Below are 112,255 nucleotides of genomic sequence, written 5' to 3' on the forward strand. Positions count from 1 at the left end.
ATCCCGGCCAGGGCATCGTCCATGTGGTGTCGCCGGAACAGGGCATTGCCTTGCCCGGCACCACCGTGGTCTGTCCCGACAGCCATACCTGCACGCAGGGCGGCCTGGGCGCGCTGGCCTGGGGCATCGGCTCGTCCGAGGCGGAACATGCGCTGGCGACGCAGACGCTGCGCGTGACGCGGCCGCTCACCATGCGGGTGTCGTTCGACGGCGCGCTGCCAGCGGGCGTCGGCGCCAAGGACCTGATGCTGTGGCTGATCGCACGCTACTCGGCGGCGGGCGCCGGCGGCCATATGCTCGAATTCGGCGGCAGCGCGGTGCGCAGCCTGCCGGTCGAGGCGCGCCTGACGCTGTGCAACCTGGCGGTGGAGTTCTCGGCGTTCTCGGGCATTGTCGCGCCCGACGACACGGTCTTCGAATACCTCGCCGGCCGGCCGTATGCGCCCGCCGGTGCGCAGTGGGAACCAGCGCTGTCGCACTGGCGCAGCCTGTACAGCGACGCCGACGCCGTGTTCGACCGCGAGCTGTCGGTGGATTGCAGGCAGCTGGCGCCGATGGTGACCTGGGGCACCAGCCCGCAGCACGGCGTGGCCGTCGACGGCGCCGTGCCCGACCCCGCCATGGCGATCGATGCCGATACGCGCCAGGCCATGGAGCGCGCACTGTCCTACATGGACCTGCGTCCCGGGCAGCGGATGGCGGACATCGCCATCGATGCCGCATTTATCGGCTCCTGCACCAACAGCCGGCTGTCGGACCTGCGCAGCGCGGCCGGTGTGCTGGCCGGGCGCAAGGTGGCGCCCGGCGTGACGGCCATCTGCGTGCCGGGTTCCAGCGCCGTCAAGCGCGCCGCCGAGGCCGAAGGGCTGGATCGCGTGTTCCGTGAAGCGGGATTCGAGTGGCGTGAATCGGGTTGCTCGATGTGCTTCTACGCCGGCGGCGAAAGCTTCGGCCACCGGCAGCGCGTGATCAGCAGCACCAACCGCAATTTTGAAAGCCGCCAGGGCTCGCAGACCCGCACCCACCTTGCCAGCCCGGCCACCGTGGCGGCATCGGCCGTGCTGGGGCGCATCGCCGACCCGCGCCGGCTGCCGGGAGCCTGAGATGGAGCCATTTACCATGCATCGCGGCGTGGCCGCGCCGCTGCTGCGCATCAACATCGACACCGACGCCATCATCCCGTCGCGGGAAATGAAGCGCGTCTCCAGGCACGGGCTGGCCGAGGGCCTGTTCGCCGGCTGGCGCTACCTGGCGGGGACGGACCGCAGCCCCGATCCCTTGTTCGTGCTGAACCAGCCGGAGTACACCGGGGCGTCGATCCTGCTGGCCGGAAGCAATTTTGGCTGCGGCTCCTCGCGCGAGCATGCGGTGTGGGCGCTGAAGGAGTTCGGCATCCGCGCCATCGTTGCGCCCGGCTTCGGTGCCATCTTCCACAACAACTGCGTGCGCAACGGCCTGCTTCCGGTGGTGCTGCCGATGGCAACGGTGCAGGCACTCGCCGACGACTGCGCCGCAGCGCCGGCCACGCGGCAGGTGACGGTCGACCTCCGGCAGCTGGAAGTGGTGTCGCCGGCGGGCGCGCGGTACGGCTTCACGCTGGGCAGCGAGCAGCGGCAGATGCTGCTTGAAGGGCTGGACCCGATCGCCCTGACGCTGAAGCTGGCGTCAAGCATCGACGCGTTCCAGGGCGCGGACCGGTTGCGCCGGCCCTGGATCCATTTCGATGGCTAAGGCGCGGCGGCTGCCGGGCGGGACGGCCTGACGCGCATTCCTGCCTGCGTCTCGTCGTTTTCAAAACGCGCGGCGGTTCTTGGTTCTGATTTTTCCAGGGGTGGATGTTCGGCTTTGCGCCAGCGGCGCAAAGCCGTGCTCACGGCGTGAGCGGCTTTGTCACGCCCATCGCCAGCGAAACGCGGGCGGAATCCCTCAGCAGGTGTCGTTGCAGTGGTTTTCGAAGGCAGTTCCGGGAGGGCCCGCACCCAGTCGGCGCATATGCGAGGGACGCGAATCAACAGGTGCGGCAACAAATTCATAGACGGAGGAAACAGAATGAAAAAGCAGCTTGCAGGTTTTGCATTGATCGGCGGATTCGCGCAGATGGCTTGCGCACAGGGCAGCGTGACCCTCTATGGCGTCGTCGATGAAGGCCTGACCTACAACAACAACGCCGGTGGCCATCACCAGTTTAGCCTGGTCAGCGGCGTGATCCAGGCCAGCCGCTTCGGCCTGCGCGGCAGTGAGGACCTGGGCGGTGGCATGAAGGCGCTGTTCGTGCTGGAAAACGGCTTCGACGCCAGCAGCGGCAAGCTGGGGCAGGGCGGCCTGATATTCGGGCGCCAGGCGTACGTCGGCCTGTCCGGCAACTACGGCACGGTGACCATGGGCCGCCAGTACGACTCGGTGGTGGATTTTGTCGGTCCGCTCAACATCGGCGCGCAATGGGGCGGCTTCTACAACGCCCACCCCGGCGATATCGACAACCTGAACAACTCCGCCCGGGTCAACAACGCCATCAAGTTCCGCAGCCAGAACTACGGCGGCCTGAGTTTTGGCGGGGTCTACAGCCTGGGCGGCGTGGCGGGCAGCCCGGCGCGCAACCAGATCTGGTCGCTGGGCGCGGGCTATGGCAGCGGGCCGTTGCTGCTCGGCATCGGCTACCTGAACGTCAGGAACCCCAATACCTCGTTCTACGGCACCGGTGTCACGGCCAACACCACCGGCTCGGCACCGTTGAACACGCTGACCAATATCGGCTCGCCGGTGCAGTCGGGCTACGCGTCGGCGCGCACGCAGGAAGTCTTTGCCGCGGGCGCGGCGTACAGCTTCGGCGCGGCCACGGTCGGGACCACGTACTCCAACACGCGCTTCAAGGACCTGGGAGACCTGTCGTCCGGCCCGAATCCGTTCGGCTATCGCGGCACCGCGACCTTCAACAATGTGGAAGTCAGCTTCAAGTACCAGGTGACGCCGGCATTGCTGATGGGCGTGGCCGCGGACTATGCCAGGGGCAGCGGCATCAATGACGCCAGCTACCGGCAGTTCGTGCTGGGGGCGGACTACAGCCTGTCCAGGCGCACCGATGTCTACGCGATGGCGATCTACCAGAAGGCCTCGGGGATCGATTCCACCGGCAAGCGCGCGGTGGCCGCGATCAACGGCGTGCGTCCGTCGGCCGATGACAGCCAGGCGGTGTTGCGCGTGGGCCTGCGCCACAAGTTCTGACGCAGGCGGTGGAGATCGCGGGGCATGCCCCGCGATCCGTCTCAGGACAAGCGCTCGCGGTACAGGCGGTAGTTCTCGTCGTCGAAGCAGACGAAGGTGACCTGCTCGATCTCCGGCGCCGCGGCCAGCGCCTCGCGCACCGCGGCGATGGCGATATCCGCCGCGCGCTCGCGCGGGAAGGCGTAGATGCCGGTGCTGATATTGGGAAAGGCCAGCCTGCGCAGGTGGTGCTGCGCCGCCAGCCGGATGCTGTTGCGGTAGGCGTTGGCGAGCAGTTCGTCCTCGCCCTGGTCGCCGCCTTGCCAGACCGGCCCGACCGCGTGGATCACGTATGGCGCCGGCAGGTGGCCGCCGGTAGTGATCACCGCCTCGCCGGTGGGGCAGCCGCCCTGCGTGTCGCGGATCGCGCGGCAGGCCTCCTTGATCGCGGAGCCGCCTGCCCCGTGGATGGCCCCGTCGACGCCGCCGCCGCCCAACAGGCCGCTATTGGCCGCGTTGACGATGGCATCGACTTCCATCCGGGTGATATCGCCATGGACTACCTGCAAGTGCTCGCCGCTCATGTTGTCTCCTGCGCTGTGGAGGGAGGGCCGCCGGACAGCCGCTTGGTCGGTCTGACCGGCGGGAAGCCGCTGTGTGCTACATGGACTGCTCAAGCATACGCCGATAATCCGCGGCGCTGGCTTCTTTCGGGTTGGTCTTGTGGCAATGGTCGACCAGCGCACCGGCAATCACCTTGTCGAACATGTCCTCGGTGACACCCATCTGACGCAGCCCGGTGGGCAGGCCCAGGCGCACGGTCATGTCGTGCACGGCCTGCGCGATATCGGCGCCGTCGGGCAGGTGCATGGCGCGGCGCAGGCGTGCGTAGCGGTCGTCGCGCACCACCGTGGGCGCATCGGCGTTGAAGCGCAGCACCGCCGGCATCACCACCGCGTTGAGCGTGCCGTGGTGCAGGCCGGTGCGGCCGTCGATCTTCAGCCCGCCCAGCGGGTGCGACAGCGAATGCACGCAGCCCAGCCCCTTCTGGAACGCCATTGCGCCCTGCATCGACGCGCTCATCATGTTCAGGCGTGCGTCGCGGTCCTGGCCGTCGCGGGTGGCGCGTTCGATATGGCCCCAGCCGCGCTCCAGCCCGTCCAGCGCAATGCCGTCCGCGGGCGGGTTGAAGGCGGGGGCCAGGAAGGTCTCGATGCAGTGCGCGATCGCATCCATGCCGGTGGCCGCGGTCAGCCCGGCCGGCAGCCCCAGCGTCAGTTCCGGGTCGCAGACGGCGGACTTGGGCAGCAAATGCCAGGAATGGAAGCCCAGCTTGCGGCCGTCGTCCAGGATGATGATGGCGCCGCGCGCCACCTCGCTGCCGGTGCCCGAGGTGGTGGGCACCGCGATCAGCGGCGCCGCCTTGTCGGTGATCCTGGCGCTGCCGCCTTCGATGGTGGCATAGGTGGTCAGCTCGCCCTCATGCGTGGCCAGGATGGCGATGCCCTTGGCGAGGTCGATCGACGAGCCGCCGCCCACTGCCACCAGCCCGTCGCAGCCGGCCTCGCGGTATTGTGCGGCGGCCTTGCGCACCATGGCCTCGGTCGGGTTCGACGGGGTTTCATCGAATACCGCAACCTGCAGGCCCTGCATCGCATCGATGGCACGCTGCGCCACTCCCGCGGCGACCAGGCCCTTGTCGGTCACCAGCAACGGGCGGCGGATGCCGATGCGCTCGCATTCGGACTTGAGCAGGCTTACCGCGCCGAAATCCAGGTGGATGTGGGTCAGATAGTAGATAAACGCCATGTTTGCTTGTCTCCTGCCGGGATCTGCCGCCAAATTGTCTTTTGCACGGGCCTGGAGCGGATGCTCGCCAGGCCCGCTGTCTTGGGTTTCAATGGACCTGCACTACTGCGTTTCCGGAGCCCTCGGGACCGCTTCAGCCGATCATCGCGCAAAAACTTGCCGCGTGGCAGGCTGACAGCGACTTTTCGGGGTTATCTCGTACTGCCGGGCACCTGGAACATCTGGCATCATACTAAAATCGAACGATCGTTCACAATTCGAACTTGTCCCGATGCGGGCGACGCGCAGAACTTCTGCACGCCGCTGGCACCGGCTCCGGATCCGCGTCATTCCCTATGTCCGCCGCACCGTCTTCCAGCCCTGATGCGCCCGCCACGCCCGGCCTGCCGTCCAGCCCGCTCGACCCGCAGGTGGCCGCGCTGCTGGAGCTGATCGCGCGCGCCAAGCGGCCGCCGATCCACGCGATGGAGCCCGAGGACGCCAAGATCGCCTACGAGAAAAGCGCGCCGATCCTCGATATCAATCCGCCGCCCGTGCATATGGCGGAAGACCTGCTGGCGCCGGCGCGCGACGGCCACGCCATCCCGCTCAGGCTGTACACCCCGCGCGAGGCCAGCTGGACCGAGCCGCTGCCCTTGCTGGTGTATTTCCATGGCGGCGGCTTCACGGTCGGCAGCGTCGATTCGCACGATCCGCTGTGCCGGCTGCTGTGTGGCCAGGCGGACTGCATGGTGCTGTCGGTGGACTACCGGCTCGGGCCGCAATGGCGTTTCCCGACGGCGGCCAACGACGCCTTCGATGTGCTGCACTGGGTCTTCGCCGAAGCCGGCCGGCTCGGTGCCGACCCGGCGCGCATCGCCGTGGGTGGCGACAGCGCCGGCGGCACGCTGGCCGCGGCGTGTGCTGTGGAGGCCCGCAATGCGGGCCTGGCGCCCGTGCTGCAGTTGCTGATCTATCCCGGCACCTGTGCACGCCAGGACACGCCGTCGCACCGCGCGCTGGCCGATGGCTACCTGCTGACGGCGGACATGATCCGCTGGTTCTTTGCCCAGTACCTGGACCAGGAAGCCAGCCGCGACGACTGGCGTTTCGCCCCGCTGGATGGCGGCGGCGCCGGCGCCGAGGTGCGCGGCACATGCCCGGCCTGGATCGCCGTGGCCGGCTACGATCCGCTGCATGACGAGGGTGTGGCCTACGCGGAGAAGCTGCGCGCCGCCGGCGTGGCCGCCACGCTGGCGGACTACCCCGGCATGATCCATGATTTCTTCAAGCTGGGCCGGTTCGTGCCGGCGGTGGCGCAGGCACATGCCGAGGCCGTTGCCGCGCTGCGCGCCGCGTTCGGCACACCGCACAACTAGACCAGCAGCCACGGTCAGGGCCGCACCGGCCCCGGCCTTCCATTTTCAGCAGTGACTTGCAGCACAAGGAGACATAGTCAAATGCAACGCCGCCACTTCATCGCCCGCGCGGGCATCGCCGCCGCTACCGCGGCACTGGGCCTTGCCGCCATGCCCGCCCAGGCACAGGCCGACAAGTTCCCGCAGCGCCCGATCCGCCTGGTGATCGGCTACACCGCCGGCGGCTCCACGGATATCCCGTTCCGCGTGCTCGCCGACAACGCCTCCAAGATCCTGGGCCAGCCCGTGATCGTCGAGAACAAGCCCGGCGCGGGTGGCGTGCTGCCCGCGCAGATGATGCAGTCCACCGCGCCGGACGGCTACACGCTGGCCCAGGTCGCCATGCCGGTCTACCGCCTGCCGTACACCACCAAGATCAACTGGGACCCGGTCAAGGACCTGAACTACATCATCAACCTCGCCGGCTATTCGTTCGGCCTGGTGGTGCCGGCCGATTCGCCGATCAAGACGATGCAGGAGTACATTGCCTACGCCAAGGCCAATCCGGGCAAGCTGACCTACGGTTCGCCGGGCTCGATGACCACGCTGCACCTGACCATGGAAGAGCTGGCGATGAAGCAGGGCGTGCAGTTCTCGCACATCCCCTACAAGGGCAATTCCGAGTCGATGCAGGCGCTGCTGGGCGGCCACGTGATGTCGGTGGCCGACACGCCGGCATGGGCACCGTACGTTGAGCAGGGCAAGCTGCGCCTGCTGTCGACCTGGGGCGAGAAGCGCTCGGCGCGCTTCCCCAACGTGCCGACGCTGAAGGAACTGGGCATCGGCATCGTGCAGACCTCGCCGTTCGGCCTGGTCGCGCCCAAGGGCACCGATCCGAAGATCGTGCAGAAGCTGCATGACGCCTTCAAGAAGGCCATGGACATGCCCAACTACCGCGAATCGCTGGCCAAGTTCGACATGGAGCCGTACTACATGAACAGCCAGCAATACGCGCAGTTTGCGGCCGAGACCGTCAAGAAGGAAAAGGCGATCATCGAGAAGCTGGGGCTGGCCAAGGCACAGTAAGCGCAATCAGCCTGCCGCCGCCATCATCGATCCAGGCCGCCGCGCCTGCCGGTCCTGTCCGGCGGGCCGGCGGCCTGGTGCTTTGACAAGCCACGACAAACAAGGAGACCAGGCCGATGGCCAAAGAGGATTTTCGCCACAGCATCCCGCTGCGCGTGCGCTGGGCCGAAGTCGATCCGCAGTCGATCGTCTTCAACGCGCACTACCTGACGTACTGCGATATCTGCGTGACCGAGTACTGGCGCGCGCTGGGCATCCGCTATCCGGAAGATGTGCTGCACGCGCATGGCGTGGACATCTTCGTGGTCAAGTCCACGCTGGAATACCACGCCTCGGCGCGCTTTGACGACGAGCTGGAAATCCGCGGCCGCATGTCGCGCCTGGGGCGCTCGAGCATGCTGTTCCGGGTGGAGATGTTCCGCGGCGACGAACACCTGATTACCGGTGAGATCGTCTATGTGTGCGCGGACCCGGCCACGCAGAAATCGGCGGCGATTCCGGGGCCGGTGCGGGAGATTATCGAGGGGTATGAGGTGGTGAAGCCGGCGGGGTGATTCCGTGCCGACGAGTCTTCAAATCCCGCTTGTTTGCTCCCCTCTCCCGCAAGCGGGAGAGGGGAGCGGCTCTCAGCAAATATTAGGGCCGTCGCAGCAGGGAGGCGAGATTCGCTTACTTGGCCAGCCCCGCATCTTCCATATAGGCGCGAATCACCTCATCAAAGCTCGCGTCGCTCTGGAACCCCAGCGCCAGCGCACGCTCCGCGTTCCACGCCGCCGGCCAGGTGCCGACGATGTTCTCCACGCGCGCTTCGCGCTCCCACGTCACGCGGTCCGCCACGGCATTGCCCGCCACGCGGCGCAGGGCTTCGATCATGCCGGCAGCCGTGACCGACAACCCCGGCAAGTTCACCACGCGGCGGTTGCCCAGCCGTTCGCCGGCCAGTTCGATGCCATTGACCAGTGCCGCGACGGCCGCTCGCGGCGACAGCAGCCACAGCGGCGTTTCCGGTGCCACCGGGCAGTTGGCAGCAACACCAGACAGCGGCTCACGGATGATGCCGCTGGCGAACGACGAGGCCGCCGCATTGGGTTTGCCGGGGCGCACGCTGATGGTCGGCAGGCGCAGCACGCGGCCGTCGACAAAGCCGCGGCGGCTGTAGTCCGACAGCAGCAGCTCGCCGATGGCCTTCTGCACGCCGTATGACGATTGCGGGTTCAGCGCGGTATCGTCCTGCACCACCGGCGGCAACTGGCCCCCGTAGACCGCGACCGAGCTGGTGAACAGCACGCGCGGCTGGTGGCCCAGCTCGCGGCAGGTTTCCAGCAGCGCGCGCGAGGCGTCCAGGTTGACGCGCATGCCCAGGTCGAAGTCGGCCTCGGCCTGGCCGCTGACCACGGCCGCCAGGTGGAACACGGCGCCAGTGTCGGTGTCGATGGCCTGGCGCAGCACGGCCGGGTCGGACAGGTCGCCGGTGACCACGCGCACGCGCGCATCGTCCAGGCCTTGCGGCGCCATCACGTCCAGCAGCGTCAGGCGCTTGATGGCCACGGGCTGGCCGTCCAGGTTCAGGGTGCCGCGTTGCAGCAGCAGGCGGGCGAGTTGCAGGCCGAGGAAGCCGGCGCCGCCGGTAATCAGTACGTTCATGGCAGGATGGGAGCGGTTGTTCTTGGGGTTGGTCGCGATCAGCGGCCCAGGTAGGGCTTGAGCCAGCCCAGGCCGGCCGAGGTGCCGGCGCGCGGGCGGTATTCGCAGCCGATCCAGCCGTCGTAGCCAAGCGTGTCCATGACCTCGAACAGGTAGGGATAGTTCAGCTCGCCCACGTCCGGCTCATGGCGCTCGGGCACGCCGGCGATCTGGATATGGCCGATGCCCGCGATGTCACGCTTGAGCTTCATCGCGACATCGCCTTCGACGATCTGGCAGTGGTAGCAGTCGAACTGCACCTTCAGGTTGGCCGCGCCGACTTCCTTGCAGATAGCCTGGCCGTCGTCCTGGCGGTTCAGGAAATAGCCCGGCATGTCGCGCGTGTTGATCGGCTCGATCAGCACGGTCACGCCCTGGGCGGCGGCAGCGTTGGCAGCAAAGGCGAGGTTCTCGAGGTATGTGGCGCGGCAGCGCGCGCGGTCGGCATCGGCAGGGATCAGGCCCGCCATCACGTGGATGCGGTCATTGCCGATCACGCCGGCGTATTCCAGCGCGCGGCCGATGGTGCCGCGGAAATCCGCCTCGCGCCCGGGCAGGGCGGCCAGGCCGCGTTCGCCTGCTGCCCAGTCGCCCGGCGCCGCGTTGAACAGTGCCTGTGTGAGGCCGTTCGCGTCCAGGCGCGCGCGCAGCTCGGCGGCGGCGTGCTCGTACGGGAACAGGAACTCCACCGCCCGGAAGCCGTCGGCCGCGGCTGCGGCAAAGCGGTCCAGGAAGGCGTGCTCGTTGTACATCATCGAGAGGTTTGCGGCGAAGCGCGGCATTCGGAACTCCAAAGCGGTGGTACGGATCCGGCCCGATCGAGACTACGTCGAAAGCGGGCCGGCCAGGATCAGCGGTTGACCAGTTTAGCGGGCGTCAGCCACACCAGCACGGCGCCGACGACCAGGATCGCGGACAGCACGTACATGGGCAGCTGCGTACTTTGTGTCATGTCCTTCAGCGCGCCGACCATGTACGGCGACACGAAACCGGCCAGGTTGCCCACCGAATTCACCACGGCAATACCGGAAGCGGCGGCAATGCCCGACAGGAACGAGGTCGGCAGCGACCAGAACAGCGGCGCGCAGGTCAGCACCCCGGCGGCGGCCAGCGACAGCGCGGCGATGGCCACCGTTGTATTGTTGGTGAACGAGGCCGCAATGGCAAAGCCCGTGGCACCCATCAGCGCCGGCACGATCAGGTGCCAGCGGCGCTCGCGGCGTGCGTCGGCGCTGTGGCCCAGGATGTTCATGACGATCACGGCGCAGATGAACGGGATCGCCGACAGCAGGCCGATGTTCAGGTTGCCGGTCACGCCGCTGGCCTTCACCAGCGTCGGCATCCAGAAGGTCAGCGCGTACTGGCCGGTGACGAAGCAGAAGTAGATCAGGCACATCCACCACACGCGGCGGTCGGAGAACACCGCGCCCAGCGAGTGGCCGTGGGCCTTGCCGGCGGCGCTGGCGGCGTTATGGGCGCCGCGCTGGTCTTCCTCGATATTGCGCTTGAGCACGCGCTTTTCATCGGCGTCGAGCCACGGCGCCTTGTCGATGCCGTCGCGCAGCACGAACACCGTCACCACGCCGATCACAAGCGCGGGCAGGGCCTCGAGCAGGAACATCCATTGCCAGCCGCGCATGCCGTGCGTGCCGTTGAACGCGTCCATGATCCAGCCCGACAGCGGATTGCCGAACATGCCCGCGATGGGGATGCCCGACATGAACAGCGCGATCATCTTGCCGCGGCGGTTGGCCGGGAACCAGTAGGTCAGGTACAGGATCACGCCGGGATAGAAACCCGCTTCGGCGAGGCCGAGCAGGAAGCGCATCACGTAGAACTGGGTCGGCGTCTTCACGAACAGGAACAGCGCCGAGATGATGCCCCACGTGATCATGATGCGCGCGATCCAGATGCGCGCGCCGATACGATGCATCAGCAGGTTGCTGGGCACCTCGAACAGGAAGTAGCCGATAAAGAACAGGCCGGCGCCGAGGCCGAACACGGTTTCGGAGAAGGCCAGGTCCTGGCCCATCTGCAGCTTGGCGAAGCCGACATTGACGCGGTCCAGGTAGGCGACCACGTAGCACAGCATCAGGAACGGCATGACGCGCCAGAACACCTTGCTGTAGGCGCGTTTTTCGATCTGGGCTTCGGTATCCAGCCGGGCGTTGCCGCCCAGGCTGTCAAGGGCGGGCACGCTTGCCGCCGGTTGGTTTGGATTCACGGTGGTCTCCGGGTATGGTGGTGGGTCTAATGCGGCGGCGCGCGGACTGCAGGCATGCGCGTCCCCCGCACGGTGGCCGCAAGGCAACCGCGCCGGGTGAAGCCGTCGTTTATCGGGGAAAAGCGGTTGTTACCAGCGCGCCTGGAAGGCGTCGCGCAGCTCAGTCAGTGCGCCGTCGGGCAGCGCAGCGCGGGCGGCGAAGCCCGGCGTGTCTTTCATCGTCATCCATAGCTTGGCGGTTTCCTCCAGTTCTTCCAGCGCGAACGCGGCGCGCGAGACGCTGGATTCCCACACTACCGGACCAAGGCGCTCCAGCAGCACGCCACGCACCTGCGCGGCCAGCGTGGCCACGCGCGCGGCCACGGCCGGATCGCCGGGGCGATGGTAGGGAATCAGCGGTATATGGCCGACCTTCATCACGTAGTAGGGCGTGAGCGGCGGCAGTACGTCGTCCGGTTGCCAGACACCGGCCAGCGTCAGGGCCACGAGGTGCGTCGAGTGCGTATGCACCACGGCGTGCGCCTCGCGGTTGTTGTCGTAGATCGCGCGATGCAGCATCAGCGTCTTGGACGGCTTGTCGCCGGAGACCCAGCTGCCATCGGTGGCCACCTTGGCGACCGCGGCCGGGTCCATCATCCCCAGGCAGGCATCGGTCGGCGTGATCAGCCAGCCGTCGTCCAGCCGCGCGCTGATATTGCCGGCCGAGCCCACGGTATAGCCGCGCTGGTACAGGCTGGCGCCGATGCGGCAGATCTCTTCGCGCAGCTTGCTTTCGGTGCTCATCAGTGACCTCCAAGCTGGCGCAGCGCTTCGTCAAAGAAATCCGGGCCGCCGAAGTTGCCCGACTTGAGCGCCAGTGCCAGCGGCTTGGCATCCAGCGTGACGGTGGCCGGCACGCCCGGTGCAATCTGCGCGCCGATACGCAAGGCGCGCACGCCCAGCGCCTGCACCACCGCGCCGGAGGTTTCGCCGCCGGCCACGACGAAGCGGCGCGTGCCGCGTGCCAGCAGCCCGGCGGCAACCGTGGCCAGGCACTGTTCGACCAGGTGTCCGGCGCGCTCGACGCCCAGTTCGGCCTGCACGGCCTTGACTTCGTCGGGGCTGGAGGTGGCGTAGATCAGCACCGGTTCGCCATGACCGTCGGCAAAGGCCAGCGCCGCGTCGGCAACGGCTTCGCCGCGTGCCAGCGCGAGCGGGTCGATGCGCAGCGCCGGGCGGCCTTGCTCCAGCCAGCGTGCTACCTGGCCATTGGTCGCGCGCGAGGCGCTGCCGGCCAGCACCACGCCCGGGCCGTCGATGGCCGGCACCGAGGCCGCGTCACCGCGCTGCGGTAGCAGGCCGGCGCGGCGGAAATTCTCGGGCAGTCCCAGCGCGATGCCGGAGCCGCCGGTGATCAGCGGCAGGTTGGCGCAGGCCTCGCCCAGCGTGAACAGGTCCGCGTCGGACACCGCATCGGCAATCGCCATGCGCACGCCGTCGCTGCGCAGCGCAGCGATGCGCTCGGCGGTGGCATGCGCGCCGCGCGCAACCGCGTCGTAGCGCAGCAGCCCGACCTTGTTCTTGCTCTGGCGCTGCAGTACGCGCACCAGGCTGGCATCGGTCATCGGCGTCAGCGGATGGTGCTCCATGCCCGATTCATTGAGCAGCGCATCGCCCACGAACAGGTGGCCGCGAAAGATGGTGCGGCCGTTTTCGGGGAAGGCCGGGCAGGCGATGGTGAAGTCGCTGTCCAGTGCCGCCAGCAGCGCCTCGGCCACCGGGCCGATATTGCCGGCATCGGTCGAGTCGAAGGTGGAGCAGTACTTGAATACGAACTGGCGGCAGCCCTGCGCGCGCAGCCATTGCAGCGCGGCCAGCGACTGGGCCACGGCCTCGACGGCCGGGATGGTGCGGGACTTGAGCGCCACCACCAGCGCATCGGCTTCGCCAATGTCCTGCACGGCGCCCACGTCGGGCAGGCCGATGGTCTGCACGGTGCGCATGCCATTGCGCACCAGCGTGTTGGCGAGGTCGGTGGCGCCGGTGAAATCGTCGGCGATGCAGCCCAACAGCGGGCGATGGGCGAGGGTGCCTGCGGTCATCTTCGCTTCTCCCTTATTCAGCCTTGCCCGGCAGTTCGATGCCCGGGAAGATCTTGATCACGGCCGAGTCGTCCTCGCCGCCATGGCCGGCGGTCGACGCCATCATGAACATCTGGTGCGCGGCGGCCGACAGCGGCAGCGGGAATTTGCTGTGGCGCGCGGTGTCGAGCACCATGCCCAGGTCCTTGACGAAGATGTCGACCGCCGACAGCGGCGTGTAGTCGCCCTTCAGGATATGGGGCACGCGGTTCTCGAACATCCACGAGTTGCCCGCGCTGTGCGTGATCACGTCATAGAGCGCATCGGGGTCCACGCCTTCGCGCAGGCCCAGCGCCATCGCTTCGGCGGCCGCGGCGATATGCACGCCGGCCAGCAGCTGGTTGATGATCTTGACCTTGGAGCCCGCGCCATGCGCGGCACCCAGGCGATACACCTTGCCGGCGATGGCGGCCAGCACGTCCTCGGCCAGCGAGTAGGCTTCGGCCGGGCCGGAAGTCATCATGGTCATTTCGCCGCTGGCGGCGCGCGCGGCGCCGCCGGAGACCGGTGCGTCCAGCATCAGCAGGCCCTGTTCCGCCAGCCGGCGGCCTAGCGCCTCGGCAAAGCCCGGCGGCACGGTGGCGCTGGCGATCACCAGCTTGCCCGGCTGCATCGCGGCCGCGGCACCGTTGGCGCCGAACAGCACGGCCTCGGTCTGCTGCGCGTTGACCACCAGCGTCAGCACCACGTCGCAACGGCTGCCCAGCTCGGAGGGCGAGGCGCACGGCACGCCGCCGGCATCGGCAAAGCGCTGCAGCACTTCGGGGCGCAGGTCGCACGCGTGCACGTTGAAGCCGGCACGCAGCAGCGACTGCGCGACACCAAAGCCCATGGCACCAAGGCCGATGACGCCGATATTCCTGGACATGAAGGGACTCCTGAAACAGATACGGATAATTCGATGGTTCGGGCTTGCGCGCGCGTCAGTTGGCGGCGCCGTGCGCTTCGCCGCTCTCGTCCGCACCCAGCTGGGCGAGACGGTGCGCGGCGTTGTACATATGGTTCTGCGCGGCATTGCGCGCGGCCAGCGGGTCGCCGGCGCGGATGGCGGCGACGATGGCCTGGTGTTCTTCACGCACCTGGCGCGAAAAGTCCGCGCGGCGCGCCTCGTTGGTGCGGGTCACGCGCGTGGCCGCTTCCAGGTACTGGCTGAGGAAGGCCAGCGTCTTCAGGAAATACGGGTTGCCGGTGGCCTCGGCGATGGCGCGGTGGAAGGCCACGTCTTCGGCCACGCCGTCGCCGCCTTGCGCAACCTCTTCGTCGAGCCGGGCCAGTGCGGCGTCGATGGCCGCCATCGACGCATCGGTGCGGCGGCGGGCGGCCTGCGCGGCCACCTCGGCCTCGATCGCGCGGCGCAGTTCGACGATCTGCAGCACCGATTCCAGCGTGCCGGTTTCGGTGTAGTCGATGCGCAGCGGCCGGATGCCGGCCTGTAGCGTCACGAACACGCCGCTGCCCTGGCGCGACTCCACCACGCCTTCGTACTTGAGCCGGGAGATGGCTTCGCGCACCACGGTGCGGCTGACGCCGAATTCCCCGGACAGCACCGCCTCGGTCGGCAGCTTGTCGCCGCGGGCAAAGGCGCCGCTCTGGATCTTGTCCAGCAGTTGTTCGGCGACATTGTCGGTGAGGGCGCGGGCAGGGACTTTCTGGAACACGGCAGCTTCCCGGGTTATTCGGTAATCAGGTCATCATACAAATTTGCTAGGACGCTGCCGACCCCGGGCAAACCCTGATATGGTGCAACTTCAAGAGCGGAGATGCGGCGAGTGATCCGCTTTGGTGCATCGACGGTCACTGCGACACTGGCGTATCATGGGCGCCCGTCCGCATCCCCTGCCCGACGCAATCGTTCCCCAAGCGCCTGATTCCACACGCCATGTCCATCACTGTCCTGATCTGCCCCTGGTCCGAAGCGCGCGAACGCGCGCGCGCCATCCGTTACACCGTCTTCGTCGAAGAGCAATGCGTGCCGGTGGAACTGGAATGGGATGAGTGGGACGAGCCGAGCTGGCACGCGCTGGCGCTGGCCGAGGATGGCACGCCGGTGGCCACCGGACGGCTGCTGCCGGATGGCCATATCGGGCGCATGGCGGTGCTGCAGTCCGTGCGTGGCACCGGTGTCGGTGCAATGGTGCTGGACGCGCTGATGCGCAAGGCTGAAGCGCTTGGCTACCCGGAACTGGTGCTCAATGCGCAGACGCACGCGGCGCCATTCTATGCGCGCGTGGGCTTTGCGCAGGTGGGGCCGGAATTCGAAGAGGCGGGCATCCCGCACGTGGAGATGCGCAAGCGGCTGGCCGGCTGAGCGCCGGAATCCCCGGTTCCAGCGGGCCTCAGCGCGGCGCTGGCACGATGCCGGTGTCGCGTTGCAGGTTCAGCTTGCCGTGGAAGTTGACGTCGCCGATGCGGCCGTCGGCGTCGAAGCTGCGCTCGCTCAGGTCGAAACGGCCATCGTGGCGCACGCGCAGCACCGTGCTGGCGCGCGTGCCGTACAGCGGCGAGCGGATGAAGGCCGATGACAGCAGCTTTTCCCATTCCGGCGCCACGCCCGTGGCAGGCAGTTCGAAATCCGCCGCTTGGCGCTCGTCGGCGAGCATTTGCAGGTAGGGCTCGGCGCTGGCGTTGGCCTGGCCGCTGTCGGCGGCCAGCACTTCGGCCAGCGCGCCGACGCGGCTGCGCACCTTGGGCCAGGGCGTGTCGAGCAGGGCGTTGGACAGGCCGTACAGCCCCGGGCGCAGCCGTTGCGGCTGGCGCGAGGCGGCGCGGTTGCTGTACCACCAGAGTTCACGCAGGTCGCTCGCCAGCAGGTTGAAGCCGTTGTAGCGGCCGTCTTCGCCGGCGAGGCCGTCCAGGTAGTCGAACGGCGCCTCGCGTCCGCGCAGGAAACCGGCCACCAGCTCGCCGCGCGAGCGCGCGTCGGTGCGTTTTTCGGACGGGGCGCGGTAGTTGGTCAGTGCCGCGAAGCGGCCGTCGGCGTTGACGCCCATCCAGGTGCCGGGTTCGCCGATGACTTCCGCCAGGTCGCGCCCGGCCAGCACCTGCGGTGCATCCTGCCACCAGTGCGCGGCCGCCGCGGGGCGGACATAGAATTCATCGCGGTTGCCGGCGACGACCAGGGCATAGTCGGGGTGGGATTGCCAGGCAACCAGGATCAGACACATCGCTTTGCTTCCTTTGCCGCCGGGGTGGCTGCAGTGGCACCCGGCGTACTTCAGTCCAACGGCATCCTGGACGCCTACAGCACGTCCAGGTCGACAAAGTGCTCGGCCCGCCGCTCGCCATCGACCCATTGGTCCAGCCCGCTCTGCCGCCACAGGCCTTCCAGCGTGGCATCGAACGCGGGCGGCACGTCGGGATAGCACTCCATCCAGGTCTGCACGCCGGCGCGGGTTTCCGGCCTGCGCATCAGCGTACCACCAATTCCGGTTGCTTCGGCGACAGTCTCCATCCAGCGGTGCCAGTGCGGCAGCGCCTCGGCGGCAACGGCTTCCGGGACGCGGAAATAGACGTAGAGGTGATCGCTCATGGCAGGTCCTGTGGGTTTCAGCCAGCGGCCTGGGCGGCCTCTCCCAGCGGCACCTCGTAGGGCAGGGTGGCCGTAGCCACTGCCGCGCCCTCGGCGCTGCCCAGGCGCAGCGCACTGGCGGCGGCATCGATCTTCAGCTCGGCCAGCCCGGCCCAGCCGCCCTGGGGCGCCGGTGCGGCGTTGACGATCATGCCGCACGGCTGGCCCGGATCTTCCGGACGGTAGATTTCAGCCGCGGGCGCCGGCACTTCGCCTTCACCCTGCACCAGCCACATGCGGCGCTTGAGCGTGCCGCGGTACTGGCTGCGCGCCACGATTTCCTGGCCGGGATAGCAGCCCTTGCGGAAATTGACCCCGCCCACCAGTTCGAAATTGATCATCTGCGGCACGAACTGCTCCTGCGTGGCCGCGACGATGCGCGGCAGGCCCGACTGCACTTCCAGCCAGTCCCACAGCGCGGGCGTCGCATCCTGCAGCGAGGCGGCAAGTGCCGCGCGCACCGCCTCGGCGCGCTCGGCCGGCAGCACCAGCTGCCAGCGCGGCTGGCCGGCGCCATCCGGCAGGCGGATCACGGTGATGCCGTCGGCTTCGGCCACGGCAAAGGCGACCTCCGGCACGGGCAGGCCCGCAGCGGCCAGGGCCTTGGCAGCGCCGGCCCCGGCGAGGCCGAGGATCGCATGGGTGGGGGTGATGTCGGACAATTTGGCCTTGGCGCGCAGCACGAACATCGACAGGCGCTTCTGCACCGGGGCCTGGATGTCGGCCGACAGCTGCAGCACGATGCCTTCGACATCGCGCCACATCAGGAAGGTGGCGAGCAGGCGCCCCTTGGGCGAGCAATAGCCCGCCAGGCGGGCCGCGCCGGCCTTCAGGTCTTCGACCGCATTGGTCAGCTGGGTGTGCAGGAAGCTGCCGGCATCGTCGCCGGCCACACGGACCAGGCCAAGCCCGGGCGGGCTGCAGACGATGCCGCTGCCGCTCAAGGCTTCAAGGTTTGCGGCGAGTTCCTGGGCTTGGGCATTCATCACTGGCATTGCGTGGCAATCGTTGAGGCAATTCGGGAGAGGGAAGGCGCCGGTCGTGCGCCGTGCCGGGCGGGCCGTCAAGCGGCGCGGGCGCCGCGGCGCATGGTCGGTGCGAGGCTGCCGGTTATTATATGGGGCTATGAGATTTTCGGCCGGCGCCGGCAGCACGTGGCGGCAAGCGGTGGCGCGCAAGCCCTCCGACGGATCCGGTCAGCCGCCCCTATCCCTGATACATGAAACGATTTTTCCTTAGTCTTGGCCTGGCCATCCTGGTGTTCGCGCTGGCGGCCGCGGGCGCGTTCGCGTGGTGGGCCAATCACCCGCTGCCCCTCAGCAAGTCACCCGTGGAAGTGGTGATCAAGCCCAATTCCGGCGTCGCCAGCGTCGGCCGCCAGATCCAGCGCGGCGGCGTCGGCATGGACCCGCGGCTGTTCATGCTGCTGGTGCGCCTGACCGGCCACGGGCCTGACCTGAAGGCCGGCGGCTATGAATTCGCGACCGGCGCCACGCCGCTGTCGATCATCGGCAAGCTGGCGCGCGGCGAGGTCACGCACTATGTGGTCACGGTGATCGAGGGCTGGGAATTCCGCAAGATGCGCGCCGCCGTGGACGCCAGCCCGGCGCTGCGGCACGACACCCGGGACATGTCCGATGCGGACCTGATGAAGGCAATCGGCGCGGCCGAGACCTCGCCCGAAGGCATGTTCTTCCCGGACACCTACCTGTTCGCGCGCGGCAGCAGCGATATCGACCTGTACAAGCACGCCTACCGTGCCATGCAGCGGCGCCTGAACGAGGCCTGGAACGCACGCTCGCCCGACCTGCCGTACAAGACCCCGTACGAGGCCCTGGTGATGGCATCGATCGTCGAGAAAGAAACCGGCCAGGCCGCCGAACGCCCGATGATCGCCGCCGTGTTCATCAACCGGCTGCGCAAGAACATGATGCTGCAGACCGACCCGACCGTGATCTACGGCCTGGGCGATGGCTTCGACGGCGACCTGCGCAAACGCGACCTGCAGGCCGACAACCCGTACAATACCTACACCCGTACCGGCCTGCCGCCCACGCCGATTGCGCTGCCGGGGCTGGCCTCGCTGGCGGCGGCCACCACGCCGGCGCCATCCGACGCACTGTACTTCGTCGCCCGCGGCGACGGCAGCAGCCATTTCTCCAACTCGCTTCCCGAACACAACCGCGCGGTCGACAAGTACCAGCGCGGCAAATAGGCATTCCATGCGCGGAAAATTCATCACGTTTGAAGGCATCGACGGCGCCGGCAAGAGCACCCATATCGACTGGGTCGCCGACCGCCTGCGCGCACGCAGCGACATTGCCGGCGTCGTCACCACCCGCGAGCCCGGCGGCACCTCGCTGGGCGAAGACCTGCGCCAGATCCTGCTGCATCGCAAGATGCACCTGGAAACCGAGGCGCTGCTGATGTTCGCGGCCCGGCGCGAACATATCGCCGAGGTCATCGCACCCGCGCTGGAGCGCGGCAAGTGGGTGATTTCCGACCGCTTCACCGACGCCACCTTCGCCTACCAGGGCGGGGGCAGGGGCCTGGCCACCGAGCGCCTGGAAGTGCTGGAAAACTGGGTGCAGGGCGGCCTGCAGCCGGATCTGACGCTGCTGTTCGACGTGCCGCTGGAAACCGCCAGCGAGCGCCTGGCCGGCGCTCGCGCGCCTGACAGGTTCGAATCCGAATCGCGCGCGTTCTTCCAGCGCACCCGCGATGAATACCTGCGCCGCGCGGCCCAGTCGCCGCAGCGCTTCCGGGTGATCGACGCCACGCGCAGCATTGCCGACATTCGCGATGAACTTGAAAAAATCATCGCAACTATCTGATTTTTGGCCGATATATGGCTGACGTGATAGGTGTGAATGCCGCGCCATTGCGTAATTCGCAATCGCATGGCTATCACAGGTAAAACTTGAAGTTAGATTGCTAACCCACTGATTCACATGCTATATCCCTGGCAGAAGGAAGACTGGCAACGGCTTGGCGCGCTGCGTGAACGGCTGCCGCATGCCTTGCTGATCCATGGCCAGCAAGGCATCGGCAAGCGCGACCTGGCCCTGCATTTCGCGCAGGGGCTGTTGTGCGAGGCGCCGCTGCCGGACGGCCAGCCCTGCGGCCAGTGCGCCGCCTGCCACTGGTTCAGCCAGGGCAACCACCCGGACTTCACCGTGGTGCGGCCCGAGGCGCTGGACGCCGCGGCCGAGGCCGAGACCGACGAGGGCGGCAAGAAGAAGGCGCCCAGCAAGATCATCCGCATGGAGCAGGTGCGCGCGCTGATCGAGGCCGTGGGCGTGGGCACGCACCGGGCCGGGCTGCGCGTGGTGGTGGTCTATCCGCTCGATGCGCTGCAGACCGAGGGCGCCAACGCACTGCTGAAGACGCTGGAAGAGCCGCCGCCGTCCACCGTATTCCTGCTGGTGACCGACCGCCTCGACCGCATCCTGCCGACTATCCTGTCGCGCTGCCGCCAGTTCTCGGCCCAGCGCCCGACGCCGGAGGCCGCGCTGGCCTGGCTGCGCGGCCAGGGCGTGGCCGATGCCGAGGCCCAGCTGGCGCTGGCCGGCGGCTCGCCGCTGACCGCGCTGCATGCGGCCGAGGCCGAGGAGCAGCCGCTGCAGCGCTGGCTGGTCGGCCAGCTCGGCGCCGCCGCCGCCTTCGACGCTTCCGCGGCGGCCGAGCAACTGCAGAAGCTGCCGGTGCCTGCCGTGCTTGGCATCCTGCAGCGCTGGACGTACGATCTGCTGACGCTGCGCCTGAACGGCAGCGCCACGCCGCGGTACCTGCCCAAGGAACGGGCGGTGCTGGCGCGCTGCGCCGGGGCCACCGACGCGCACCGCCTGCAGGCCTTTGCCACCCGGTTGACCGCGCATCGCCGCAGCGAGAACCATCCGCTGGCGGCCCGGCTGGTGATGGAAGCGGTATTCCTGGAATACCGCCAGCTGTTCCGGTAATACGCCTGGCAGTCAAAATAAGCCATAACAACAAGCAGCACCGTCATTCAGGGGGTCAACCATGAACACAGCAGTCGCCGGCGCACCGCCCGCTGCGCCAACCGGCAGCGGGGCGGCATCGCGCCCCAATGTGCTGTCCTTGTCGATCAAGGACCAGGCCGGGCTGTATGCGGCCTACATGCCGTTCCTGGCGCGCGGCGGCATCTTCGTGCCGTCGAACCGGCCGTTCCGACTGGGCGAGCAGGTGTTCCTGGTGCTGTCGCTGCTGGACCGGCCGCAGAAATACCAGATCGCGGGCCATGTGGCCTGGATCACCCCGGCGGGCACGCCGATGAAGACCCCCGGCGTCGGCGTGCATTTCCCCGACGACGACAACGGGCGCAACCTGCGCCGCGCGGTGGAGGAGATCCTGGGCAAGATGCTGGAGTCCGGGCGCCCCACGCAAACTTTATGAACGTTGTGAGGTTGTTCTCACAATATTTTGATTTTCAATGAATTTTTCACTTCGCATTGCCGAGCCCCGCGACCTGCCGGGCATCGTCGCCATCTATAACAGCACCGTGCCCTCGCGCATGGTCACCGCCGATACCGAACCGGTCACCGTGGCCTCGCGCCAGGCCTGGTTCGATTCCCACCAGCCTGAACGCCGCCCGCTGTGGGTGTGCGAGGATGCCGACGGCCGCATGGCCGGCTGGATGAGCTTTTCAGACTTCTACGGCCGCCCGGCCTACGGCGCCACCGCCGAGGTGTCGATCTACCTGGACGCGCAGCGCCGCGGCCAGGGGCTGGGCCGCTACCTGCTGCAACAGGCCATCGACCATGCGCCCAGGGTCGGGGTGAACACGCTGCTCGGCTTTATCTTCGGCCACAATGCGCCCAGCCTGGGCCTGTTCGCGTCGCTGGGCTTTACGCGCTGGGGCGACCTGCCGCGCGTTGCCGTGCTCGACGGTGTCGAGCGCGACCTGATCATCGTCGGCCGCCGCGTGGACTGAGCCACCCGCCAACAGAGATTCCCCATGTTTGTCGATTCCCACTGCCATATCGATTTCCCCGAGTTGGCCGCGCGCCTGCCGGAACTGCTGGAGAACATGCGCGCCAACCAGGTCACGCATGCGCTGTGCATCTCGGTCACGCTGGAAGACTTCCCGCGCGTGCTGGCGCTGGCCGAGCAGCATCCCAACCTGTACGCCTCGGTCGGCGTGCACCCGGACTACGAAGAGGGCGAGGAACCCACGCTGGAGCGCCTGGTGGAGCTGTCCGCCCACCCGCGCGTGGTCGGCACCGGCGAGACCGGGCTGGACTACTACCGCCTGAACGGCCGCAGCATCGCCGACATGGAATGGCAGCGCGAGCGCTTCCGCACCCATATCCGCGCCGCGCGCCAGACCGGCAAGCCGCTGATCATCCATACCCGCTCGTCCGCCGACGACACGCTGCGCCTGATGCGCGAAGAGAACGCGCGCGAGGCCGGCGGCGTGATGCACTGCTTCACCGAGACCTGGGACGTCGCCCGCCAGGCGCTGGATGAGGGTTTCCATATCTCGTTCTCGGGCATCGTCACCTTCAAGAGCGCGGCCGACCTGCAGGAAACCGCGCGCAAGGTGCCGCTGGAGCGCATGCTGATCGAGACCGATTCGCCCTACCTGGCGCCGGTGCCATACCGCGGCAAGACCAACGAACCTGCCTGGGTGCGCCATGTGGGCGAGTTCATCGCGCAGCTGCGCGGGGTCCCTGTGGAACAGGTCGCGGAACAGACGACGGAAAATTTCTTCAAGCTATTCAAGCATATTGACAGGGAATCGCATGTTTGACATGAAGTTTGCCCGACGCGCTGCCGGCGCCCTTGCGCTGGCCGCCGCCACGCTGGCGCAGGCCGCGCCTGCCGACGACATGCGCAAGGCCGTCGAATTCGACGACGCCAACACCGTCAAGAAGCTGCTGGCCAAGGGCGTCGATCCCAATCTGGTGGACAGCCGCGGCAACCCGGCGCTGGTGCTGGCGCTGCGCGAGAAGTCGCTGAAGGCGGCCACGGTGCTGATCCGCGCCAAGGACATCGATTTCGACAAGGCCAACCCGGCCGGCGAGACCCCGCTGATGATGGCCGCGCTGCAGGGTGAGCTGGACATGGTCAAGCTGATGGTCGACGAGATGGAGGCCGAGATCAACAAGACCGGCTGGACCCCGCTGCACTATGCGGCCACCAATGGCCACAACGACGTAGTCAAGTACCTGGTCGACCATGCCGCCTATATCGACGCTGAAAGCCCCAACGGCACCACGCCGCTGATGATGGCCGCGCGCGGCGGCCATATCGAGACCGTCAAGCTGCTGCTGGACGAGGGCGCCGACATGCGCCTGAAGAACCAGCAGGGCATGACCGTGATCGACTTTGCCGAGCGCTACAACCAGGCAGAGATCGCCAAGGGCCTGAAGGCGCGCTGGCAGAAGCTGTACCCGCAGACGCCGATCGCGGCGGCGCCGCCGCTGAAGGCGCCCACCGGCGAGCCGGGCGGGCAGCGGCCCGCGGCGCAGCAGCCCAAGACCAAGGGCTGGTAAGCGCTGATGCCGGCGATGGCCGTCGGCGCACGCCTGCGCCAGTGGGCGCGCGGGCTCAAGGCGAGCCTGCTGATGCTGTGGTTCTGCAGCCGCCACCCCGGCACGCCGTGGAGCGCGCGGCTGCTGGCCGCGCTGGTGGTGGCCTATGCCTTCAGCCCGATCGACCTGATCCCCGATTTCATCCCGGTGCTGGGCTATGTCGATGACGTGCTGCTGGTGCCGCTGGGTATCTGGCTGACGCTGCGGATGATTCCGCCGGCGGTCAAGGATGAATGCCGCGGCCGGGCCCAGGCGTGGCAGGCCACGCATGCAAAACGGCCGCGCAATCGCGCGGCCGCCGTGGTCATCGTGCTGGTGTGGGTGTTGCTGGCCTGGCTGGCGTGGCGCTGGCTGGCGCCGGGCTAGACATCGTCCGCCAGCCGCACCCCGGTGAACTGCCAGCGCTGGTGCGGATAGAAGAAGTTGCGGTACGTCGCCCGGATATGCGATTCGGGCGTGACGCAAGACCCGCCGCGCAGCACCATCTGGCCGCTCATGAACTTGCCGTTGTACTCGCCCACCGCACCGCCGTTCGGGCGGAAGCCCGGATACGGCAGGAAGGCGCTGCCGGTCCATTCCCACACATCGCCGAACATCTGGCGCAGCACGCCCGAGGTGTTCTGCCGGTCCGGCAACGGCCGCAGCGCGCGGCCTTCAACAAAATTCCCGGTGGCCGGCAGGCTGCGCGCCGCGTGCTCCCATTCGGCCTCGGTCGGCAGCCGGCGTTCGGCCCAGCGCGCGAATGCCTCGGCCTCATAGAAGCTGACGTGGGTGACGGGGCTGTCCGGGTCGACCGGATGCATCCCGCGCAGCGTCATCTGCCACCACGTGCCTTCGCGTTCTTCCCAGTAGAGCGGGGCCAGGATGCCTTGCTCGCACACCCAGCGCCAGCCGTCGGACAACCACAGCCCCGCCGTTTGGTAGCCGCCATCCTCGATGAATTCAAACCATTGCCGGTTGCTGACCGGGTGCGAGCACAGCGTGAACGGTGCCAGGTAGGCCTTGTGCCGCGGGCTTTCACAGTCAAAGGCAAAGGTCTCGCCGCGGTGGCCGATCTCCACCAGGCCGCCGTCAAAGCCGATCCAGTCCGGCGCGGGCCGAGGGTCGGCGATCACCGGCTCGGGCAGTTCCGGGGCAAAGGCGGGGCGCAGCGGGTTCTGCGCGAACAGATGCAGGATGTCGGCCAGCAGCAGTTCCTGGTGCTGCTGTTCATGCTGCAGGCCAAGCATGATCAGCGCTGCCTCGTCATCGGTCTGGGCGCTGCCCAGCAGCGTCAGCATCGATTCGTCCACGGCCTCGCGGTAGGCCAGCACCTCGTCCAGCGAGGGGCGGGTCAGCAGCCCGCGCTGCGGCCGCGGGTGGCGCGGTCCGACCGCTTCGTAGTACGAGTTGAAGAGGTAGCGGTAGTCCGGGTCCACCAGCTCGTAGTCCGGGATCCGCGCAGCCAGCACGAATTCCTCGAAGAACCATGTGGTGTGCGCCAGGTGCCATTTTGCCGGGCTGGCGTCGTCCATGGACTGCACGGTGGCATCGGCATCGGACAGGTCGGCCACCAGGGTCTCGGTGGCCGTGCGTACGTGGCGATACTGTGAAAGCAGGGCGGGTTCGTGCGGCGGATGGAGGGCGGCGGCTGGCAACAGGGCTGAAGTCATGCGGGCTCCCGGGAGTGGATCGGTCGATGACTGCAGGCGGCACGACAGCCGCGGGCAAATAGCCGGGGCCGGCGCGCCGCCCATGGCACGCGGGGCGCCATAGCGCCCCGATCCATCATAGACCCGATCCGTCCGCGGGGCGAGCCGGCGCCGTCCTGCAGCGCCGGCCGTCCACAGGACTTCAGGCGGCCAGGCGGCTGGCGTCGTTCAGCGCCGCGATTTCGGTGCGGGCGCTGGCCAGGCCGGCTTCGCGGAACTGCGGACCCATGGCCAGGCCGTGGGCACGCACGTAGGTGATGTCGGTGATGCCCAGGAAGCGGAACACGATGTCGACGGTCTTTTCGTGCAGGTCCAGTTCATTGGCATCCTGGCGCACGCCGCCGCGCGACGACACCACGATCACGCGCTTGCCGCCGGCCAGGCCCACCGGGCCGTTCTCGGTGTACTTGAAGGTGCGGCCAGCCTGCGCGATGCGGTCGATCCAGGCCTTGAGCTGGCTGGGGATGCTGAAGTTGTACTGAGGCACGCCCACCACCAGCACGTCGGCGGCCAGGAATTCGGCCAGCCATTGCTCGGTGCGCTGCAGCTCGGCTTCCTGGATGGCGCTCAGGCCTTCCTTCGGGCCGCCCAGCACGGGCAGCAGGTTGCCGGACAGGTGCGCCGGAGCGTCCTGGTCCAGATCGCGCACGGTGACCTTGGCGTCCGGGGTGGCGGCGACCAGGTCGGCCACCACGCTGGCGGTCAGGCTGCGCGAAACGGAGTTGTCGCCAAGTACGCTGGAATCGATCTGCAGGATGTTCATGTCTATCTCCACAAGGTGTGCGGTTGCGATGGATGAAAGATAGCGGCTGGCCATTGGTATCGGTAGTGAGGCAAAATGCAAATGATTGTTCTGCCGGCGCAACGCCAGCCTGGCGGCCGCACGTGATCCCGGAGCCATCCATGCAAGACCTCAACGACTTGTCCCTGTTTGCCCAGGTGGTCGAACACGGCAGTTTTTCCGCGGCCAGCCGCGCCTCAGGCGTGCCCAAGTCGCGCCTGAGCCGGCGCATCGCCCAGCTGGAACGCGACCTGGGCGTGCAGCTGCTGCGCCGCACGACACGGCAGGTGCGCGTTACGCCGCTTGGCGAATCCTTCTACGAACGCTGCCGCGCCATGCTCAATGAGGCCAAGGCGGCCCGCGAGGTCATCGAGCAGGCGCGCGAGCAGCCTGGCGGCACGCTGCGCGTGAGCTGCCCGATCGCCATCGCCCAGATCCTGCTGGCGCCGGCCATCGGCCATTTCATGCGCGCCAACCCGGCCGTGCGGATCGAGCTGGAGACCACCAACCGGCGCGTGGACGTGATCGGCGAAGGCTTCGACCTGGCCCTGCGCGTGCGCGAGTCCATGGAGGACTCCAGCCTGGCCGTGCGCACCTTCGGTGAAAGCCAGCTGATGCTGGTGGCCAGCCCCGCGCTGCTGGACAGCATCGGCCGCCCGCGCACACCGCAGGCGCTGGACGGCATGCCCGGCGTGGGCCAGCCGCCGCACGACGGCAAGCATGTCTGGACCCTGCGCTGCAAGACCAACGACTCGATCCAGATTGCCTATGAACCGCGCCTGGTCACCGAAGACTTCGTGCTGCTGCGCGAGGCGGCGATCGCCGGCGCGGGCGTGGCCATGCTGCCGCGGATGTATTGCCGCGATGCGCTGGAAAGCGGCGAGCTGGAACTGGTGTTGCCGCAGTACGACATGCCGGTCGGCACGCTGCACGCGGTGTTCCCCTCCCGCAAGGGCGTGACGCCTGCCACCCGGCGCTTTCTCGACTTCCTGGGCGAGGTCCTGCCCGAATGCGCATACAAGGTCGGCATGCTTGAGCCGCGGCAGCCAGCGATGCACCGGGTGGTGTAGCGCAGGCCTTCCGGATACGGCATGGCGGGATTGGCGAGGTGGTGTGCCGGTCGCATCCCGGCCACCAGGCAGTCTCGTATTTGCGGCTTTACCTTCACGCCGCCTCGCACTAAGGTACAGGGGGCGAACCTTGCGCGTGAGGGTAAAGGCGCTTGGCTTCGACAACCAACTCGACAGACAACGGCAAGGAGAACGGCCATGGGTGGCTCTCAGGGTTCCCAGGACTTGGGCAAGGCGCTGCTGCGCATCGTGCTTGGCGTGTTGATCCTGATGCACGGCATCGCCAAGCTGACCGGTGCGTCCGGCATGGGCTTTGTGGGGAAGGTGGTCGCCGACGCCGGCTTGCCGGCATGGCTGGCCTACGGCGTCTACATTGGGGAAGTCGTGGCCCCGATCCTGCTGATCATCGGGCTGTGGAGCCGGCTGGCGGCGCTGATCGTTGCCATCAACATGGTATTTGCGGTGGCGCTGGTGCATACCAAGCAGCTCGGCATGCTGTCCGATACCGGCGGCTGGGCGCTTGAGTTGCAGGGGATGTTCCTGGCCGCGGCGCTGGCGGTGGCCCTGCTGGGGGCGGGCCGGTTCAGCGTGGGCGGCATCAATGGCAAGCTGAACTAGTGCCCTGTTCCGCAAATACCTTGCCATGAAATCGCCCAGTTGGCCGCCATGCGTCGTTGCTCGTCGTTGCCATAGCTACGGCTATGGCGCCTCCTCGCGTTTAGCCTGACGACCAACTGGACGATTTCATTTTGGCAAGCCATCTGCGGAACAGGACACTAGCCCATCGGGTCAGATGGCGTACGGTGCGCCGGCGTTCCGGCGCCGGTGGCGCTTGCGCGTGGCTGCATGTGCGCGCTGCCGCGGACATCATGGAGATGTATCGTGAAACCCTTCCGGCAGCTCTTTCCCGTCGTGGCCGCGGCGCTGGTCCTGTCAGGCTGCGCCAGCGTGCCCGACATCAAGACTGACTACAATCGCAGCACTGACTTCAGTGCCTACCGCAGCTTTGGCTTCGTCGAGCATCTCGGCACCGACCGCCAGGGCTATGAAAGCCTGACCACCCAGTACTTCAAGTCTGCCGTGCAGCGGGAACTGACCGCGCGCGGCTACCGCTATACGGCGCAGTCGCCGGACTTGCTGGTCAACTTCAATGCCCGGCTGCAGGAGAAGGTCCAGGTCAGCCCGGCGCCGACGCCGATGATGGGGTATTACGGTTATCGCGGCGGGCTGTATGCGCCGTGGCCGGGCTACGGCTTCTATAACGACGTCTATACCTACACCGAAGGCACGGTCAACATCGACCTGGTCGACCGGCGCCAGATGAAGCTGGTCTGGGAAGGCGTGGCGGTGGGCAGCGTGGACACCAGCGACAAGGCCAGCGCCCAGCAGCGCATCGACAAGACCGTGGCGCAGATCTTTGCCAAGTATCCGTTCCGGGCCGCGCAGTAGGGCCAGCTCACGCCGCCGGCGTGACTGCCGCCCGGTCGATGGCATCCGCGACGAAGACCTCGGCCGGCTTGGGCGCGGACCACAGGTAGCCCTGGCCCAGCGGGCAGCGCAGCGCCAGCAGCGCTGCGCGCTGGGCGTCGGTCTCGACGCCTTCGGCCACGCACTCCAGGCCCAGCTCGCGCGCCAGGTTGATCATGTTGCGGCAGATCGCGGCACGCTGGCCATGCCCGTCGACCTCGACAACGAACGAGCGGTCGAGCTTCAACTGCGTGAAAGGCAGGTCCGCCAGCAGCCTGAGCGTGGCGATGCCAACGCCGAAATCGTCGATCGCCACGCCGTAGCCGAGCAGCCGCAAGCGGTTCAGCGCGACCGACAGCGCCAGCGTATCGGGCACCGGATAGCCCTCGGTCAATTCCACCGTCAGCGCGTGCCGCGGCACGCCGCTGGCGGTCACCAGGGCATCGAACGTCTCCAGCACACCGGGCCGGCACAGGGTTTGCGCCGAGGCATTGATGCCCAGCGTGATGTGGATGCCCGCCGCGCGCAGCCGCTGCTGCGCTGCCAGGCACTGGCGGGCCACGAAGAAGAACACCGGGTCGGCCGCGTCGAGCGCTTCGAGCCGTGGGATAAAGAGGTCGGGCTGCACCAGACCGTGTTCGGGATGGCGCCAGCGCACCAGTGCCTCGGCACCGGCCAGCCGGCCGCTGGCAATCTCGTGCTGGGGCTGCAGCATGACCAGCAGGTCCGTGCCCGAGCGGGTGGCGGGGACCAGTTCTGCGTCGTCGGGCGACCACGCCGGCGTGGTGGATTCGCTAACAGGCTGGCGCACCAGCGCATCGGCCAGGATCTCTTCCACCGCATCGCGCGACAGCGGCTTGCGCAGCGCGTGCACGCGCGGGATGCCGGCGGCGTGCGCCAGGCCGCGGTTTGAATCCAGGATGTCCTCCGCCAGCGCCGTCACCCAGACCCATACCGGCGCCGTCCCGGCAAAGGCATGCTGCCCGCGCCGGTGCAGTTCGGCAATCAGCTCGGGGCCGTTGCCGCCAGGCATTTCGATGTCGCAGAACACGATGTCGAACGGTTGGCGTGCAAGGATCTCGGCCGCCTGCGTGCCGTTTTCAGCTGAAACCAGGGTCCGCACGCCCAGATACCGCAGCAGCCCCTCGGCCGCGACGCGCTGGAACGGATGGTCTTCGACGACAAGAATGCGCAGCCTGGCGTAGCGGATCGGCATGGGGGAGGGGAAGGCGGCGGGCCGCCGGAGTGCAATTCGATTGGGGGTTGCCGCATGGTAGCGCGGCGCCGCTGCGCCAACCACCGGATGGCGCAAAGTCTGGCGCCGCTGGCATGCGGAATCGCACAGGGGATCGTTGCGCAATCGCCCCGGAAACGCGCTGCGTTACGAATATTTGCGCTTTCCGATTCAATCGCCGCCTGCCATAACCGCTACAATCGCTGCCCGTAGTTTTGAACATGGCATGTCGATAATGGGTTTTGGCTGGTTCGGATTTTCGACTTTCTGGATAGTGCCGCTGGTCTGGCGGCTGGTGACGCGCTGGCTCGCCGGCGAGCGCCGGCTGGCAGGGCCCGGCTCATTGCGCGTCTGGCTCGGCACGCTCGCCGTGCTGTGCGCGAGCGCCTGCCTGGAAGCGCTGACCAGCGGCACCGATCCGGAATCGAGCGCTGGCGGTTCGGCCGGCCGCGCGCTGGCCGGCATGATGGGCAACCTGTTCGGCTGGACCGGTGCCTTGCTGTTGATGCTGGGCGTGCTGGCGCTGGCCGCGCCGATGGTGTTCGGTGAAACCTGGCGCAGCCTGTTCTCGCGCAAGCCGCGCCGCGCCGCCGCGCCTGACGCGGCGCCGGAAGAGCCGCCGGTTTCCTTTGCTGCCACCCAGCCGATGCGCGACGCAGAGCGCCGCGATGCGCCGGCGGCAGGCACCCCCGGCTGGACCGCGCCCGCCACGCGCCATCGCAGCTTTGAGGCGGTCTCGGCGCGCCGCCAGCCCGCCTGGCAACCGCCGCGCCGCACGCGTGAATCCCCGCCGCAGCCGGGCGAGATCTGGCTGCACCACGCCGAGTCGCCGGGCGCGGTCAAGCCGGCGCGCGCCGCGCCGCCCGCACCCGTGGCGGCGGCACCGGCGCCGCGTCCGGCCCAGCCGGCGGCGCGCAGGCCGGCCCCGACGGCAGCCCCTTCACCGGCTCCGGCGCCGCGGCCGGCGCAGTCCCTGCGCGGCACGGTCGTCAGCAGCCCGTTCCGCCAGCCGCAGCCGCTGGTGCGTTCGGCGATTACGACGCTGCCCGAGGCTTCCGGCAAGAGCATCGCCGCGGCCGCTGCTTCAGTCACCGTAGCTGCCGCCGTATCCGCGCCGGCCGAAGCCGAAGCCGAAGCCGCCGCCGCTGCGCCGGCGCCCACTGGCGCCACGCAAGCCGTGGCCGCTCCCGCGCAGCCGGTTACCAGCCCGGAACCTGAGGTAGTGGCAGTGCCCGAAGCGCCTGCCATGGAACCAGTGTCCGCAGGCACCGATATCGTTGGCGATATTGCGCCGGAAGCCGTGCCGGCCGAAGCCGACGAAGCCACGCTTGCAGCGATCCGGCAGGAAGCCCTTGACCTGCTGGCCGAGTTGCAGGCGCTGGCCGGCAAGCCGGTAGTGCCGCAAGCGGCTGCGCCGCAACCGCAACAACTGGACGCGGCTGTGCCGGATTCGGCGCCGGACATCGCCGGCGACGCAGAACCGCAAGCACTGGCTACCGTCACCCTGCCAGCCGAAGCCGAAGCCGAAGCCGAAGCGAGGAGCGGAGATCACGTCGTTGTCATTGGGGAACCCGAAGCGCTGGCAGCAGCCGGGCCCGCACTGGATATCACCGGCGCCGAGGCAGTAGCCCAGGCCGTGGCAAGCTCCGCGATGGAAGAGGGCAGCGCTCTCGATGCCAGCACCCCGGCACCCGCGGAGGACAGCGAACCGGACGGATTGATGGACGGCAACGGCCTGATCGCCGAGGAGGCGGAACCCGATGCGGCCGAGCCTGCCGAGGCAGCAGCACTGCCTGAAGCGACCGAGGCCCCGGAAGTCCCTGAGCCCGCTGAGGCGCCTGCACTGAACCAGGCGCCGGTCCCGGCCGCCAAGCCGCGCATCGTGCTGCCCGCCGTGGTCGGCCGCACCGTGCCGCTGGCTGCCGCCCAGCCTGCGCCCGTGCCGGTGCCGGTCGCGCCGCCGCCGCGCCCCATCGTTGACTACCGCCTGCCACCGGCCGACCTGCTGGAGACCGGCGTCGACAGCGCCGAACAGGTGTCGGAAGAACGCCTGCGCGAAACCGGCGAGCTGATCGCCCAGCGGCTGGCCGAATTCAAGGTGCCCGTTGCCGTGGTCGGCGCCGGCGCCGGCCCGGTGATCACCCGCTTCGAGGTCGAGCCCGCCATGGGCGTGCGCGGCGCCCAGGTGGTCGGGCTGATGAAGGACCTGGCGCGCGCGCTGGGCGTGACCTCGATCCGCGTGGTCGAGACCATTCCCGGCAAGACCTGCATGGGGCTGGAGCTGCCCAATGCGCGCCGGCAGATGATCCGGCTGTCGGAGATCGTCAACGCGGCCTCGTTCCAGGCGCACCATTCGCGGCTGGTGCTGGCCATGGGCAAGGACATCACCGGCAATCCGGTGGTGACCGACCTGGCCCGCGCACCGCACCTGCTGGTGGCCGGCACCACCGGCTCGGGCAAGTCGGTGGCGGTCAACGCCATGATCCTGTCGATGCTGTACAAGGCCACGCCCGAAGATGTGCGCCTGATCATGATCGACCCCAAGATGCTGGAACTGTCGGTGTATGAGGGCATCCCCCACCTGCTGGCGCCGGTGGTCACCGACATGAAGCAGGCCGCGCACGCGCTCAACTGGTGCGTCGGCGAGATGGAAAAGCGCTACAAGCTGATGTCGGCTCTGGGCGTGCGCAACCTGGCCGGCTACAACCAGAAGATCCGCGCCGCGGAGGCCGCCGAGCGCAAAGTGCCGAACCCGTTCTCGCTGACGCCGGACGCGCCCGAGCCGCTGTCGCGCCTGCCGATGATCGTGGTGGTGATCGACGAACTGGCCGACCTGATGATGGTCGCCGGCAAGAAGATCGAGGAACTGATCGCGCGCCTGGCGCAGAAGGCGCGCGCCGCCGGCATCCACCTGATCCTGGCCACGCAGCGCCCCTCGGTGGACGTGATCACCGGCCTGATCAAGGCCAATATCCCGACGCGCGTGGCGTTCCAGGTCTCGTCCAAGATCGATTCGCGCACCATCCTTGACCAGATGGGCGCCGAGAGCCTGCTCGGCCAGGGCGACATGCTGTTCCTGCCGCCTGGCACCGGCTATCCGCAGCGCGTGCATGGCGCTTTTGTTGCCGACGACGAAGTGCACCGCGTGGTGGAACACTGGAAGCAGTTCGGCGAGCCGGACTACGATGAAACCATCCTTGCCGGCGACCCGGCCGAGGCCGGCAGCACCGACCTGTTCGGCGACAGCGGCGGCGACGGCGAGGCCGACCCGCTCTACGACGAAGCCGCCAGCTTTGTGCTGACCAGCCGCCGCGCCTCGATCTCCGCCGTGCAGCGCCAGCTGCGCATCGGCTACAACCGCGCGGCACGCCTGATCGAGCAGATGGAGGTGGCCGGATTGGTGTCGCCGATGGGCCGCAACGGCGCGCGCGACGTACTGGCGCCGGGGCCGGGTAACTGACCGGGGTCGGCAACCACGACTTCCCTTCCAGGAGGCAGCATGCAGCCTGAACACGGAAACCTGCTGGCGGACGTCCCGGCCGGCGCGGCGCAGGAACTTTTCCAGCCGCTGCTGGAACGGCCCGGGCTGCGGATCGAGCGCATCGTCTCCAACGGGCAGGCCAGTCCTGAGGGCTTCTGGTACGACAGCGCAGAGGCGGAATGGGTGCTGCTGGTCAGCGGCAGCGCCGCCATCGAGATCGAAGGCCAGTCCGGCTTGTATCCCATGAAGCCGGGGGATTGGCTGCATCTTCCGGCCCACTGCCGCCACCGGGTGGCGTGGACCGATGCCAGCCAGCCCAGTGTCTGGCTGGCGGTGCATCACAGCGCGGGCTGAGCGCCCGCGCGCATTGCGGCTGGCGCCTGACGGCTTACTCCCCGGATTGCTCCGGAAACACCGGCTCGCCCAGGTTCAGCATCAGCCGGTTCGCCCAGGCAAAGATGGCGATCGAGTGGATCAGGTCCAGGATTTCCGCATCCGTGACGCCCGCTTCCCGCAACGGCTTGAGCTGCTCGGCAGTGACTTCGGCGGGCCGCTCGGTCAGTTCGATCGAGAACTTCGCGATTGCCTGTTCGCGCGCAGTCGTGCCGGCGGTATGGGGATCGTCGAACACCTGGCGGATCACGTCGTTGCGCTTGGCCAGTTGTTCGAAGCGCTGCGCATGCACCGATGCGCAGTAGACGCAGCCATTGATGCGCGATACCACCGTGGTGGAGAGCTCGCGTTCGGCACGCGGCATGCCGCCGGGGGCGTACATGATGGCGTTGAAGGCGGTGGAGCGCTGGCGCAGGATTTCGGGCTGGTGCACCAGGAAGCGGTAGTAATCCTGGACCTTGGCCTTGGGGTGGCTCTCTTCGAGTACGGCGACCTGCTCGGGCGTGGCCTGGTCGAGTTCGACCACGTCCAGCCAGGCCTTCCAGTCGAGGACTTCATTGGTGAAGCCGTGGGATTTGATGATCTCGCTCATGCCTGGGCTCCTGCGGCGTTGTCGTTCAGTGCTTTCAGCGCATCCAAGCCGGCCACCAGCCGGACCTGGTACGACAGGAAGGCGATCAGCTGCGCCAGCGTGACCACTGCCGGGGTGCTCAGGCCGGCGGCGGGCAGGGCCTGCAGCGCGGCCTTGTCGCCCTCAACGGGCTTTTCGATCAGCTTGCGGGTGAACTCCAGCATGGCGTGCAGGCGCGTGTCGGCAATATCCTCCGGCTGGCCTTCGGCCGCGGCGCGGACCTGGCTGACATCTGCGCCGGCCTGCTCAAGGCGCGCGCGATAGTGTGCCGCCAGCGCCGTCGACGGCGTCAGGCGTGCCGCGTACAACGCAACCAGCAGGCGCTCTGCCAGCGACAGGCCAGGCAGGGCGGGGTCGAACAGGGCGTCGTAGCTGCCTTGCGTGGCGGCCACGACCTTGTTGCGCTGGTGGCGCAGCGCGTGTGTCGCGCTACCCGGCGCGAGGCCGGTGAGCTGGTCGATCAGGTCGACCGTGGAAGTCGGGGGCTGGGTCATCGGACTCTCCAGGTTCAGGTCGGGGTGGGATTCAGGCCTTGGCTGCGCGCAGCGCCGGCGGCGGGGCCGGCACCCATTCGTCGCCGAAGACTTCGGGTTCGGCATAGGCCTGCAGCGCGGCGTAGTGCAGCTCAACGTCTTCCCGGTACAGCAGCGCGGCAATGCCCTGGCCGAGCCGGCGTGCGCCGTCGCTGATCGCCGGGATGTCGCCGGACACGGTGCCGTGCGACAGCGCCGCCGGATAGCAGAAGCAGTGGATGCGCGTGACGCCGGGGCAGGCGCCGGGCGTTTTCTCCTGGAATTCGAAGGCTGCGCCGAGATCGGGAGAGTCGGACAGCTCGCGGTCTTCCTGGCCCGCGGGCGGCGCATGGCGGTCGCGCCAGAAGCGGATATGCGGGGCGAAGGCGGCGAACTCCGGCCGTGTTTCCAGCGCGATGCGGAAGCCCGTCGAGAAGATCAGGAAGTCCAGCTCGAACGTGCCCTGCGGTGTCTGCACGTGCAGGACATCGCCTTGCGCCTCGATCGCTTCCAGCGCTGCGCCCAGGTTGAAGTAGGCATTGGCATGGCGCGACACGCGCAGCGTGCTGCCGCGCGGCGGCGGCACCTGCTGGGTGTTGATGTAATGGCGCAGCCGCCATTTCCAGGCATCGGGCAGCCCGTAGTGGCCGAAGGTCAGGCCAGGGTTGCCGGCGCCCTTGCTCTTGTTGACGCGCGGAATGTCCGGGCGGCGGATCAGCATTTCGACGCTGGCGGCGCCCGCCTCCAGCGCGGTCGCGGCGCTGTCCATGCCCGAGGCGCCTGCGCCGACCACGCCCACGCGCTTGCCGCGCAGCTTGGCGTAGTCCATCTCGTCCGACGAGTGCGCCCACAGGTGGCGCGGCAGCGTGTCCGCGACCGGCGGCACGTAGGCACCGCCCAGGCCGTCACGGCCGGTGGCCAGCACCACGCGGCGCGCCAGCACGGTGTGCGGGCCGTCCGGGGTCTGCATCGACAGCGCCACCAGGCCGTCCGCGCGCGGCACGATGGCATCGACCTGGTGCTGGTTGCGGATATCCAGCGCCAGCACCTGGCGGTACCAGCGCAGGTAGTCCATCCATTGCAGGCGCGGGATCTTGTCCAGCGTTTGCCAGGCGGCCTCGCCGAACTGCGCCTCGAACCAGGCGCGGAAGGTCAGGGCCGGCAGGCCCAGCGCGGGGCCGGTCAGCTGCTTGGGCGAGCGCAGCGTCTCCATGCGCGCGGTGGTGGCCCACGGGCCTTCGAAGCCCGCCGGGGCGCGGTCAAAGGCGCGCACGCGGATGCCCAGGTGCGTCAGCGTGGCGCAGGCTGCGAGTCCCGCCATGCCGCCGCCGATGACGGCGACGTCGAGCACGTCCTGGCCATCGTGGCTGCGCGGCATGGTCCAGGCCTTGGCGGGCAGGTCCAGCCAGGACAGGTCCTGGCGCAGGCGCGCTTCAAGCGCGGCCAGGCCGGCGGCGGGGGTAAGGGCGGGGGCGGATAGGTCAGTCATGGCTTGGAAGTCCGGCATCTTGCGTGAGCGTGTCAGCGTCGTCGCTGGCATCGCCATAGAGCGATTGCAGCAGCGCGCCGTGTTCGGCGGGATCGCGCCGCACCAGGTCGGGCAACAGCGCGGCGGCGGCGTCGGCCACGGCCTGCACCAGCCCCAGCACCGCCGTGCTGGCCGGGCGGGCCTGTGGCGTGATCACGCCGAAGTAGAAAGGGATATCGGCATCGATGGGCCGCACGGCGATATCGGCCAGCGGCAGGCCGCGGGCGGTCACCGGCTCCAGCACGGCGATGCCCAGCCCGGCGCGCACCAGGGTCAGCGCGCTGATCGAGGTGTTGGTGTCGATCACGCCCGCTTCGGGCACGCCGGCGCCAGCCAGGGCCCGGTCGACGCGGCGGCGCAGCCGGTACGGGTTCTGCATGGTCACGATGCGGCGCCCGCGGCAGTCCTGCAGCGCGATCGCAGGCTGTGCGGCCAGTGCGTCGTCGGCACGCACGGCTGCGACGCACGCGGACTGGCCGATCCAGTGCACGGTCACGCCGCGGTGTTCCAGCGGCAGGCTGTTCAGGCCGATGTCGGCGGCGCCGGTCAGCACCGCGTGCACCACCTGTTCGGGCGACACACTCTGCACCGCGACGCGTTCCGGCGCGCACAGCCCGCGCTCAAAGGCCAGCGCCAGCGCCGGCGGCAGCAGGCCGGCCGCCAGCGCCGGGGTCGCGGCAATGCGCAGGGGCCGGCCATCGCCGCGCGCCAGCGCCGCGGCGCGGGTGCGGATCTGCTGCATGCCGGCCAGCGTCTGCTCGACTTCGTCATAGAGCAGGAAGCCTTGCTCGGTCGGGCTGACGCGCGGGCCGCTGCGGGTGAACAGGGCAAAGCCCAGCTCGGCCTCCAGCTCCTGGATCAGCCGCGTGATGGCCGGCTGCGAGCGGCCGAGCAGGCGCCCGGCGGCGGTGACGCTGCCGGTGGTGACGACTGCGGCGAAGGCTTCCAGTTGCCGGATTTCCATGGCGGGCCGGGTCTCGGGATTAATGTATGTGTAATCCGGATTCTGATGCCTTCATCATGCAAATAGCAAATACTATTTCGGGATAAGGACATGCGGCAGCTATGATGTAGCGATGCCGGGCGCACACCGGCCCCATATCGGGACAGACGTTTTGGCTTGGATCCGCGGCAGTCGGGAGATCGGGAGAACAGGGCGCGCGTTGTGGCGGGCAGTGGCCTGGGTGCTGGCTGCCGCACTCGCGGGCGCGATGCCGGCGCGCGCGGCAGATCCGCTGCGTATCGGCTCCAAGCGCTTCACCGAGTCGTACATCCTTGGCGAACTGCTGACCCAGGCCGCGGGGCCGCCCGGCGCCGCGCAGCACCAGCCAGGGCTGGGCAATACCGCGATCGTCTTCGAGGCGCTGAAGGCCGGCGGCATCGACCTCTATCCCGACTACACCGGCACGCTCGCCGCCGAAATCCTCAAACTGCCCCCGGGGGCCGGCCTCGATGCCATCCAGCGGGCACTGGCGCCGATGGGGCTGGGCGCGGCAATTCCGCTTGGTTTCGAGAACACCTACGCGCTGGCCGTGTCCGATGCCCGCGCCGGCGCGCTGCGCCGGCTGAGCGACCTCGCCGCGCAGCCGCAGTTCAGGCTCGGCCTGTCCCACGAGTTCCTGGGGCGCGCCGACGGCTGGCCGGGGCTGGCCAGCCGCTATGGACTGCCGCAACGCCCGGTCGGGCTGGACCATGGCGTCGCCTACGAGGCCTTGGCCGCGGGGCAGGTCGATGCCATCGACATCTATTCCACCGACGCCAAGATCCGCAAGTACAAGCTGCGCGTGCTGGAAGACGACCGGCACTACTTCCCGCGCTACGACGCAGTAGTGGTCTACCGCCTTGACGTACCGCAGCGCTTCCCGCAGGCCTGGCAGGCATTGGAGCGGCTGGCCGGGCGCGTCAGCGCCGACGACATGATCGCCATGAATGCGGCGGCGGAGATCGATGGCCAGTCATTCGATGCAATCGCGCGCGCGTTCCTGGCCGGCACTGCGGGGCAAAAGGCAACGCATGACGGTGCCGAACCGCGCAGCCGGCTGGCTGCCGCGCTGTTCGGGCCCGACACCACGCGCCTGGCGCGGCGCCATGTCGGCCTGGTGGCGGGGGCGGTCGGCGCGGCAACGCTGGTCGGCGTGCCGCTGGGGATGCTGGCGGCGCGGCGGCGGCGCACCGGACAGGCTGTGCTGGGCGTGGTCAACGTGCTGCAGACGGTGCCGTCGCTGGCGTTGCTGGCGATGCTGATCCCGCTGCTGGGCCGCATCGGCGTCTGGCCGGCCATGGTGGCGCTGTTTCTCTATGCCTTGCTGCCGATCGTGCGCAATACCGCGACCGGGCTGGAGCAGGTGCCGCAGGGCATGCGCGATGCGGGGCGGGCGCTCGGGCTGCGCGGCGGACAGGTGCTGCGCTATGTAGAGCTGCCGCTGGCCTTGCCGGTGCTGCTGGCCGGGGTCAAGACCGCGGCCATCATCAGCGTCGGCACGGCCACAATCGCGGCCTTTGTCGGCGCCGGTGGTTTCGGCGAGCGCATTGCCACCGGGCTGGCGCTCAACGACACAGCGCTGCTGCTGGCCGGCGCAATCCCGGCGGCCGTGCTGGCACTGGTGGTACAGGCAGCGTTCGAGACCCTGGAGTGGGCGCTGCGCCGCCATCGCGATGCGCGCTAGCTGCCTTGCTGCTGCGCGATGAGCCGGCCGAGGGTGGCTACCGCGGCCTCGGCCTCATCGCTCCACAGGTGCCCGTAGTTGAGCCGGATGCAGTTGCGGTAACCCTGCCGCGCCGAGAAGATCGGACCCGGCGCCAGCCCGATGCCTGCCTCCAGTGCGGCATGGTGCAATGCCAATGCATCGAAGCCGGGCGCAAACTCGACCCACAGGAAATACCCGCCCTCCGGCCGGGACACGCGCACATCTTCCGGGAAGTGCTGGCCGATGGCATCGATCATGCGCCCCTGCTGCATCTCCAGCACATGGCGCAGCTTGCGCAGGTGCTTGTCGTAGCCGCCGTGCTGCAGGTATTCGGCCAGCGCCACCTGCGTGGGCACACCGGCAGACAGCGTGGTCATCAGCTTGAGCCGCTGGATGGCTTCGCCAAAGCGGCCCGGCGCCACCCAGCCGATGCGGAAGCCCGGCGCCAGCGTCTTCGAGAACGAACTGCAGTGCATCACCAGCCCCTGCGTATCGAAGGCCTTGGCCGGCAGCGGGCAGCGGTTGCCGAAGTAGAGCTCGCCATAGACATCGTCCTCGATCAGCGGCACCTGGTGGCGCGCCAGCAAGGCCACCAGCGCCTTCTTCTTGTCTTCCGACATGCTGGCGCCGAGCGGATTCTGGAACTGCGTCATGAACCAGCACGCCTTGACCGGGTGCCGTGACAGTGCGGTGTCGAGCGCGCCCAGGTCGATGCCTTCGGCGGGGTCGACCGGGATCTCAACGGCCTTGAGCCGCAGCCGCTCCAGTGCCTGCAGCGAGGCATAGAAGCCGGGCGATTCGATTGCCACCACGTCGCCCGGCTGCGTCACCGCCATCAGGCACAGGTTGAGCGCCTCGAGCGCGCCGTTGGTGACGATCAGGTCCTCGGCCGGCTGCGGCGCGCCCGCGCCCAGGTAGCGCAGCGCGATCTGGCGGCGCAGCGCGGTATTGCCCGGCGGCAGGTCGTTGACCGAGTACCACGGGTCGAGCGCGCGGCCGGCGCGCGCCAGCGACTTGCCCAGCCGCTCCCACGGGAACAGCTCGGGCGAGGGAAAGGCCGAGCCGAACTGCACCAGCTCGCGGTCACGCGCGCCTTCCAGCACGGCGAAGACCAGCTTGGAGATGTCGACCTGCGTCGACACCTGGCGCGACGGCCGCGCCTGCGGCTGGGGCAGCTCGCGCCGCGCAGGTCCCGCCACGTAGTAGCCGGAGCGCTCGCGCGCCCGCACCAGCCCGCGCTCTTCCAGCCGGTAATAGGCCTGGAAGGCGGTCGAGGGGCTGACGCCATACTGGGCCACGGTCTTGCGGATCGACGGCAGGCGCGTGCCCGGCGGCAGGCTGCCGTTGCGGATATCGGCAGCCAGGGTCTCGGCAAGGGCTTCGTAGCGTTTCATGGCGGGCGGGGGCGGGGCGGGTGAGCGCATTATCTCCCGGACAGGCAAACTGATACGTAAGATTCCCTGTTATCTGATGCTGTTATGGATGGCACGGACGGCCCATAATCGGCACTCGTACACAAAGGCGTTGTGCAAGGAGATGCCATGAACCCGTTGAGGCTGTTGCGGACCGTGCTGTGGGGCTTCTTTGGCCTGCGCCAGGGGCAGGAGCACCAGCGCGACCTGGACACCTTGCGCCCGGTACCGCTGATCCTGACTGGCGTGGCCGTGGCCGCCGGGCTGGTGGTGTGCCTGGTGCTTGCGGCAAACTGGGCGGTATCGGCTGCCTGACCTGAAACTGCTCCCATGCATTTCCTGCCCCAAGGACCTGGTATCGCCACAGCCCGTGCGCTGCGCAAGCTGGCCTGCCTGACGCTGGCGGTGCTGCTGCCCGTGGGCATGGCGCTGGCCGCCACCGACACGCAACAGATCGAACGCGGCCGCTACCTGGCGCGCATCGCCAACTGCGCCGCGTGCCATACCAGCGAAGGCGGCAAGCCGTTTGCCGGCGGGCTGCCGATCCGCACGGCGGTCGGCACGGTTCATTCGACCAATATCACGCCCGATGCCGGCAGCGGCATCGGCGCCTATACGCTGGCCGAGTTCGACCGCGCCTTGCGGCACGGCGTGGCGCGCGATGGCAAGCGGCTCTATCCGGCGATGCCGTATCCCTCGTACGCGCGCATGCGTGCCGAGGACGTGGCGGCGCTGTACGCCTACCTGCGTGCCGAGGTGGCGCCGGTCACGCAGCGCAACCCCGCGCCGCAGATGCGTTGGCCGTTCAGCATGCGCAGCCTGCTGGCCGCGTGGAACGTCCTGTTCGTCGATGACGACCCGGTCCGCACCGACCCCGCGCGCGGCGCAGCCTGGAACCGCGGTGCCTACCTGGTGCAGGCGGTGGCGCACTGTGGCGCCTGCCATACGCCGCGCGGCAACCTGTTCGCCGAGAAGGGGCTGGACGAGCGCAGCCGCCATTTCCTGTCCGGGGCGAGCGTGGAGGGCTGGTCCGCCACCAACCTGACCGGTGACCAGGTCACCGGCCTGGGCGCGTGGTCGCGCGCGGATATCGCCGAGTTCCTGCGCACCGGGCGCAACGGGCACGCGACCTCGTTCGGGCCGATGTCCACGGTGATCTCCACCGCCACCCAGTACATGAGCGCGCCCGACCTCGATGCCGTGGCCGCCTACCTGAAATCCCTGCCCGGCGCGCGCGGCGAGGACAAGCCGTTCCGGCATGATGCCGCCACCGCGCAGCAACTGCGGCAGGGCCGCTTCGATGTGCCCGGTGCGCGCCAGTACGCGGTGTTCTGCATGCCTTGCCACGGCGCCGACGGCAAGGGCTTTGCCCGCGTGTTCCCGCCGCTGGCCGGCAACCCCACCGTGGCCGATCCCGACCCGGCCTCGCTGGTGAACCTGCTGCTCGACGGCGCCGTGACCGCGCGCGTGGGCACCGCGCCGGCGGATTACCACATGCCCGGCTATGGCTGGACGCTGGACGACCAGGAACTGGCCAATGTGCTGACCTTTATCCGCGGCAGCTGGGGCAACCGCGCGGCGCCGGTGCCGGAAGCCGCCGTGGCGGCCCGGCGCAAAGAGCTGGCCGCGCAGCACCCGGCCGCGGCAGGCGACGCATCCCGATGAGCACCCGATGACGATTACGCGCAGAGACTTCCTCAACGGAACCGCCCTGACCATTGCCGCCGGCCTTGCGCCGGTGCAGTTGCTGCACGCGCAGCAGGGCGGGGCAGGCGTGGCGTATCCGCCCGCGCTGACCGGTCTGCGCGGCAACCATGCCGGCACCTACACGCTGGCGCACAGCCTGGCGCGCGAGGGCGCGAAATACCCGGTCGTGCTGGCGCGCGAGGCTTTCGACCTGGTGGTGGTCGGCGGCGGCCTGAGCGGCCTGGCGGCGGCGTGGTTCTACCGGCGCCGTTTCGGCGCCAACCGGCGCATCCTGATCCTGGACAACCACGACGACTTCGGCGGTCATGCCAAGCGCAACGAGTTCACGGTGCGCGGCAAGCGGCTGGTGACCTATGGCGGCAGTGCAGAAATGCCGGCAGGCGCTGCCAGCGACGCCGCGGTGCGCGAACTGCTGGCGGGGATCGGGCTCGATGCCACGCGCCCGCCTGGCACTGTGCCTGCGGATCCCTATGCCGCGCTCGGCATGGGCCGCGCCGTGTTCTTCGATGCCGAGCATTTCGGGCGCGACCAGTGGGTGGCTGGCGATCCGTTCGGCGAGCTGATCGATGTTCGCAGCGGGCAGCAGGCCGGTGCCCCGGACGCGGCTGCCCTGTCGCGCTTCCTGGACAACACGCCTTTGCCTGTGGCGGACCGCGCCGCGCTGGCGCGGCTGGCCGCCGGCACCACCGATTACCTGCCGGCGCTGTCCGGCACCGAGCGCGCGGCAGCGCTGCGCTCCATGCGTTACGCCAGCTTCCTGCGTGACAAGGCCGGCATCGGCCTGGCCGGGCAGCGCTTCCTGCGCAGCCGCAGCAACGATGCCTATGCGCTCGATGCCGATGGGATTTCGGTTGCCGACGCCATCGCCATCGGCCTGCCTGCAGGCGCCAACATGCCCGCGCCGGCGGGCAATGCGCGGCTTGGCAAGTCGCCGGCATCGCGCCTGTGGTTTCCGGATGGCAATGCCTCGCTGGCACGGCTGCTGGTGCAGAGCCTGATCCCGGGCGTGGCGTCGATCGCCCGGCCGGCCGATGTGGTGTCGGCCGCGTTCGACTACAGCCGGCTGGACCGCGACGGGCAGCCGGTGCGCCTGCGCCTGAACAGCACCGCGATCGCGGTCGAGCCCGACGGCAATATCACGCGCGTGACCTACGGGTTCAGCGGCAACCTGCATCGCGTCGAGGCGCGCCACGTGGTGCTGGCCGGCTACAACATGATGATCCCGTACCTGCTGCCGTCGCTGCCGGCCAAGCAGAAAGAGGTGCTGCACAACGAGGCCAAGGCGCCGCTGGTCTATACCAAGGTGGCGCTCGACCACTGGCAGGCGTTCGCCGCGCTGCGCACGCGCCGCATCCACGCGCCGGCCATGGCCTATACCGACCTGTGGCTGGAACCGCCGGCGGGCAGGCAGCCCTCCGATCCGGCCGTGCTGCACATGCTCTATATGCCGACCGTGCCTGACAGCGGCATGCAGGCGCGCGACCGCTTCCGCGCGGGCCGCGCCTTGCTGCTGGGCACGCCGTTCGACACGCTGGAGCGCGACATCCGCGCGCAGCTTGACCGCATGCTCGGGCACAAGGGCTTTGCTTCGAAGGACGTGATCCGCGGCATCACCGTCAACCGCTGGGCGCATGGCTACAGCTATATGCCCGACAGCCTGGCCGCTGAGAACGTGACGCCCGACGCGGTGTGGCCCGGGCTGGCCGGCGTCGGCAATATCAGCATCGCCAACAGCGACAATGCCGGCAGCCCTTCGCTGACCGCGGCGGTGGGACAGGGGAAGCGGGCAGTCGAGCGGCTGCCCGGGTAGCAGGGCTTCAGCCTTCGCGCGGCGGCGTCAGCGCATCGATCTCGGCGTCCTTGGCTTCCCACTGGCGTGCCAGCCAGTTGTGGAATTCCGTGCGGAAGGCCTTGTCGCTGCCGTAGTCGGCCTCGCAGAAGGCCGGCGGCACCGGCAACTGCCGCATGCGCACCAGCACCGGGCCGGCGCGTCCGCAGGCCAGGTCCCAGAAGCCTGGCGCGCCTTCCGGGTACACGATGGTGACGTCGAGCAGGGAGCGGAACTTGTTGCCCATCGCATTCAGCGCCACCGCCAGCCCGCCGGCCTTGGGCTTGAGCAGATGGCGGTACGGTGAGTCCTGGGCCGCGCGCTTGGCCTCGGTGAAGCGGGTACCTTCGGCAAACACCATCACGCTGGTCGGCACCAGCGAAAACTTCGCGCAGGCGCGCTTGGCCGTTTCCTGGTCCTGGCGCCGCAACGCCGGATTGCGCCGCAGCTGCGCCTTGCCGTGTCGCTTCATGAACGGAAAGTCCAGCGCCCACCACGCCAGCCCGATAACCGGCACATAGATCAGCTGCTGCTTCAGGAAAAACTTCAGCAGCGGGATGCGCCGGTTCAGCGAGCGCTGCAGCACGAAGATATCGGCCCACGACTGGTGGTTGCAGTTGACCAGGTACCAGTCGGCATAGCGCAGTCCCTCATTGCCCTGGACGTCCCACGGCTCATGCTGGATCCACGCGAACCAGCCGGTGTTGCCGGAGATCCAGGCGGTGGCGATGCCGTTGAGCATCGGATCGATGCGCCGCCTGGCGGGGGCAAACGGCAGCACCAGCTTGAGCAGCGCGAGCGGAAACAGCAGCGCGCACCAGAACAGCGTGCTGGCAATCAGAAGCGTCCAGCTCAGGATACCAGTCAGCCACGCGAAACGGCCCCGCGGCACAAGAGCCGGGCGGCGTGCAGCCACGGAGGGGGGCGGGGGCTTGGGTTGGCCCGCATCAGCGGCGACGGGCGGAGGAGAGGGCAGTGTGGTCATGGGCGCCAGTGTGCAGGCTTGTAATGGATCGGGGCTTGAGCCTGATCAACGCGGACGTTGGTGCGTGGATCCCTCAAGTTGACGCTGCTACCCCGTTCGGGTTACCGCAGCAGGCTTAATACAGCCTACCAAATGTTTCACTGGTGCGCAGATTGCCGGTTCCCGAGAATGCAACAAAAATCCTACAAAGGAGATCACTGTGCGAGTTCCGGGACCAGGCATGCAGCACGGTGCCATCATCAAGCGGCGACGCAACCACGCCCTGCGGCCGATTGCCGCGCTGATCGCTTACTGGCTTGCGCCGGCCGGAACCATGGCCCTGGCAACGCTCGAAGTCCGCGCACAGACCGCCTGCGGCACGATTGCCAGCGGCACTTATACGGCACTGTCCTGTACGCCTGCATCGGGCAACGCCGAGATGGAGACCGTGTCAGGCACCACCTTCAATACGAACACAGGCGCGAGCCTGCGCGCGCTCGCGAGGGGGGCGAATGCCTCGGTGACCCTGACCGGGACCACCATCACGAATACCACCGCCACGGCTGCCAGTGGCGTGGCGTCACAAGTCATCACCAACCCGGGCGATGCCAGCGTGACGTTCAATGGCGGCACCAGCGCCATCACGATGCAAGGGGCCGGCATGGACGGTGTTGCCGTCACCAACAGCACGGCCGGCGGGTCGGCTATCACCGTCAATGCGGGCACGACGCTGAACCTCAACAACCTGGTTGGCGGCAACGAGCGCGACGGGTTCGATATCAATGCCACCGGGGGCGGCAACGCCAGTGCAGGACAAGCCGCGCAGCGGCTGGCTGCGCGCAGTGGGCAAGTGGGAGGGCAGCCGCAGCAAGGACGGCAACTTCCGCACCCGCACCGACAGCTTCCTGCTGCACGGCGGTGCCGAGCTGGCCAGGTGGCGTGTCGCCAGCGAGACCGACCGCCTGCATGTCGGCGTAACGGGCAGCTATGGCAACGCCAGCACCGACGCGGATGCCGCCGGCAACCCCACGCGGGCCAGGGGCAAAGTGGAAGGGTGGGCTGCGGGTGTCTACGGCGCCTGGTACCAGAACGACGAGAACAAGCTGGGCGCCTATGTCGATGCCTGGTTCCAGTATGGCTGGTTCACCAACCGCGTTGAAGGCGACCAGTTGCCGACGGTGCGATACCACGCGCAGGGACTAGGGCTGTCGGGGGAAGTCGGCTATGCCATCCCACTGCCGCGCGACTGGGTGATCGAGCCGCAGGCGCAGCTCATCTATGTCAACTACAGCGAGGACGACATTGCCGAGCCCAACGGCACGCGCGTCAGCGGGGCGGATTCCAGCGGGATCATCGCGCGGCTGGGCGTACGCACGCATCGGACCTTCGTGCGCGAGGACGGCCGCAAACTGCAGCCGTATGCGACGGTGAACTGGTGGTATTCCGATACCGACACCAATATCTCGTTCAACCAGTTGCCGATCGGCGGGCTGTATCCGCATAACCGCTTCGAACTGAAGCTGGGGCTGAACGCCGATCTCGGCAAGCGCTGGACCGGCTGGACCAATGTGTCGGGTTCCTGGGGCCAGCAATCCTTTTACCAGTACGCGCTGAGGGCAGGGGTGAAGTACACGTGGTGAGCGGGCTCACCGCGCGCGCGGCCATCAGAACACGACAGTCGCTGTCCCCATGAACGTGTTCGTGCTCTTCAGGCGGTTCTTGCCGGCAACGGTCGGCACCCAGCGCAAGCCCAGCGACAGCAGGCTCTTCGCGCCGATCTTGGTGTCGTAGGTGACGATCGGGCCCACCGCCCAGTCATGGCCGCGGAAGCCGTTCAGGCGGTCGGCCAGCGGGCCGCTGTCGTCGCCGAGCTGCTGCGTCGTGCCCGCGATCAACCCGAGGCCCGCGCCGTTGGCAAAGCGCTTGAGCAGCATGGTGTCGAGCGTGAACAGCGGTGCGTTCTGGTAGTCGGTGGCGTTGTTGCGGGTGTAGAACTGGACCCCGGCGACGGCATCGAACTCGAGCCCGTGTTCGGGGAACAGCTTGGTGTAGGCCACTTGCGGAATAAACGTCCAGTTGTTCAGGCTGGCGTTGGCCAGTGCGTTGGGATCGTACTTGCCGGTCGGCGCCCACACATTCAGGCTCAGAGCCACATGCTCGGTCTTTGAGAAATGGTAGCCCGCGATGATCGGCGCGAAGGTGATGTCGAACAGGTTCGATGCAGTGTCCTGGGTGCTGGCGCCCCGGCCGCCGGCGCTGATGTTGGCCGTGACCTTGGTCCAGACATAGGGCAGCGTGAAGCTGGAGGCAAAGTTCCAGGGGCCGGTATCGGTGTCCCATACCTTCATCACCGTTGCCAGGGTGAACGCGACCTTGCCGTCCACGCCCAGCGCCGTCTTGCCTGCGATGGGCACGTTTCGGCTGCCGCCGATCGAGCCATCCAGGTAGATCTCGCCGACATTCACGATGAGCGCGGGTTCCGGCGACACGATCCCTACATTGGGGAGCACGCTGGTGCCGGTCACGGGTCGCCCCAGGGCGCCTTCAGTCGCGTTCGCACCTGCACAGGCAAAGAGGAAGGAAGCAGCAATGGCCAGCCGGTTTGCGATGGTCGTTGACATATTCAAGGAACAAGGAATGCAAGGCCGGCCAGGCGCTTGCCGGAATGCCGGCCTCTGGCGCATGCCTGCCCGCGCCAGCTATAGTGAAATTACACAGTAAGGCAATGCCCCACCCTCATATTTTCGTGACATTGCATACTACCAGCAAAGACCCCTGTCACTGCCAGCGCGCAAGCCGACGAAAATCTTCATCACGGCATCGCAAATATTTACTTCACAGGCCTTGAGGCGGTCTGCGATGATGGAAGCGCCATATTCAATCGGCGGGCGTTACCAATTTCATTCAGGGCAACGATTCCAAATGAATTCAGTCATGCAGGGATTAAGGCTTGCTGCGGGCAGCGTGGCAGCAACATTGCCGGCGCTTGCCTGTGCGGCAGGGCCCTCGACGGATGACATGAATGCGTCAAATAATCCGCTGAGCCCGACCATTACCCTGAATCTGCAGGACCAGTACGTGGGACGCTATTACGGACTCGGCGACGAGGACGGAAACAGCGTCCTGCTGCGCGGCACCATTCCGCACAAGCTGTTCGGGTTGCCGCAGATCGTCCGGTTCACGATGCCCGTCGTCACCACGCCGAATGTCGCGCCGGATGGCAGCAAGACCGGACTGGGCGACCTGAACCTGTTCAACCTGGTGTTGCTCAAGGGCCTGGGCATGGAATGGGGCATTGGCCCCCAACTCACCATTCCCACGGCATCGCGCGACCAGACCGGCACCGGGAAATGGCAGGCCGGCCTGGCCGGCGTGGGTATTTCCCCGCAGAAATGGGGCATGATCGGCGGGCTCGTGACCTGGCAGCATTCATTTGCCGGGGAAAGCGACCGGCCCACCCAGGACAACCTGACCGCGCAGCCGTTCGTGATCTATAACCTGCCGCAAGGCAGGTACCTGCGCAGCACCGCAACCTGGAATTTCGACCTCAAGCGTGGGAATTACTACATCCCCCTCGGTATCGGCGCGGGCAAGATCTGGAAAATCGGCAAGGAAATCTACAACCTGTTTGCCGAGCCGCAATGGACGGTGGGGCACGAGGGAGTCGGGGTGCCCAAATTCCAGGTGTTCATGGGCTTGAATATCCAGTTCCCGCTGTAGCCATAAGCAGGGACTTTCATAACTTGCTGATGACCCGCTCCCAGGCAAGCCAGCGCATTGCATCGCTGCTAAGCGCACTGGCCTTGCTCTGGTGCGACGCCGCGTTCGGCCAGGCTGAAGCGCCGGCTGAAAAGAAACCGCTGTCGTTCTTCGATCCTGAGGACGGCAAGCTGGACATGAGCGACTTCCTGCTCAATCACAAGGGCGCGCTGCCGGTGCCGGTCGTTATCACGGAACCAGCCGTTGGCTACGGCGGCGGGCTGGGGCTGATGTTCTTCTCGGAATCCATGGCGGATGCGGCGGCCAGCGCCAAGGCCAGTGGAAAGGGGCCCGCACCGCCGAACATTACAGCCATCGGCGGTGCGTATACGGAAAACGGCACCTGGGGCGCAGGCGTGGCGCACTTCCACACGTGGGACGGCGACCGCTACCGTTATCTTGGGGGCATCGCCAAGGTCAATGCAAACCTGGACTACTTCGGCTTGCTGAACCAGCCCCGTGCCTACGAACTCAGAGGCGTGGCATTGGTGCAGCAACTGCTCGTGCGGGTTGCCGATACGCGTTGGTACGTGGGGCCGCGCTACGTGTATTTCGATTCGACCGCGACCTTCAAGGTTGGCGATGCGGGTGAACTCGGCAGCTTCGACAAGACCCAGCGCATCGGCAAGGCCGGGTTGGTGGTCGACTATGACTCGCGCGACAACATCTTCTATCCCAGCCGCGGCAGCTATGCCGAGCTGGAGGCGCAGTTCGCGCGCGGCGGCTTCGGCAGCACGCAGTCATTCAATATGTATAACGCGCGCGGCTTCACCTGGCTGCCGGCTGGCGCGCCCCGTGATCCTGGGGCTGCGCGCCGATACGCGCTTTTCCACCGGCGACGTGCCGTTCTACGCGCAGCCGTTCGTGGACCTGCGCGGGGTACAGAAGGGGCGCTGCCAGGACCGCAATGCGCTGGCGGCAGAAATGGAGCTGCGCTGGGACGTGACGCCGCGCTGGTCGCTGCTGGGCTTCACCGGCCTGGGCAAGGCATATGGGCGCTGGCATGATTTTTCCGATGCATCGACCATCTACAGCGTAGGCGCGGGCTTTCGCTACATGATTGCGCGCAAGCTGGGGGTGTCGATCGGTCTCGATGTGGCCCACAGCAAGGGCCAGAACGCCTTCTATATCCAGGTGGGGAGCGCATGGCACTGAGTTGCGAGGTCCGCTCGATGTGCCGGTAGGCTGTCCGGGCGCCCACGCGCCCAACCTGCTCGCTACGCTATGGCAATCAAGAAGATCAAGGACAGGCGGGGCATGATGGCCAGGCTGTCCGCCTCCGATGAGACGTCCAGCCGGAACTACCTGCGCGAAGCGGTGCTGCTGTGCGAAACGCATCTGGCCGGGCTGCCGGATGTCTCCAAGCCTTACTTCGGCGGGCACTTCGTCTGGCAAAACCGCGTTCACTACTATGTGGCAGGCCAGGAGAACGGCGGCCGCAGCCGCTTGATCGAGGTGTTCGTGATCGACGCTGGCGAAAACCTGGAGCCGCTGCACGCCTTTCAGTATCCGCCACCGCTGGCAGCGCTGTTTCCGGCGGACTACGGCATCCTCAATGAGGGTGAGGAAGATCCGGCGGCCCTGACGAAGATGGTGCCAAGGGCAGATAGCGAGCGATGAGCAGGGCGCCAGTGGCAGTGCGCGCAAGAAAAACTTAATTCACTTGGCCCCCGAACGAGAAAAAGCTGACTTCTGATAACCGTAGCCATCTGAGATCATGGTTTGCGCTGAATCAGCATGATTTGTATACAAAGAGGCGGAGTGAATGAGCGGACGACGTAAAGGCAGCAATCCCGGCGCGGGCGCGGGGCGTTCCGGCTCGGTTGCGCTTGCCGCGGGACGGCGCAGCGGGCAGAGGGCACTGATCCTGGTGCTGCTGGGTCTCGGGGTCGCAGCAGGCCTCGGCGCCAGCTACTGGTACATGAAGGGGCGGACGCCAACGGCGCCCGCCATCGTCATCGGCGATGGCAAGCGCGGACCCGCTGGCATGGTGCGCGTGCCCGGCGGTGAGTTCCTGATGGGCAGCGACAGCAAGATGGCGCAGCCCAACGAAAAGCCGGCCCACAAGGTGCGCGTGCACGCCTTCTGGATGGACCAGCACCACGTCACCAACGCGGAATTCCGCAAGTTCGTCGAAGCCACGGGCTACGTCTCGACCGCGGAACGGGCACCTGACTGGGAAACCCTGCGGGTCCAGCTGCCGCCCGGCACGCCGCGCCCGCCCGACAGCGCCATGGTGGCCGGCGGCATGGTCTTCGTGGGCACGCCGCGGCCGGTGCCGCTGCAGGACTACTCGCGCTGGTGGCGTTATGTGCCCGGTGCCGACTGGCGCCATCCGACCGGCCCTGGCAGCTCGATCGAAGGCAAGGACAACCACCCGGTGGTCCAGGTCTCGTATGAAGACGCGCAGGCCTACGCCAAGTGGGCCGGCAAGCGCCTGCCCACCGAGGCGGAATGGGAGTTTGCCGCGCGCGGCGGGCTGGAGCAGGCCAACTATGCCTGGGGCGAGCAGTTCGCCCCCGACGGCAAGCAGATGGCCAATGTCTGGCAGGGCCAGCAGAACCAGCCGTTCCCGGTGGTCAGCCCCAAGGCGGGCGGGGCGCTCGGCACCAGCCCGGTTGGCACTTTCCCGCCCAACGGCTATGGCCTGGCCGACATGACCGGCAATGCCTGGCAGTGGGTGTCCGACTGGTATCGGGCCGACCAGTTCCGGCGCGAGGCCGGCAAGGCCCAGCCGATCGAAAACCCGGTCGGCCCGATGGCCTCGTGGGATCCGGCCGAGCCCGGCGTCCCGGTGAATGCGCCCAAGCGCGTCACGCGCGGCGGCTCCTTCCTCTGCAACGAGGATTTCTGCCTCAGTTACCGCCCCAGCGCGCGGCGCGGGACCGACCCGTACAACAGCATGTCGCACCTCGGTTTCCGGCTGGTGATGGACGAGGGCCGCTGGGCGGAACGGCAACGGCAGGCGCCGGTGGCCTTGGCCGGCCAGTCCGGGCAGGCGGCTCGATAGCGCTGCGCCCGCGCGAACCAAAGCACAACGACGAGCACGACAGCACGCGACAGGAGTGAACCATATGGACATCGCTGCCACCCGCGGATTCCTAGCCAGCCCCTCGCGCAGGGCCATTGCCGCGCTGGTGCTGGCCGGCCTTGCGCTTGCGGGCTGTTCGACGCCCGCCACGGCGCCCGAGTCTCAGGCCGCCGTCACCCAGGCGGCGCAGCCGGCCGCGCAGGCTTTGGCGTCGTGGCGCGACGGTGCGGCACGGCAGGCACTGCTGAAGTTTGTTGCCGACGTGACGCGCAAGGGCTCGCCGACATTCGTGCCGCCCGAGGAGCGCGTCGCAGTGTTCGACAACGACGGCACGCTGTGGAGCGAGCAGCCGCTGTACTTCCAGTTCTTCTTCCTGCTCGACCAGATCCGCGCCGCCGCGCCGCAACACCCGGAGTGGCGCAACAACCCCGCCTTCAAGGCGCTGATGGCCAACGACATGGAGGGCCTGATGCGCAACGAGAAGCAGCTGGCCGGCCTGGTCGTCACGGCCAACAGCGGCATGACCACGGACGAGTATGACCGCACCATCCGCGACTGGCTGGCGAAATCGCGGCATCCCAGGTTCAACCGGCCCTATACCGAGCTGGTCTATCAACCGCAGCTGGAACTGCTGTCCTACCTGCGCGCCAACGGCTTCAGGACCTACATCGTCTCCGGCGGCACCATCGAGTTCATGCGCCCCTGGAGCCAGGCTGTCTATGGCATTCCGCCCGAGCAGGTGATCGGCTCCTCGCAGGCCGTGCGCTACCTGGTGCGCGACGGCAGGCCGGTGCTGGTGCGCGACCCCAAGCTGGAATTCGTGGATGACGGGCCGGGCAAGCCGGTCGGCATCTACCGCCATATCGGCCGCCGGCCGATCCTCGCCGTGGGCAACTCCGACGGCGACCTGCAGATGCTGGAGTACACCACCGGCGGCGACGGTCCGCGCATGGGCGTGCTGGTGCATCACGACGATGCCGAGCGCGAGTTCGCCTATGACCGCCAGTCAAAGGTGGGCAAGCTCGACAAGGCACTGGACGCTGCCCGCGCCAAGGGCTGGACGGTGGTCAGCATGAAGCAGGACTGGCAGCAGGTTTACCCCACGGCTGGTGCGAAGTAGGCAGAAGAGGGAGCCGGCATGCCAGGCGTGCCGGACGCAGGTTGAAGCTGTTTGACTATCGGGAGCAGCAATGCAACGAATGACAGAGTCCACCCCGGCAAGGCGCGGCGCGCGCTTTGCCATGGCCGCAATGGCGATCGCCATCGCGGCGATCGCCGGCTGCAAGAAGGCAGACGAGCCCAAACAGCAGGCGCCTGCCGCGCAGCAGCCGGCGACCCCGGCCCCGGCTGCGGCGGCGCCGGACACGTCCGCGACGCCGGCACAGCCGCCGGCGCAGTCCAACCTGCCGGTTGCACCTGAAGCCGCTTCCGCGCCAGTGGCTGTCAATACGTCGGGCAAGAAGCCCAACATCCTGGTGATCTTCGGCGACGACATCGGCCAGACCAACATCAGCGCCTACAGCATGGGCGTGGTGGGCCATCGCACGCCGAACATCGACCGCATCGCCCGTGAGGGGATGATCTTCACCGACTACTACGCCGAGAACAGCTGCACGGCGGGCCGCTCGTCGTTCATCACGGGCCAGTCGCCGCTGCGCACCGGCCTGTCGAAGGTAGGCGCGCCGGGGGCGACCGTGGGCTTGCAAGCCCGCGATGTGACCATTGCCGAGGCCCTCAAGCCGCTCGGCTACGCCACCGGCCAGTTCGGCAAGAACCACCTGGGCGACCGCGACGAGTACCTGCCGACCAAGCACGGTTTCGACGAATTCTACGGCAACCTCTATCACCTGAATGCCGAAGAAGAACCGCAGCGCCCGTACTGGCCGAAGGACAAGAACGATCCATTCGTGAAGAACTTCTCGCCGCGCGGCGTGCTGCACTCCACGGCCGACGGCAAGATCGAGGATACCGGTGCACTGACTACCAAGCGCATGGAGACCATCGACGACGAGACCACCGACGCGGCGCAGAAGTTCATTACCAAGCAGGTCCAGGCCGACAAGCCGTTCTTTGTCTGGATGAACACAACCCGCATGCACGCGTTCACCCATGTGCGTCAGTCCATGCAGGGCCAGAGCGGCATGCCCGGCAACGATTACGCCGACGGCATGATCGAGCACGACGGCGACGTCGGCAAGCTGCTCAAGACGCTCGATGACCTGAAGATCGCGGACAACACCATCGTCATCTACACCACCGACAACGGCCCCAACCAGTGGTCCTGGCCTGATGCGGCAAGCACGCCGTTCCGCAGCGAGAAAAACACCAACTGGGAAGGCGCGTTCCGCGTACCGGCGATGATCCGCTGGCCGGGCAAGATCAAGGCGGGCACCGTCAGCAACGAGATGTTCTCCGGGCTTGACTGGTTCCCGACGCTGCTGGCTGCCGTTGGCGACGGCGATATCAAGGAGCGGCTGCTAAAGGGTACGTCGCTTGGCAGCAAGAACGCCAAGGTACACCTCGACGGCTACAACCAGTTGGCGTACCTGACGGGGCAGACCAACAAGGGCGCGCGCAAGGAGTTCTATTACTTCAACGACGACGGCGTGCTCGTGGCGATGCGCTATGACGACTGGAAGGTCGTCTTCTGCGAGCAGACTACACCGGGCGGGTTCCAGGTCTGGCAGGATCCGTTCAAGTGCCTGCGGGTGCCGAAGATCTTCAACCTGCGCATGGATCCGTATGAACGCGCAGACATCGTTTCTGACCAGTACAACGACTGGCTGGGCAAGAACGCGTACCTGACCGAGATCGGGACGATGAAGGCTGCGGCGTTCCTCCAGACCTTCGTCAACTACCCGCCGAGCCAGCGCCCGGCCAGCTTCAGCATCGACCAGGTGCGCGAGCAGGTCGACAAGAAGATTGAAGAATCGATGAAGAAGAAGTAATGCAGTCAGTCATCAGCGCCGTCCGCCTGTGACGGCAGTTGAAACCGGCGAAGGCCCGCGTACGCGCGGGCCTTCGCGCCAACGGTCCAGTTCATGATCGAATCTCATGCCGCCCCGGGCGGCCATGGTGGCAAGGACGGGCGCCGGGCGCGCTCCGTGAAGACCGAATATTCCGCATCCGCCTTGGCGCTGCGGGGCAACACGGCCGACCAGACGTGGCTTTGGGCGGCCGTGTTGCTGTTCATATCCGGCACGGCCGGACTGGTTTACCAGATCGTCTGGATCCGCCAGCTGTCGCTGGTGGTGGGCGTCGACGTGCACGCGGTCACCACCGCGGTCAGCGCCTTTTTTGGCGGGCTGGCCCTGGGCGGCTGGCTGTTCGGCCGCGTGGCCGACCGCCACGGCAATCCGCTGCGCCTGTATGCGTGGCTCGAAATCGGCGTCCTGGTGCTGGGCATCGGCGCCACCGTGGCGCTGGCGCATGCGGCAGCGCCGTTCGCCTGGCTGGAGCAGCGCACCGGATGGCTGGCGTGGGCCTTGCCCTTTGTGCTGGTGATCCTGCCTGCAGCCGCCATGGGCGGCACCTTGCCGGTGCTGATGCGCGTGCTGACGCCAGGTGCCGGCCGTGTGGGCGTGCATGGCGGGCGGCTGTATGCCGCCAATACGGCCGGCGCCATCGCCGGCACGCTGCTGGCTGGATTCGTGCTGGTGCCGCTGCTGGGCATCCTGGGCAGTGCGGTCACGGCAGGCATGCTCAATGGCGCCGCGGCGCTGGTGGCCTGGCTGCTGGCTGCGCGCACGCAAGCTGCGGCCGAGCCGGTTGCCGCCGCTGCCGGGCAAGGCGCCGCTGCCGGCGGCGATGCCGCCAACGGCCGGCTGGCGCTGGTGCTGTATGCCGCTGCCGGCGGCATTGCCCTCGGCTACGAAGTGGTCTGGTCGCAGGCCATCGTGCAGTTCCTCAGCACGCGTACCTTCGCCTTTACCGTGGTGTTGGCAACGTACCTTGCCGGCCTGGCTATCGGCAGCGCGCTGGCTGCGCGCCATGCCGACCGGGTGCGCGACCCCTGGGGCGCCTTCGGCCTGCTGGTGACGGGGGCGGGGCTGGTGGCGTTGCTTGAATTCGTGTTGCTGGGCGAATGGCTGCTGCGTGCGCAGGGCAGCCTGTCCGCCTGGGTGCAGGGGCTGACGTCCAGCCCGCTGGTGGCGGCCTGTGCCAGCTTTGCGCTGGCGGCGCTGTCGGTCGTGTTCGTGCCCACGCTGTTGCTGGGCGCGGCGTTCCCCTTCGTGCTGCGCGTGAGCGTCGATAGCCGGCACGTCGGCGCCGGCGTCGGCAGCGTGGTGGCGCTCAATACTCTGGGCGGCATCGCCGGCACGGCGCTGGCCGGCTTTGTGCTGGTGCCATACCTGGGGCTGGTGCATACGCTGTCTCTGCTGGCAGTGACCGCTGGCGTGGTCGGCGTGGTGGCGGTGGCGCTGGGTAGTGGTGTGCGCCGCGTAGCGCGCTGGGCGGTGCCGATGGTCAGTGTGCTGGCCGTGATCGCCGCCGCGCTGGCGCCTGCGGACCGGCTCGCCACGCTGCTGGCGCGCGCCCGCGGCGGCGACCTGGTGTTCTACGAGGAGGGCCGCGGCGCGACCGTGGCCGTGGTGGAGCAGACCTCGTCCAGCAACCGCTTCCGACGCCTGTATATCCAGGGCGTCTCCAATTCGGGCGATGCCATGACCTCGCAGCGCTATATGCGGCTGCAGGCGCTGCTGCCGTTGATCGTGCACAACGGCACGCCCAAATCCACCCTGGTCATCGGCCTTGGCACCGGTATCACGGCCGGCGCCACGCTGGCCTGGCCTGGCCTTGAACACCGCGTGGTGGCGGAACTGCTGCCGCCGGTGGCGCGCGCCGTGCCCAACTTCGAGGGCAATTTCGGCGTGGCCACCGACAAGCGCATGGACATCCGCCTGCGCGACGGCCGCCGTGAACTGCTGCAAAGCACGCAGCAGTACGACCTGATCACCCTGGAGCCGCCGCCTCCGTCGGCGGCTGGCGTGGTCAACCTGTATTCGACCGATTTCTACCGCCTCGCGGCAGCGCGGCTGCAACCCGGCGGGCTGGTGGCGCAGTGGCTGCCGCTGCCGACGCAGAACGACGAAGACACCCGCATGCTGGTGCGCAGCTTCCTGGACGTGTTCCCGCACGCCATGCTGTGGACCACCGAGCTGCACGAGATGATGCTGGTGGGTTCGCTGTCGCCGCTGGCGCTGGATGCCGCGCGCATCCGCACGCGCTTTGAACAGCCGGGAGTTGCTGCCGCGCTGCAGGCCGTGGGCGTGCGCTCGCCGGCGGCGCTGATGGCGACCTGGGTCACCGACCGCGCCGGCCTGGACTGGTATGCGGCCGATGCGCCGGCCGTCACCGATGACCGCCCGCGCATCGAATACGCCGGCTGGGTCCGCCGCGACGCCTTCCCGGAAACCTTGTCCAGGCTGCTGTCGCTGCAAAGCGAACCCCCGCTGGCGGGCGCCGATGACGCATTCTGGAGCGACTTGCGCCGCGAGCGCGAAGTGCTGCACACCTTCTACCGCGCCGGCCTCGATGCCTACCGCGGTGACCGCGAAGCCTGGGCAAGCCATATCACGCAGGCCATGCGCGCCGATCCCGACAATCCCTACTACGCCTGGTTCGTCGGCGGCCAGTCAGCTCGCCCCGCCCGCCGCGCACCTGCTGAACCAAGGAACACGCCATGAGCGCACGCGACGACGTCCTGGCCCTGCAGCAGCGCATGGGCGAATCGATTGTGGGGCAGCAGCGCATGATCGAACGCTTGCTGCTTGGCCTGTTGGCCGATGGCCACCTGCTGGTGGAAGGGTTGCCGGGGCTGGCCAAGACGCGGGCCATCAAGATGCTGGCGCGCAACCTGGATGCGCGGCTGTCGCGGATCCAGTTCACGCCGGACCTGCTGCCCGCCGACATCACGGGTTCAGAGGTGTACTTCACCGAAGGCGGCAAGGGCGAGTTCCGATTCCAGGCCGGCCCGGTGTTCGCCAACCTGGTGCTGGCGGACGAGGTCAACCGCTCGCCGGCCAAGGTGCAGGCGGCTCTGCTGGAAGCCATGGAGGAGCGCCAGGTCACCGTCGGCGGCACCACCCACAAGCTGGAGCCGCTGTTCCTGGTGATGGCCACGCAGAACCCGATCGAGCAGGAGGGCACCTATCCGCTGCCCGAGGCCCAGATGGATCGCTTCCTGATGCATGTCAGCGTGGGCTATCCCGAGGCGGACGCCGAGGCCGACATCGTCAAGCTGGCCCGCGAGGAAGAGGCCGGCGGCGGGGCGGGGGGTGGGGCGCAGGCAGTGCGGCTGGCGCCCGAAGCGATCTTCGCCGCGCGGGCGGAGATCCATGGCATCCATGTCAGCGATGCGGTGGAGCGCTACATCGTGACGCTGGTGCAAGCCACGCGCGCTCCCAAGCCCGTGGACGACGACCTCGACAAGTGGATCCAGATCGGCGTGAGCCCGCGCGGCTCGATCGGGCTGGACAAGGTGGCGCGCGCGCACGCCTGGCTGCATGGGCGCGATTTCGTCACGCCCGAGGATGTGCAGGCGGTGGTGCACGACGTGTTCCGCCACCGGCTGATCCTGTCGTACGAGGCGCATGCGGCCGGCATCGGTGCCGATGCCGCAATCGACCGCCTGGTGCAGCGGGTGGCGGTGGCTTGACGGCGCGCGAGGGCTAGCCGATGCGTCTGCCGTTCCGTGCCATGGCCCGCGCCGCGCCATCTGCGGTGCAGGCGCCGGCTGCCGCGACCGTTGCCGGCGTCAGCGTGGACGCGGCGGCGCTGGCCGCGCTGGAAGTGGCCGCGCGCGACTTCCACTTCCTGCCGCGCCAGCCGGTGCACAGCGTGCTGGCCGGCCGCCACGCTTCCAAGGTTCGCGGACGCGGACTGACCTTCGAGGAACTGCGCCTGTACCTGCCCGGCGACGATATCCGCAGCATGGACTGGCGCGTGACCGCGCGCACCGGCAAGCCGCACGTGCGCGTCTACACCGAGGAAAAGGACCGTCCCGTGCTGCTGGTGGTGGACCAGCGCATCAATATGTTCTTCGGCAGCCGGCGCGCGATGAAGTCGGTCAGCGCGGCCGAGGCGGCAGCGCTGGCCGCCTGGCGCGTGCTGGCCGAAGGCGACCGCGTCGGCGGCGTGGTGTTCGGCGATGCGAAGGCCGAGGAGTTCACCCCGCGCCGCAGCCGCGAAGCCGTGCAGCAGCTGCTGGGCGCCATCGCGCGCTTCAACCAGGCCTTGCGCGCCGATGCGCCGGCGCGGCGCGCCGCGGGGCAGCTGAACGCGGCGCTGGAGCGCGCCGCGTGCATGGCGCGCCATGACTGCCTGGTTATCGTCATCAGCGATTTCGACGGCCATGACGATCGCACCCGCGACCTGATGCTGGAAATGGCGGCGCGCAACGACGTGCTGACCATCCTGGTCCACGATCCCTTCCTGAGCGAGTTGCCGGAGTCCGGCCAACTGGTGGTCAGCGACGGCGAACTGCAGGTGGAGCTGGGCTTCGGCCACGCGGCCACGCGGCGCAGCATTGCGGAGTTTGTCGATACGCACGCCAAGGCGCTGCTGGACTGGCACCACGCCATCGGCGTGCCGCTGCTGCCGCTGTCGGCGGCAGAGGAAACGGCGCTGCAGCTGCGCCGGCTGCTGGGCCGCCCGCTGCAGCAGACGCCGGTGCGGCAACGCGCAGGAGCGGCGCGATGAGCCTCACGCACAGCACCGCAGCGGGCGTCGAAGACAGCACGGGCGTGGCTACGCTGGCCACCCTTGCCGACGTAGCCGTGCCGCCGCCCCCATCCTGGGCGCCGCAGACCATCGGCTGGCCGATCGCCGGCGCCTTGCTGCTGCTGGCCCTGGCCTGGGCAGGCTGGCGCGCGTGGCGGCGCTACCGCGCCAACCGCTACCGGCGCGAGGCGCTGGCCGAACTGGCAGGACTGCCGCTGGGCGCTGACCCCGCGCACCGCGTCGCCGCGCTGCGGCAGATGGCGGCGCTGCTCAAGCGCACGGCGCTGGCCGCGTGGCCGCGCGCCCAGGTTGCCAGCCTGGCCGGCGCCGGCTGGGCCGAATTCCTGCAGGCACACGCCGGGCGCGCACAAGATGCCGCGCCGCTGCTGGCTGCGCTGGTGCAGGACGCCGAATACCGCGACGACGCGGTGCTGGCGCAATGGCCCGAGACGCAGGTGCAGGCGGTGGCCGGCGCGTGCCGGCGCTGGATCGCGGAGCACCATGTACCAGTTTGAATACCCCTGGCTCTTCGTGCTGCTGCCGCTGCCGTTGCTGCTGTGGTGGTGGCTGCCGCCGTACCGCGAGGAAAGCCCGTCGGTGCGCCTGCCGTTCTTTGGCGAGGTGGCCAGCGCCGCCGGCCTGACCCCGGCCACCGGGGCCGTGGTGTCGCGCCGCAACCGGCTGCAATGGGTGCTGGCGCCGCTGGCGTGGGCGCTGGTGGTGACGGCGCTGGCGCGGCCGCAGTTCCTGGAGGCACCGATCCAGAAGGTGCAGCCGGCGCGCGACCTGCTGATCGCGCTGGACCTGTCGCAGTCGATGGACACACGCGACTTCCGCGACCCGTCCGGCGCGCTGATCCCGCGCGTGCAGGCGGTGCGGCAGGTGGTGAGCGGTTTTGTCGCCAGGCGCCCGGGCGACCGCATCGGCCTGATCGTGTTTGGCGACGCGCCGTACCCGCTGGCACCGTTCACGCTGGATCACCAGTTGGTGCAGACGCTGATCACCGGCCTGCTGCCGGGCATGGCCGGGCCGAGCACGGCGCTGGGCGATGCCATCGGGCTCGGCATCAAGATGTTCGAGCACAGCGAAGCGCCCGAGAAAGTGCTGATCGTGCTGACCGACGGCAACGACACCGCCAGCCGGATGCCGCCCGAGCGCGCGGGGGGGATCGCCAAGGAGCGCAAGGTGGTGGTACATACCATCGGCATCGGCGATCCCAATGCTTCGGGCGAGGAGAAGGTCGATCTCGGCGTACTGCAGCGGCTGGCCGCGCAGACCGGGGGGCGCTACTTCTTCGGCGCCGACCAGGGCGGGCTGGAGACCATCTACGCGACGCTGGACCGGATCACGCCGCACAACCAGAAGACCTTGTCATGGCGGCCGCGGCGCGAGCTGTTCATGTGGCCGCTGGGGGCGGCGCTGGCGCTGGTGCTGGCGTACCAGCTGCTGATGTTCGGCTACTCGGCGTGGTTGTCGCGCCGGCGTGGCACGGCCAAAGGAGCTGACGAGATCGCGAATGCCGCCGGGGAGGGGCGCTGATGCAGGCCCTCGACACGCTTGCGCACTTCCATTTCCTGCGCCCGTGGTGGCTGCTGGTGCTGGTGCCGGCCGCGCTGCTGGTGTGGGCGGTGCAGCGCCGCGGCGATGTGCGGCGGCGCTGGCGCCAGACCATCGCGCCGCACCTGCTCGACGCGCTGGTGATCGGCGAACGCCGCCGCGTGGCGCTGCGCCCGGTGCACCTGACCGCGCTGCTGCTGGCACTCGGCGCCATCGCGCTGGCAGGGCCGAGCTGGCGGCAGGAGCGCCCGCCGTTCCTGGATGACAAGGCACCGCTGGCGATCGCCGTGGACCTGTCGCGCACCATGGACGCGGTGGACGTCACGCCCACGCGGCTGGAGCGCGCCAAGCTCAAGATCAAGGCGCTGCTGGCGCGCCGCGACGGCGGCCGCACTGCGATCTATGCCTATGCCGGCTCCACTCACCTGGTGCTGCCGCTGACGGACGACACCAACCTGCTGCAGACCTTTGTCGATGCGCTGCAGACCCGCATCATGCCGGTGCCGGGGCGCGACATGGCACAGGCGCTGCGCACCATCGACGCCGACCTGGCGCGTGAGCCGGTGCCCGGCACCATCCTGTTCCTGACCGACGGCGTGGACCCCGCCGCCGCCAGGGCCTTCCGCGCGCAGGCGGACAGCGGCCGCAGCCAGCCGGTGGTGCTGGCCATCGGCACGGAACAGGGCGGGCCGCTGCGCAATGCAGCGGGCGGCTATGTCGAACAGGACGGCGCACGTGTGTTCGCGCGGCTGGATGTGGCGGCGTTCAAGCGCTTCGGCGACGACAGCGGCACACCGCTCGCCACCTTCACGCCCGGCAGCGACGACGACGTGGCGTGGGTGCAGCGCCATGTGCAGTCGCACCTCGAACAGATGCAGGCTGGCGACCGCACGCGCTGGAAGGATGAAGGCTGGTGGCTGGTGCTGCCGGTCACGCTGCTGGCCATGCTGTGGTTCCGCAAGGGCTGGACCGTGCGCTGGACCGCCGGCCTGCTGCTGGCGCTGGCGTTCGCTGCGCCGCAGCCGGGCTTGCGCGCACAGCAGGCCGATGGCGCGCGCCCGTGGCGTTTTGCCGACCTGTGGCTGACGCATGACCAGCAAGGCCGCCGCGCCTTCGAGCAGCGCGACTTCGCGCGCGCCGCGACCCTGTTCGACGATGCGATGTGGCGCGGCGTCGCCCAGTATCGCGCCGGCCAGTACGCGCAGGCGGTGCAGAGCTTCGCGCTGGTCGATTCACCGCAGGCCGACTACAACCAGGGCAATGCGCTGGCGCGGCAGGGCCAGTACCAGCAAGCCGCCGCGCGCTACCGTCAGGCGCTCAGGCGCCAGCCGCAATGGCCGGCGGCCACGGCCAACCTGGCGCTGATGGAAAAGCTGCTGGCGCAGCAGAAGCCAAAAGACAAGCCAGACCCCGACGACCAGGAAGAGCCCCCCGACGTGCCGCCGGATGAAATCAAGTACGACGCCGCGAAGCCGCCGGAGCAGGGCGGCCAGTCCATGCATATCGGCCTGACGCAGGACGCCGAGATGTGGATGCGCGCGATCCAGACCACGCCGACCGACCTGTTGCAGCGCAAGTTCGCGCTGCAGCGCGGGCAGGCCGCACCGCAGCAGGGGCAGCGATGAGCGGCCGCGCCGTGTGTCAGCGCGGGTGGCTGCGGCGGCTTGCGCCGCTGGTCATCTTGCTGATGGCGGCGTTGCTGCTGCCCTTGCTCGCGCGTGCCGCCGAGCCCATCGTGCGCGTGGAAGTGGGCGCGAAGCAGCCGGTGCTGGTCGGCCAGCAGATCAGCATCGACGTCACTATCCTGGCGCCCAACTTCTTCATGTCGGCGCCGGCCTTCCCGGTGCTCCAGGTGCCGGGCGCCGTCGTCACCATGCCTGACCAGCGCGCGTTGAACTCGACCGAAATCATCGATGGGGTTGGCTACGCCGGCATCCGCAAGACCTATGCCTTCACCGCCGAGCAGGATGGCGACTTCGAGCTGCCATCCGCGACCGTGCGCTTCACTTATGCGGGCGACGACGGCGCGTCGCGCGAGGGCAGCGTGACCTTCCCGCCCACGCGGATCCGCGCGGGAGCCGGCGGCGCGGTGAAGGCCGGCGCCGGAATCGGACGGCCCTTGCTGCCGGTGGCCCGGCTCACCGTGACACAGGCGCTGGACCACGCCTCCGACGAAGGCACCGTGCGGCTGCGCGCGGGCGATGCCCTGGTGCGCACCGTCACCACCTTTGCGCCGCAGACCCAGGCCATGATGATCCATCCGCCGCACGCCGCGGCGCCGCGCGGGGTGCGTGTCTTCAGCGCCGATGCGCGGCTGCTGTCCGATCACGCCCAGGACGCGCCCGGGCCGGGCGGCACGCGCGTGGATGCCATCACCTACGTGTTCGAGCGGACCGGTACCTACACGCTGCCGGCGGTGACAGTGGATTGGGTCGATCCGGCCACACGCAAGCCGGCAAAGTCCGAAGCGCCCGCGATCAGGGTGGTAGTGGCTCCCGCGCGCGCGGGCAGCGCGCTGGCCCCGGGCGGTCCGTCTGCCGGCGCGCTGCCGGGCGAGGGCGGCTTGCCCTGGCGGACATTGCTGTGGGGGGCAGTGGGGCTGGTGGCTGTGCTGGCAGCCGGGCTGTCGTGGTGGCGTATGCGGCCGGCGCTGGCCCGGCTGCGCCAGCGGCTGGCCGAGCGCAAGCGCGCCCGCGCCGAAGGTGCCGACGCGCAGCTGGAAGCAACGCTGCAAGCCTGCCAGGCAGGCAGTGCCGCTGTCGCCAGCCAGGCGCTGGGGGCATGGACGCGCGCCGCCCACGGCACCACCCCCGCAGTGTGGGCAGAGTCGGTCGGCGATGCCGGCCTTGCCGATGCCGTGACCGACCTGCAACGCCATCTCTACGGCGCGATGCCGGCCCAGGCCGCCTGGAATGGCACCCCGTTGGCCCAGGGCCTGCGCCGCCATACTGCCAGGGCGCCGGTGCGACGGCACCGGCAAGCCATGCCCGCACTGCCTCCGCTCAATCCCTGACAATCAAGTCCCCCAAACGGCGCCCCCTCTATGAAATGCTCCGTTGATCTGTTTGCAGGCAACCCGTTGATGGTGCTCTTCATCACCGTGGGCCTGGGTTACTTCATCGGCAAGGCACGCGTGGGCCCGATCCAGCTAGGGGGAGTCTGCGGCACGCTGGTCGTCGCGCTGTTCATGGGGCAGACCGGTTGCCAGATGCACGGCGAGCTCAAGGACATGGCCTTCGCGTTGTTTATCTTCGCCATGGGCTATTCCGGCGGGCCGCAATTCTTTGCCAACCTGAACCGGTCGAGCCTGCGCTATATGGTCCTGCCGGTGGTGGAAGCCATCGTCGTGCTCGCCATTGCCGTCGGTGCGGCGGCCTACCTGGGCTTCGATCCCGGCACCGCCGCCGGCCTGGCCGCGGGTGCGGCGACGGAATCGGCCGTGGTCGGCACCGCCGCCGAGGCGCTGAAGCACCTGGGCCTGGACGCCGCCACCGCGAGCCGCTACGAGGCCAATATCGCCACGGCATATACGCTGACCTACCTGGTCGGCCTGATCAGCATCGTGTTCTTCACCAGCCAGATCGCGCCGGCCTTGCTGGGCATCGATCTGCGCAAGGCCGCCAGGGAAGTCGCCGCGAAGATGGATGCCGCGTCCGAGGACGACGTCGCGACGCAACCCGCGCTGCCGCGCCTGATCGGGCGCGCTTATTCCGTGCACCAGGCCGCCGGAATGACGGTGAGCGAGCTGCAGCAACAGGTGGGTGGCCGGGCGTCTATCGTCAAGGTGCTGCGCGACGGCACCAGTATCGAGCTTGGCGATGACGACAAGGTCCAGGCCAGCGATATCCTGGCCATGGTCGGGATCCGCAGCAACCTGCTGAAGGCGGCAGCCCTGATCGGGCCCGAAGTCCTGCTGCCCGAGGCCCACACGGATGCCATCCAGCTGGTCGAAAAGCAGGTCATCGTGAACAAGCCCAGGGTCAACGGCAAGACCATCGGCGAACTGGCCCGCCTGGCCGGCGCACGCCGTCTGCGTGAAGTCTGGATCCTGCAGGTGCGGCGCTCGGGGATGTCGCTGCCGATCACGCGTTCCACGCCGCTGCAGCATGGCGATGTGGTCACCATCGTCGGCCTGGAGCCGTCGCTGTCCGAAGCTATTGCCGGAATCGGCGTGGAAGCGAAGGCAACCGAGGTCACCGACCTGGTCTTCCTGTGCGTGGGCATCCTGGCGGGCCTGCTGGTGGGCACCCTGAGCCTGAGCCCTGGCGGCATGCATATTTCGCTTGGCAGCGGGGGCGGGGCGCTGCTCAGCGGCCTGGTGTTCGGATGGATCAATTCAAGAAGGCCGTCGCTCGGCACCTTCCCGAGGTCGGCCGTGCAGATCCTGAAGGACCTGGGCCTGGCGGTTTTTGTCGCATGCGTCGGCTTGTCCGCCGGGCCGGATGCGATCTCGCTGATCCGCGAGCACGGCGCGGTGCTGCCACTGATCGGGCTGGCCGTGTCGCTGGGGCCGGCGTGCCTGTCCTTATGGATCGGTCACAAGCTCCTGAAGATCGAAGGCCCGCTGCTGGTTGGTGCGATTGCCGGGCAGCACGTGAGCACCCCGGCGATCAGCGCCATCCTGGCCGCCAGCCACAGCTCGGTGCCGTTGCTGGGCTACACCATTACCTATGCCATTGCCAACGTGCTGCTGCCGGTGCTGGGGCCGATCATTATTTCGCTGGCGTTCAGGTTCACTTAGGGAAATGCGGCCTGCTTCTCTCACATTACGAATGCCGAGGTCTGGATTACCTGCGCCAGCTCACTGATCAGCATTTTCCTAGTGTCCGCGAGGGCGCTCCGCCGGTGCCGGATCTGGCCCAAACACACTGCCGCCATATCGTTTCGCTCAGGCGCCGCCGGTCTCCGCCGGGCGATCGCCAAGTCAGCGGACGGAAGCGCTGGCACAAGCGTTTCTGTGCGCGCCGTGGCGTCGCTCGCGAGCCACGCAATGTGAGCAAGTGTCAATGCGCGGGATTGCCGATATGCCCGCCATTAACCTGGGCGAGATTGCTCCGATTGGCCCCATAAGCGGTTCGATGCTTGCGGATCGGATGGAGCAGATTTCGCCCGGCAAGGCACTGATGCTGGCATGCAACGACCCGCTGGCGATTATCGAGGACCTGAGCATCCTGACCAATCCCAAGATGCACCCGAAGGCGAACAACGCGGTCATCTGGGATCAGTCTACGGACTTTTTGCTGGATCGTCTTGAATCGAACATCCGGGCCAGCGCCGAGGCGCAGCACACGAAAGAGGCGGAGGCCGCGGCGGCCGAGGCTGAGCGCATGAAGACCACTCCGGATGGATTTCCGGCTTACGAACTCATGTCAGTTCTGTTTAATGGAAAAGCGACGGCCGAGCGATGGAAGCGCGAAGATGCGGAGCGTGAAGCGACTCGCCTTGCGAGGAAAAAGGCAGCCGGCGATGCGGCTTGGGCGCCCTATGAAGCCGTGCTGGACAAGAGTAAGCGACACCAGCACCGCCGCGCTTATCTCTGCAGAACTAATTCTCGTTGGCACTCCGGTTTGGCCTCTCCTGGTCGTACTCTTCGCGGTGAACGTGGGGATCGCGATCCTGGACGACCCGGCCACGCTCAAATGGGCCACGCGCTGCCATTTCAGCAAGCAAGCGAATGGCGAACGCTACACCACCATGGAGAAGGAATGGGCAGAGTTTCTTCAACTTGACATTAAGGTTAGCGAGGATGCCAAGAAATGAAGCTCCCGACCAAGGATGAACGCATTCCACTTTACTTTCGCGAGAAGGGAAGGCCGCCTGGAACATGGCAGTTGCAGCACCGCTTGTACATCGATAGGCCGTCCAGCGAAGTCGCCGATGAAATCGGCAACGTCTACAGCATAGATTCGACCTGTTTGGAAACATCGATGAGTCGCAAAAAAGAATCCAGATGATCGGTCAGGGTTGGGTCTTGGGCCTAGCTTTTGCGACGCTCAGTTTCCTCGGCTTCGCGATGATCATTTCCGGGTTCAAGAATGACTCACCAGAAGTGGTAGGACGCCCGGGGTACTGGCCTGCTATGTTGATTGGTCTCATCATGATGGCTTCGGCAACCGGCTTCTTTGGCTTCATCGCCGCTGAGTCGATGCGACGAAACCTCTTCACGTTGAAGCGGCGTCCGATCCGGCTGAACCGAAGAACCCACCGCATCTATGCCATGCGCACGAAAAGGGGGGACGGTGTATGGGAGGTGCCATGGAGCAACGAAGAGTTCTTCTGCGTGGGCGTCAGCAGGATGGGTGGCTTGTCGCGTAGCTATGAGATGTATGACATACGCCATTACAAGTTGGACGCGGACGGTAATGTGGTTCGTGCCTTCGTTCTCGGGCAGCAGATGTTCATGCTGGAACAGGCCCAGCAGCAGTGGGAATACTACCGACGTTATATGCAAGACGGTCCCGCCAACCTGCCTGAACCGAAGTTTTTTTGGGCTCCACGAGAGGGCTTTTGGGAGGGCTTCAAGATCTGCAGGGGCGACCTCAGGTCTGCTGGTGATCTGATCTTCCTGCCGATGATCTTGCTGGATGCGACATTCCGATGGCTCACGCTGGTAACTTGCAGCGATCCCGTGTGGCCTCCCGAGATTGAGGCGGCGTGCAGGCCCACACCCAACGACCCATATGCGCGTCCCCATGCCGACGAGTTCATCGGTGTGCCGAACGGCCCGGATGCCAGGCCTGGCATTGAAGACGGCAACCACCATGTCTAAGTCATGGGACGTGGAGGAAGTTGCGAATGAAGCGAAGGAAACATCAGCGTCCAGTCAAAGGAACTGACAATGCGAGCCAACGAAACAAGCCCGATGGCAACGCCCTCGGATACGTCGGCACTAAGAGTCTTGCTCAGGGAGTTACCCTCACCAACCCCTGGGGGACGGATGATACTGGGATTCATGCCTGGGCGAGTGGGCTTCCCATCGACCGCCTGGAAGCCGCTGAGCTTGACTACCTCCACGAGCATGCGGGCCTCTTCGCATGTCGCGAAATACTTCATTACTTTGCCAGCAACTGGGACCAGGCGCGTTGGACCGAGCAGTGACACAAGCCTTCCACACTGCCTGCGATGTACAACGTAGCCGGTCGTTGACGCGAGTTCCGGCATGGATGTCGATGGGCAACCCGCAGCACTGCATGGGGACCGCACCCGGTGCGGTGCCACGCTAATCGGCGGTGGCAGCGCGAACGTGGCTTAGCTGGCCGGTGCCGGCCTACGCATAATCGAGCGGCAGCGCCGTGGTGTACTTGATCTGCTCCATCGCAAAGCTGGAACTGACGTCGGCCAGCTCGGCGCCCTGGATCAGCTTCTTGTAGACGCGGTCGTAGGCGGCAATATCCGGCACCACCACGCGCAGCAGGTAGTCCGTATCGCCGGCCATGCGGTAGAACTCGGTCACTTCCGGGATCGATGCCACCAGCCCGTGGAACTGCGCCAGCCATTTCACGTTGTGCTGGCTGGTGCGGACCGAGACAAAGACCGTGACCCCGGCATTGAGCTTGTCGGCGTCGAGCAGTGCCACGCGTTTGCGGATCAGGCCGGCGTCTTCCAGCCGCTGGATCCGGCGCCAGCATGGCGTCGAGGTCAGGCCGACGCGTTCGCCGATCTCTGCCACCGGCACGGTGGCGTCTTCCTGCAGGATGGCGAGAATCTGTTTGTCGTAGCGGTCCATGGCGCGTAGCGGTTCAGGTGAGGGTGGGCCGGCGCCCGCATGCGGCGCGGCTACGCGCGGCAAGACCTAGGCGTCGGCGGTCGGCACCAGCAGGTTCACGCCGGTGGCAATGTGGTCGCGGTGCACGCCGTAGAGGTGCAGGGACACGGCGATCTCGTCGCTGGCATTGCCCAGCGCATGGATATGCTGCAGCCCGGCCGGCACGCTGAAGGTATCGCCGGCCGTGCGCGCGACGGTGTTGGCATGGCGCGCCTGCCGGCTGGCGGGATCCCACCGGTAGTGCTGCTCGCTCAGCGTGCCGCGCAGCACGCGGTAGGCACACCAGGTGCGATGGCCGTGCACGGGGCTGGCCTGGCCCGGGCGCCAGACCAGCACCATCGCCGAGAAGCGCTCCAGCGGGTCGGCATGGACCAGGTGGCGGGCATAGCAATCCGGCTTGCCGAGCAGGGCGCCTGGCGGCAGTGTTGCAAGCAGCGTGTCGGTGTCCGGCAGGTGCGTGGCGATGTGGCCGGCCACCATGCGCGCGCTGTGGGCGAAGGTGGCCTCGAGGTCGAGCGCCAGCTGGTCGAGCGGCGCGGCTGGCGGGGGCAGATGCGGGAGAGTTGCCGGAGGGGCGGCAGTCAGGGGGGATCCGGTCGGCATGGCAGGCACCTTGGTCTTGTTCTGGGTACGTGTCCATGATATTTGCGGGCCGGAGCACAGGCATGCGAATTGTCGTTCAATGTCGCCGGAGATTGTAATTCTATTCCTGGATTGGTTGAATTTTGAGAATCATATGCTCGTATCAGGCCGGGCAGGGTGAATGGGTGCTCGCCAACGACGCCACGGCCGGGCCAGGGTGGCGTACCCCGTGCGCTGTGCAGCGAACGCATATATGCTGATATGGGCAGGCAGCCCGAGTAGCCGGGTCACGGACGACGGTGCGGCAAAGGAGCATGATCGATGCGCTCGCCAGCGAGGGACGCCACGCGCCTGGGACGCCTTGCGACCTGGGTTGTTGCCGTCATCGTCGCGCTGATCGCCGTCAGTCGCGTCACCGGCCTCGTTGTTGACTGGCTGTGGTTTGCCTCGGTTGGCTACGCCGGGGTTTTCCGCACGATCTTCCTCACCCAGGCGCTGCTGTTCCTTGCCGTATTCGCCGTTTCGGCAGGCGCGCTCTGGCTATCGGGCTGGCTGGCGCACCGCAGCGCGAGCCAGGCGCAGGCCTGGAGGCCGGAGGTCCTGGGCCAGCCGGTTGGCGAGATTGCGGCGCGCGTCCCCTGGCGCGCCGCCATTGCCGGCGTCGCCGTCCTGGTGGGGCTGCTCATGGCCGTCGGTGAACTGTCAAGCTGGGCCATTGCGCTGCGCTATTTCCATCAGGTGCCTTTCGGCAAGACCGATCCGATCTTCGCCAAGGACATCGGTTTCTACTTCTTCACGCTGCCGGCGTATCTTGCACTGAGGAACTGGCTGCTCCTGCTGCTGGGCTGCAGCGCAGTGCTTGCCGGCGTGGTCTATGGCTTGCGCGGCGACATCGCGCTGGTCCGGTCGCCGCGCGGGCTTTCACCGGCGGCGGCTACCCATGGATCGGCATTGCTCGGCTTGTTCTTTGCGCTGCAGGCGTGGTCCTACTGGCTCGACCGCTTCATGCTGCTCTACGGCGACAACGGGGTCGTGGTCGGCGCGAGCTATACCGATGTCCATGTCGGGCTGCCGGTCCTGTGGCTGCAAGTCGGCCTGGCTGCCGCGGCTGCCGCCGCTTCGTGGGCCAATATGCGCTGGCGGGACTACCGGGTGCCTGCGGCCGCGGCGCTGCTGGTGGTCGGTAGCGCAATCGTGCTCGGCACGATCTGGCCGGCACTGTTCCAGCGTTTCTATGTCAAGCCGAACGAGCTGCAACTCGAGACACCGTATCTCCAACACAATATTGCGCTGACGCGCGAGGCCTATGGCTTGACGCAGATCGAGGTAAAGCCGTTTCCGGTCGAACAGAACCTGAATCTCGCCGCGCTCCAGGCCAATCGGCCGACCATCGACAACATCCGCCTGTGGGACCTGCAGCCGCTGCGCGATACCTATGCGCAGCTGCAGGAGATCAGGACCTATTACAAGTTCCTCGCGACGGACATCGACCGCTACCAGCTCGGCGCAGGCTACCAGCAGGTCATGCTGTCGGCGCGGGAGCTTGAGCCGGCACTGATTCCGGCCAATGCCCAGACCTGGGTGAACCTGCATCTGTTGTTCACCCATGGCAATGGCGTGGTGATGTCGCCGGTCACCGAGAAATCCGCCGAAGGCCTGCCCTCGCTCTATCTGCATGACATTCCCCCGCTCTCCGACGGCGGCCCGGTCATCCAGGAGCCGCGCCTCTATTTCGGTGAAGGCGGCAAAGGCTATGTCATCGTCAAAGGCAGCGTGCCCGAGTTCGACTACCCCAAGGGCAAGGACAACGTCTATACGGCCTATCGCGGGCGCGACGGCATCGGAATCGGCGGCATTGCGCGCCGGACCCTGTTCGCCTGGCATCTCGGCGATCCCAATATCCTGTTGAGCGGCTACATCACGCAGGAAAGCCGCATCCTGCTCCATCGCAATATCCGGAACCGCGTGCGCACGATTGCGCCGTTCCTCAGCCTCGACCATGACCCCTATGTGGTCGTGAGCGATGGTCGCCTCTACTGGATCCAGGACGCCTACACTACCAGCCGCTGGTTCCCTTATTCGCAGCCCGGCACCGGTGGCGGCGCCAACTACATCCGCAACGCCGTCAAGGTCGTGATCGATGCGTACAACGGCACGGTCGACTTCTACACCAGCGACCCGGCCGATCCGATCGTGCAGGTGTACCAGCGCATCTTCCCGGGCATGTTCAGGCCGCTGGGCGCCATGTCGCAGGACCTGCAGCGGCATATCCGCTACCCTGAGGACCTGTTCCTGATCCAGGCGCGGATCTACCGCGCCTACCACATGGAAGCGGCAGAAGTCTTCTATAACCGCGAGGATCTGTGGGAGTTTCCTCGCCAGCTGACCGGCATGAGCACAGGGAACACGCCCGCCGCGCGGATGATGCCCTACTACATGATCCTGCGGCTGCCGGACGAACCGCGCGCCGAGTTCGTCCTGATGCTGCCGATGGTGCCGAGCCAGCGCGAGAACATGATCGCCTGGCTGGCTGCGCGCTCCGATCCCCCCAACTACGGCAAGCTCGTCGCCTACACCTTCCCCAAGGAAAAGCTGGTCTACGGGCCGTTCCAGATCGAGGCGCGCATCCAGCAGAATACCGAGATCTCGCAGCAGATTTCGCTGTGGAACCAGATGGGCTCGCGCGTCATCCGCGGCCATCTGCAGGTCGTGCCGATCGAGAACTCCATCCTCTATGTCTCGCCGCTCTACCTGCGTGCGGAGTCCGGCCAGTTGCCCGAACTCAAGCGGGTGATCGCCGCCTATGGCGATCGCGTGGTCATGGAGGACACCCTGGGCGCAGCGCTTGCGGCCCTGTTCAAGGAATCCGCGCCGGCGGCGATTCCGGCGCAGGGCGCAGCGAACGCCCGCGCGCGCGAAGCACTCGCGCACTATGACCGCGCCGTCGAGCGTTTGAAGGCGGGGGACTGGAGCGGCTTTGGCGCGGAGCTCGATGCCTTGCGGCCGCTGCTCGAGGCGCTCGGGGCAGGGGGTGCCGATGAGCGGAAGTGAGCGGCGTGCCGGGAGCCGCCGGCAGGAGTGCCGTTCTATGTCGCCAGCTCCCTGATCTTCTCGACGACCTCCGGATTGGCAAGCGTGGATACGTCGCCAGGCTCCTGGTGGTTGGAGATCGCCGCCAGCACGCGGCGCATGATCTTGCCCGAGCGTGTCTTGGGCATGTCGGGGACAATCACGACCCGATGCGGACGCGCAATCGCGCCAATCTGGGATACCACCGCGGCCGAGACCTTGTTCGCGATCTTGATGGAAGGCGACAGTCCCGGCTTGAGCGATACATAGAGATCAGGCACCTTGCCCTTGACCTCGTCGGCCACCGGCACCACCGCCGCCTCGGCGACGTCCGGCACCAGCAGTGCTGCGGATTCGATCTCCTTGGTGCCGAGGCGATGGCCGGAAACATTGATCACGTCGTCGATGCGGCCAAGGATGCGAAAGTAGCCGTCCGCCGCCTGCGTTGCGCCATCGCCCGCCATATACGGCCAGTCGTGCCAGTCCTTGCTGTCGGGATTCTTGCAATAGCGCGCATAGTACTGGCGCACGTAGCGGTCCGGATCCTTCCAGACGGTCTGGAATATGCCCGGCCAGGGATTGCGGATGCAGATGTTGCCCGCCTTGCCCGAGCCGGCCGGGACCTCATTGCCTTCCTCGTCAAAGATCACCGGATGAATGCCCGGGATTCCCGGGCCAGTGCTGCCGGGCTTCATCGGGTGGATGCCCGGCAGCGTGCTGCAGAGGAAGCCGCCATTCTCGGTTTGCCACCAGGTGTCCACGATCACCGCCTCGCCTTTGCCGACTTCACGGTGGTACCACTTCCAGACTTCGGGCTCGATCGGCTCGCCCACCGTGGTCATGTGCTTGAAATGGCAGTCGTACTTCGCCGGCTCGTCGGGCCCGTTGCGCCGCAGCGCGCGGATTGCGGTGGGCGAGGTGTGGAAGATATTGACGCCAAGGCTTTCCGCAATACGCCAGGGCCGGCCGGCGTCGGGCCAGGTCGGCACGCCTTCATAGACGACAGACGAAGCGGCGAGCGCGAGCGGGCCATAGACGATGTAGGAATGCCCGGTGATCCAGCCAATATCGGCCATGCACCAGTAGACGTCCTCGGGGTGGATATCCTGGATGTACTTAGAGGTCCACGCCACATAGGACAGATAGCCGCCAGTGGAATGCTGGCAGCCCTTGGGCCGGCCCGTGGTGCCGCTCGTGTACATCAGGAACAGCGGCGCCTCCGCCGGCATCGGCTCGGGCTCGACACGCCTGCCGCGGAACCCTGCGAGCACGTCATTGAGAATGACATCGCGGCCCTTCACCAGTAGGGCGGCACTGGAATACTTGCCCGGGTAGCGCTGCCAGATCAGGACCTTCTCGACCTGCTGACCGGCGCTGGCGGCTTCTGCCACGGCGATGTCGGCCTTTTCCTTGTGATCGAGCAATTCACCGCCGCGGTGATAGGCGTCCATGGTGATCAGCAGCCGGCTCTCGGAGTCCGCGATGCGTTCGGCGCAGGCCTTGCCGCTGAAGCCGCTGAATACCTGCGAATGAATCACGCCGATGCGGGCGCAGGCGAGCATGGTGATGGGCAGTTCGGCCACCATCGGCATATGCAGCGTGACGCGGTCGCCGGCCTTCAGGCCGCAGAACTCGCGCAGCAGGGCGGCCAGCTCATTGACGCGAACGAAGAGCTCCTGGTAGGTGAGGTGATGCACCGCCTCATCCTCCGGCTCGGGCACGAAATGAATCGCGGTCTTGTTCCTGTATGCAGCGAGGTGGCGATCCACGCAATTGTGGCAGGCGTTGATCCTGCCGCCGACGAACCAGCGCCAGAAAGGCGGGTTGCTGGTATCCAGGGTCGTTTCCCAGTATTTGTACCAGTCCAGCAGGTCTGCGAACTCCTTGAAGCACTCGGGGAAACGTTCGAGGGAGAAGCGCTCGAAAATATGGGGATCGGTCAGATTGGCCTGCGCAATGAACTGGCCGGCCGGCGGGACGTAGTCTTCCTCGGGCCAATGGACCGCGATTTCGGCCTCGGACACATCGGCCAATTCCTGCTGGGCAGCATGGCGTGGCGCTTTGCCTTCAGACATGACGATCCCCCTTCACTTTCATGGCATCCATCCAGGGATGGTCGGTGCCACTATCCTGCGATAGCTGCCTGAAACGACTAGTCCATATTAAGTCCGGGCACGGGGAGTTTCCAGGAATTCGCCCTGCCGCTGTCCGCCGAGCCCGGAGCTTGCCTGGCGGCCGCCATGAGCTAGATTCGTAGGAGGGCATTGGAGGAATGAGCAATGACCAACGATCTTCTCGTGGAACGCGTGGACGTGTGGGCGGCAACCATACCGGACCGTCCCGGCGGCCTCGCCGAGGTACTGGAGACCTTGCGCGATGCCGGTGCGGACCTGCAATTCGCGATTGCGCGCCGCACGCCGGAGGACCCCGGCAAGGGTGTCGTGTTCGTGACACCGCTGCAGAATGACAGGGAAATCCGTGCAGCTGCCCAGGTCGGCTTCAACGTCACGCACAGCCTGCATTCGGTGCGAATCATGGGCGGGGACCGGCCCGGCATCGTGGCGGAACTGACCCGAAAGCTGGCGGAAGGCGGAATCAACCTGCGCGGATTCTCTGCCTCCGTCATCGGGATACAGTTTGTCGCGTACGTGTCGGTGGACTCGCTCGACGATGCGAACAAGGCAATGGCAATCCTGGGCAAGGGCTGAAGCGAGGTTCAGCCATCTCCTATCATGGAATCACGCCTTGCCTCTGAACGGGCAGGCAGATGGGGCCCGGCGCGAACCGGCTGATTCATGTTGATGGCGTCTCCGACGTTCCCCTCGCGGCCGGTTGCGCCGTGGCGGTCCGTCCGTTGGCGAGACCTGGCGACTTGCGCCGAAGTTGCGCATCGCTGGCATGCAAATTGGGAGAATTCCATGGGCAACAACCAGCAACAAGCTGTCTTGGCGCTGAACCAGCTGATCGAGGCTGGCAAGGACAGCGAACTGGCCTGCATGAGCGGAGCCAGCGAAGTGCGCGATGCAGCGCTGCGCGACATTCTGACCAGCACCGCGGAATCGTACCGGGCGTCGGTGAAGGAACTGCAGTCGATGGTCAGCGCCATGGGTGGCGCGCCAGCTGACCGGGGCAGCATGAATGGCATGCTGTACCGCCGCTGGATGGCATTCCGCCACATGCTGTCGCCGAACAACGACGACGCCGTGCTGGGCATGTGCGAGCACGAGGAAGATGCCGCCAGGCGCGAGTATCAGTCCGTCATGATGAAGCCGCTGCCGCCAGAGGCCAGCGCGGCGCTGCAGCGCCAGTATGAGGCGTTGACGCAGCATCATGGCCGGATTCATGCCATGCGCGGGATGCAGATTCACTGAGGGCCCGGCTTCGCGCGATGGGAGTAAGCAATGGCAACCTACGAGTTCAAGGACAAGGATCTACAGTTCCTTGCCCAGGGCGCCGACTCCTGTTTCCCGTCCCCTGACGCTGCTTTCGTTGAGTGCGCGGACAGCCATCCGGCGTTCGTGGTGACATGGCCGGAGAGTGGACCCACGACGATGCATCTCAAGGTGCAGATTCGGGCAAGCCAGTACGCCAGTTACCTGACGGATCCGTTCAGGGGACGCGAAGTCCTGCGCAAGGCGGTTGAAGATCGCCTTGCGCTGATCCATACGGTGAAAAGCGGGCTCCTGGTCGCCCCCGACATCTAGGAGCGGATGCCGAACAAGCCGTGCCAGAACGAATCGAAGGCGCCGGCATGACGCCTGGGCCGCGTTTCCTCGTCGGGGTTTGACGCTGCCGCCCCGTCGGGCGCCTGGGCGGCCTCGGTGTCCGGCGCGTGCGCGTCCCGCGCACTTGCCCGCCGCGACTCCTGCAGCGCCCATATGCTGTCCGCGATGCGTGACGCCAGTTCCGCCTCGCAGTCGCGGCCGAGCAGCACGCCGAAGATGACGTCGCGGTTGTGGCCGTCGTCGGCAAAGCGCATCGCGATACCGAGCATTTTCTCGTAGTGTTCCTGCGCGATGCGCTGGCTCTCGCGTTGCGCCTCGCGCTCCTGCTCTTCCTGGGCCTCGCGCTCGGCCTGCCAGCGCCGCATCTCCCGCTCGAATACCTCGTCGTAGATCTGGCGCTGCCCGGCATCGGAGAGAATGGTGTAGGCGTCGCGGATTTCCTGGAATGCCGCATGCGCCTCAGTCTCGCGGCCAAGGTTGCGGTCGGGGTGCCACTTCATCGCGGCGCGGCGGTAGGCGCGCTTGATCTCGTCCAGGGTGGCGTCCGGTGCCACGCCGAGGGTTGTGTAGAGGGTGGTCATGGGCCGATTGGGCGTCTTTCTGCCGGGCGGGCATTCATCCTAGCACGGGGTGACCCGCAGCCATGGCATGCGAGATCGATCCCGGCCCCGGTTCATGGGCACGCAAGCGCCGCGGCAGCGTACAGGAGCAGCGCCAGCAGCACCACCGCGGTGAATCCGACATGGATCGCGACCAGCGTGGCAAGGACCGCCGCCACCACCGAGGCGCAGGCGTTGATGCCCCATGCCCAGGGCACCAGCGTTTCGTCGCGCGTCGCGACCCGGGCCAGGCCGAGCGGGAACGGCATTCCCATCAGAAACGCCAGCGGCGCGATCAGCAGCACTGAGACACCTATCCTGGCCGGGTCCGGCAACCCGATCAGCAGCCTGAACACCGTCGGCAGCGCCGCCAGGTAGACCAGCGCGGCCACGCAGATGCCGTTGACGGCCAGCGCCGCCTGCCGCCGGCCGCGGTCATCGCCAGCGCGCGCGGGCATGCGCTGGGCGTATCGGCTGCCCAGTCCCGCAAAGCAGAGAAAGGCGCACAGCACCACCGCGACCGCGTAGAGCGGGTGGCTCAGGAACAGGATGAATTTCTGGATAAAGGCGATCTCCACGAACATGAAGCCGAGGCCGACCGCGAGGAAGTAGAAGCCGGCTCGCCATTCGGGCAAGCGCCGCACGGCTGCGCCATTGCCGCCAGGCCCCGCGGCGGGCTGCGGCCGGGGGCGCCGCCGCAGAATCCAGAGCGGGACCACGATCAGCAGCCATGCCAGGGCGGTGGCCTGCAGCAGCGTCGCCACCAGCACCGGATAGCCCCATTCCAGCAAGGGCAGGCCACCCTGCGCCTTGAGCGACAGCAGTTCAGGCAGCGTGCGCCATTTGAAGAAATGGAAGAAATACGGCCTGTCGTCGGTGGCGGGCCGCACATCGAACTTGTAGCGGGACAGGAACCGGTCGTGTTCGGGGCCGAGCAGGGCCTGCGCGGCGTCGAAGAAGTAGGGCTGGTCCAGCACGTTGTAGCGATTCGCCTGGCCGGGCTGGATGCCGGGATAGTATTCGACGTCGAACGAACGGGCGCGGCAGAAGTCGGCGAGGGCGGCAAGGTCCGCGGCACTGAATTCCCCGTTCTTGACCACCAGCGTGGCCGTCTTCCAGCCACGGATCAGCGCCAGCCGCCGGGACGGATCGGGCACGCCCGCGCCTTCCATGGCGGCCACGGCGGTGGCGAGCAGTTTGGGTATGTCGCGCGGCGGCAGCGTGACCCAGCGCGTGATCGCAAGCAGGCCGCCGGGCCGAAGATGGCGCAGGTAGCCCTGGAAGGCCTCAACGGTATAGAGATAGCTCTCGGAGAGAGCGTACAGTCCGGCCGATGAGGTGCTGAATGAATCCAGCAGGGCCACCTGGATCAGGTCGTAGCGTGCCGTGCTGGCCGCCAGGAAGCCGCGCGCCTCGCCGGCAAAGACACGCACGCCGGCGGCACTGTACGGCTTGCCGGAAAACGCAGCGAAGCGGCCCTGCACCAGGTCGATCACCTGCGGATTCAGTTCCACGGCATCGACCGCGCTGGCCTGGTGATAGACCGCCTGCAACACGTCCGCCCCCGCACCGCTGCCCAGCACCAGCACCTTCGGATTGCGCAGCAAGTGGTAGGGCAGGGCAGAGGTCAGGTCGCCCAGGTAGGCAAGCGGTTCGCGCCGGCCGTCATGGCGATTGAGCGCACTGAGCCCGTCGCCATCGGTAAATACGGCCAGTTGTGCTGGCGGCTCCTGGCTGGCATTCAGGCTCAGCCCGGGTGCGTGCCGCAACGGGATCGAAGGGCTCTCGACCACCGTGACCAGGCCGAGGGGACTCGAGCGCTGCGCCACCACGCGCGCGTTGCCGATGCGCAGGGCCTGGCTCAGCTCCTTGTACTCGGACGGCCGCAGCGCAATCCAGTCACCTGGCACGCCGGCCGGAACGATTGCCGCCAACAGCAGCAGCGCCGGCAGCCAGGGCCGGTGCCAGCGGCATTCCACGCATGCCAGCGCCGCCGCCGCCATGCCTGCCATGCCGACCAGCCGCAGCGCATCGACCGGATGCAGCGCGAACAGCGCCACGATGATGCCCAGGCAGCCCAGCCCGGCGCCAAGGATATCGAAGCTGTAGATGCGCGGAACCTGCCCGGTGAAGCGGGAAAAGCTCAGGCAGATACTGGTCGCGGCGCAAAAGAACGGCACCAACAGCAGCAGGTAGATCAGCAACAGGCGCAGCGGCTGCGATGGCTCCCACAGGATCTCCAGGGGGTTGAACGCCACGTGCTGGGCCAGGGCGAAGCAACCCATCGCGCTGACGCCGAACAGCAGGGCCCCGCCCGCGAACACTGGCACGAAATGGCGGACCAGCGTTCGCCGCGCCAGCGCCACCAGCGCACCCGCCGCGCCATAGCCCAGCAGTGCCACGCTGATCATCATGTAGGCGAAGTGATGCCACTGGATGATGGAAAGCAGCCGCATCAGCAGGATCTCATAGCCCAGCGCGGCGGCGGAAAGCAAGGCCAGGGCGAACAGCGGGGGGCGTGGCATGGCGTCAGCTGGCCGGGCTGATGTGCCGCGCTTCAGTGCTTGCCAACCAGCGGCACGAACCTGACCGGCAGGATCTGCCTGGTGGAAACGGTGCCGTCCGCGGACTTTTCGACCAGCAGCAGGTACTGCGTCAGGAACTGGGCGCCCACCGGGATCACCATGCGCCCGCCTGGCTTCAGTTGCCGGATCAGCGGCGGCGGCACGTGGCTGGCCGCCGCGGTGACGACAATGGCGTCATAGGGCGCGTGTTCGTCCCAGCCGTAGTAGCCGTCGCCCACCTTGCACGCCACCTGCCGGTAGGCCAGCCGCTTCAGGCGGTCGCAGGCGTGCCGTCCCAGCGGCTCGATGATCTCGATGGTATAGACCGCGCGCGCCAGCCCGGTCAGCACCGCGGCCTGGTAGCCGGATCCGGTGCCGATTTCCAACACGGTGTCGCCAGGCTTGACCATCATCAGGTCGGTCATCAGGGCGACGATATACGGCTGCGAAATGGTCTGGCCATGGCCTATCGGCAGCGGCCGGTTCTCATAGGCGTGCGGCTTCTGCGCGTCCGGCACAAACTCGTGGCGAGGCACTTGCCCCATCACGGCCATGACGCGCGGGTCGATGGCATGCCTGCCGCTCTGGGCGGCGGCCGCTGCCGCGACCGCGGCGATCTCCCTGACCATGTCGGCGCGCTGCGGGGCAAAGGCGTCGTCGGCGGCGGTGATCGAGCAGGGCAAGGCCAGCGCGATGGCGGCGACCAGGATTGGGAGGAGTGGGCGGGGCGCTGATGGCTTCACGAGTGGGGCAGGCAAGGAGCCTACCGTCATCGTAGATCATCGGCCTGGCTGGCGCAGATAAGTGGCAAATGAGGCGCCTGCCAGTCGCTTCGCGCTGGTCTGCTACCCCGCGATCAACTTGAGCCCGGCGGGCAGCGCCTCCCCAAACACCCGCCCCTCGTCCGCGGTATTGAGTTCCACCACTTCGCGCACCATGGCAATCCAGCTTGGCGGCGCGTTGGCGGCTTCCAGCCGGCGCACCACGGTTGCCCGGATCTCGTCGGGCAGGTCGCGGCTGCGATCGCCGGTCATGCGCGCGATCTGCACGGCGGCGAACGCTGCCGGCTCGACCTTTTTCCAGTCGAGGGCCAGGATCGCGTCCACCCATTGGGCGGCGGTCCCGGCCGGCACCACGCTGTGCGCGCTGCCGTAGAACGGCCGGCGCGCGCCGATGCGGCCCACGGCCCACCAGCCCTGGCTGTTTTCGGATGGCTTGCGCAGCCGGGCCAGCAGCCATTCGGCCAGTTCGATCTTGGCGTCGGCGGGAATGCGCTCGAGCGAGCCGGCAAGGCGCACCATATCGGCATAGCCGCCCCTGGCGGGCCCGGCGGGCTTCTTGTAGCGGGTGCTGCCGGGTGGCTGCAGGTAGAAGGCCATGTCTTCCAGCAGGCGCAGTTGCGCGCTTTCGTCCAGCCCGCCTGCCGCGCGCCGCCACAGCGTCCACCACTCGGACCAGTTCTGGCTTTCGTTGACGTACTGGATGCCCTGGTCGTACTGCGACCAGAGTTGCCCGACGCGCCATTCGTCGAGCGGATAGCCGAATCCCGGGCGCACGCAATAGCCGGCCAGGTTCAGCCACAGGCGTTCATGGTCGGCAGTGCGCCGCCTGCGCCGGGCGCGTTCCCAGAAGGCGCCGAACAGCTCGCGCAGCACGGCGCTGTCCCATTGCTCGCGCGCACCCAGCAGCTGTTCCAGCTGCGCACGCAGGCGCTTGACCTCCTTGGGGCCGACGTCCTGCGAGCGCGCGCCAAAGGTGCGGTCGATCGCCTCCAGGGCCTGGGGCAGGGACGGGTGTGCCGTATCGGGCGCCGGTGCCGCCTGGGTGTCATTGCCACGCAACTGGAACTCAAGGCGCCATCGCTGCGAGGCATCCGCGATGTCGATGCAGTGGACCTCGAGCGTGCCGACCTCGGTCAGCGAGGCGGTGATCTGCACCGGCGTTTCCCGCGGGCCGCTGGCGCCGCGCGGCGGCACGACGGTGGCGATCGGCGGCAGGCGGATGAAGTCGCCCGCCGACAGGTCGGTCAGCTGACCGGGCTGATAGGCCGTGTCGGCGACGGAGGATGCCAGGTGGAATTGCACCGGATGGCCGAGCCGCAAGGCGAAAGTGCGGTCGCTGAGGTGAATCTCGTGGCCCTCCTCAGTGCCGCGCGGCAGCAGGCAGATCCCTTGCTGCCCCGACGCGCCATCATCGAGGACCAGAAAGTAGCTGCGCGGCGAGCCGCCGCCGATGCGCGGGGCCTGCCCGGCACGGGCCCGGGCATACGCGACCGCGCCCCGGGCCACGGCAACGTCGGGATTGTCGTTGTGCAGGACCTGCAGCGGCGCGCCGCGCCACGTGCCCAGCGTGTCGGCGATGCGGCCGGCCAGCGCCTGCGCCCTGAATACGCCGCCGTTGAGGAGCAGGGTATCGGGCATCGGCAAGGCATCGGCCGGCGCCTGTGGTGCGTCCAGTGCCGCCCGCGACTGCGCCGCGTGCTGGCTCAGGAACGCCGCAACGTGCCGGGTCACGGCGGGGTCGGACGCATACGGCAGGCCGAACTCGACAATCGCGCCCCGTGCGCGCCCCGGCCTTTCACTGGCCGGCACCTTGGGGAAGAAGCCGTCGACGATCAGCTGTTCGACCTCCTGCCGCGTCACTTCCACCGAGCGTGCGCCGCCGATCAGCCTGGCGCCCGCGCCCAGCAGCGTCACCGCGACCGAGTCCGGCGCCTGCGCGCCGAGCAGCTGTTCCTTGGCGGCGCGGCAGCGCGCGACCAGCTGCGACAGGCCGGCCGCCGACAGCCGCGGCTGCGCGGCCCCGCCGGCCCCGAGGCGCGCCTCGACCAGATGCGCCAGGCCAAGATCCATGTTGTCGCCGCCGAGCATCAGGTGGTTGCCCACGCCGATGCGGGTCAGCTGCGGCTGCCCGTCCTGCATGTCCACCCGGATCAGGGTGAGGTCGGTGGTGCCGCCGCCCACGTCGCAGATCAGCACCAGGCGGGTTTGCGCCAGGTCGGTGTCCAGGCTCTGGCGATGATGGAACAGCCAGTCGTAGAGCGCGGCTTGCGGCTCCTCGAGCAGGCGCAGCGCGGGCAGACCGGCCAGGCGCGCCGCCTCAAGCGTCAGCGCGCGCGCGCCTTCGTCGAACGAGGCGGGCACGGTGAGGACCACGTCCTGGTCCTCGAGCCGCGCATCGGGAAAACGGTGGTTCCACGCCGCGCACACATAGCCCAGGTAGCTGGCGCTGGCGACGACGGGCGAGATCTTGTCGAGATCGTCATCCCCGCCCCAAGGCAGGATGGCCGCGGTGCGGTCGACCGAAGCATGCGACAGCCAGCTCTTTGCGCTGGCTACGAGCCTGCCGGGCACTTGCGCGCCGAGCGTGGCCGCCAGGCGGCCGAACACGGTCCGGCGCGCGGCGGCGCTGGCGGCGGATTGCCAGGGCAGTTGCAGGTCGTCGCCGCTGAGCTCGCCCGGTGCCGCGTGGTAGCGCACCGAGGGCAGCAGGGGACGGGCCGCGACCTCGCCCGGGCTGACCAGCTGGTCGATATCGAAGACGCGGATATCGTCGGACCCGGCCTTCGCGTAGGCGACGACGGTGTTGCTGGTGCCGAGGTCGATGCCGACGACGTATTGCTTCGTCGCCGGCCCGGCCGCTTGCTCAGGCATCGGCGCTGCCGCGCACATCGAACTCGACCTTCCAGCGCTCAGCGCTGCCGCCGGGCACGGCTTCGAGTTCCAGGGTGCCGGCCTCGGTCACCCGCGCATGCAGCCTGACCGGTACCACTTCGCCCGCGGTGCGGCCTTCGGCCGGCAGGGTCGCCTGGATTTCTTCCAGCTCCTGCAGTTCCTCCGGCCCCCAGTAGTCCAGCAGGGTGCCGACCTGGTCCTGGCGGCGCACCGACGAGCCGAAGAAGCGGAAGTGCACGGGTTCGCCCACCACCAGGCCGAATTCCTGCGGCGGCAGCGCGGCCTCGGTGCCTTCCTCCATGCCGAACGGCGCCACGCACAGGGCCTGGATCGGCGGTTCGAAGCCAGGCACGGCGGGCATCGACGATTCCACGGCGATATAGTAGGCGCGCGCGGTGCCGCCACGAATCCGCACCCCCTTGCCGCGCCGCACGTAGCCGTAATAGGCGGCGCCGCGTGCCACGGCCAGGTCCAGCTCGGCGCCGTCAAGCAGGCGGGCAGGGGCCGCGCCTTCCGCGGCGAGCCAGCCGTTCAGCGTCTGCAGGATGCGGTCCGCCAGCAGGCCGGACTTGAACACGCCGCCGTTGAACAGGACGGCGGTCGGGTGCAGCAAGGTCGCGCCTTCCGGCTGTGCGCTCTGCAAGCCTTCGATTTCGGCCAGCGCCGCCACCTGCCGGCCCAGGAACGCGGCCAGGTGCCGCGTGATGGCCGCATCCTGCGCATAGGGCAAGCCAAGCTGCGTCAGGCCGGCGCGTGCGCGGCTCACCGGGCGGGCCGAGGCCTCGACTTGCGGGAAGAAGCCTTCCAGGATGGTCTGGGTCAGCTCGGCGCGGGTCAGGTCCGTGCGGATCGAGCCGCCGATCAGCCTGGAGCCGCGGCTGGGCACGACCAGGGGCACGGTATCGGTATCCGGGTCGGTCAGCAGCGTTTCCTTGGCCGCGCGGCAGGCATAGGTCAGCGCGCGCAGTTGCCACGGATCGGCCTGCGTGCCCTGGGCCGCCAGCTTGCGCGCCACCACGTGGGCCAGCGCCAGGTCCATGTTGTCGCCGCCGAGCAGGATATGGTCGCCGACCGCAATACGGTGCAGCTCAAGGTTGCCTTCGCGCTCGATCACGGCGATCAGCGAAAGGTCGGTGGTGCCGCCACCCACATCGACGACGAGGATGATGTCGCCGACCTTGACCTGCTTGCGCCATTGGCCGCCGCTTTTCTGGATCCAGCTATAGAGCGCGGCCTGGGGTTCCTCGAGCAGGGTCATGCGGGCATAGCCGGCCGCGGCGGCCGCCTCGGCCGTCAGCTCCCGTGCGGCCGGGTCGAACGATGCGGGAATCGTCACGGTGACGTCCTGCTCGCCAAACGGCGCTTCGGGGTGGGCCTGGTCCCAGGCTTCACGCAGGTGCGTGAGATAGCGCACGGAAGCCTCCAGCGGCGACACGCGCGTCACCTCGGGCGGTGCGTCGTTGGGCAGGACCTGCGCGCGGCGGTCGATGCCGGGATGGCACAGCCAGCTCTTCGCGCTCGACACCAGGCGGATCGGCGTGGCCGCGCCGCGGCTGCGCGCCAGCTCGCCCACGGCGAAGTCGCGCGCGGCGTTCCACGGCAGCGCCAGGTCGCCCGGGGCGAGTTCGCTGGCGTGTGGCAGGTACAGGAAGGAGGGCAGCAGGTCCAGGTCTTCGACGGCCCCCGGCGCGGTCAGCTGCGTGATGGGCAGGACGCGCTGGCTGGTCTTCTCGCCATCGCTGGCGGCCAGGTCGACGTAGGAGACCGCGCTATGGGTGGTGCCCAGGTCGATGCCGATGGCATAGCGTGCTTCGCTCATCAAAGCTCCACCTCGGCGGGGGCAATCACGGTGGCGTCATGGCGTTCGGCCACGCGCGGCAGGCGGACTTCCTCGACCTTCCAGCCGCGGTGGCTGATGCTGCCATGGAACGGCGCGCTGCCTACCACGTTGCCGGTCAGGCGGATGGCGGTGGCATCGAAGCCGTCGGCCAGCGTGACACGGCTGCCCTCGGCTTCCTCGCGCACCGGCCGGATGGTGAAATGCTCGCGCAGCACCCCGCGGCAGCCATCGTGCACCAGGCGCGCGGCGGCACCGATCTCCGTGTCGGAATAGCGCGCGATATCTTCCTCGACGAAGTCGATGAAGCGTGCATCGCGCTGGAGCAGTCCGAGCAACTGCAGCGCCGCCACCGGGCTGGCTTCCTTCAGCACGGGTGCGGCAGCCTCCGCCACCGGGGCGGGAGCAGGTGCTGATACAGGCGCGGGCGCCGGCGCCGCGGCGAATCCCTCGCCGTCACGCAGGCGCTTGACACCGGCCGCGAGTTCGCGGTTGCCAAGGATGGCGAAGAAGGTGCCCATGGCAAGCGAGACCCTGCCGAAGAAAGATAGGTTCGAGTCAGTCATCCGAAAGCTCCTGTCTGCTCTGTGTCAGTCGGCCAAGCGGCTGTTGCCGGCAAGTATCAGGCGTCGCGCAGATAGGTGATCAGCTGGTCTGCCCGGCTGGGATGCCTCAGCTTCTTCATTGCCTTGCTTTCAATCTGGCGGATCCGCTCGCGCGTGACATCGAACTGCTTGCCGACTTCTTCCAGCGTGTAGTCGGTGGACATATCGATGCCAAAGCGCATCCGCAGCACCTTGGCTTCACGCGGCGTGAGCTCGTCGAGCATTTCGCGCACGACGGCGCGCAGGCCCGCCTGCAATGCGGCGTCGGCGGGCGTGGCCGTGTCCGAGTCGGCAATCATGTCGCCCAGGCTGGTATCGCCATCCTCGCCGACCGGGGTTTCCATCGAGACCGGCTCTTTCGCGATCTTCATGATCGAGCGAACCTTGTCTTCGGTCATGTCCAGGCGCTCGGCCAGCACCGCCGGATCGGGTTCCTTGCCGGTCTGCTGCATGATCTCGCGCGACAGGCGATTGAGCTTGTTGATCTGCTCGATCATGTGCACCGGGACGCGGATGGTGCGGGCCTGGTCGGCAATCGCCCGCGTCACGGCCTGGCGCACCCACCACGTCGCGTAGGTGGAGAATTTCCAGCCGCGGCGATATTCGAACTTGTCGACCGCCTTCATCAGGCCGATGTTGCCTTCCTGGATCAGATCCAGGAACAGCATCCCGCGGTTGGTGTACTTCTTGGCAATCGAGATCACCAGCCGCAGGTTGGCCTGCGTCATCTCGTGCTTGGCCTGGCGCATCTGCCGCTCGGCAGCCAGCATCTTGCGGTTGACGCCCTTCAGGTCGGGCAGCGACAGCGCCGCCCGGGCCTGGATGTCGATCAGCTTTTGCTGGTGCGCCTCGAGGTCCGGCAGGGCCCGCGCGACCGCCGCGCTGTACGGACGGGACTGGGCGACCAGCTCCTGCCCCCAGGCCAGGTTGGTTTCATTGCCGGGGAAGCGGGCGATGACCTCCTCGCGCTCCATCCCGCAGCGCTCGACCAGCAGCTGGACCACCTGGCGCTCGACCGTGCGCACCTCGTCGACCATGGCCTGGACGTTGGCGCACAGGCGCTCGATGGTCTTCGCGGTAAAGCGGATCGTGCGCAGTTCTTCGCGCACCGCATCCCTTGCGGCCAGGAAGGCTGCCGAGCCCGCGCCATTTGCGGCGCTTTCCTGGCACATCAGCTCGAATTGCGCGGTGACACGCGCGAACCGCTTCAGGCATTCCTCACGCAGTTGGGCCAGGGCTTTTTCGTTGCTTTGCTGGGTCGAGCCTTCGTCGTCGGAGTCTTCGGAATCGTCATCGGCCTCGTCGGCACTATCGACGCTGTCGTCGGTCTCGTCAGCTGCCGCCGCCACGGCTGCTTCGGCAATACTCTCGTCGCTCAGGCCATCGACCAGGTCGTCGATGCTGATTTCATTGCTGGCGACCTTGCCCGACAGCTCGAGAATCGCGGCGATGGTGAACGGGCAGGCCGAGATGGCATGCACCATATTGTTCAGGCCTTCCTCGATGCGCTTGGCGATCTCGACTTCCTGCTTGCGCGTGAGCAGCGTTGCCGAGCTCATTTCGCGCATGTACATGCGCACCGGGTCGGTGGTCCGGCCGAACTCGGAGTCCACAGTCGCAAGCGCTACCTCGGCCTCTTCATCGGCCTGGTCGTCCGAGGCCACCACCGGGCCATCGCTCAGGAGCAGCGTCTCGGCATCCGGCGTCTGCTCATAGATCTTCACGCCCATCTCGGCGAACGTGCTGACGATGCTTTCCATCGCCGCCGTGTCAGTGAAGTTCTCCGGCAGGTGGTCGCTGATATCCGCGTGGGTCAGGTAGCCGCGCTGCCTGCCCAGCTGGATCAGCGCACGCAATTGCTGGCTACGCGCGGCGGCTTCCGTCGATGGATCAGGCTGCGCCGTCGACCCTGCGCTGGTCTGGCCAGGGTCCTTGATTGCGCCTGTTTCTCGTGTTTTAGCTGCCGTTCGTTGTACGCCGCTTGTCATTTACTACTGTTTCCTTCGTGAATCGCGTTTCGACAGCAGCGCGCACGCTGTGCGTGCGCTATCGGGCCTGCTGTCAAGGCTCGTGAGGTACCGGTGCGGCGCGGGCCGATATCGGACGCCGTGACCATTGGAATCGGGGAGGACGCGTATTCTACAGCCATTGCTGCTTCGCAGCGTCAACTCGCCGTATCCCGGTGGAGCCGGCGCACAGTTGAGGGTAGCCGGTGCGCCACAGCTGCGCGTGCTTTGCGTTCGCGCGTTGTCGTCCTACAACTGGAAGTGTGGGCCGGAAGCCACCGGGCCGCACCGGTCAAGGAGGAGCATCATGTGCCGCTGGCTGGCTTACTCGGGCAAATCCGTTCCGCTGGAAACGGTGCTGTTCCAGCCGGAACACTCGCTGATCGACCAGAGCCTGAATTCGCGGCTGGGTCATACCACGACCAATGGCGACGGGTTCGGCGTCGGGTGGTATGGACGTCACTCGGAGGTGCCGTTCCGCTACCGCTGCCTGCACCCGGCCTGGAGCGACACCAACCTGCGCGAGACCGCGCGGGCGGTGAGAGCGCCACTTTTCGTTGCCCACGTGCGCGCAGCCACCGGCACCCCGACGCAGGAGACCAACTGCCATCCGTTCCGCTTCGGCCGCTGGCTGTTCGTCCACAACGGCCTGATCCGCGAATACCCGCTGTTGCGGCGTGACCTGATGTTGGCCGTGGCGCCGCACCTGTTCCGCTGGATCGAGGGGTCGACCGACTCCGAGGTGATGTTCTTCCTGGCCCTGAGTTTCGGCCTGGAGCGCGATCCGGGCGGCGCGCTGGAACAGATGGCCGGGCTGATCGAGGACGTTGGCCACCGTTACGATGTGCAGTTTCCGCTCAACATGACCGTCTGCGTGACCGACGGCCAGCAGATCGTGGCGGTGCGCTATTCGAGCGAGACGGACTCGCGCTCGCTGTTCCACAGCACCTCGTTCCGGCAATTGCGCGCGCTTTACCCGGACGATCCGCGCATCATCGCCGCCGGCGACAACGCCTTCCTGGTGCTGTCCGAGCCGCTGATCGAGGTGCAGGGGGTATGGGAGGAAATTCCCGAGGCGACCACCCTGGTGGCCCGGGGTGGCGAGATCGAGCGCCGCCGCTTCGTGCCGCGGATGCCTTCCCAGTCGGCCTGAGGGCGTAAAGGAGCAAGGGAGCGCGGCAGGATCCGGCTCCGCAGGACAAGTCCTTACTCGTGACCCTTCACGGCCCTCTTGGTCGCGCGATAGCCCTGTTTAGTGGTATCGGCAATCGCATGGCCGGCCGCCTTCGCGCCGCGGCCAATGGCATGCGCGCCGTCGCGCACCGCATGCCCGGCCTGCTTGCCAGCCGATTTGACGCCGTTCTTGAATCCGCGCGCGTCCTCGGCCACCCCCGCGTGCGCCATCGGGGTGGCCAGGGTCACCAATACGAATGCAATGATCGAGGCTCTTGCCTTCATCGCGACAACCTCTTCGATTCTGACTGAACCGGGGTCGGGGCCTGGAAGTGATCCCGACGTGGTTCCCATGAATACATTCTAGCCGTGCCCGCGCCTGTCCCCGGAGCGCTGCCCGCCGGGCCGCGCCGGCCTGGGGAATCAGTTCCGGTCCGCGATGGACAGCCCGACCGGCGACGCAGGCAGCCCGGCGCTCATTTCGTCGTAGCGGGCCGATGCCGAGCGCCTGTGATCGATCAGCAGGACCGCGCCCATGCCAATCACCGCCGGAATTGCGATCGCGATGAAGTTCTGCTGCAGCGGGAGTTCCATGGCGACGAGTACCCCGATGACGATTGGGGCGAGGATGGCCCCGCTGCGGCCGATGCCCAGGGCCCAGCCAAGACCGGTGGAACGGATGGCGGTCGGGTAGAACTGCCCGGTGTAGGCATTGGCGACGATCTGCGTGCCGATCGTCGACGCACCGGCCAGGCCCACCACCACGAACAGCAGTTCAGTCGGCATCCTGAATCCGAGCAGCGTGATCGAGACCGCGGCCAGCGCGTACATGGCGGCGAGCACGTACTTGATGTGGTAGCGGTCGGCGAGCCAGCCGCCGCCCACGGCGCCGATCATCGCCCCGAGGTTGAGGACCAGCACGAAGGTCAGCGCGGAACCCAGGCTGTAGCCGGCGCCCGCCATCAGCCTGGTCAGCCATGAACTGAGCGCGTACACCATGAACAGGCACATGAAGAACGCGATCCAGAACATGATGGTGCTGAAGCCACGGCCCTCGTGGAACAGGTGCCGGATTGGCGCGCTGGCGGCCTTGTCCTGCGCCGGCACGGCGAAGCGGTCGGTGGCCGACCACCGTTGCTCCGGCGCAAGCCTGGAGACGATGCGCCGCAACGCTTCGTGGTCGCCCCTGGCCAGCAGGAACGGCATCGATTCGGGCAGCGACCCGAGAATGACAGGAATGAGGAGCACGGGCAGGCCGGCCGCCAGGAAGACCGACTGCCAGCCGTAGGCCTCGATCAGGCTCTTGCCGAGCAGCGCCGCCAGGACCCCGCCCACGGCATAGCCGCTGAACATCACGGTGACCAGGGTCGCCCGGATTTTCTTCGGCGCGTACTCGGTCATTTGCGCGACCACATTCGGCATCACGCCGCCGATGCCGAGCCCGGCCAGGAAGCGGGCCATGCTGAACAGCAGCGGGTCCTTGACCAGCCCGGCCGCAGCGGTGAAGACGCTGAACAGGGCGACGCAGATCGCGATCGTCCAGCGGCGGCCGATCCTGTCGGCCATGGTGCCGAGGAAGATCGCGCCGAACACCATGCCGAACAGCGCGGAGCTGACCATGAGCCCCGCCTGGGTCGGGGCGACGCCGAGGTCCTTCATGATCGAAGGCAGCGCGATGCCCACGACCGCGAGGTCATAGCCGTCGAAGATGATGATGAGTGCGCACCAGAACAGCACGAGCGCATGGAAGCGGTTGAAGCGGGCCGTGTCGGCCAGCTTGTGGATGTCGATTTGCTGCATGGGGGCTTGTCTCCGGTCAGTCTGTTCTTATGGCTGGGCTTACTGCCTGGACATCGGCACGTTCGGGTCGGCCAGGCGGCTGGCATTGACCGGCTTGCACTGCTCGATGTGGCGGCGCGCGAAGCGCAGGTCGCGCGCGGCGTTGGACCCTAGCGCGGCCTTGACCACGTCGCCGTCGAGGTAGAACAGCACGAAGCTGTCCGCGCCGGGCGTGCCGCGCGCCACCACGCGGTGCGAGGGAAGGGGGATGCCATGGATCTGCAGGTTCATGCCGTACTGGTCTGACCAGAACCAAGGCAGCGGCTGATAGTCGACCGCGAGACCGAGCGCCGCGCGCGCGGCGGCAATGCCCTGTTCCTGGGCGTTCTGCCAGGATTCCAGCCGCAGGCGCCGGCCGGCCCACGGGTTGGGCGTGACCGCGACGTCGCCCGCGGCGAAGATGTCGGGGTCGGACGTGCGGCAACCCGCGTCGACGACCACGCCGCCGTCGCACTCCAATCCGGCTTCCCAGGCAAGCTCGTCGTTCGGCACGAGACCGACACCCGCAACGATGGCGTGGCAAGCCAGCGTGCTGCCATCGGCCAGCTTCACGACGGACCGGCCGCCGGTACCGGGGGCGATGCCGGCGATATTGGCGCCGAGCATGACACGGGTGCCATGCGAGGCATGCAGCCCGAGCAGGTGCTCCGAGACTTCCGGCGGCACGGTGCGCTCGCACAGCCGGCTCTGGGCTTCGAGCACGGTGACCTCGGCACCTTTGCGGCGTGCCGTGGCGGCGACTTCGAGGCCGATCCAGCCGCCGCCGATCACCACGATGCTGCGCCCGGGCCGCAACGCCGGCGCCAGCGCCAGGGCATCGCCAATCGTGCGCAATGTATGCACGGCAGCCGTGTCGACGCCCGGAACGGTGAGCGCGCGGGCCCTGCCGCCGGTGCACAGGATCAGCTTGTCGTAAGGCAGCATCTCTCCGTTGGCTATCTCCAGGCGCTTCGCGGCCCGGTCTATGCGGGTGACGCGCGTGTCCAGCCACCACTCCAGCCCGAGCGCAGCGAACGCTTCAGGCTTGAGCAGCCACGTGCTGGCGGGTGCGGCCTCGCCGGCCAGCACGGCCTTGGATAACGGCGGCCGCTCATGCGGTGGATGGGCCTCGTCCCCGATCAGCACGAGCCGACCGGTGAAGCCCTCGTTGCGCAGCGTCTGGGCGGCCCAGCCGCCAGCCTGGCCGGCACCGACGATGACGATGGTGGCGGTTGGCGAAATGGGAGTCGCGGTGTCTGAGCGCTCGGAATCCATGGCTGTCTCCTCTGGTTGGTGACGCGACCTCTCAGCCGAGATCGAGGTACACCTTGTCGCCGTCGATCCGGACCGGGTAGGTGCGAATGTTCTCGGTCAGCGGGGCGCACTTCGCAGCGCCGTCGCGGATATCGAACCTGCCCTGGTGAAGCGGGCACTCGATCTCATGTCCCTCCAGGAAGCCTTCGCACAGGCGCGCATGACCATGGGTGCAGATGTTGTCGGTCGCGTAGACGTCGCCGTCCACGCCGTACAAGGCGATCTCCTGGCCTTGCACGGCCACGGCGATGACATCGTCCTGCGGGACGTCGGACAGCAGCGCTGCCTCGATCCAGGTTTCGGTCATGAATCACTCCTGCTAGATGGGGTAGATCAGCGAGTTGGGGATCATCTCGCTATCGAATACGCAGATGCGCGAGGCGAAGCGCAAGCCCGCCGGCGTCCGGACGACGGTGTCGAGGTAGCGGCCAACGTTGTAGACATCGGTCATCTGGTCCGGCTTGGTGCGCAGCACCGCGTAGTTGGTCTCGGCCACGATCCTGTCGCCGTCGGCCTCCCTGATCAGCGGCGCGCCGACAATGTGGCGCTGGTAGTAGGGATCGTGGAACAGGGTCTCGCGAATGCCGTAGATGCGGTCCTTGAGCATGCCCTTGCTTTCGAGCGAGAGCGTTGCCAGCGGCAGGCCACGCTCGTGGTTCTCGCGGGGCTGGACCCGGTAGAGGCAGTCTTCGGTGAAGAATTCCGGCCAGCGGTCCCAGTCGCCGTTGTCCACGGCGCCGGTGTAGTCGGCGAACAGGGAGAGCAGGGCGTAGTAGTCAGTGAAGTCCATGGCGTCAGACCTCCATCATCTTGCGCCAATAGGCGTACATGCCGCGGATCAGGGTTTCGGTCACCATGTGGTCCGTGTTCTCCGCGGTCTTGCCGCCCAGTTCGGCGAGCACGCGATGCCAGGGTTTCTGGGAGAAGCCTTCCTGCGAGCATTCGATGGCTTCGCCATCGTCGGCCGACACGAAGCCGGCGGGGCCGAAGAGATTGGCCTGGCGCAGGCGGCGCCGCGTCATCTCCTCGGTGTCGTCCTCGAAGCCGAAGTGCGTCCAGACGAAATCGAAGGAATCCGGGCCATGGGGCTGGATATGGCGCGTGGAGACCGAGTTGACCTGCTGCTGGAAGATCACGCTCGGGAACACCGTCATCATCACGGCGGTAGGCTCCCCCCACCACGGCTCGTGGACGATGTCGAGGACGCGGTCGTCGTGCAGCGCCATCTGGTCCTTGAAGCTGGATACACCGGAGGTCACGTCGCTCTTGCCGCCCTGGCCGCGGGTCGACACCATGGCGGCATGCCGGAAGTGCGGGTCCATCACCAGGCGTGCCTTGTTGTCGGCGCGCCAGAGGCCGAAGGTGACAAACCAGGTATGCAGCAGGCCGGGGTGGTAGGGGTCCTTGATGTTCTCCTGCATGAGCTTCCAGTTGCCCGGAATGCGCTGCTTGTTGTAGCCGAGGACCTTCAGCTTGCGGCCGTTGAAGAGCCGGTCGAAGTAGCCGAGGATATCCGGCCCGAGGTATTCCTCGAGTGATGGAACCTCATGGTCGAACGAGGCAAACACGACACCACCGCGTGTCGCGACCTTCAGTTGCGTGAGCCCGTGCTCCTGCGGCCTGAAGTCGGCGGGCATGCCGCCATTGACCTTGCCGTCCTGCTTGACCCCGCGACGCAGCGGCACGCCTTGCAGGTTGCCCTTCAGGTCATAGTTCCACTGGTGGTAGGGGCAGTGGAAGTCCTTCCGGTTGCCGCTGCGTTCCCGGCAGAACTTCATGCCGCGATGGGCGCACACGTTTTCGACGACGTTGATCTCGCCGTCCTGGTCGCGCACCAGGATCACGGAACGCTCGCCAAGCGTGGTGCGCTTGAAGTCACCGGGATTCGGGATCTCCGCCTCGAGCCCGACGTAGTTCCAATGACCGCGGTAGAAGCAGCGTTCGAGTTCACGCTGGTATAGCTGTGCATCCGTATACACGCGGAACGGGATGCGGCTGATGCTGTCGTCGGCCCACACCGGGCCGGCTTGCGGGGAGATTGCCATGCTTGTCTCCGGCTATGTCTCTTCGTATGGGAAGGATCATGGTGCACGGAGGAAAATTAACCAATAGAATTCTGGCTATAATGAATATTCATAAAATCAATAAGAGACGGCACCATGGAGCTCAAGGACGTCGATCTGAACCTGCTGGTCGTGTTCGATAACCTGCTGCGGCAGGGCACCGTTTCCGGTGCCGCGAAGACCCTGAATCTGAGCCAGCCCGCGGTCAGCAATGCGCTGGCCCGCTTGCGCACCTTGTTCGGCGACCCGCTGTTTGTACGAAGCAGCAAGGGCATGCTGCCGACACCCCTTGCCGAGGAACTGGCGGAACCGGTTGCCTATGCGCTGGAGTCGCTGCAGGCGGCGCTCAGCCACAAGGTGTCGTTCGATCCGCTGCGCAGCGTGCGCGCATTCCGGATCGCCATGACGGATATCGGCGAGGTGCACTTCATCCCGCCGCTAATGGGCGCGCTTGGCGACCGCGCCCCGGGTGTCACGGTAACGACAGTGCGTAATACGGCAGTGGACCTGGCGGCGGAGATGAGCCAGGGAAAGATCGACCTGGCGGTTGGCCATCTTCCTGAACTCGGCACGACGTTCTTTCAACGGCGGCTATTTCGCCAGCGATACGTTTGCCTGTTCCGGCCCGGTCATGCCATGGACAAGAAGACGGTCAGCATGCGCGCCTTCGAGGCGGCGGAGCACATCGTGGTCACGGCGGCGGGGACGGGGCATGCCCGGGTCGACGAGATCCTCGCCCAGCACGGCGTACAGCGCAAGATCCGGCTGCGTGTCCCCCATTTCGTCGCACTGGCGGACATCATCGCCACCACCGACCTGGTCGCCACGGTGACCTTGACGTTTGCGGAGCGATGCGCCAGGTACTTCGGGCTCAGGTACGTCAAGCATCCGTTCGCGTTGCCGGAAATCCAGATCAACCTGTTCTGGCATGCCCGGTATCATCGCGATCCGGCGAATCAGTGGCTGCGCGACCAGTTCGTCGGCTTGTTTTCGGATTAGGCGCAGCACTGCTGCTGCGTGGATAAGCTCGCCTCAGCCGCGATCTGCTTGCGTAGTGTCGCGAAGCGCGCTTGCACTTCTTCCCCGAACACAGGATCAGAGCTTTCGGGAGCCGCGTCGGCAATAGCTGCCCAGTCCTCTTGTGTCAGCAACTGGGCAGCGCGCGGCATTGCCTGTCTCTCCTCGGTAGAGATGGTTACGGTAGTACACAAGGTACATGACTGCGGCTGCCTCCAGCGCCGCTCGCGAACTTATAGCGTCTCCCTCCCTGGTGGAATACGCATACCTGCTCTTCCAGTAGGTCGAGCAGACGAGAGAAATTGAGGTGCTCGGCATGCCATACGGCAAGTTGGGTGGACATGGCGCGCTCCTTGGGAACGGGCAAGCACAGGGCTTGTTCGAAGGCCGATTGATTTCAGTCAGCCTTAAGCAGGACAGTAGTCTCCAATTTCCGAGTAGGTCGGATATAGCTCAAGGGATCAGTTCACGGATGCGGGTGCAGCACCTGTCTGCGCGTCATCAGGCAGCTCAGGTTCCCCGACAGGAAAGCCGCCAGCAGCAAGGCACCGGCACTCCAGGCCACGGCCGGAAGCCATGGCAGCAGGTTTGCCAGCACGGGGGTCTTGCTGGCGCCCGACGACACCAGGGCAATGCGCATGAACGCGGCAACCGCCAAAGCGGCAAATACCAGCCCGGTGTACATCCCTTCGCGGCCGACGTGACCGGCGTCGAGCGCCGCACTGGCCGTCGCGGCGAACATGATTCCCCACAGGCCGCCGGCAAGACACTGCACGGCGAGGATGGCCCCGAGCGAGCCCGCAACTGTGAAGCCGAACAACGACAGGGCGCCAAGGGCCGCGGCGGTCAACAGCAGCGTATAGGGCGGATAGCGCCGCAGCAACGACGTCGCGGGCAGCAGCGTGCCCAGCGCGAAGCTAATCCAGAACACCGGCGTCACGCGCTCCAGCTCGGCAGCCGTGACAAAGCGCAGGTACGCCGGCGCGGAGTTGACGGTGGTGTGGATCTGGAAGCCGAGCGCAAGCACCCAGACCGCGGCAAACAGCAGCCAGACGCGCTTGAGCGCAACGCCGGCTGCCGGCGCGGCGTCGGCATCGTGGCGCGCCGGGCCGGATTCGATCCATCGCAGCGCGGCCACGGCCACCACCAGCCCCACGCTTGCGGCCAGGAACGGCAGCATGGGCGACGCATCGCGCAGCCGGGCCGTCAGCAGCGGCGCCACGGCTCCGGCAAGGCCGACGCCGAGCAGCGAGCATCCCACCAGGAACGACGACGCGGTCGCCGGCAGCCGCCGGGCAATGATTACCATGGGCGGCGCCCGCAACGCCGAAGAGGTGGCTGCCCAGAGCGCGGTCAGGCCCAGCAGCAGCGCTGGTGAAGTTGCCCGGGGCAGCAGCACGAAAGCCAGTGCGGAGATGACCGACAGCCCCAGCATCCAGCCTCCCAGCCTGCGCATCGCGTTGGCGACACGGTCGGCCGCGACGCCCACCGTGAAATCCATGGCGACAAAGATCAACTGGTCCATCAGCAGGATCAAGGCGACGTGCGCGCGCGCGATGCCGGCCTGCGCGGCCAGCTGGGGCAGGAAGGCCACATAGAGGGTCCATGTCACCGCCAACAGGAACTGCACAGAGCAGAAGACCAACGCGCGCATGCCGCCCTCCCGCCTGGATTGACCAACAGCCTATTCCTGTGCTCGACGGCTGGACTGCCGCGCTGAGCCTCCCATAGCAAGGATAGGGCAGCGTCTTGCCATGGGAGTGGCGGATTGTGCAGGTGCGATTGGGCCTCGCGAGTCGCCTGCGGTCCAACAGTCCACGGGAAGTGGCGGGGCGGTACCAACACTAGACCATTTGGCGGCGCACCGGCGCCCACTGCCGCTCCCGCGGCCAAATGAGGGCGCAGTGTCATAAGCGGCCTGTAAGCTGCACTTTTGGCATGACCTGGCCAAGAACTTGCTAGGTCAATGCGTAAGGTCGCAAGCCGGCAGCCATCAGTTGGGAGGAACCATGCAGCACGCACGCATCACCGCGCACAGGGGGATTCTGGTCGTCGAGCTGTTACCTGACGAGGCAAACGACGAGGCCACCCCGACCAACAAGCTCCGCAACCTGGCCACGGTCATTCATGACACAGGGCGGCACCTGGGTGTTTCAGAGGAAGCCCTGGCGCTGCTGAAGCTGGTGAAGCGCGGCCTGGACGCCATCGGCGACTTCGCGTGGTTCAGTAGTGACGATGGAAAAGATCATTTTGCGTGGCTGGGCGGCCCGAAGCGGCTTGTGGATCCCACTGCAGTGGCGGCTGCCCGGAGCTACGCCATACTTGCGCACCGCGTCATACCGAACGAGGTGCCAGAGGGCGCCAGGAAGGCCATCGAAGCCAATTTTTGAACGTGCGGCATCGCTCCGGGCCGGGCCGATCTTTCGAGTGATCCGCGCTGCTAGAACGAGGAGAGTGTCGAGCGATACCTTTCCCAGAGCTCTTGCAGCATGGACTCCGAAGGCGGTGTGATGTCAAAACCGGCGACGTTTCCGAAAACACCGAGAATGCGCGCCCTGAACGAAGCCATATCCGTCGTCGCCTTTGGTGAGCGCTGTGCGATATCGATAATCGTATGCAGCTGCTTGCCCGAGAGTTCGGCGACAGCGGACCACAAGCTATCAGGCCTTGCGCAGGGCTGGACGGGTATGTTTCGTATCGGCGCCCGGCGGCGCTTGCTATCGGCTTGCGGGTCCATAGCTGCGCTGGTACGACGACGAGAACGTGGCCAGCGCGCGCAATGCCGCTGCCGGGTCGTGCCCGGGCTTGAGCGCAAAGCTGTTGAAGCCGCAACGTGCCAGGTAGTGCACGGTGTCGATCATCACGTCACCCACGGCGCGCAGCTCTCCGGTCCAGCCTAGCTGGTGCCGGAGCAGCTGTGCGATCGAATAGCCACGACCATCCGTGTAGACCGGGAAATCGATGGCAATCATCGCGATGCCTGTCGGATCGACGGCCGTGGCACCGGGTTCCAGCAGGGTCTGGGGCTCCGCATCCGGCGACAGGTAGACCGCGAGCGGATACTGTCGAAGCCGATACCGCTGGCGGTGGGTGGTCCAGTTCTCCAGTGTCACCAGGTAGCCGGGCTCGTCGGGGGGGCAGGTGTTGTCGGCGTCTTGCGCATCCCCGATGTGAGCGAGCCAGCTATCCGCGACCAGTTGTCCGTCACGGATGACGTTGCGCCGGTCCTGCCCGGCTAAATGGTCATGGTCAGGCATTCGCCGCCTCCTGGCGAGCTCGCCGCGCGCCGCTGTCAGAGTCCGGGTACACGGCGCGCTGGAAGGGTTCTATGCCGATTCGGCCAACCACGTCGACAAAGCGTTCGGCTTCGCTGTCCCGATGCAGCAAATAGGTCTCGATCAGCCGCTCCACCACATCCGGAACCTGCTCCTGTGCAAAGGACGGCCCGATGATGCGGCCGATGGCCGCGCCGCCGGCCGCCACGCCATCCGGGCGGCCCAGGCCGTCGGCGCCGTTCTGCCGGCCGCCGATGGTGATCTGGTACCAGGCCTCGCCGGCCTTGTCGACGCCGAGGATGCCGATGTGGCCGATATGGTGGTGGCCGCAGGAGTTGATGCAGCCGGAGATGTTCAGGTCCAGTTCGCCGATGTCGTGCACATGGTCGAGGTCGTCGAAGCGCTCCTGGATGGCCTGCGCAAGCGGGATCGAGACCGCATTGGCCAGCGAGCAGAAGTCGCCCCCGGGGCAGGCGATGATGTTGGTGATCAGGCCGACGTTTGGCGTGGCCAGCCCGGCGGCGTCCAGCGCCTGCCACAAGGCGTGCAGCCCGCTGCGGCGGACATCGGCGAGGATCAGGTTCTGCTCATGCGACACGCGCAGCTCGCCGAAGCCGTGGCGCTCGGCCAGGTCGGCCATGATTTCCATCTGCTCGGCAGTGATGTCGCCGGGCGCCTGGCCCGCGGCTTTCAGCGATGCCGTGACGGCGGCGTAGCCAGGCACCCGGTGCCGGTGCACATTGCTTTTCAGCCAGAGGCGGAAGGCGCGGTCGGTCTTGGCCAGGTCGGCTGACTGGTCCGGCTCGTCGGCGGCCGCGGCTTCATACGGCGGGATCGTGAAGCGCTCGGCGATGGACGCGACAAAGCCCTCGGACACGGTGTCCGGGCCCCCGCGGATGCGTTGCCACTGCTCGTCCACCTGCGCCCGGAACACCTCCGGGGTCAGGTCCTTTACCAGGATCTTGATGCGCGCCTTGTACTTGTTGTCGCGGCGGCCGTGCAGGTTGTAGACGCGCAGTGTGGCCTGCAGGTAGGTCAGCAGGTCCTGCCAGGGGACGAAGGGGTTGATCAGCTTGCCCACCATCGGCGTGCGGCCCATGCCGCCACCGACCCAGACCTTGAAGCCGGCCTGGCCGTCCTGTTCAACCGCCTGGAGCCCGATGTCATGGACGCCGACCGCGGCCCGGTCCGTCTGCGCGCCACTGATGGCAATCTTGAACTTGCGCGGCAGGAAGGCGAACTCGGGATGCAGCATCGACCATTGCCTGACGATCTCGCACCACACCAGGGGGTTCACCAGTTCGTCGGGAGCAATGCCGGCAAAGTGGTCGGTGGTGGTATTGCGGATGCAGTTGCCGCTGGTCTGGATCGCGTGCATCTGCACCGTGGCCAGCTCGGCGAGAATGGCAGGGGCATCCTCGAGCCGCGGCCAGTTGAACTGCAGGTTCTGGCGCGTGCTGAAATGCCCGTAGCCGCGATCCCAGCGGCGCGCGATCTCCGCGAGCTTGCGCAATTGCCGGGACGCCAGCATGCCGTACGGAATCGCCACGCGCAGCATCGGCGCATGGCGCTGGATATAGAGGCCGTTCTGCAGCCGCAGCACGCGGAACTCATCCTCGGTGAGCTGGCCGCTCAGGAAGCGGCGGGTCTGGTCGGCGAACTGCACGACCCGTTCGTCGACGAGCTTCTGGTCAATGGCGTCATAGACATACATGGTGGAAAGCCTCCTTGCGCGCGAGCGCTAGTCTTTTGCCCGGGCCCGTTCGATGGACATGTCGGTCGGCATCATGTTGATATCGGCGTTGTGCATCACCCACAGCGAGCCGGCCACGACGATGACGATCAGGAAGCCGGTACAGGCAAAGATGGCGGTGTTGCCGCGCTGGCCGGGACCGGTGCCCAGGTGCAGGAAGTACACCAGCTGCACCAGCAGTTGCGCGACACAAAGGCCGACAACCAGCGCGATCGCTGCCTGCGTTGACAGGGATCCGGTCATCACTGCCGCAAACGACGCCATCGTCAGCGCGACCGACAGCAGCAGTCCGATGGTGTAGCTGCGCACGCTGCCGTGCGCGGCCGGCTGGTCCGCGTGCACGGAATGTAGATGGGACGGCTTCATCAAGCGAACTCCCGCAGGTAGACAAAGGTGAAGACACAGATCCAGACCAGGTCCAGGAAGTGCCAGAACAGGCTCAGGCAGGCCAGGCGGCGGCGCACGATGTCGTCCAGCCCGAAATGCCGGATCTGGTGGATCATCACCGCCAGCCACAGCAGGCCAGACGTGACATGCAGCCCGTGCGTGCCGACCAGCGTGAAGAAGGCCGACAGGTAGGCGCTGACGCCGGGGCCCGCGCCCTGGTGCAGCAGGTGCGCGAACTCGTAGACCTCCATGGCGATGAACAGTGCGCCGAGCGCGAAGGTCACCGCCAGCCAGCGGATCATCCGCGGCGCGTCGTCAGTGCCCTGCCTGAGCATGGCCAGGCCGAAGGTATAGCTGCTCAGCAGCAGCACCATGGTCTCGGCGAACACGAACGGCAGCTCGAACAGTTGCCGCCCGCCGGGGCCGCCGGCAGTGTTGCCGGACAGCACGCCGAAGGTGGCGAACAGCACCGCGAAGATCAGGCAGTCGCTCATCAGGTAAAGCCAGAACCCCAGCGGCGTGTGCGCGCCGGCTTCGTGATGGTGGTGCGCCGCGTCGTGGGCCGCCTCGTGCCCGGGATGATGCAGGGTGGGGGAGAGAGTCGGGTTCATGGTCAGGCAGCTTCCTGCAGTTGTGCAAAGCGCGCGCGCTCGATGCGCTCGACTTCGGCGGCCGGCACGTAATAGTCGACGTCGCGGTCATAGCTGCGCACGACGAAGGTCGCGATGGCGCCGACCAGGCCGGCGACGGCGACCAGCCACATGTGCCAGACCAGCGCGAAGCAGCACAGCAGCCCGAACGCCGACACGATGAAGCCTGCCGAGGTGTTGCGGGGCATGTGGATGTCTTCGTAGCGGGCCGGCTGGCGCCATGCGCGCCCGGCTTCCTTGTCGTCCCAGTGCTGTTCCAGCGAGGTGATATGCGGCACGTGGGCGAAGTTGTAGAACGGCGCGGGCGAGGCCGTCGACCACTCCAGGCTGCGGCCATCCCACGGATCGCCAGTCAGGTCGCGGTTCTGCTTGCGGTCGCGGATACTGACCGCGAACTGCACCAACATCGCCAGGATGCCGGCGCCGATGACGAAGGCACCGACCAGCGCCACCACCAGGTAGGGATGCCAGTCGACGTTGGCATAGTGGTTCATCCGGCGGGTCATGCCCTTGAAGCCCAGTACGTAGAGCGGCATGAAGGCCAGGAAGAAGCCGGCCAGCCAGCACCAGAACGACACCTTGCCCCAGAACTCATTGAGCGTGAAGCCGAACACCTTCGGGAACCAGAAAGTGATTGCGGCCAGGCAGCCGAAGAGCACGCCGCCGATGATGACGTTATGGAAATGCGCAACCAGGAACAGGCTGTTGTGCAGGACAAAGTCGGCCCCGGGAATGGCGAGCAGCACGCCGGTCATGCCGCCGACCGCGAACGTCACCATAAAGCCGATGGTCCACATGGTCGAGGTATGGAAGCGGATCCGGCCCCGGTACATGGTGAACAGCCAGTTGAACAGCTTCACGCCGGTCGGGATCGAGATGATCGAGGTCATGATGCCGAAGAAGGCATTGACGTTCGCGCCCGAGCCCATGGTGAAGAAGTGGTGCAGCCAGACGAAGAACGACAGCACGCCGATCGAGGAGGTGGCGTACACCATCGACTTGTAGCCGAACAGGGGCTTGCGCGAGAACGTGGCGATGATCTCGGAGAAGGCGCCGAACGCCGGCAGGATCAGCACGTAGACCTCCGGGTGGCCCCAGATCCAGATCAGGTTCACGTACATCATGGCGTTGCCGCCGAGCTCGTTGGTGAAGAAGTGCATGCCGAGGTAGCGGTCGGCGGTGAGCAGGGCCAGCGTGGCGGTCAGGACCGGGAAGATCGCCACGATCAGGATGTTGGTGATCAGCGCGGTCCAGGTGAAGACCGGCATCTTCATCAGGTTCAGGCCCGGCGCGCGCATGCGCAGGATCGTGACGATGAAGTTGATGCCCGTCAGGGTGGTGCCAAGCCCGGATATCTGCAGTGACCAGATGTAGTAGTCAACCCCTGACGTGGGGCTGTAGCCGAGCTCGGACAGCGGCGGGTAGGCGACCCAGCCGGTGGCCGCGAAGTCGCCGACGAACATCGACATCATCACCAGCACCGCGCCCATTGCCGACATCCAGAAGCTCAGCGAATTGACGAACGGGAAGGCGACGTCGCGCGCGCCGATCTGCAGCGGCACGATCACGTTCATCAGCCCGAGCACCAGCGGCGTCGCGACAAAGAAGATCATGATCACGCCGTGCGCCGTGAAGATCTGGTCGTAGTGGTGCGGCGGCAGGTAGCCCGCGGCATCGCCATAGGCGATCGCCTGCTGGGCGCGCATCATGATGGCGTCGGCAAAGCCGCGCAGCAGCATCACCAGCGCCAGGATGATGTACATCACGCCGACCTTCTTGTGGTCGACCGAGCAGATCCATTCGTTCCACAGGTATTTCCATTTGCCGTAGTACGTAATGGCGCCCATCAGCGCGATGCCCAGCACGATCACGACGGCCAGCGTCCCCATGATGATCGGCTCATGGAGAGGGATGGCGTCCAGGTTGAGTTTTCCAAGCATTCTTATTGCTCCATGCGGCCAGCGGGCGCCGTCGGGACGCGCTGGAAGGCCTGCAGAGATTCCGGGGTGTCCGCGCGGCAGATCTGGCCGTTTTCCAGCATGTATTTGTCGACGACCTGGTCGAACAGCTTCGGCGCGACGGCGGCGTAAAGCGTCACGGGATCCTTGCTGCTGGGCAGTTCAAGCGTGCGGTAGGTCTTCAGGTCGAGCGCCTGGGACGAAGCGCGGGCAGCCTGGATCCAGGCATCGAACTCCTCGCGCGAGGTGGCCAGGGTCTTGAAGTGCATGTCCGAGAAACCGGGGCCGCTGTAGGCAGCGGACTGGCCGAGATAGACGCCCGGCGTGTCGGCGATCAGGTGCAGGCGCGTCTGCATCCCCGCCATGGTGTAGACCATGCTGCCGAGCTGCGGGATGAAGAACGAGTTCATCATCGATTCCGCGGTCAGCCGGAAATTGACCGGCGTGCCGACCGGGATCGCAAGCTGGTTCAGCGACGCGACGCCGTATTCCGGATAAATGAACAGCCATTTCCAGTTCAGCGCGATCACATCGACCTGGACCGGCTTGACCTGCGATTCCAGCGGCCGATAGGGATCGAGCTTGTGCGTCGAATCCCAGATCAGCACGGCCAGGCAGGCCACGATGACGCAGGGAATGCCCCAGACCACGACCTCGATCCTGGTGGAGTGCGCCCATTTGGGGGCATAGGTGGCGCTCGTATTGGTTTCGCGGTAGCGCCACGCGAACCACAGGGTCAGGACGATCACGGGGATGACGACCATCAGCATGACGAACAGGGAGATCAGGATCAGTGACTTCTCCTGTTCCCCGATGCTGCCCTTGGGGTTGAGCAGTTCCAGGTTGCAGCCGCTCAGCAGCGCGCTCAGGCAGGCGCTCAGCAACAGTGTGGGAAGACGGCGCTGCGGGCCGGGGGACGGGCGGGGGAGCGGGCCTTGTCGATTCTTGTCTGCCGGCCCGGCAATAGGTTTGAGCATTTCGGACACCTTGGTTACGGATCACCGAAGGCTCCCGGCCACGCGCTCCGATTCAAGTGCTGGCTCAGCCCCGCGCGGGCGTGGTTTGTATGGATTCCTTCGGTGATGTCTGGCATGCTAATGCAAGACAAAACCCATACATCGAAGAAATCTACCGGGCGAAATCCATGCAAGGAACCGATATCCGCGCCGAAGCCAGTGCCAAATGGGATCTTGAGATCACAACAGGTGGCGGCGCGCGCTACTTGCAGATCGTGGATTTCATCGAGCGGGCGATCGGCGAAGGCCGCCTGGTAGCCGGCGACCGCGTGCCGCCGCAGCGCAGCCTGGCCAAGTCCCTCCGCGTGGACCTGACCACCGTGACGCGTGCCTACAACGAGGCCAAGCGGCGGCATCTGATCGATGCCCGCGGGGCCCTCGGCACTTTCATTGCCGCGCCGCGGGCGGAGCTGGCGCGGGTGATCGACATGAGCATGAACGTGCCGCCGCCACCGGCGGGGCTGGATTTCCAGGACCTGTTGCGGCGCGGCCTGTCGCAGGTGCTGCTGCACAGCGACCCGCACCTGCTGATGACCTACCAGCTCGGCGGCGGCAGTGCTGCCGACCGGTCGGCCGGCACCCTCTGGCTCGCGCAGATATTCGGGCAGGTCGCTACTGCGCGGCTCGTGGTGTGCCCGGGCGCCCAGGCTGCGCTGGCCGCCGTGATCCTGGCCCGGACCCGGCCTGGCGATGCGATCGTGAGTGAGCCGCTGGCCTACCCAGGCATTCGCGCGGCTGCGGCACAGCTCGGGCGGCGCGTGATCATCGCGCCGGTCGACGCCGACGGGATGCTCCCCGACGCCCTCGAGGCGGCCCGTGCCGACGGTGCCACGCTGGCATACCTCAATCCGACCGCCCAGAATCCAACTACGCACACCATGCCGGCTTCACGCCGGGAGGCTATCGCCAGGGCCGCGGCGCACTGTGATGTCACCTTGCTGGAGGATGATCCCTACTGGCTGCTGACGCCGTCAGCGCCGCCGCCGCTGTCCAGCTTCGCTCCCGAGCGCACGTACTATGTCTCGACCCTGTCCAAGACCCTCAGTCCGGGGCTGCGGACCGCGTATGTCATGCTGCCGGAGGGCAGGCGCGGCGACGATCTGCTGGCATCCCTGCGGGCCTTCGCGCTGATGGCGGCACCGATGACCGCCGCCCTGGCGACCCAATGGATCCACGATGGCTCGGCCATGCATCTGCTCGACGGCATCAGGACCGAAGCGTTGGCCAGATGCGCGCTGGCAAGCCGGTGGCTGAGCGGGATCGGCCAGCTCCCGCCCAGCGCCATCCACGCATGGCACCGCTTGCCGGAGCACTGGTCGGCGCAGCAGCTCACCCGGGCCGCGCTGGCGGAGGACCTGCGCGTGACGCCGTCCGACGCGTTCTGGGAGGGGCCCAACGCGCCGACTGCCATCCGCATCTCGCTCGGTGGCGTGGAGGACCGCGCGCAACTATCGGCCGCGCTGCGCAGGCTGGCCGCATTGCTGGAACGCCGGCCGACGCCGGGGCTGGAAATGGTGGTGTGAGTTGCGGCGTGAGTCGGCTGGCTACTTGCCCGCATCGTCCGCAGTCGCGGACTGCCTTGTCGCAAATTCGCCCGCGGCTTCCAGCAGCCACTCGCGCAGCCGCTGCATCGCCTCGCTCATCGGCCGGGTATCCGGCGAGACCAGGTGATACGCGCTCGTGGAGCGCTGCGAATGGGCGACGGGCATGACCAGCTGGCGGTTTGCCAGGTATTCCCCCACGAGGAAGCGCGGCACCAGGCCAACGCCCAGCCTGGCGCGTGCGGCGGCGATGACCATGGAATGGTGGTCGAAGCGTGCGCCGCGCATGGCGTTGACGTCGTCGATGCCGGCCGCTTCCATCCATTGCTTCCAGCCGAGAATGCGTGTGGCGAGGTGCAGCAGCGGCGACCGGGCGATGTCATGTGGGCTGATCCGCTTTCTGCCGCCGAAGAAGTCCGGATGGCAGACCGCCACCGATTCTTCGTCGAACATCCGGTCGGCACGCGCGCCGGGATAGACCGCCTCGCCAAAGTGAATCGCCGCGTCGTAGGGGGTGCCGTCGAACAGGAAGATGTCTGACTGCGCGCTGATATTGACCACGATCCCCGGATGCCGCGCATAGAAGGCCGGCAGCCGCGGAATCAGCCACTCGACCGCCAGCGTGGGCACGCAGGCCAGCTCGACGGTGCCGCCCGCGCCCTCGTGCGCCATCAGGTCGAGCGTGTCGCGCTGCAGCTTGCGCAGCAACTCCCGCACCTGTCCGCTGTAGAGCGTGCCGGCCGCCGTCAGCGTGATGCGCTGGTTGGCGCGGTGGAACAGCTGCACGCCCAGCAGCGCTTCCAGCGACGCAATCTGGCGCGACACCGCGCTCTCGGTGATAAACAGGTCCGCCGCCGCGCGGCGCAGGTTCAGGTGCAGCGCGGCGGCCTCGAAGGCGCGCAGGCTGGACAGGCTGGGAAGTCGTTGCCGCATCGGGGAAGGGCTGGGTTGATGATTTTAGGTCATCATCCTATACGGAAATCTCGCTTGAAAGCTTGGAGTTGATGAGAAATCATTCGATCCTTGCGTTGCCGCCTCCTCCCGGCATCGTCATCACGACAACCTCATAACGACAACCATCAGGTAGACAGGAGACTGCATGAAACACTTGTTCAGCGCGCTCGCCGCCGGCACCCTTGCATTCGGCGCGACCATGCCCGGCATCGCCGGCGCGCTCGAGTTCCCGGCCAAGCCGGTGCGCATCATCGTGCCGTACCCGCCGGGCGGCACCACCGACATGGTGGCCCGGCTGATCGGCGAGCAACTGGCCACGCAATGGAAGCAGTCGGTGGTGGTCGACAACCGCCCCGGCGCGGGCGGCATCGTCGGCACCGGCACGGCCGCCAAGTCCACGGCGGACGGCTACACCCTGCTGATGGGCTCGGTGGGCGAGTTCGGCATCAACCCGGCCTTGTACAAGAAGCTGCCCTATGATGCCGACGCCGACTTCGCGCCGGTCGCCATGGTGGCGCGCGTACCCAACGTGGTGGTGCTGTCGCCGGCGTTTGCGGAACGCGCGCGCGTGCAGACGCTGCCCGAGTTCATCGCCTACCTGAAAGCCAATCCCAAGCGCGTCAACATGGCGTCGGCCGGAAATGGCACGTCCACGCACCTCGCGGGCGAGCTGTTCCAGCGCATGACCAGCACGGAGATGAGCCACGTCGCCTACAAGGGCAGCAGCCCGGCCATCGCCGACCTGATGGGCGGCAGCGTCGACGTGATGTTCGACAACCTGCCGGCGTCGCTGCCGTTTATCCGCTCGGGCAAGCTCAAGCCGCTGGCCGTGACCACGCCGGCGCGCTCGTCGGCGCTTCCGAATGTGCCGACGGTCGCCGCCGCGGGCCCCGTCCCCGGCTTTGATGCCAGCCCTTGGTTCGGCCTGCTTGCGCCGCGCGGGGTGCCCACGGCGGTGGCGCAGAAGATCAGCCAGGACCTGACGCGCGTGCTCAACGAGCCAGGCGTGCAGGCGAAAATGCGCGAGCTGGGCGCGGAACCGGCGCCCAGCTCGCCGGAGGCATTTGCCGACGTGCTGAAGAAGGACCGCCAGAAGTGGGGCGAGATCGTTCGCCTGTCCGGTGCTTCGGTGGACTGAAGCACGCCCATGTCCAGCACGTTCTGCATCCGCTCATGACTTCCGACGCCGCTTATCCCTTCGTCCCCGCGCTGCGCAACCCGGCTGGCTCTCCGATCCGGGAACTGTTCAAGTACCTGTCCGACCCCGGGATGATCTCTTTCGCCGGCGGCTACCCGTCCGCCGCGCTGTTCGATGTCGACGGCATTGGCGCGGCCTCGGCGGCGGCGCTGCGCGAGCGGCCCGCCGAATGCCTGCAGTACGGCGCCACCGAAGGCGCGCCGGCGCTGCGCCAGGTGCTCGTGTCGTTGATGGCCGGGCGCGGCGCGCCCGTGGCCCAGGACGAACTGCTCGTGACCAGCGGCTCGCAGCAGGGCTTCGATTTCCTCGCGCGCGCGCTGGTCGAGCCCGGCAGCGTGGTGCTGGTCGAGGAGCCGACCTATTCCGCGACGCTGCAGGCCTTGCGGCTGGCCGGCGCCGACGTACGCGGCGTGCCATCTGATCACGACGGCATGGACGTGGCTGCACTCGAAGCCATGCTGGCCGACCCGTCGTTGCGCCCCCGGCTGATCTATACGGTGCCGACCTTCGCCAACCCCACCGGCGCCACGCTGTCGCCCGCACGACGGCTGCAGCTGCTGAAGCTGGTGGCACGGCACCGCGTGGTGCTGGTCGAGGACGATCCCTACGGGGCGCTCAGCTTCGATGGCGCGCCGCCGCCTTCGCTGCTGGCGCTGTGCGCGTCGGTCCCCGAGGCGCGGCCGTGGCTGGTGCATCTGGCCAGCCTGTCGAAGACGCTGGCCCCCGGCCTGAGGATCGGCTGGATGGTCGCCGCGCCCGAGATCGTGCGCCGCGCGGTGATTGCCAAGCAGGTATCCGACCTGTGCACGCCGCCATGGATCCAGCTGGCCGCGGCCCAGTATCTGGAAGCGGGCCGGCTGCCGGCACAGGTCGCGCGGGAAGTCGCAGCCTATCGCGACAAGCGCGACCAGCTGGCGGCGGCGCTGGGCCAGGCCTTTGGTGACCGCATCCGTTTCGCATTGCCGGCGGGAGGGATGTTCCTCTGGGCCGCGCTGGATGGCATCGACGATGCTGCCGCACTGCTGCCGCACGCGATCGCGGAAAAGGTGCTGTTCGTGCCGGGTGCCGGATTCTATGTGGAGCAGCGCCAGCGCGCCACATTCCGGCTGTCGTTCGCGAGCACGAACCTGGCGCAGATCGGGGAGGGCGTCGCACGGCTCGCGCGGGCGGTCGAGCGGGCCGGGTGAGGGCTTCCACAACGGAAGCGGTTCGTGGCAGCCGGCGGATGCTATCCTGCGGCGGTCGAAACCACACGGCCGAACGCGGCAGGAGGACAGTATGACCATGACGCTCTACTACAACCCCCAGAGCCGCGCCTCGGTGGCGCGCTGGATGCTGGAGGAGGTCGGGGCTGAGTACAAGCTGCAGCACATCGATTTCACCAAGGGCGAGAGCCGCGCGCCGGAGTTCCTGGCGGTCAACCCGATGGGGAAGATTCCAACGCTGGTCTTGCATGACGGCACGGTCCTGACCGAGAACGGCGCGATCATCGCCTGGCTGGCGGATGCCTTTCCGCAGGCCGGGTTGATGCCGCCTGCAGGCTCGTCCGCGCGCGGCACGGTGCTGCGGTGGCTGTTCTTCTGCGGCAGTTGCTTCGAACCCGCGCTGACTGACCGGATGATGCGCAAAGAGGCGCCGCTGCCGAAGCAGGCGGTCGGCTGGGGCGACTATGACGATGTGATCGACGCCATCGAGCAAGCCCTGACGCCCGGCCCCTTCGTGCTCGGCGCGACCTTCAGCGCGGCGGACATCTATCTCGGTGCCTCGCTGGCATGGGCGGGCCGATTCGGTGCGCCGCGCATCAGCGAGAGCGCGTGCATCCAGGACTACGTCAAGCGGATCACCGCGCGCGACGCCTTCGTGCGCGCGGCGGAGGCCCAGTGAGACGCGAGAAGTCCTGCGGCATCAGCCCAGCGCGATGTTCGCCTTGCTGATCAACTCGCCCCGGCGCTGGGTCTCGAAGCGCACCAGCCTGGCATAGTCGGCACTGGCGCCGGGCAGCGGCGACGCCCCTTGGACAGAGGCCGCCGGCGGCTCCTCAGCTCGCCCTTTGCGCGGCCTGCGCCCGCCACCGGAATATGAGACATTGGAGTCCCGGTGGCGGATTCCCGGTGCTCGACTTTCCAGGAGACACATCATGCAAAGCAAGAACACGATCTGCTTGTGGTACGACCGCGACGCCCTTGATGCCGCAAACTTCTATGCCGGGACATTCCCCGACAGCGCAGTCAGCGCCGTCCACCGTGCGCCGGGCGACTATCCCGACGGCAAGCAGGGCGATGTCCTGACGGTCGAGTTCACCGTCGCCGGCATTCCCTGCCTCGGGCTGAACGGCGGCCCGCATTTCAAGCACAACGAGGCCTTCTCTTTTCAGATTGCGACGGACGACCAGGCCGAAACCGACCGCTTGTGGAATGCGATCGTCGGCAATGGCGGCCAGGAAAGCGAATGCGGCTGGTGCAAGGACCGCTGGGGACTGTCATGGCAGATCACCCCGCGCGCGCTCAGCGCGGCGATAACCGACCCCGACCGTGCGGCGGCCAAGCGCGCATTCGACGCCATGATGACGATGAAAAAGATTGATATCGCCGCGATCGAGGCGGCACGGCAGGGCAAAAGCCCATCCTAGAATTAAGGTAGGGCGTCTCAGTGCCAACCGCAAAGGGGGCTGGGGCAGGGCCGCTCCTCCATCGACTGGGAGAGACCATCATGAGTCGTTTGCTGCTAGGCAACATCGAACCTGGCACCTCGGACGAGGAAATCGCGGCCTTCCTGGAAAAGTACGGGTTTCCTCCGTTCGACAGCCTCGAACATGAGGAGGGCGATGGCTCGCAGCCTGCCGTGCTGCTGACCTATGGCAGCCTCGACCCCATGGTGCTGGGCAAATTGCAGCAGCGTATCCACCATATGTACTGGAAGAAGCGCGAATTGACCGCCGCTATCCTGCACGACCGTTTTGCGTGAGCCGAAGATGCCGCGGGGTGGCTTACGCGGCTCACGCGCCTGGCCCATCGGCTAGAATCCCGACCGGTAGCCGTTTCCCAATGTACCTAACGTGGCACTTCAGCAGGGTTTCATCCTGACCCGACATTGGCGCGATACGCCGGCCGGCACCGAAGTCGAATTCTGGCTGGCGACCGATGATGGTCCGCGCCACCTGCACCTGTCCTGTCAGCCGTCAGTCGCGTTTATCCCCGAGTCGCAGCGCGAGCGTGCCGAGGCGCTGCTGCGCCGCGAGCGCGAGGTCGAGCTGCGCCCGCTCAAGCTCCAGGATTTCCAGCGCCGGCCCGTACTGGGCCTGTACTGCCGCCAGCATCGGCAACTGATCCAGCTCAGCCGCTCATTGCGCGACGCCGGCGTGGATGTCTACGAAGCCGATATCCGCCCGCCCGAACGCTACCTGATGGAGCGCTTCATCACCGCCCCGGTCTGGTTCGACGGCGAGCCGGACCCCGGCGGCGCGCTGCGCAATGCCCAGATGAAGCCGTCGGAGTGCTACCGGCCCAAGTTGCGCCTGGTCTCGCTCGATATCGAGACCAACGCGTTCGGCGAACTCTATTCGATTGGGCTCGAAGGCTGCGGCCAGCGCCAGGTCTACATGCTGGGTGCGGCGCCGCAAATGCCCGCCGACGTCGATTTCTCGCTCGAGTACTGCGCCACGCGGCCCGAGTTGCTGGAAAAGCTGAACCAGTGGCTGGCCGATCACGATCCCGACGCGATCATCGGCTGGAATCTGGTCCAGTTCGACCTGCGCGTGCTGCACGAGCATGCGCGCAAGTTCCAGCTTCCGCTGCGCCTCGGCCGCGGCGGTGCCGAGATGGAATGGCGCGAGCACAACGCCCAGCAGCACTATTTCGCCAGCGCACCAGGCCGGTTGATCATCGACGGCATCGAGGCGCTGCGTTCCGCCACGTGGAGCTTCCCGTCGTTCAGCCTCGAATCGGTGGCGCAGACGCTGCTGGGCGAGGGCAAGGCGGTCGACAACCCGTACGACCGCATGGACGCCATCGACCGCATGTTCGAGCAGGACAAGCCGGCGCTGGCGCGCTATAACCTGCGCGATTGCGAACTGGTCACGCGGATCTTCGAAAAGACGGAGCTGTTGCCGTTCCTGCTGGAGCGCGCCACGGTCACGGGCCTGCCGGCCGACCGGAATGGCGGCTCGGTCGCCGCCTTCACGCATCTCTACATGCCGCTGATGCACCGCCAGGGGTATGTCGCGCCCAACCTCGGCGAGAAGGCGCCCGAGGCCAGCCCGGGCGGCTTCGTCATGGACTCGCGGCCGGGGCTCTACGAATCGGTGCTTGTGCTGGACTACAAGAGCCTCTACCCGTCGATCATCCGGACCTTCCTGATCGACCCGATCGGGCTGGTCGAGGGCCTGGCGCATGCGGACGATGCCGATTCGCTGCCTGGCTTCCGCGGTGCGCGGTTTTCCCGGACGAAGCACTGCCTGCCGGCGATCGTGGCCAGAGTCTGGCAAGGCCGCGAGGCCGCCAAGCGCGACCGGAACAAGCCGCTCTCGCAGGCGCTCAAGATCATCATGAACGCGTTCTACGGCGTGCTCGGGTCCAGCGGTTGCCGGTTCTTCGACGCGCGGCTGGCGTCGTCGATCACCATGCGCGGGCACGAGATCATGCGGCAGACCCGCGCGCTGATCGAGGCCCGCGGCTAT

General features: G+C 67.3%; 103 protein-coding genes and 2 pseudogenes (2 of these 105 cut by a window edge). 57 read left to right on the plus strand and 48 right to left on the minus strand.

The annotated features are described in order from the left end of the window. The 3 genes from AC3WQZ_RS04335 to AC3WQZ_RS04345 form a co-directional block, all read left to right on the plus strand. A protein-coding gene (locus AC3WQZ_RS04335) for a 3-isopropylmalate dehydratase large subunit (RefSeq protein WP_492300073.1) crosses the window boundary here: on the plus strand, positions 1-1,103 show its 3' portion. Its footprint begins 319 nt before the window's first position; the window shows 1,103 of its 1,422 coding nt (coding positions 320-1,422); the start codon falls outside the window, past its left edge; the stop codon is at positions 1,101-1,103. 1 nt (position 1,104) lies between these two features. Beyond that, positions 1,105-1,731 (plus strand): 3-isopropylmalate dehydratase small subunit, encoded by a 627-nt coding sequence (gene leuD / locus AC3WQZ_RS04340; RefSeq protein WP_010810022.1) that lies wholly within the window; start codon positions 1,105-1,107, stop codon positions 1,729-1,731. 318 nt (positions 1,732-2,049) lie between these two features. Beyond that, a complete protein-coding gene (locus tag AC3WQZ_RS04345) occupies positions 2,050-3,222 on the plus strand; it encodes a porin (protein WP_492300075.1) in 1,173 nt (390 codons plus the stop codon). Positions 3,223-3,263: 41 nt separating this feature from the next. Here AC3WQZ_RS04345 and AC3WQZ_RS04350 read toward each other — a convergent pair whose 3' ends face one another. Together AC3WQZ_RS04350 and gbd are read right to left on the minus strand one after the other, a co-directional pair. Further along, positions 3,264-3,785, minus strand: coding sequence for an O-acetyl-ADP-ribose deacetylase (locus AC3WQZ_RS04350; protein ID WP_010810020.1), 522 nt, complete (start codon positions 3,783-3,785; stop codon positions 3,264-3,266). A 76-nt stretch (positions 3,786-3,861) separates the two neighbouring features. After that, complete coding sequence (gbd, locus tag AC3WQZ_RS04355; RefSeq protein ID WP_492300076.1) at positions 3,862-5,010, minus strand: 4-hydroxybutyrate dehydrogenase; 1,149 nt, start codon at positions 5,008-5,010, stop codon at positions 3,862-3,864. 335 nt (positions 5,011-5,345) lie between these two features. Between gbd and AC3WQZ_RS04360 the strand changes: the two genes are divergently transcribed. From AC3WQZ_RS04360 to AC3WQZ_RS04370, 3 genes are all read left to right on the plus strand, one after another. Then, positions 5,346-6,368 (plus strand): alpha/beta hydrolase, encoded by a 1,023-nt coding sequence (locus AC3WQZ_RS04360; RefSeq protein ID WP_010810018.1) that lies wholly within the window; start codon positions 5,346-5,348, stop codon positions 6,366-6,368. An 81-nt stretch (positions 6,369-6,449) separates the two neighbouring features. Further along, complete coding sequence (locus AC3WQZ_RS04365; protein WP_454750097.1) at positions 6,450-7,433, plus strand: tripartite tricarboxylate transporter substrate binding protein; 984 nt, start codon at positions 6,450-6,452, stop codon at positions 7,431-7,433. A gap of 116 nt (positions 7,434-7,549) precedes the next feature. Further along, positions 7,550-7,987 carry a YbgC/FadM family acyl-CoA thioesterase gene (locus AC3WQZ_RS04370; RefSeq protein ID WP_010810016.1) on the plus strand — a complete coding sequence of 146 codons (438 nt, stop codon included), beginning with the start codon at positions 7,550-7,552 and terminating at the stop codon, positions 7,985-7,987. Positions 7,988-8,102: 115 nt separating this feature from the next. Here the strand turns inward: AC3WQZ_RS04370 and denD are convergent, their stop codons facing one another. The 7 genes from denD to AC3WQZ_RS04405 form a co-directional block, all read right to left on the minus strand. Beyond that, entirely contained in the window at positions 8,103-9,077 is a 975-nt protein-coding gene (gene denD / locus AC3WQZ_RS04375) for a D-erythronate dehydrogenase (RefSeq protein WP_492300079.1), read from the minus strand. A gap of 38 nt (positions 9,078-9,115) precedes the next feature. Continuing rightward, entirely contained in the window at positions 9,116-9,898 is a 783-nt protein-coding gene (otnI, locus tag AC3WQZ_RS04380) for a 2-oxo-tetronate isomerase (protein ID WP_010810014.1), read from the minus strand. A gap of 68 nt (positions 9,899-9,966) precedes the next feature. Further along, a complete protein-coding gene (locus AC3WQZ_RS04385) occupies positions 9,967-11,340 on the minus strand; it encodes an MFS transporter (RefSeq protein ID WP_010810013.1) in 1,374 nt (457 codons plus the stop codon). Between the two features lie 129 nt (positions 11,341-11,469). Beyond that, a complete protein-coding gene (otnC, locus tag AC3WQZ_RS04390; protein WP_010810012.1) occupies positions 11,470-12,123 on the minus strand; it encodes a 3-oxo-tetronate 4-phosphate decarboxylase in 654 nt (217 codons plus the stop codon). Further along, positions 12,123-13,421 (minus strand): 3-oxo-tetronate kinase, encoded by a 1,299-nt coding sequence (gene otnK / locus AC3WQZ_RS04395; RefSeq protein WP_010810011.1) that lies wholly within the window; start codon positions 13,419-13,421, stop codon positions 12,123-12,125. Before otnK ends, otnC begins: the two co-directional genes overlap by 1 nt. A 13-nt stretch (positions 13,422-13,434) precedes the next feature. After that, on the minus strand, positions 13,435-14,328 hold the full coding sequence (gene ltnD / locus AC3WQZ_RS04400; protein ID WP_010810010.1) for an L-threonate dehydrogenase: 894 nt from the start codon (positions 14,326-14,328) through the stop codon (positions 13,435-13,437). A gap of 55 nt (positions 14,329-14,383) precedes the next feature. Then, complete coding sequence (locus AC3WQZ_RS04405) at positions 14,384-15,118, minus strand: FadR/GntR family transcriptional regulator (protein ID WP_010810009.1); 735 nt, start codon at positions 15,116-15,118, stop codon at positions 14,384-14,386. A 221-nt stretch (positions 15,119-15,339) separates the two neighbouring features. Here AC3WQZ_RS04405 and AC3WQZ_RS04410 point away from each other — a divergent pair, with 221 nt between their 5' ends. Further along, positions 15,340-15,768 carry a GNAT family N-acetyltransferase gene (locus tag AC3WQZ_RS04410; protein WP_010810008.1) on the plus strand — a complete coding sequence of 143 codons (429 nt, stop codon included), beginning with the start codon at positions 15,340-15,342 and terminating at the stop codon, positions 15,766-15,768. Positions 15,769-15,796: 28 nt separating this feature from the next. On the opposite strand, the gene AC3WQZ_RS04415 is transcribed toward AC3WQZ_RS04410, so the two are convergent. From AC3WQZ_RS04415 to ygfZ, 3 genes are all read right to left on the minus strand, one after another. Next, entirely contained in the window at positions 15,797-16,624 is an 828-nt protein-coding gene (locus tag AC3WQZ_RS04415) for an NRDE family protein (protein WP_010810007.1), read from the minus strand. A gap of 74 nt (positions 16,625-16,698) precedes the next feature. Beyond that, a complete protein-coding gene (locus AC3WQZ_RS04420) occupies positions 16,699-16,989 on the minus strand; it encodes a DUF4936 family protein (protein ID WP_010810006.1) in 291 nt (96 codons plus the stop codon). A 17-nt stretch (positions 16,990-17,006) separates the two neighbouring features. Further along, a complete protein-coding gene (gene ygfZ / locus AC3WQZ_RS04425) occupies positions 17,007-18,023 on the minus strand; it encodes a CAF17-like 4Fe-4S cluster assembly/insertion protein YgfZ (protein ID WP_081050197.1) in 1,017 nt (338 codons plus the stop codon). A 224-nt stretch (positions 18,024-18,247) separates the two neighbouring features. Here ygfZ and mltG point away from each other — a divergent pair, with 224 nt between their 5' ends. From mltG to AC3WQZ_RS04465, 8 genes are all read left to right on the plus strand, one after another. Next, a complete protein-coding gene (gene mltG / locus AC3WQZ_RS04430) occupies positions 18,248-19,243 on the plus strand; it encodes an endolytic transglycosylase MltG (protein WP_010810004.1) in 996 nt (331 codons plus the stop codon). 7 nt (positions 19,244-19,250) lie between these two features. Then, a complete protein-coding gene (gene tmk, locus AC3WQZ_RS04435; protein ID WP_439671625.1) occupies positions 19,251-19,862 on the plus strand; it encodes a dTMP kinase in 612 nt (203 codons plus the stop codon). 117 nt (positions 19,863-19,979) lie between these two features. Then, complete coding sequence (locus AC3WQZ_RS04440) at positions 19,980-20,987, plus strand: DNA polymerase III subunit delta' (RefSeq protein WP_492300081.1); 1,008 nt, start codon at positions 19,980-19,982, stop codon at positions 20,985-20,987. A gap of 61 nt (positions 20,988-21,048) precedes the next feature. Further along, a complete protein-coding gene (locus AC3WQZ_RS04445; protein WP_010810001.1) occupies positions 21,049-21,441 on the plus strand; it encodes a PilZ domain-containing protein in 393 nt (130 codons plus the stop codon). Between the two features lie 37 nt (positions 21,442-21,478). Next, a complete protein-coding gene (locus tag AC3WQZ_RS04450) occupies positions 21,479-21,979 on the plus strand; it encodes a GNAT family N-acetyltransferase (RefSeq protein WP_011615155.1) in 501 nt (166 codons plus the stop codon). A 24-nt stretch (positions 21,980-22,003) separates the two neighbouring features. Continuing rightward, on the plus strand, positions 22,004-22,798 hold the full coding sequence (locus tag AC3WQZ_RS04455; protein ID WP_010809999.1) for a TatD family hydrolase: 795 nt from the start codon (positions 22,004-22,006) through the stop codon (positions 22,796-22,798). After that, positions 22,791-23,543 (plus strand): ankyrin repeat domain-containing protein, encoded by a 753-nt coding sequence (locus tag AC3WQZ_RS04460; RefSeq protein WP_010809998.1) that lies wholly within the window; start codon positions 22,791-22,793, stop codon positions 23,541-23,543. Before AC3WQZ_RS04455 ends, AC3WQZ_RS04460 begins: the two co-directional genes overlap by 8 nt. Before the next feature lie 15 nt (positions 23,544-23,558). Beyond that, positions 23,559-23,948: a YkvA family protein gene (locus tag AC3WQZ_RS04465; RefSeq protein ID WP_041687712.1), complete on the plus strand. Its 390-nt coding sequence runs from the start codon at positions 23,559-23,561 to the stop codon at positions 23,946-23,948. Here AC3WQZ_RS04465 and egtB read toward each other — a convergent pair. Further along, entirely contained in the window at positions 23,945-25,234 is a 1,290-nt protein-coding gene (egtB, locus tag AC3WQZ_RS04470; protein ID WP_010809996.1) for an ergothioneine biosynthesis protein EgtB, read from the minus strand. The two genes, AC3WQZ_RS04465 and egtB, sit on opposite strands and share 4 nt — an antisense overlap. Positions 25,235-25,415: 181 nt before the next feature. Continuing rightward, entirely contained in the window at positions 25,416-26,036 is a 621-nt protein-coding gene (locus AC3WQZ_RS04475; protein ID WP_010809995.1) for an FMN-dependent NADH-azoreductase, read from the minus strand. 140 nt (positions 26,037-26,176) lie between these two features. Here AC3WQZ_RS04475 and AC3WQZ_RS04480 point away from each other — a divergent pair, with 140 nt between their 5' ends. From AC3WQZ_RS04480 to AC3WQZ_RS04490, 3 genes are all read left to right on the plus strand, one after another. Beyond that, the gene (locus AC3WQZ_RS04480) at positions 26,177-27,124 is read left to right on the plus strand and encodes a LysR family transcriptional regulator (protein ID WP_010809994.1); all 948 of its coding nucleotides are present in this window, start codon (positions 26,177-26,179) and stop codon (positions 27,122-27,124) included. Between the two features lie 198 nt (positions 27,125-27,322). Continuing rightward, positions 27,323-27,742, plus strand: a complete 420-nt coding sequence (locus AC3WQZ_RS04485; protein WP_010809993.1) for a DoxX family protein — start codon at positions 27,323-27,325, stop codon at positions 27,740-27,742. Positions 27,743-28,006: 264 nt separating this feature from the next. Then, positions 28,007-28,573, plus strand: coding sequence for a DUF4136 domain-containing protein (locus tag AC3WQZ_RS04490; protein WP_492300083.1), 567 nt, complete (start codon positions 28,007-28,009; stop codon positions 28,571-28,573). A gap of 7 nt (positions 28,574-28,580) precedes the next feature. Here AC3WQZ_RS04490 and AC3WQZ_RS04495 read toward each other — a convergent pair whose 3' ends face one another. Continuing rightward, entirely contained in the window at positions 28,581-29,807 is a 1,227-nt protein-coding gene (locus AC3WQZ_RS04495) for an EAL domain-containing response regulator (RefSeq protein WP_492300085.1), read from the minus strand. Positions 29,808-30,060: 253 nt separating this feature from the next. Here AC3WQZ_RS04495 and AC3WQZ_RS04500 point away from each other — a divergent pair, with 253 nt between their 5' ends. Beyond that, entirely contained in the window at positions 30,061-33,285 is a 3,225-nt protein-coding gene (locus AC3WQZ_RS04500; protein WP_492300125.1) for a DNA translocase FtsK 4TM domain-containing protein, read from the plus strand. Between the two features lie 39 nt (positions 33,286-33,324). Beyond that, positions 33,325-33,660: a cupin domain-containing protein gene (locus tag AC3WQZ_RS04505; protein ID WP_010811545.1), complete on the plus strand. Its 336-nt coding sequence runs from the start codon at positions 33,325-33,327 to the stop codon at positions 33,658-33,660. A gap of 34 nt (positions 33,661-33,694) precedes the next feature. Here AC3WQZ_RS04505 and AC3WQZ_RS04510 read toward each other — a convergent pair whose 3' ends face one another. Genes AC3WQZ_RS04510 through AC3WQZ_RS04525 form a run of 4 tightly spaced genes read right to left on the minus strand, consistent with a single transcriptional unit; the run spans position 33,695 to position 37,334 of the window. Beyond that, positions 33,695-34,291 carry a peroxidase-related enzyme gene (locus AC3WQZ_RS04510; protein ID WP_010811546.1) on the minus strand — a complete coding sequence of 199 codons (597 nt, stop codon included), beginning with the start codon at positions 34,289-34,291 and terminating at the stop codon, positions 33,695-33,697. Further along, the gene (locus AC3WQZ_RS04515) at positions 34,288-34,824 is read right to left on the minus strand and encodes a CMD domain protein (protein ID WP_010811547.1); all 537 of its coding nucleotides are present in this window, start codon (positions 34,822-34,824) and stop codon (positions 34,288-34,290) included. The genes AC3WQZ_RS04510 and AC3WQZ_RS04515 overlap by 4 nt, the downstream gene beginning before the upstream one ends. 31 nt (positions 34,825-34,855) lie before the next feature. Beyond that, positions 34,856-36,331 (minus strand): FAD-dependent oxidoreductase, encoded by a 1,476-nt coding sequence (locus AC3WQZ_RS04520; protein WP_058697297.1) that lies wholly within the window; start codon positions 36,329-36,331, stop codon positions 34,856-34,858. Continuing rightward, positions 36,324-37,334 (minus strand): LysR family transcriptional regulator, encoded by a 1,011-nt coding sequence (locus tag AC3WQZ_RS04525; RefSeq protein WP_011615164.1) that lies wholly within the window; start codon positions 37,332-37,334, stop codon positions 36,324-36,326. Before AC3WQZ_RS04525 ends, AC3WQZ_RS04520 begins: the two co-directional genes overlap by 8 nt. Before the next feature lie 220 nt (positions 37,335-37,554). Between AC3WQZ_RS04525 and AC3WQZ_RS04530 the strand changes: the two genes are divergently transcribed. Then, entirely contained in the window at positions 37,555-39,036 is a 1,482-nt protein-coding gene (locus AC3WQZ_RS04530; protein WP_058697296.1) for a glycine betaine ABC transporter substrate-binding protein, read from the plus strand. Here AC3WQZ_RS04530 and AC3WQZ_RS04535 read toward each other — a convergent pair. Then, a complete protein-coding gene (locus AC3WQZ_RS04535; protein WP_010811551.1) occupies positions 39,033-40,451 on the minus strand; it encodes an aminotransferase-like domain-containing protein in 1,419 nt (472 codons plus the stop codon). The two genes, AC3WQZ_RS04530 and AC3WQZ_RS04535, sit on opposite strands and share 4 nt — an antisense overlap. Positions 40,452-40,598: 147 nt before the next feature. On the opposite strand from AC3WQZ_RS04535, the gene AC3WQZ_RS04540 reads away from it, so the two are divergent. The 3 genes from AC3WQZ_RS04540 to AC3WQZ_RS04550 are packed head-to-tail and all read left to right on the plus strand — an operon-like array spanning position 40,599 to position 43,986. After that, complete coding sequence (locus tag AC3WQZ_RS04540; RefSeq protein ID WP_010811552.1) at positions 40,599-40,784, plus strand: DUF2970 domain-containing protein; 186 nt, start codon at positions 40,599-40,601, stop codon at positions 40,782-40,784. 15 nt (positions 40,785-40,799) lie between these two features. Next, positions 40,800-42,134 (plus strand): cytochrome c, encoded by a 1,335-nt coding sequence (locus tag AC3WQZ_RS04545; RefSeq protein WP_011615167.1) that lies wholly within the window; start codon positions 40,800-40,802, stop codon positions 42,132-42,134. Between the two features lie 7 nt (positions 42,135-42,141). Beyond that, positions 42,142-43,986, plus strand: a complete 1,845-nt coding sequence (locus AC3WQZ_RS04550) for an NAD(P)/FAD-dependent oxidoreductase (RefSeq protein ID WP_492300087.1) — start codon at positions 42,142-42,144, stop codon at positions 43,984-43,986. A 7-nt stretch (positions 43,987-43,993) separates the two neighbouring features. On the opposite strand, the gene yihG is transcribed toward AC3WQZ_RS04550, so the two are convergent. Together yihG and AC3WQZ_RS04560 are read right to left on the minus strand one after the other, a co-directional pair. Next, positions 43,994-44,896 (minus strand): 1-acylglycerol-3-phosphate O-acyltransferase, YihG family, encoded by a 903-nt coding sequence (yihG, locus tag AC3WQZ_RS04555; protein ID WP_492296879.1) that lies wholly within the window; start codon positions 44,894-44,896, stop codon positions 43,994-43,996. Between the two features lie 468 nt (positions 44,897-45,364). After that, the gene (locus AC3WQZ_RS04560; protein WP_010811556.1) at positions 45,365-45,631 is read right to left on the minus strand and encodes a hypothetical protein; all 267 of its coding nucleotides are present in this window, start codon (positions 45,629-45,631) and stop codon (positions 45,365-45,367) included. Positions 45,632-45,774: 143 nt separating this feature from the next. On the opposite strand from AC3WQZ_RS04560, the gene AC3WQZ_RS04565 reads away from it, so the two are divergent. Continuing rightward, positions 45,775-46,608 carry an autotransporter family protein gene (locus AC3WQZ_RS04565; RefSeq protein ID WP_010811557.1) on the plus strand — a complete coding sequence of 278 codons (834 nt, stop codon included), beginning with the start codon at positions 45,775-45,777 and terminating at the stop codon, positions 46,606-46,608. Between the two features lie 24 nt (positions 46,609-46,632). Here the strand turns inward: AC3WQZ_RS04565 and AC3WQZ_RS04570 are convergent, their stop codons facing one another. Beyond that, positions 46,633-47,589: a SphA family protein gene (locus AC3WQZ_RS04570; protein ID WP_037023789.1), complete on the minus strand. Its 957-nt coding sequence runs from the start codon at positions 47,587-47,589 to the stop codon at positions 46,633-46,635. Positions 47,590-47,827: 238 nt separating this feature from the next. Here AC3WQZ_RS04570 and AC3WQZ_RS04575 point away from each other — a divergent pair, with 238 nt between their 5' ends. From AC3WQZ_RS04575 to AC3WQZ_RS04660, 18 genes and pseudogenes are all read left to right on the plus strand, one after another. Continuing rightward, positions 47,828-48,688, plus strand: a complete 861-nt coding sequence (locus tag AC3WQZ_RS04575; protein ID WP_454749623.1) for a hypothetical protein — start codon at positions 47,828-47,830, stop codon at positions 48,686-48,688. 29 nt (positions 48,689-48,717) lie between these two features. Next, positions 48,718-49,882: pseudogene (locus tag AC3WQZ_RS04580) on the plus strand (BamA/TamA family outer membrane protein). Between the two features lie 69 nt (positions 49,883-49,951). Continuing rightward, positions 49,952-50,347, plus strand: a complete 396-nt coding sequence (locus tag AC3WQZ_RS04585) for a hypothetical protein (protein ID WP_011615174.1) — start codon at positions 49,952-49,954, stop codon at positions 50,345-50,347. 145 nt (positions 50,348-50,492) lie between these two features. After that, on the plus strand, positions 50,493-51,737 hold the full coding sequence (locus AC3WQZ_RS04590; RefSeq protein ID WP_058697262.1) for a formylglycine-generating enzyme family protein: 1,245 nt from the start codon (positions 50,493-50,495) through the stop codon (positions 51,735-51,737). 64 nt (positions 51,738-51,801) lie between these two features. After that, entirely contained in the window at positions 51,802-52,878 is a 1,077-nt protein-coding gene (locus AC3WQZ_RS04595) for an HAD family hydrolase (RefSeq protein WP_492300089.1), read from the plus strand. 70 nt (positions 52,879-52,948) lie between these two features. After that, on the plus strand, positions 52,949-54,706 hold the full coding sequence (locus AC3WQZ_RS04600) for an arylsulfatase (protein WP_176844237.1): 1,758 nt from the start codon (positions 52,949-52,951) through the stop codon (positions 54,704-54,706). A 93-nt stretch (positions 54,707-54,799) separates the two neighbouring features. After that, positions 54,800-57,445 (plus strand): fused MFS/spermidine synthase, encoded by a 2,646-nt coding sequence (locus tag AC3WQZ_RS04605; RefSeq protein ID WP_492300091.1) that lies wholly within the window; start codon positions 54,800-54,802, stop codon positions 57,443-57,445. Continuing rightward, positions 57,442-58,416 carry an AAA family ATPase gene (locus AC3WQZ_RS04610; protein ID WP_010811566.1) on the plus strand — a complete coding sequence of 325 codons (975 nt, stop codon included), beginning with the start codon at positions 57,442-57,444 and terminating at the stop codon, positions 58,414-58,416. Before AC3WQZ_RS04605 ends, AC3WQZ_RS04610 begins: the two co-directional genes overlap by 4 nt. A 20-nt stretch (positions 58,417-58,436) precedes the next feature. Next, positions 58,437-59,459: a DUF58 domain-containing protein gene (locus AC3WQZ_RS04615; protein ID WP_492293468.1), complete on the plus strand. Its 1,023-nt coding sequence runs from the start codon at positions 58,437-58,439 to the stop codon at positions 59,457-59,459. Continuing rightward, a complete protein-coding gene (locus AC3WQZ_RS04620; protein ID WP_010811568.1) occupies positions 59,456-59,995 on the plus strand; it encodes a DUF4381 domain-containing protein in 540 nt (179 codons plus the stop codon). The genes AC3WQZ_RS04615 and AC3WQZ_RS04620 overlap by 4 nt, the downstream gene beginning before the upstream one ends. Next, on the plus strand, positions 59,982-61,019 hold the full coding sequence (locus tag AC3WQZ_RS04625) for a vWA domain-containing protein (protein WP_492300093.1): 1,038 nt from the start codon (positions 59,982-59,984) through the stop codon (positions 61,017-61,019). Before AC3WQZ_RS04620 ends, AC3WQZ_RS04625 begins: the two co-directional genes overlap by 14 nt. Further along, on the plus strand, positions 61,019-62,662 hold the full coding sequence (locus tag AC3WQZ_RS04630; RefSeq protein ID WP_010811570.1) for a VWA domain-containing protein: 1,644 nt from the start codon (positions 61,019-61,021) through the stop codon (positions 62,660-62,662). The genes AC3WQZ_RS04625 and AC3WQZ_RS04630 overlap by 1 nt, the downstream gene beginning before the upstream one ends. Continuing rightward, positions 62,659-64,050, plus strand: a complete 1,392-nt coding sequence (locus AC3WQZ_RS04635) for a BatD family protein (protein ID WP_492300095.1) — start codon at positions 62,659-62,661, stop codon at positions 64,048-64,050. The genes AC3WQZ_RS04630 and AC3WQZ_RS04635 overlap by 4 nt, the downstream gene beginning before the upstream one ends. A 30-nt stretch (positions 64,051-64,080) precedes the next feature. Further along, positions 64,081-65,778: an aspartate-alanine antiporter gene (gene aspT, locus AC3WQZ_RS04640; protein WP_439668843.1), complete on the plus strand. Its 1,698-nt coding sequence runs from the start codon at positions 64,081-64,083 to the stop codon at positions 65,776-65,778. A 265-nt stretch (positions 65,779-66,043) separates the two neighbouring features. After that, a complete protein-coding gene (locus AC3WQZ_RS04645; RefSeq protein WP_492300097.1) occupies positions 66,044-66,766 on the plus strand; it encodes a hypothetical protein in 723 nt (240 codons plus the stop codon). Between the two features lie 27 nt (positions 66,767-66,793). Next, positions 66,794-66,991, plus strand: coding sequence for a hypothetical protein (locus AC3WQZ_RS04650; RefSeq protein WP_492300099.1), 198 nt, complete (start codon positions 66,794-66,796; stop codon positions 66,989-66,991). Continuing rightward, positions 66,988-67,806, plus strand: coding sequence for a DUF6708 domain-containing protein (locus AC3WQZ_RS04655; protein WP_492300100.1), 819 nt, complete (start codon positions 66,988-66,990; stop codon positions 67,804-67,806). Before AC3WQZ_RS04650 ends, AC3WQZ_RS04655 begins: the two co-directional genes overlap by 4 nt. 381 nt (positions 67,807-68,187) lie before the next feature. Continuing rightward, positions 68,188-68,289: pseudogene (locus AC3WQZ_RS04660) on the plus strand (PAAR domain-containing protein); the annotation flags it as partial. A 15-nt stretch (positions 68,290-68,304) separates the two neighbouring features. Here AC3WQZ_RS04660 and AC3WQZ_RS04665 read toward each other — a convergent pair. Both AC3WQZ_RS04665 and AC3WQZ_RS04670 read right to left on the minus strand, forming a co-directional pair. Continuing rightward, positions 68,305-68,763 carry an Lrp/AsnC family transcriptional regulator gene (locus AC3WQZ_RS04665; protein ID WP_010811575.1) on the minus strand — a complete coding sequence of 153 codons (459 nt, stop codon included), beginning with the start codon at positions 68,761-68,763 and terminating at the stop codon, positions 68,305-68,307. A 66-nt stretch (positions 68,764-68,829) separates the two neighbouring features. Next, positions 68,830-69,405, minus strand: coding sequence for a cysteine dioxygenase family protein (locus tag AC3WQZ_RS04670; RefSeq protein WP_010811576.1), 576 nt, complete (start codon positions 69,403-69,405; stop codon positions 68,830-68,832). Positions 69,406-69,705: 300 nt separating this feature from the next. Here AC3WQZ_RS04670 and AC3WQZ_RS04675 point away from each other — a divergent pair, with 300 nt between their 5' ends. Beyond that, the gene (locus AC3WQZ_RS04675; protein WP_439671647.1) at positions 69,706-72,435 is read left to right on the plus strand and encodes a UPF0182 family membrane protein; all 2,730 of its coding nucleotides are present in this window, start codon (positions 69,706-69,708) and stop codon (positions 72,433-72,435) included. A 35-nt stretch (positions 72,436-72,470) separates the two neighbouring features. Here AC3WQZ_RS04675 and acs read toward each other — a convergent pair whose 3' ends face one another. Next, positions 72,471-74,528 carry an acetate--CoA ligase gene (gene acs, locus AC3WQZ_RS04680; protein ID WP_058697256.1) on the minus strand — a complete coding sequence of 686 codons (2,058 nt, stop codon included), beginning with the start codon at positions 74,526-74,528 and terminating at the stop codon, positions 72,471-72,473. A gap of 204 nt (positions 74,529-74,732) precedes the next feature. Between acs and AC3WQZ_RS04685 the strand changes: the two genes are divergently transcribed. The 3 genes from AC3WQZ_RS04685 to AC3WQZ_RS04695 all read left to right on the plus strand — a co-directional run bounded on the left by AC3WQZ_RS04685 (position 74,733) and on the right by AC3WQZ_RS04695 (position 76,157). Continuing rightward, positions 74,733-75,161: an ACT domain-containing protein gene (locus AC3WQZ_RS04685; protein WP_010811579.1), complete on the plus strand. Its 429-nt coding sequence runs from the start codon at positions 74,733-74,735 to the stop codon at positions 75,159-75,161. A gap of 210 nt (positions 75,162-75,371) precedes the next feature. Continuing rightward, positions 75,372-75,824 carry a PA2169 family four-helix-bundle protein gene (locus AC3WQZ_RS04690; RefSeq protein WP_011615190.1) on the plus strand — a complete coding sequence of 151 codons (453 nt, stop codon included), beginning with the start codon at positions 75,372-75,374 and terminating at the stop codon, positions 75,822-75,824. Positions 75,825-75,854: 30 nt separating this feature from the next. After that, positions 75,855-76,157: a hypothetical protein gene (locus AC3WQZ_RS04695; protein WP_439668845.1), complete on the plus strand. Its 303-nt coding sequence runs from the start codon at positions 75,855-75,857 to the stop codon at positions 76,155-76,157. Here AC3WQZ_RS04695 and AC3WQZ_RS04700 read toward each other — a convergent pair. The 7 genes from AC3WQZ_RS04700 to rpoD form a co-directional block, all read right to left on the minus strand. Continuing rightward, the gene (locus tag AC3WQZ_RS04700) at positions 76,154-76,759 is read right to left on the minus strand and encodes a J domain-containing protein (RefSeq protein ID WP_010811582.1); all 606 of its coding nucleotides are present in this window, start codon (positions 76,757-76,759) and stop codon (positions 76,154-76,156) included. The two genes, AC3WQZ_RS04695 and AC3WQZ_RS04700, sit on opposite strands and share 4 nt — an antisense overlap. Before the next feature lie 92 nt (positions 76,760-76,851). Further along, on the minus strand, positions 76,852-79,302 hold the full coding sequence (locus AC3WQZ_RS04705) for a spermidine synthase (protein ID WP_492300101.1): 2,451 nt from the start codon (positions 79,300-79,302) through the stop codon (positions 76,852-76,854). 32 nt (positions 79,303-79,334) lie between these two features. After that, the gene (locus tag AC3WQZ_RS04710) at positions 79,335-80,114 is read right to left on the minus strand and encodes a protein-L-isoaspartate(D-aspartate) O-methyltransferase (protein ID WP_492300103.1); all 780 of its coding nucleotides are present in this window, start codon (positions 80,112-80,114) and stop codon (positions 79,335-79,337) included. 72 nt (positions 80,115-80,186) lie between these two features. Then, the gene (locus AC3WQZ_RS04715) at positions 80,187-83,012 is read right to left on the minus strand and encodes an Hsp70 family protein (protein WP_492300105.1); all 2,826 of its coding nucleotides are present in this window, start codon (positions 83,010-83,012) and stop codon (positions 80,187-80,189) included. Next, a complete protein-coding gene (locus tag AC3WQZ_RS04720) occupies positions 82,987-84,834 on the minus strand; it encodes an Hsp70 family protein (protein WP_010811586.1) in 1,848 nt (615 codons plus the stop codon). Before AC3WQZ_RS04720 ends, AC3WQZ_RS04715 begins: the two co-directional genes overlap by 26 nt. Next, complete coding sequence (locus AC3WQZ_RS04725) at positions 84,834-85,418, minus strand: DUF2760 domain-containing protein (protein WP_010811587.1); 585 nt, start codon at positions 85,416-85,418, stop codon at positions 84,834-84,836. Before AC3WQZ_RS04725 ends, AC3WQZ_RS04720 begins: the two co-directional genes overlap by 1 nt. 56 nt (positions 85,419-85,474) lie before the next feature. Continuing rightward, complete coding sequence (gene rpoD / locus AC3WQZ_RS04730) at positions 85,475-87,445, minus strand: RNA polymerase sigma factor RpoD (RefSeq protein ID WP_011615196.1); 1,971 nt, start codon at positions 87,443-87,445, stop codon at positions 85,475-85,477. 325 nt (positions 87,446-87,770) lie between these two features. On the opposite strand from rpoD, the gene AC3WQZ_RS04735 reads away from it, so the two are divergent. Next, entirely contained in the window at positions 87,771-88,616 is an 846-nt protein-coding gene (locus AC3WQZ_RS04735; protein ID WP_010811589.1) for a class II glutamine amidotransferase, read from the plus strand. A gap of 53 nt (positions 88,617-88,669) precedes the next feature. On the opposite strand, the gene AC3WQZ_RS04740 is transcribed toward AC3WQZ_RS04735, so the two are convergent. The 6 genes from AC3WQZ_RS04740 to AC3WQZ_RS04765 all read right to left on the minus strand — a co-directional run bounded on the left by AC3WQZ_RS04740 (position 88,670) and on the right by AC3WQZ_RS04765 (position 93,813). After that, positions 88,670-88,921 carry a hypothetical protein gene (locus AC3WQZ_RS04740; protein ID WP_010811590.1) on the minus strand — a complete coding sequence of 84 codons (252 nt, stop codon included), beginning with the start codon at positions 88,919-88,921 and terminating at the stop codon, positions 88,670-88,672. 138 nt (positions 88,922-89,059) lie between these two features. Beyond that, positions 89,060-90,436, minus strand: coding sequence for an MFS transporter (locus AC3WQZ_RS04745; protein ID WP_010811591.1), 1,377 nt, complete (start codon positions 90,434-90,436; stop codon positions 89,060-89,062). 39 nt (positions 90,437-90,475) lie between these two features. Further along, positions 90,476-91,729 (minus strand): NAD(P)/FAD-dependent oxidoreductase, encoded by a 1,254-nt coding sequence (locus AC3WQZ_RS04750; RefSeq protein ID WP_010811592.1) that lies wholly within the window; start codon positions 91,727-91,729, stop codon positions 90,476-90,478. Positions 91,730-91,760: 31 nt separating this feature from the next. Then, positions 91,761-92,075 carry a non-heme iron oxygenase ferredoxin subunit gene (locus AC3WQZ_RS04755; protein ID WP_010811593.1) on the minus strand — a complete coding sequence of 105 codons (315 nt, stop codon included), beginning with the start codon at positions 92,073-92,075 and terminating at the stop codon, positions 91,761-91,763. A gap of 12 nt (positions 92,076-92,087) precedes the next feature. Then, the gene (locus AC3WQZ_RS04760) at positions 92,088-92,558 is read right to left on the minus strand and encodes an aromatic-ring-hydroxylating dioxygenase subunit beta (protein ID WP_011615198.1); all 471 of its coding nucleotides are present in this window, start codon (positions 92,556-92,558) and stop codon (positions 92,088-92,090) included. A 4-nt stretch (positions 92,559-92,562) separates the two neighbouring features. Continuing rightward, on the minus strand, positions 92,563-93,813 hold the full coding sequence (locus AC3WQZ_RS04765) for an aromatic ring-hydroxylating dioxygenase subunit alpha (RefSeq protein ID WP_010811595.1): 1,251 nt from the start codon (positions 93,811-93,813) through the stop codon (positions 92,563-92,565). Positions 93,814-93,927: 114 nt separating this feature from the next. On the opposite strand from AC3WQZ_RS04765, the gene AC3WQZ_RS04770 reads away from it, so the two are divergent. Continuing rightward, positions 93,928-94,830 (plus strand): LysR family transcriptional regulator, encoded by a 903-nt coding sequence (locus tag AC3WQZ_RS04770; protein WP_010811596.1) that lies wholly within the window; start codon positions 93,928-93,930, stop codon positions 94,828-94,830. Here AC3WQZ_RS04770 and AC3WQZ_RS04775 read toward each other — a convergent pair. Further along, positions 94,827-95,000 (minus strand): hypothetical protein, encoded by a 174-nt coding sequence (locus tag AC3WQZ_RS04775; RefSeq protein WP_010811597.1) that lies wholly within the window; start codon positions 94,998-95,000, stop codon positions 94,827-94,829. The genes AC3WQZ_RS04770 and AC3WQZ_RS04775 overlap by 4 nt on opposite strands. A 314-nt stretch (positions 95,001-95,314) precedes the next feature. Then, a complete protein-coding gene (locus AC3WQZ_RS04780; RefSeq protein ID WP_010811598.1) occupies positions 95,315-96,502 on the minus strand; it encodes an MFS transporter in 1,188 nt (395 codons plus the stop codon). 355 nt (positions 96,503-96,857) lie between these two features. Between AC3WQZ_RS04780 and AC3WQZ_RS04785 the strand changes: the two genes are divergently transcribed. After that, positions 96,858-97,238, plus strand: a complete 381-nt coding sequence (locus tag AC3WQZ_RS04785) for a hypothetical protein (RefSeq protein ID WP_010811599.1) — start codon at positions 96,858-96,860, stop codon at positions 97,236-97,238. 327 nt (positions 97,239-97,565) lie between these two features. Here the strand turns inward: AC3WQZ_RS04785 and AC3WQZ_RS04790 are convergent, their stop codons facing one another. Genes AC3WQZ_RS04790 through cyoA form a run of 6 tightly spaced genes read right to left on the minus strand, consistent with a single transcriptional unit; the run spans position 97,566 to position 103,848 of the window. Then, the gene (locus AC3WQZ_RS04790) at positions 97,566-98,105 is read right to left on the minus strand and encodes a DUF934 domain-containing protein (RefSeq protein ID WP_010811601.1); all 540 of its coding nucleotides are present in this window, start codon (positions 98,103-98,105) and stop codon (positions 97,566-97,568) included. Next, the gene (locus AC3WQZ_RS04795) at positions 98,098-99,837 is read right to left on the minus strand and encodes a nitrite/sulfite reductase (RefSeq protein WP_492300107.1); all 1,740 of its coding nucleotides are present in this window, start codon (positions 99,835-99,837) and stop codon (positions 98,098-98,100) included. The genes AC3WQZ_RS04790 and AC3WQZ_RS04795 overlap by 8 nt, the downstream gene beginning before the upstream one ends. 27 nt (positions 99,838-99,864) lie before the next feature. After that, on the minus strand, positions 99,865-100,242 hold the full coding sequence (gene cyoD / locus AC3WQZ_RS04800; protein WP_010811603.1) for a cytochrome o ubiquinol oxidase subunit IV: 378 nt from the start codon (positions 100,240-100,242) through the stop codon (positions 99,865-99,867). Continuing rightward, positions 100,242-100,874 (minus strand): cytochrome o ubiquinol oxidase subunit III, encoded by a 633-nt coding sequence (cyoC, locus tag AC3WQZ_RS04805; protein ID WP_058697243.1) that lies wholly within the window; start codon positions 100,872-100,874, stop codon positions 100,242-100,244. The genes cyoD and cyoC overlap by 1 nt, the downstream gene beginning before the upstream one ends. A 2-nt stretch (positions 100,875-100,876) precedes the next feature. Then, positions 100,877-102,853: a cytochrome o ubiquinol oxidase subunit I gene (cyoB, locus tag AC3WQZ_RS04810; RefSeq protein ID WP_492300109.1), complete on the minus strand. Its 1,977-nt coding sequence runs from the start codon at positions 102,851-102,853 to the stop codon at positions 100,877-100,879. 2 nt (positions 102,854-102,855) lie between these two features. Further along, positions 102,856-103,848 carry a ubiquinol oxidase subunit II gene (cyoA, locus tag AC3WQZ_RS04815; protein WP_037023807.1) on the minus strand — a complete coding sequence of 331 codons (993 nt, stop codon included), beginning with the start codon at positions 103,846-103,848 and terminating at the stop codon, positions 102,856-102,858. Positions 103,849-104,015: 167 nt separating this feature from the next. On the opposite strand from cyoA, the gene AC3WQZ_RS04820 reads away from it, so the two are divergent. After that, positions 104,016-105,410, plus strand: coding sequence for an aminotransferase-like domain-containing protein (locus AC3WQZ_RS04820; protein WP_492300112.1), 1,395 nt, complete (start codon positions 104,016-104,018; stop codon positions 105,408-105,410). A gap of 21 nt (positions 105,411-105,431) precedes the next feature. Here the strand turns inward: AC3WQZ_RS04820 and AC3WQZ_RS04825 are convergent, their stop codons facing one another. Continuing rightward, on the minus strand, positions 105,432-106,361 hold the full coding sequence (locus tag AC3WQZ_RS04825; protein WP_010811608.1) for a LysR substrate-binding domain-containing protein: 930 nt from the start codon (positions 106,359-106,361) through the stop codon (positions 105,432-105,434). A gap of 166 nt (positions 106,362-106,527) precedes the next feature. On the opposite strand from AC3WQZ_RS04825, the gene AC3WQZ_RS04830 reads away from it, so the two are divergent. The 6 genes from AC3WQZ_RS04830 to AC3WQZ_RS04855 all read left to right on the plus strand — a co-directional run. Continuing rightward, positions 106,528-107,520, plus strand: coding sequence for a Bug family tripartite tricarboxylate transporter substrate binding protein (locus AC3WQZ_RS04830; RefSeq protein ID WP_492293480.1), 993 nt, complete (start codon positions 106,528-106,530; stop codon positions 107,518-107,520). Positions 107,521-107,555: 35 nt separating this feature from the next. Then, a complete protein-coding gene (locus AC3WQZ_RS04835) occupies positions 107,556-108,767 on the plus strand; it encodes an aminotransferase-like domain-containing protein (protein ID WP_492300113.1) in 1,212 nt (403 codons plus the stop codon). Between the two features lie 91 nt (positions 108,768-108,858). Continuing rightward, complete coding sequence (locus tag AC3WQZ_RS04840; RefSeq protein WP_010811611.1) at positions 108,859-109,464, plus strand: glutathione S-transferase family protein; 606 nt, start codon at positions 108,859-108,861, stop codon at positions 109,462-109,464. Positions 109,465-109,717: 253 nt separating this feature from the next. Continuing rightward, a complete protein-coding gene (locus tag AC3WQZ_RS04845; RefSeq protein WP_492300115.1) occupies positions 109,718-110,209 on the plus strand; it encodes a VOC family protein in 492 nt (163 codons plus the stop codon). An 80-nt stretch (positions 110,210-110,289) separates the two neighbouring features. Then, positions 110,290-110,544 (plus strand): hypothetical protein, encoded by a 255-nt coding sequence (locus AC3WQZ_RS04850; protein ID WP_010811613.1) that lies wholly within the window; start codon positions 110,290-110,292, stop codon positions 110,542-110,544. A 91-nt stretch (positions 110,545-110,635) separates the two neighbouring features. Next, positions 110,636-112,255: the 5' portion of a DNA polymerase II gene (locus AC3WQZ_RS04855; RefSeq protein ID WP_492300117.1), read on the plus strand. Its footprint extends 747 nt past the window's final position; only the first 1,620 of its 2,367 coding nucleotides appear in the window; the start codon lies at positions 110,636-110,638; its stop codon lies off the right edge, out of view.

The sequence above is a fragment of the Cupriavidus sp. FW305-26 genome (assembly GCF_058787975.1).

Bases quoted from the DNA above. Each gene is read 5' to 3' on its own strand.
- AC3WQZ_RS04515 (WP_010811547.1), bottom strand. From the start codon at position 34,824: ATGACCCAGCCCCCGACTTCCACGGTCGACCTGATCGACCAGCTCACC.
- AC3WQZ_RS04540 (WP_010811552.1), top strand. From the start codon at position 40,599: ATGAACCCGTTGAGGCTGTTGCGGACCGTGCTGTGGGGCTTCTTTGGC.
- ltnD (WP_010810010.1), bottom strand. From the start codon at position 14,328: ATGTCCAGGAATATCGGCGTCATCGGCCTTGGTGCCATGGGCTTTGGT.
- AC3WQZ_RS04845 (WP_492300115.1), top strand. From the start codon at position 109,718: ATGCAAAGCAAGAACACGATCTGCTTGTGGTACGACCGCGACGCCCTT.
- AC3WQZ_RS04630 (WP_010811570.1), top strand. From the start codon at position 61,019: ATGCAGGCCCTCGACACGCTTGCGCACTTCCATTTCCTGCGCCCGTGG.
- AC3WQZ_RS04655 (WP_492300100.1), top strand. From the start codon at position 66,988: ATGATCGGTCAGGGTTGGGTCTTGGGCCTAGCTTTTGCGACGCTCAGT.
- AC3WQZ_RS04465 (WP_041687712.1), top strand. From the start codon at position 23,559: ATGGCCGTCGGCGCACGCCTGCGCCAGTGGGCGCGCGGGCTCAAGGCG.
- AC3WQZ_RS04610 (WP_010811566.1), top strand. From the start codon at position 57,442: ATGAGCGCACGCGACGACGTCCTGGCCCTGCAGCAGCGCATGGGCGAA.
- AC3WQZ_RS04590 (WP_058697262.1), top strand. From the start codon at position 50,493: ATGAGCGGACGACGTAAAGGCAGCAATCCCGGCGCGGGCGCGGGGCGT.
- AC3WQZ_RS04795 (WP_492300107.1), bottom strand. From the start codon at position 99,837: ATGTATGTCTATGACGCCATTGACCAGAAGCTCGTCGACGAACGGGTC.
- AC3WQZ_RS04440 (WP_492300081.1), top strand. From the start codon at position 19,980: ATGCTATATCCCTGGCAGAAGGAAGACTGGCAACGGCTTGGCGCGCTG.
- AC3WQZ_RS04840 (WP_010811611.1), top strand. From the start codon at position 108,859: ATGACCATGACGCTCTACTACAACCCCCAGAGCCGCGCCTCGGTGGCG.
- AC3WQZ_RS04725 (WP_010811587.1), bottom strand. From the start codon at position 85,418: ATGACTGACTCGAACCTATCTTTCTTCGGCAGGGTCTCGCTTGCCATG.
- egtB (WP_010809996.1), bottom strand. From the start codon at position 25,234: ATGACTTCAGCCCTGTTGCCAGCCGCCGCCCTCCATCCGCCGCACGAA.
- AC3WQZ_RS04595 (WP_492300089.1), top strand. From the start codon at position 51,802: ATGGACATCGCTGCCACCCGCGGATTCCTAGCCAGCCCCTCGCGCAGG.
- AC3WQZ_RS04360 (WP_010810018.1), top strand. From the start codon at position 5,346: ATGTCCGCCGCACCGTCTTCCAGCCCTGATGCGCCCGCCACGCCCGGC.
- cyoD (WP_010811603.1), bottom strand. From the start codon at position 100,242: ATGAAGCCGTCCCATCTACATTCCGTGCACGCGGACCAGCCGGCCGCG.
- AC3WQZ_RS04835 (WP_492300113.1), top strand. From the start codon at position 107,556: ATGACTTCCGACGCCGCTTATCCCTTCGTCCCCGCGCTGCGCAACCCG.
- AC3WQZ_RS04710 (WP_492300103.1), bottom strand. From the start codon at position 80,114: ATGACGGTAGGCTCCTTGCCTGCCCCACTCGTGAAGCCATCAGCGCCC.
- AC3WQZ_RS04365 (WP_454750097.1), top strand. From the start codon at position 6,450: ATGCAACGCCGCCACTTCATCGCCCGCGCGGGCATCGCCGCCGCTACC.
- AC3WQZ_RS04760 (WP_011615198.1), bottom strand. From the start codon at position 92,558: ATGGACTTCACTGACTACTACGCCCTGCTCTCCCTGTTCGCCGACTAC.
- AC3WQZ_RS04695 (WP_439668845.1), top strand. From the start codon at position 75,855: ATGGCAACCTACGAGTTCAAGGACAAGGATCTACAGTTCCTTGCCCAG.
- AC3WQZ_RS04770 (WP_010811596.1), top strand. From the start codon at position 93,928: ATGGAGCTCAAGGACGTCGATCTGAACCTGCTGGTCGTGTTCGATAAC.
- AC3WQZ_RS04455 (WP_010809999.1), top strand. From the start codon at position 22,004: ATGTTTGTCGATTCCCACTGCCATATCGATTTCCCCGAGTTGGCCGCG.
- AC3WQZ_RS04410 (WP_010810008.1), top strand. From the start codon at position 15,340: ATGTCCATCACTGTCCTGATCTGCCCCTGGTCCGAAGCGCGCGAACGC.
- AC3WQZ_RS04460 (WP_010809998.1), top strand. From the start codon at position 22,791: ATGTTTGACATGAAGTTTGCCCGACGCGCTGCCGGCGCCCTTGCGCTG.
- AC3WQZ_RS04495 (WP_492300085.1), bottom strand. From the start codon at position 29,807: ATGCCGATCCGCTACGCCAGGCTGCGCATTCTTGTCGTCGAAGACCAT.
- AC3WQZ_RS04635 (WP_492300095.1), top strand. From the start codon at position 62,659: ATGAGCGGCCGCGCCGTGTGTCAGCGCGGGTGGCTGCGGCGGCTTGCG.
- AC3WQZ_RS04685 (WP_010811579.1), top strand. From the start codon at position 74,733: ATGACCAACGATCTTCTCGTGGAACGCGTGGACGTGTGGGCGGCAACC.
- AC3WQZ_RS04790 (WP_010811601.1), bottom strand. From the start codon at position 98,105: ATGCCTGACCATGACCATTTAGCCGGGCAGGACCGGCGCAACGTCATC.
- AC3WQZ_RS04585 (WP_011615174.1), top strand. From the start codon at position 49,952: ATGGCAATCAAGAAGATCAAGGACAGGCGGGGCATGATGGCCAGGCTG.
- ygfZ (WP_081050197.1), bottom strand. From the start codon at position 18,023: ATGCCAGTGATGAATGCCCAAGCCCAGGAACTCGCCGCAAACCTTGAA.
- acs (WP_058697256.1), bottom strand. From the start codon at position 74,528: ATGTCTGAAGGCAAAGCGCCACGCCATGCTGCCCAGCAGGAATTGGCC.
- denD (WP_492300079.1), bottom strand. From the start codon at position 9,077: ATGAACGTACTGATTACCGGCGGCGCCGGCTTCCTCGGCCTGCAACTC.
- AC3WQZ_RS04510 (WP_010811546.1), bottom strand. From the start codon at position 34,291: ATGAGCGAGATCATCAAATCCCACGGCTTCACCAATGAAGTCCTCGAC.
- AC3WQZ_RS04665 (WP_010811575.1), bottom strand. From the start codon at position 68,763: ATGGACCGCTACGACAAACAGATTCTCGCCATCCTGCAGGAAGACGCC.
- AC3WQZ_RS04650 (WP_492300099.1), top strand. From the start codon at position 66,794: ATGAAGCTCCCGACCAAGGATGAACGCATTCCACTTTACTTTCGCGAG.
- AC3WQZ_RS04755 (WP_010811593.1), bottom strand. From the start codon at position 92,075: ATGACCGAAACCTGGATCGAGGCAGCGCTGCTGTCCGACGTCCCGCAG.
- AC3WQZ_RS04500 (WP_492300125.1), top strand. From the start codon at position 30,061: ATGGGTTTTGGCTGGTTCGGATTTTCGACTTTCTGGATAGTGCCGCTG.
- AC3WQZ_RS04670 (WP_010811576.1), bottom strand. From the start codon at position 69,405: ATGCCGACCGGATCCCCCCTGACTGCCGCCCCTCCGGCAACTCTCCCG.
- AC3WQZ_RS04775 (WP_010811597.1), bottom strand. From the start codon at position 95,000: ATGCCGCGCGCTGCCCAGTTGCTGACACAAGAGGACTGGGCAGCTATT.
- AC3WQZ_RS04505 (WP_010811545.1), top strand. From the start codon at position 33,325: ATGCAGCCTGAACACGGAAACCTGCTGGCGGACGTCCCGGCCGGCGCG.
- cyoC (WP_058697243.1), bottom strand. From the start codon at position 100,874: ATGAACCCGACTCTCTCCCCCACCCTGCATCATCCCGGGCACGAGGCG.
- AC3WQZ_RS04605 (WP_492300091.1), top strand. From the start codon at position 54,800: ATGATCGAATCTCATGCCGCCCCGGGCGGCCATGGTGGCAAGGACGGG.
- AC3WQZ_RS04485 (WP_010809993.1), top strand. From the start codon at position 27,323: ATGGGTGGCTCTCAGGGTTCCCAGGACTTGGGCAAGGCGCTGCTGCGC.
- cyoB (WP_492300109.1), bottom strand. From the start codon at position 102,853: ATGCTTGGAAAACTCAACCTGGACGCCATCCCTCTCCATGAGCCGATC.
- AC3WQZ_RS04735 (WP_010811589.1), top strand. From the start codon at position 87,771: ATGTGCCGCTGGCTGGCTTACTCGGGCAAATCCGTTCCGCTGGAAACG.
- rpoD (WP_011615196.1), bottom strand. From the start codon at position 87,445: ATGACAAGCGGCGTACAACGAACGGCAGCTAAAACACGAGAAACAGGC.
- AC3WQZ_RS04765 (WP_010811595.1), bottom strand. From the start codon at position 93,813: ATGGCAATCTCCCCGCAAGCCGGCCCGGTGTGGGCCGACGACAGCATC.
- AC3WQZ_RS04820 (WP_492300112.1), top strand. From the start codon at position 104,016: ATGCAAGGAACCGATATCCGCGCCGAAGCCAGTGCCAAATGGGATCTT.
- AC3WQZ_RS04615 (WP_492293468.1), top strand. From the start codon at position 58,437: ATGCGTCTGCCGTTCCGTGCCATGGCCCGCGCCGCGCCATCTGCGGTG.
- AC3WQZ_RS04520 (WP_058697297.1), bottom strand. From the start codon at position 36,331: ATGACTGACCTATCCGCCCCCGCCCTTACCCCCGCCGCCGGCCTGGCC.
- AC3WQZ_RS04785 (WP_010811599.1), top strand. From the start codon at position 96,858: ATGCAGCACGCACGCATCACCGCGCACAGGGGGATTCTGGTCGTCGAG.
- AC3WQZ_RS04825 (WP_010811608.1), bottom strand. From the start codon at position 106,361: ATGCGGCAACGACTTCCCAGCCTGTCCAGCCTGCGCGCCTTCGAGGCC.
- AC3WQZ_RS04560 (WP_010811556.1), bottom strand. From the start codon at position 45,631: ATGCCGGCCCCTTGCATCGTGATGGCGCTGGTGCCGCCATTGAACGTC.
- AC3WQZ_RS04705 (WP_492300101.1), bottom strand. From the start codon at position 79,302: ATGCCACGCCCCCCGCTGTTCGCCCTGGCCTTGCTTTCCGCCGCCGCG.
- AC3WQZ_RS04525 (WP_011615164.1), bottom strand. From the start codon at position 37,334: ATGGAAATCCGGCAACTGGAAGCCTTCGCCGCAGTCGTCACCACCGGC.
- AC3WQZ_RS04570 (WP_037023789.1), bottom strand. From the start codon at position 47,589: ATGTCAACGACCATCGCAAACCGGCTGGCCATTGCTGCTTCCTTCCTC.
- AC3WQZ_RS04745 (WP_010811591.1), bottom strand. From the start codon at position 90,436: ATGCAGCAAATCGACATCCACAAGCTGGCCGACACGGCCCGCTTCAAC.
- AC3WQZ_RS04830 (WP_492293480.1), top strand. From the start codon at position 106,528: ATGAAACACTTGTTCAGCGCGCTCGCCGCCGGCACCCTTGCATTCGGC.
- AC3WQZ_RS04450 (WP_011615155.1), top strand. From the start codon at position 21,479: ATGAATTTTTCACTTCGCATTGCCGAGCCCCGCGACCTGCCGGGCATC.
- AC3WQZ_RS04550 (WP_492300087.1), top strand. From the start codon at position 42,142: ATGACGATTACGCGCAGAGACTTCCTCAACGGAACCGCCCTGACCATT.
- AC3WQZ_RS04715 (WP_492300105.1), bottom strand. From the start codon at position 83,012: ATGTGCGCGGCAGCGCCGATGCCTGAGCAAGCGGCCGGGCCGGCGACG.
- AC3WQZ_RS04480 (WP_010809994.1), top strand. From the start codon at position 26,177: ATGCAAGACCTCAACGACTTGTCCCTGTTTGCCCAGGTGGTCGAACAC.
- AC3WQZ_RS04600 (WP_176844237.1), top strand. From the start codon at position 52,949: ATGCAACGAATGACAGAGTCCACCCCGGCAAGGCGCGGCGCGCGCTTT.
- AC3WQZ_RS04345 (WP_492300075.1), top strand. From the start codon at position 2,050: ATGAAAAAGCAGCTTGCAGGTTTTGCATTGATCGGCGGATTCGCGCAG.
- aspT (WP_439668843.1), top strand. From the start codon at position 64,081: ATGAAATGCTCCGTTGATCTGTTTGCAGGCAACCCGTTGATGGTGCTC.
- AC3WQZ_RS04850 (WP_010811613.1), top strand. From the start codon at position 110,290: ATGAGTCGTTTGCTGCTAGGCAACATCGAACCTGGCACCTCGGACGAG.
- otnK (WP_010810011.1), bottom strand. From the start codon at position 13,421: ATGACCGCAGGCACCCTCGCCCATCGCCCGCTGTTGGGCTGCATCGCC.
- AC3WQZ_RS04750 (WP_010811592.1), bottom strand. From the start codon at position 91,729: ATGGATTCCGAGCGCTCAGACACCGCGACTCCCATTTCGCCAACCGCC.
- AC3WQZ_RS04740 (WP_010811590.1), bottom strand. From the start codon at position 88,921: ATGAAGGCAAGAGCCTCGATCATTGCATTCGTATTGGTGACCCTGGCC.
- AC3WQZ_RS04700 (WP_010811582.1), bottom strand. From the start codon at position 76,759: ATGACCACCCTCTACACAACCCTCGGCGTGGCACCGGACGCCACCCTG.
- cyoA (WP_037023807.1), bottom strand. From the start codon at position 103,848: ATGCTCAAACCTATTGCCGGGCCGGCAGACAAGAATCGACAAGGCCCG.
- AC3WQZ_RS04420 (WP_010810006.1), bottom strand. From the start codon at position 16,989: ATGAGCGATCACCTCTACGTCTATTTCCGCGTCCCGGAAGCCGTTGCC.
- AC3WQZ_RS04545 (WP_011615167.1), top strand. From the start codon at position 40,800: ATGCATTTCCTGCCCCAAGGACCTGGTATCGCCACAGCCCGTGCGCTG.
- tmk (WP_439671625.1), top strand. From the start codon at position 19,251: ATGCGCGGAAAATTCATCACGTTTGAAGGCATCGACGGCGCCGGCAAG.
- leuD (WP_010810022.1), top strand. From the start codon at position 1,105: ATGGAGCCATTTACCATGCATCGCGGCGTGGCCGCGCCGCTGCTGCGC.
- otnC (WP_010810012.1), bottom strand. From the start codon at position 12,123: ATGAGCACCGAAAGCAAGCTGCGCGAAGAGATCTGCCGCATCGGCGCC.
- AC3WQZ_RS04415 (WP_010810007.1), bottom strand. From the start codon at position 16,624: ATGTGTCTGATCCTGGTTGCCTGGCAATCCCACCCCGACTATGCCCTG.
- AC3WQZ_RS04620 (WP_010811568.1), top strand. From the start codon at position 59,456: ATGAGCCTCACGCACAGCACCGCAGCGGGCGTCGAAGACAGCACGGGC.
- AC3WQZ_RS04780 (WP_010811598.1), bottom strand. From the start codon at position 96,502: ATGCGCGCGTTGGTCTTCTGCTCTGTGCAGTTCCTGTTGGCGGTGACA.
- AC3WQZ_RS04350 (WP_010810020.1), bottom strand. From the start codon at position 3,785: ATGAGCGGCGAGCACTTGCAGGTAGTCCATGGCGATATCACCCGGATG.
- AC3WQZ_RS04720 (WP_010811586.1), bottom strand. From the start codon at position 84,834: ATGAGCGAAGCACGCTATGCCATCGGCATCGACCTGGGCACCACCCAT.
- otnI (WP_010810014.1), bottom strand. From the start codon at position 9,898: ATGCCGCGCTTCGCCGCAAACCTCTCGATGATGTACAACGAGCACGCC.
- mltG (WP_010810004.1), top strand. From the start codon at position 18,248: ATGAAACGATTTTTCCTTAGTCTTGGCCTGGCCATCCTGGTGTTCGCG.
- AC3WQZ_RS04445 (WP_010810001.1), top strand. From the start codon at position 21,049: ATGAACACAGCAGTCGCCGGCGCACCGCCCGCTGCGCCAACCGGCAGC.
- AC3WQZ_RS04575 (WP_454749623.1), top strand. From the start codon at position 47,828: ATGATGGAAGCGCCATATTCAATCGGCGGGCGTTACCAATTTCATTCA.
- AC3WQZ_RS04690 (WP_011615190.1), top strand. From the start codon at position 75,372: ATGGGCAACAACCAGCAACAAGCTGTCTTGGCGCTGAACCAGCTGATC.
- AC3WQZ_RS04475 (WP_010809995.1), bottom strand. From the start codon at position 26,036: ATGAACATCCTGCAGATCGATTCCAGCGTACTTGGCGACAACTCCGTT.
- AC3WQZ_RS04645 (WP_492300097.1), top strand. From the start codon at position 66,044: ATGCGCGGGATTGCCGATATGCCCGCCATTAACCTGGGCGAGATTGCT.
- AC3WQZ_RS04370 (WP_010810016.1), top strand. From the start codon at position 7,550: ATGGCCAAAGAGGATTTTCGCCACAGCATCCCGCTGCGCGTGCGCTGG.
- AC3WQZ_RS04625 (WP_492300093.1), top strand. From the start codon at position 59,982: ATGTACCAGTTTGAATACCCCTGGCTCTTCGTGCTGCTGCCGCTGCCG.
- gbd (WP_492300076.1), bottom strand. From the start codon at position 5,010: ATGGCGTTTATCTACTATCTGACCCACATCCACCTGGATTTCGGCGCG.
- AC3WQZ_RS04675 (WP_439671647.1), top strand. From the start codon at position 69,706: ATGCGCTCGCCAGCGAGGGACGCCACGCGCCTGGGACGCCTTGCGACC.
- AC3WQZ_RS04535 (WP_010811551.1), bottom strand. From the start codon at position 40,451: ATGAAACGCTACGAAGCCCTTGCCGAGACCCTGGCTGCCGATATCCGC.